At 71.0% G+C, this 112,318-nt stretch carries 116 protein-coding genes and 12 pseudogenes (1 of these 128 running past the window's edge); 49 read left to right on the top strand and 79 right to left on the bottom strand.

Annotation, left to right across the window (positions count from 1 at the left end):
* Window positions 1-85: 85 nt before the first annotated feature.
* Window positions 86-871: a tRNA (guanosine(37)-N1)-methyltransferase TrmD gene (gene trmD / locus AFB00_RS20485; protein WP_068798541.1), complete on the bottom strand. Its 786-nt coding sequence runs from the start codon at window positions 869-871 to the stop codon at window positions 86-88.
* A gap of 51 nt (window positions 872-922) precedes the next feature.
* Here trmD and AFB00_RS20480 point away from each other — a divergent pair, with 51 nt between their 5' ends.
* Entirely contained in the window at window positions 923-1,690 is a 768-nt protein-coding gene (locus AFB00_RS20480; protein WP_068798540.1) for an MgtC/SapB family protein, read from the top strand.
* A 97-nt stretch (window positions 1,691-1,787) separates the two neighbouring features.
* Here AFB00_RS20480 and AFB00_RS20475 read toward each other — a convergent pair whose 3' ends face one another.
* From AFB00_RS20475 to smc, 15 genes and pseudogenes are all read right to left on the bottom strand, one after another.
* Window positions 1,788-2,330 (bottom strand): Clp protease N-terminal domain-containing protein, encoded by a 543-nt coding sequence (locus AFB00_RS20475; RefSeq protein WP_068798539.1) that lies wholly within the window; start codon window positions 2,328-2,330, stop codon window positions 1,788-1,790.
* Window positions 2,331-2,355: 25 nt separating this feature from the next.
* Entirely contained in the window at window positions 2,356-2,571 is a 216-nt protein-coding gene (locus tag AFB00_RS20470) for a helix-turn-helix domain-containing protein (protein WP_068798538.1), read from the bottom strand.
* 106 nt (window positions 2,572-2,677) lie between these two features.
* Complete coding sequence (gene rimM, locus AFB00_RS20465; RefSeq protein WP_068798537.1) at window positions 2,678-3,241, bottom strand: ribosome maturation factor RimM; 564 nt, start codon at window positions 3,239-3,241, stop codon at window positions 2,678-2,680.
* A complete protein-coding gene (locus AFB00_RS20460; RefSeq protein ID WP_068798536.1) occupies window positions 3,238-3,477 on the bottom strand; it encodes an RNA-binding protein in 240 nt (79 codons plus the stop codon). The genes rimM and AFB00_RS20460 overlap by 4 nt, the downstream gene beginning before the upstream one ends.
* Window positions 3,478-3,514: 37 nt before the next feature.
* On the bottom strand, window positions 3,515-4,009 hold the full coding sequence (gene rpsP, locus AFB00_RS20455) for a 30S ribosomal protein S16 (protein ID WP_068798535.1): 495 nt from the start codon (window positions 4,007-4,009) through the stop codon (window positions 3,515-3,517).
* A 148-nt stretch (window positions 4,010-4,157) separates the two neighbouring features.
* Window positions 4,158-4,916, bottom strand: a complete 759-nt coding sequence (locus AFB00_RS20450; RefSeq protein WP_068798534.1) for a CPBP family intramembrane glutamic endopeptidase — start codon at window positions 4,914-4,916, stop codon at window positions 4,158-4,160.
* Window positions 4,913-6,037, bottom strand: coding sequence for an amidohydrolase family protein (locus tag AFB00_RS20445; RefSeq protein WP_197519605.1), 1,125 nt, complete (start codon window positions 6,035-6,037; stop codon window positions 4,913-4,915). The genes AFB00_RS20450 and AFB00_RS20445 overlap by 4 nt, the downstream gene beginning before the upstream one ends.
* Window positions 6,038-6,053: 16 nt before the next feature.
* The gene (ffh, locus tag AFB00_RS20440) at window positions 6,054-7,622 is read right to left on the bottom strand and encodes a signal recognition particle protein (protein ID WP_068798533.1); all 1,569 of its coding nucleotides are present in this window, start codon (window positions 7,620-7,622) and stop codon (window positions 6,054-6,056) included.
* Between the two features lie 10 nt (window positions 7,623-7,632).
* A complete protein-coding gene (locus AFB00_RS20435) occupies window positions 7,633-8,250 on the bottom strand; it encodes an AAA family ATPase (protein WP_083275699.1) in 618 nt (205 codons plus the stop codon).
* 102 nt (window positions 8,251-8,352) lie between these two features.
* A complete protein-coding gene (locus AFB00_RS20430) occupies window positions 8,353-10,842 on the bottom strand; it encodes a [protein-PII] uridylyltransferase (RefSeq protein ID WP_068798532.1) in 2,490 nt (829 codons plus the stop codon).
* Window positions 10,843-10,991: 149 nt separating this feature from the next.
* Window positions 10,992-11,123, bottom strand: a pseudogene (locus AFB00_RS20425) (P-II family nitrogen regulator); the annotation flags it as partial.
* Window positions 11,124-11,126: 3 nt separating this feature from the next.
* Complete coding sequence (locus AFB00_RS20420) at window positions 11,127-12,404, bottom strand: ammonium transporter (RefSeq protein ID WP_068800496.1); 1,278 nt, start codon at window positions 12,402-12,404, stop codon at window positions 11,127-11,129.
* Window positions 12,405-12,705: 301 nt separating this feature from the next.
* A complete protein-coding gene (ftsY, locus tag AFB00_RS20415; protein ID WP_068800495.1) occupies window positions 12,706-14,286 on the bottom strand; it encodes a signal recognition particle-docking protein FtsY in 1,581 nt (526 codons plus the stop codon).
* Between the two features lie 351 nt (window positions 14,287-14,637).
* The gene (locus AFB00_RS20410; protein WP_068798531.1) at window positions 14,638-14,982 is read right to left on the bottom strand and encodes a hypothetical protein; all 345 of its coding nucleotides are present in this window, start codon (window positions 14,980-14,982) and stop codon (window positions 14,638-14,640) included.
* An 897-nt stretch (window positions 14,983-15,879) separates the two neighbouring features.
* The gene (gene smc, locus AFB00_RS20405) at window positions 15,880-19,479 is read right to left on the bottom strand and encodes a chromosome segregation protein SMC (RefSeq protein WP_068798530.1); all 3,600 of its coding nucleotides are present in this window, start codon (window positions 19,477-19,479) and stop codon (window positions 15,880-15,882) included.
* Window positions 19,480-19,677: 198 nt separating this feature from the next.
* Between smc and AFB00_RS20400 the strand changes: the two genes are divergently transcribed.
* On the top strand, window positions 19,678-20,901 hold the full coding sequence (locus tag AFB00_RS20400) for an FAD-dependent monooxygenase (RefSeq protein WP_068798529.1): 1,224 nt from the start codon (window positions 19,678-19,680) through the stop codon (window positions 20,899-20,901).
* Between the two features lie 7 nt (window positions 20,902-20,908).
* Window positions 20,909-21,415 carry a GNAT family N-acetyltransferase gene (locus AFB00_RS20395; protein WP_197519604.1) on the top strand — a complete coding sequence of 169 codons (507 nt, stop codon included), beginning with the start codon at window positions 20,909-20,911 and terminating at the stop codon, window positions 21,413-21,415.
* Window positions 21,416-21,430: 15 nt separating this feature from the next.
* Here the strand turns inward: AFB00_RS20395 and AFB00_RS20390 are convergent, their stop codons facing one another.
* From AFB00_RS20390 to AFB00_RS32205, 3 genes and pseudogenes are all read right to left on the bottom strand, one after another.
* Complete coding sequence (locus tag AFB00_RS20390) at window positions 21,431-22,507, bottom strand: spore photoproduct lyase family protein (protein ID WP_068798528.1); 1,077 nt, start codon at window positions 22,505-22,507, stop codon at window positions 21,431-21,433.
* A 95-nt stretch (window positions 22,508-22,602) separates the two neighbouring features.
* Window positions 22,603-23,169, bottom strand: coding sequence for a TetR/AcrR family transcriptional regulator (locus AFB00_RS20385; RefSeq protein ID WP_068798527.1), 567 nt, complete (start codon window positions 23,167-23,169; stop codon window positions 22,603-22,605).
* 9 nt (window positions 23,170-23,178) lie between these two features.
* A pseudogene (locus AFB00_RS32205) lies at window positions 23,179-24,076 on the bottom strand (IS5 family transposase).
* A 136-nt stretch (window positions 24,077-24,212) separates the two neighbouring features.
* On the opposite strand from AFB00_RS32205, the gene AFB00_RS20370 reads away from it, so the two are divergent.
* Complete coding sequence (locus AFB00_RS20370) at window positions 24,213-25,316, top strand: IS110 family transposase (RefSeq protein ID WP_197520039.1); 1,104 nt, start codon at window positions 24,213-24,215, stop codon at window positions 25,314-25,316.
* A gap of 448 nt (window positions 25,317-25,764) precedes the next feature.
* Window positions 25,765-26,757 (top strand): IS481 family transposase, encoded by a 993-nt coding sequence (locus AFB00_RS20365; RefSeq protein WP_083275697.1) that lies wholly within the window; start codon window positions 25,765-25,767, stop codon window positions 26,755-26,757.
* A gap of 323 nt (window positions 26,758-27,080) precedes the next feature.
* Here the strand turns inward: AFB00_RS20365 and AFB00_RS20360 are convergent, their stop codons facing one another.
* Window positions 27,081-28,136, bottom strand: a complete 1,056-nt coding sequence (locus tag AFB00_RS20360) for an IS110 family transposase (RefSeq protein ID WP_231973946.1) — start codon at window positions 28,134-28,136, stop codon at window positions 27,081-27,083.
* Between the two features lie 184 nt (window positions 28,137-28,320).
* On the opposite strand from AFB00_RS20360, the gene AFB00_RS36390 reads away from it, so the two are divergent.
* Window positions 28,321-28,773: an IS5 family transposase gene (locus AFB00_RS36390; RefSeq protein ID WP_068796811.1), complete on the top strand. Its 453-nt coding sequence runs from the start codon at window positions 28,321-28,323 to the stop codon at window positions 28,771-28,773.
* Window positions 28,697-29,218 (top strand): IS5 family transposase, encoded by a 522-nt coding sequence (locus AFB00_RS36385; protein WP_414706231.1) that lies wholly within the window; start codon window positions 28,697-28,699, stop codon window positions 29,216-29,218. The genes AFB00_RS36390 and AFB00_RS36385 overlap by 77 nt, the downstream gene beginning before the upstream one ends.
* On the opposite strand, the gene AFB00_RS20345 is transcribed toward AFB00_RS36385, so the two are convergent.
* From AFB00_RS20345 to AFB00_RS20325, 5 genes are all read right to left on the bottom strand, one after another.
* On the bottom strand, window positions 29,215-30,642 hold the full coding sequence (locus AFB00_RS20345; RefSeq protein ID WP_068798526.1) for a GntP family permease: 1,428 nt from the start codon (window positions 30,640-30,642) through the stop codon (window positions 29,215-29,217). The genes AFB00_RS36385 and AFB00_RS20345 overlap by 4 nt on opposite strands.
* An 82-nt stretch (window positions 30,643-30,724) precedes the next feature.
* On the bottom strand, window positions 30,725-31,930 hold the full coding sequence (locus AFB00_RS20340; RefSeq protein ID WP_068798525.1) for a CaiB/BaiF CoA transferase family protein: 1,206 nt from the start codon (window positions 31,928-31,930) through the stop codon (window positions 30,725-30,727).
* 92 nt (window positions 31,931-32,022) lie between these two features.
* Window positions 32,023-32,898, bottom strand: coding sequence for an HpcH/HpaI aldolase/citrate lyase family protein (locus AFB00_RS20335; RefSeq protein WP_197519603.1), 876 nt, complete (start codon window positions 32,896-32,898; stop codon window positions 32,023-32,025).
* Window positions 32,895-33,593 carry a GntR family transcriptional regulator gene (locus AFB00_RS20330; protein ID WP_068798524.1) on the bottom strand — a complete coding sequence of 233 codons (699 nt, stop codon included), beginning with the start codon at window positions 33,591-33,593 and terminating at the stop codon, window positions 32,895-32,897. Before AFB00_RS20330 ends, AFB00_RS20335 begins: the two co-directional genes overlap by 4 nt.
* A complete protein-coding gene (locus tag AFB00_RS20325) occupies window positions 33,590-34,276 on the bottom strand; it encodes a 3-keto-5-aminohexanoate cleavage protein (protein ID WP_068798523.1) in 687 nt (228 codons plus the stop codon). The genes AFB00_RS20330 and AFB00_RS20325 overlap by 4 nt, the downstream gene beginning before the upstream one ends.
* A gap of 32 nt (window positions 34,277-34,308) precedes the next feature.
* Here AFB00_RS20325 and AFB00_RS20320 point away from each other — a divergent pair, with 32 nt between their 5' ends.
* Window positions 34,309-34,599: a transposase gene (locus tag AFB00_RS20320; protein WP_060710840.1), complete on the top strand. Its 291-nt coding sequence runs from the start codon at window positions 34,309-34,311 to the stop codon at window positions 34,597-34,599.
* Window positions 34,596-35,504: an IS3 family transposase gene (locus tag AFB00_RS20315; protein ID WP_060710839.1), complete on the top strand. Its 909-nt coding sequence runs from the start codon at window positions 34,596-34,598 to the stop codon at window positions 35,502-35,504. Before AFB00_RS20320 ends, AFB00_RS20315 begins: the two co-directional genes overlap by 4 nt.
* Here AFB00_RS20315 and AFB00_RS20310 read toward each other — a convergent pair.
* On the bottom strand, window positions 35,485-35,757 hold the full coding sequence (locus tag AFB00_RS20310; protein WP_068798522.1) for a 3-keto-5-aminohexanoate cleavage protein: 273 nt from the start codon (window positions 35,755-35,757) through the stop codon (window positions 35,485-35,487). The genes AFB00_RS20315 and AFB00_RS20310 overlap by 20 nt on opposite strands.
* 407 nt (window positions 35,758-36,164) lie before the next feature.
* Here AFB00_RS20310 and AFB00_RS20305 point away from each other — a divergent pair, with 407 nt between their 5' ends.
* Window positions 36,165-36,464 carry a hypothetical protein gene (locus tag AFB00_RS20305; RefSeq protein ID WP_068798521.1) on the top strand — a complete coding sequence of 100 codons (300 nt, stop codon included), beginning with the start codon at window positions 36,165-36,167 and terminating at the stop codon, window positions 36,462-36,464.
* Window positions 36,461-36,862, top strand: a complete 402-nt coding sequence (locus AFB00_RS20300; RefSeq protein ID WP_068798520.1) for a hypothetical protein — start codon at window positions 36,461-36,463, stop codon at window positions 36,860-36,862. Before AFB00_RS20305 ends, AFB00_RS20300 begins: the two co-directional genes overlap by 4 nt.
* A gap of 27 nt (window positions 36,863-36,889) precedes the next feature.
* On the opposite strand, the pseudogene AFB00_RS20295 reads toward AFB00_RS20300, so the two are convergent.
* Window positions 36,890-38,097 (bottom strand): annotated as a pseudogene (locus tag AFB00_RS20295) (IS256 family transposase).
* Window positions 38,098-38,268: 171 nt separating this feature from the next.
* Here AFB00_RS20295 and AFB00_RS33490 point away from each other — a divergent pair.
* Window positions 38,269-38,763 (top strand): hypothetical protein, encoded by a 495-nt coding sequence (locus AFB00_RS33490; RefSeq protein ID WP_156819657.1) that lies wholly within the window; start codon window positions 38,269-38,271, stop codon window positions 38,761-38,763.
* Here AFB00_RS33490 and AFB00_RS20285 read toward each other — a convergent pair whose 3' ends face one another.
* Window positions 38,764-39,594, bottom strand: a complete 831-nt coding sequence (locus AFB00_RS20285; RefSeq protein WP_068796054.1) for an HARBI1 family protein — start codon at window positions 39,592-39,594, stop codon at window positions 38,764-38,766.
* A gap of 187 nt (window positions 39,595-39,781) precedes the next feature.
* On the opposite strand from AFB00_RS20285, the gene AFB00_RS20280 reads away from it, so the two are divergent.
* The 3 genes from AFB00_RS20280 to AFB00_RS20270 are packed head-to-tail and all read left to right on the top strand — an operon-like array spanning window position 39,782 to window position 41,233.
* Entirely contained in the window at window positions 39,782-40,399 is a 618-nt protein-coding gene (locus AFB00_RS20280) for a hypothetical protein (protein WP_068798518.1), read from the top strand.
* A complete protein-coding gene (locus AFB00_RS20275) occupies window positions 40,396-40,794 on the top strand; it encodes a hypothetical protein (protein ID WP_068798517.1) in 399 nt (132 codons plus the stop codon). Before AFB00_RS20280 ends, AFB00_RS20275 begins: the two co-directional genes overlap by 4 nt.
* A 52-nt stretch (window positions 40,795-40,846) precedes the next feature.
* Window positions 40,847-41,233 carry a hypothetical protein gene (locus AFB00_RS20270; protein ID WP_068798516.1) on the top strand — a complete coding sequence of 129 codons (387 nt, stop codon included), beginning with the start codon at window positions 40,847-40,849 and terminating at the stop codon, window positions 41,231-41,233.
* A 69-nt stretch (window positions 41,234-41,302) separates the two neighbouring features.
* Here the strand turns inward: AFB00_RS20270 and AFB00_RS20265 are convergent, their stop codons facing one another.
* Window positions 41,303-41,950, bottom strand: a complete 648-nt coding sequence (locus AFB00_RS20265) for an MBL fold metallo-hydrolase (protein WP_068798515.1) — start codon at window positions 41,948-41,950, stop codon at window positions 41,303-41,305.
* A 123-nt stretch (window positions 41,951-42,073) separates the two neighbouring features.
* On the opposite strand from AFB00_RS20265, the gene AFB00_RS36380 reads away from it, so the two are divergent.
* Window positions 42,074-42,526, top strand: a complete 453-nt coding sequence (locus AFB00_RS36380) for an IS5 family transposase (RefSeq protein ID WP_442965819.1) — start codon at window positions 42,074-42,076, stop codon at window positions 42,524-42,526.
* Window positions 42,450-42,971: an IS5 family transposase gene (locus AFB00_RS36375; RefSeq protein WP_442965875.1), complete on the top strand. Its 522-nt coding sequence runs from the start codon at window positions 42,450-42,452 to the stop codon at window positions 42,969-42,971. The genes AFB00_RS36380 and AFB00_RS36375 overlap by 77 nt, the downstream gene beginning before the upstream one ends.
* On the opposite strand, the gene AFB00_RS20250 is transcribed toward AFB00_RS36375, so the two are convergent.
* Together AFB00_RS20250 and AFB00_RS20245 are read right to left on the bottom strand one after the other, a co-directional pair.
* Window positions 42,968-43,207 carry a hypothetical protein gene (locus tag AFB00_RS20250; protein ID WP_068798514.1) on the bottom strand — a complete coding sequence of 80 codons (240 nt, stop codon included), beginning with the start codon at window positions 43,205-43,207 and terminating at the stop codon, window positions 42,968-42,970. The genes AFB00_RS36375 and AFB00_RS20250 overlap by 4 nt on opposite strands.
* Window position 43,208: 1 nt before the next feature.
* Window positions 43,209-43,457 (bottom strand): hypothetical protein, encoded by a 249-nt coding sequence (locus AFB00_RS20245; protein WP_068798513.1) that lies wholly within the window; start codon window positions 43,455-43,457, stop codon window positions 43,209-43,211.
* 136 nt (window positions 43,458-43,593) lie between these two features.
* Here AFB00_RS20245 and AFB00_RS20240 point away from each other — a divergent pair, with 136 nt between their 5' ends.
* The 3 genes from AFB00_RS20240 to AFB00_RS20230 all read left to right on the top strand — a co-directional run bounded on the left by AFB00_RS20240 (window position 43,594) and on the right by AFB00_RS20230 (window position 45,081).
* A complete protein-coding gene (locus tag AFB00_RS20240) occupies window positions 43,594-44,439 on the top strand; it encodes a helix-turn-helix domain-containing protein (RefSeq protein ID WP_068798512.1) in 846 nt (281 codons plus the stop codon).
* A complete protein-coding gene (locus AFB00_RS20235; protein WP_068798511.1) occupies window positions 44,436-44,642 on the top strand; it encodes a DUF397 domain-containing protein in 207 nt (68 codons plus the stop codon). Before AFB00_RS20240 ends, AFB00_RS20235 begins: the two co-directional genes overlap by 4 nt.
* Before the next feature lie 232 nt (window positions 44,643-44,874).
* Window positions 44,875-45,081, top strand: a complete 207-nt coding sequence (locus AFB00_RS20230) for a DUF397 domain-containing protein (protein ID WP_068798510.1) — start codon at window positions 44,875-44,877, stop codon at window positions 45,079-45,081.
* Window positions 45,082-46,075: 994 nt separating this feature from the next.
* Here AFB00_RS20230 and AFB00_RS20225 read toward each other — a convergent pair.
* The gene (locus AFB00_RS20225; protein ID WP_083275695.1) at window positions 46,076-47,341 is read right to left on the bottom strand and encodes an MFS transporter; all 1,266 of its coding nucleotides are present in this window, start codon (window positions 47,339-47,341) and stop codon (window positions 46,076-46,078) included.
* A gap of 100 nt (window positions 47,342-47,441) precedes the next feature.
* Complete coding sequence (locus tag AFB00_RS20220) at window positions 47,442-47,732, bottom strand: acylphosphatase (protein ID WP_068798509.1); 291 nt, start codon at window positions 47,730-47,732, stop codon at window positions 47,442-47,444.
* 148 nt (window positions 47,733-47,880) lie between these two features.
* Here AFB00_RS20220 and AFB00_RS33485 point away from each other — a divergent pair, with 148 nt between their 5' ends.
* Window positions 47,881-48,558, top strand: coding sequence for a CAP domain-containing protein (locus AFB00_RS33485; RefSeq protein ID WP_231974000.1), 678 nt, complete (start codon window positions 47,881-47,883; stop codon window positions 48,556-48,558).
* Between the two features lie 10 nt (window positions 48,559-48,568).
* Here AFB00_RS33485 and AFB00_RS20210 read toward each other — a convergent pair whose 3' ends face one another.
* The 5 genes from AFB00_RS20210 to kdpA form a co-directional block, all read right to left on the bottom strand.
* The gene (locus tag AFB00_RS20210; protein WP_068798507.1) at window positions 48,569-49,264 is read right to left on the bottom strand and encodes a response regulator; all 696 of its coding nucleotides are present in this window, start codon (window positions 49,262-49,264) and stop codon (window positions 48,569-48,571) included.
* On the bottom strand, window positions 49,261-51,954 hold the full coding sequence (locus AFB00_RS20205; RefSeq protein WP_068798506.1) for a sensor histidine kinase: 2,694 nt from the start codon (window positions 51,952-51,954) through the stop codon (window positions 49,261-49,263). Before AFB00_RS20205 ends, AFB00_RS20210 begins: the two co-directional genes overlap by 4 nt.
* A 62-nt stretch (window positions 51,955-52,016) precedes the next feature.
* Window positions 52,017-52,631: a potassium-transporting ATPase subunit C gene (locus AFB00_RS20200; protein ID WP_068798505.1), complete on the bottom strand. Its 615-nt coding sequence runs from the start codon at window positions 52,629-52,631 to the stop codon at window positions 52,017-52,019.
* A gap of 2 nt (window positions 52,632-52,633) precedes the next feature.
* The gene (gene kdpB, locus AFB00_RS20195) at window positions 52,634-54,733 is read right to left on the bottom strand and encodes a potassium-transporting ATPase subunit KdpB (RefSeq protein ID WP_068798504.1); all 2,100 of its coding nucleotides are present in this window, start codon (window positions 54,731-54,733) and stop codon (window positions 52,634-52,636) included.
* A 128-nt stretch (window positions 54,734-54,861) separates the two neighbouring features.
* Window positions 54,862-56,526 (bottom strand): potassium-transporting ATPase subunit KdpA, encoded by a 1,665-nt coding sequence (gene kdpA, locus AFB00_RS20190; protein ID WP_068798503.1) that lies wholly within the window; start codon window positions 56,524-56,526, stop codon window positions 54,862-54,864.
* A 443-nt stretch (window positions 56,527-56,969) separates the two neighbouring features.
* Here kdpA and AFB00_RS20180 point away from each other — a divergent pair, with 443 nt between their 5' ends.
* Window positions 56,970-58,031, top strand: coding sequence for a magnesium and cobalt transport protein CorA (locus AFB00_RS20180; protein WP_068800491.1), 1,062 nt, complete (start codon window positions 56,970-56,972; stop codon window positions 58,029-58,031).
* 201 nt (window positions 58,032-58,232) lie between these two features.
* On the opposite strand, the gene AFB00_RS20175 is transcribed toward AFB00_RS20180, so the two are convergent.
* From AFB00_RS20175 to AFB00_RS20140, 9 genes are all read right to left on the bottom strand, one after another.
* The gene (locus AFB00_RS20175; RefSeq protein WP_068798501.1) at window positions 58,233-59,429 is read right to left on the bottom strand and encodes an HAAS signaling domain-containing protein; all 1,197 of its coding nucleotides are present in this window, start codon (window positions 59,427-59,429) and stop codon (window positions 58,233-58,235) included.
* The gene (locus AFB00_RS20170) at window positions 59,429-59,746 is read right to left on the bottom strand and encodes a PadR family transcriptional regulator (protein WP_068800490.1); all 318 of its coding nucleotides are present in this window, start codon (window positions 59,744-59,746) and stop codon (window positions 59,429-59,431) included. Before AFB00_RS20170 ends, AFB00_RS20175 begins: the two co-directional genes overlap by 1 nt.
* Before the next feature lie 271 nt (window positions 59,747-60,017).
* Window positions 60,018-60,899, bottom strand: a complete 882-nt coding sequence (gene mutM / locus AFB00_RS20165; protein WP_068798500.1) for a bifunctional DNA-formamidopyrimidine glycosylase/DNA-(apurinic or apyrimidinic site) lyase — start codon at window positions 60,897-60,899, stop codon at window positions 60,018-60,020.
* A gap of 12 nt (window positions 60,900-60,911) precedes the next feature.
* On the bottom strand, window positions 60,912-61,667 hold the full coding sequence (rnc, locus tag AFB00_RS20160) for a ribonuclease III (RefSeq protein ID WP_083275693.1): 756 nt from the start codon (window positions 61,665-61,667) through the stop codon (window positions 60,912-60,914).
* 8 nt (window positions 61,668-61,675) lie between these two features.
* Window positions 61,676-61,858, bottom strand: a complete 183-nt coding sequence (gene rpmF / locus AFB00_RS20155; RefSeq protein WP_010232332.1) for a 50S ribosomal protein L32 — start codon at window positions 61,856-61,858, stop codon at window positions 61,676-61,678.
* Between the two features lie 71 nt (window positions 61,859-61,929).
* Window positions 61,930-62,508 carry a YceD family protein gene (locus tag AFB00_RS20150; protein WP_068798499.1) on the bottom strand — a complete coding sequence of 193 codons (579 nt, stop codon included), beginning with the start codon at window positions 62,506-62,508 and terminating at the stop codon, window positions 61,930-61,932.
* A gap of 38 nt (window positions 62,509-62,546) precedes the next feature.
* Window positions 62,547-63,314: a MinD/ParA family ATP-binding protein gene (locus AFB00_RS20145; protein ID WP_231973999.1), complete on the bottom strand. Its 768-nt coding sequence runs from the start codon at window positions 63,312-63,314 to the stop codon at window positions 62,547-62,549.
* Window positions 63,315-63,648: 334 nt separating this feature from the next.
* Window positions 63,649-63,813, bottom strand: coding sequence for a helix-turn-helix domain-containing protein (locus AFB00_RS34185; RefSeq protein WP_231973998.1), 165 nt, complete (start codon window positions 63,811-63,813; stop codon window positions 63,649-63,651).
* Window positions 63,785-64,417, bottom strand: a complete 633-nt coding sequence (locus AFB00_RS20140) for a DUF6597 domain-containing transcriptional factor (protein ID WP_068798497.1) — start codon at window positions 64,415-64,417, stop codon at window positions 63,785-63,787. The genes AFB00_RS34185 and AFB00_RS20140 overlap by 29 nt, the downstream gene beginning before the upstream one ends.
* A 59-nt stretch (window positions 64,418-64,476) precedes the next feature.
* On the opposite strand from AFB00_RS20140, the gene AFB00_RS20135 reads away from it, so the two are divergent.
* On the top strand, window positions 64,477-64,962 hold the full coding sequence (locus AFB00_RS20135) for a VOC family protein (RefSeq protein ID WP_068798496.1): 486 nt from the start codon (window positions 64,477-64,479) through the stop codon (window positions 64,960-64,962).
* Window positions 64,963-65,014: 52 nt separating this feature from the next.
* Here the strand turns inward: AFB00_RS20135 and AFB00_RS33475 are convergent.
* The 4 genes and pseudogenes from AFB00_RS33475 to AFB00_RS20120 all read right to left on the bottom strand — a co-directional run.
* Window positions 65,015-65,230, bottom strand: a pseudogene (locus tag AFB00_RS33475) (transposase); the annotation flags it as partial.
* A 6-nt stretch (window positions 65,231-65,236) separates the two neighbouring features.
* Window positions 65,237-66,286 (bottom strand): IS110 family transposase, encoded by a 1,050-nt coding sequence (locus tag AFB00_RS20130; protein WP_197519599.1) that lies wholly within the window; start codon window positions 66,284-66,286, stop codon window positions 65,237-65,239.
* Between the two features lie 41 nt (window positions 66,287-66,327).
* Entirely contained in the window at window positions 66,328-67,611 is a 1,284-nt protein-coding gene (locus AFB00_RS20125) for an IS256 family transposase (RefSeq protein ID WP_068796251.1), read from the bottom strand.
* A gap of 386 nt (window positions 67,612-67,997) precedes the next feature.
* A pseudogene (locus tag AFB00_RS20120) lies at window positions 67,998-69,107 on the bottom strand (IS256 family transposase); the annotation flags it as partial.
* A gap of 545 nt (window positions 69,108-69,652) precedes the next feature.
* On the opposite strand from AFB00_RS20120, the gene AFB00_RS33470 reads away from it, so the two are divergent.
* Window positions 69,653-69,856 (top strand): hypothetical protein, encoded by a 204-nt coding sequence (locus AFB00_RS33470; protein WP_156819656.1) that lies wholly within the window; start codon window positions 69,653-69,655, stop codon window positions 69,854-69,856.
* Window positions 69,857-70,036: 180 nt separating this feature from the next.
* Here AFB00_RS33470 and AFB00_RS20110 read toward each other — a convergent pair whose 3' ends face one another.
* The 4 genes from AFB00_RS20110 to AFB00_RS20095 all read right to left on the bottom strand — a co-directional run bounded on the left by AFB00_RS20110 (window position 70,037) and on the right by AFB00_RS20095 (window position 73,788).
* On the bottom strand, window positions 70,037-70,912 hold the full coding sequence (locus tag AFB00_RS20110; protein ID WP_068798494.1) for an alpha/beta hydrolase: 876 nt from the start codon (window positions 70,910-70,912) through the stop codon (window positions 70,037-70,039).
* A gap of 435 nt (window positions 70,913-71,347) precedes the next feature.
* The gene (locus tag AFB00_RS20105) at window positions 71,348-71,725 is read right to left on the bottom strand and encodes an ATP-binding protein (protein WP_083275692.1); all 378 of its coding nucleotides are present in this window, start codon (window positions 71,723-71,725) and stop codon (window positions 71,348-71,350) included.
* Window positions 71,726-71,922: 197 nt separating this feature from the next.
* Complete coding sequence (locus AFB00_RS20100) at window positions 71,923-72,390, bottom strand: hypothetical protein (RefSeq protein WP_068798493.1); 468 nt, start codon at window positions 72,388-72,390, stop codon at window positions 71,923-71,925.
* Between the two features lie 114 nt (window positions 72,391-72,504).
* Window positions 72,505-73,788, bottom strand: a complete 1,284-nt coding sequence (locus AFB00_RS20095; protein ID WP_068796251.1) for an IS256 family transposase — start codon at window positions 73,786-73,788, stop codon at window positions 72,505-72,507.
* Window positions 73,789-73,861: 73 nt separating this feature from the next.
* Here AFB00_RS20095 and AFB00_RS20090 point away from each other — a divergent pair, with 73 nt between their 5' ends.
* The gene (locus AFB00_RS20090) at window positions 73,862-74,869 is read left to right on the top strand and encodes a PP2C family protein-serine/threonine phosphatase (protein ID WP_068798492.1); all 1,008 of its coding nucleotides are present in this window, start codon (window positions 73,862-73,864) and stop codon (window positions 74,867-74,869) included.
* 411 nt (window positions 74,870-75,280) lie between these two features.
* Here the strand turns inward: AFB00_RS20090 and AFB00_RS35025 are convergent, their stop codons facing one another.
* The 3 genes and pseudogenes from AFB00_RS35025 to AFB00_RS32180 all read right to left on the bottom strand — a co-directional run bounded on the left by AFB00_RS35025 (window position 75,281) and on the right by AFB00_RS32180 (window position 78,392).
* A complete protein-coding gene (locus AFB00_RS35025) occupies window positions 75,281-75,409 on the bottom strand; it encodes a rhodanese-like domain-containing protein (protein ID WP_335726539.1) in 129 nt (42 codons plus the stop codon).
* A 353-nt stretch (window positions 75,410-75,762) separates the two neighbouring features.
* Window positions 75,763-77,172 carry an IS1380 family transposase gene (locus AFB00_RS20080; RefSeq protein WP_068798138.1) on the bottom strand — a complete coding sequence of 470 codons (1,410 nt, stop codon included), beginning with the start codon at window positions 77,170-77,172 and terminating at the stop codon, window positions 75,763-75,765.
* Between the two features lie 322 nt (window positions 77,173-77,494).
* A pseudogene (locus AFB00_RS32180) lies at window positions 77,495-78,392 on the bottom strand (IS5 family transposase).
* Window positions 78,393-78,592: 200 nt separating this feature from the next.
* Here AFB00_RS32180 and AFB00_RS20065 point away from each other — a divergent pair.
* From AFB00_RS20065 to AFB00_RS20055, 3 genes are read left to right on the top strand one after another with little or no spacing between them, the layout of a single operon-like run.
* On the top strand, window positions 78,593-80,320 hold the full coding sequence (locus AFB00_RS20065) for a CocE/NonD family hydrolase (protein WP_156819654.1): 1,728 nt from the start codon (window positions 78,593-78,595) through the stop codon (window positions 80,318-80,320).
* Complete coding sequence (locus AFB00_RS20060; protein ID WP_060710840.1) at window positions 80,280-80,570, top strand: transposase; 291 nt, start codon at window positions 80,280-80,282, stop codon at window positions 80,568-80,570. The genes AFB00_RS20065 and AFB00_RS20060 overlap by 41 nt, the downstream gene beginning before the upstream one ends.
* The gene (locus tag AFB00_RS20055) at window positions 80,567-81,436 is read left to right on the top strand and encodes an IS3 family transposase (RefSeq protein WP_068798489.1); all 870 of its coding nucleotides are present in this window, start codon (window positions 80,567-80,569) and stop codon (window positions 81,434-81,436) included. Before AFB00_RS20060 ends, AFB00_RS20055 begins: the two co-directional genes overlap by 4 nt.
* Here AFB00_RS20055 and AFB00_RS20050 read toward each other — a convergent pair whose 3' ends face one another.
* Window positions 81,437-82,267, bottom strand: a complete 831-nt coding sequence (locus tag AFB00_RS20050; RefSeq protein WP_068796054.1) for an HARBI1 family protein — start codon at window positions 82,265-82,267, stop codon at window positions 81,437-81,439.
* 417 nt (window positions 82,268-82,684) lie between these two features.
* On the opposite strand from AFB00_RS20050, the gene AFB00_RS20045 reads away from it, so the two are divergent.
* The 3 genes and pseudogenes from AFB00_RS20045 to AFB00_RS36365 all read left to right on the top strand — a co-directional run bounded on the left by AFB00_RS20045 (window position 82,685) and on the right by AFB00_RS36365 (window position 85,087).
* Window positions 82,685-83,350, top strand: coding sequence for a DJ-1/PfpI family protein (locus AFB00_RS20045; RefSeq protein ID WP_068798488.1), 666 nt, complete (start codon window positions 82,685-82,687; stop codon window positions 83,348-83,350).
* Window positions 83,351-84,176: 826 nt separating this feature from the next.
* Window positions 84,177-84,368 (top strand): annotated as a pseudogene (locus AFB00_RS36370) (transposase); the annotation flags it as partial.
* 86 nt (window positions 84,369-84,454) lie between these two features.
* A complete protein-coding gene (locus tag AFB00_RS36365; protein ID WP_442965818.1) occupies window positions 84,455-85,087 on the top strand; it encodes a transposase in 633 nt (210 codons plus the stop codon).
* Here AFB00_RS36365 and AFB00_RS20035 read toward each other — a convergent pair.
* Both AFB00_RS20035 and AFB00_RS20030 read right to left on the bottom strand, forming a co-directional pair.
* The gene (locus AFB00_RS20035; protein WP_197519600.1) at window positions 85,021-85,638 is read right to left on the bottom strand and encodes a S8 family serine peptidase; all 618 of its coding nucleotides are present in this window, start codon (window positions 85,636-85,638) and stop codon (window positions 85,021-85,023) included. The two genes, AFB00_RS36365 and AFB00_RS20035, sit on opposite strands and share 67 nt — an antisense overlap.
* A 100-nt stretch (window positions 85,639-85,738) precedes the next feature.
* Window positions 85,739-86,608 (bottom strand): IS5 family transposase, encoded by an 870-nt coding sequence (locus AFB00_RS20030; protein WP_068795877.1) that lies wholly within the window; start codon window positions 86,606-86,608, stop codon window positions 85,739-85,741.
* A gap of 891 nt (window positions 86,609-87,499) precedes the next feature.
* On the opposite strand from AFB00_RS20030, the gene AFB00_RS34180 reads away from it, so the two are divergent.
* The 5 genes from AFB00_RS34180 to AFB00_RS20015 all read left to right on the top strand — a co-directional run bounded on the left by AFB00_RS34180 (window position 87,500) and on the right by AFB00_RS20015 (window position 91,455).
* Window positions 87,500-87,952 (top strand): IS5 family transposase, encoded by a 453-nt coding sequence (locus AFB00_RS34180; RefSeq protein WP_060710991.1) that lies wholly within the window; start codon window positions 87,500-87,502, stop codon window positions 87,950-87,952.
* On the top strand, window positions 87,876-88,223 hold the full coding sequence (locus tag AFB00_RS35020; RefSeq protein WP_231974465.1) for a transposase: 348 nt from the start codon (window positions 87,876-87,878) through the stop codon (window positions 88,221-88,223). Before AFB00_RS34180 ends, AFB00_RS35020 begins: the two co-directional genes overlap by 77 nt.
* Window positions 88,224-88,331: 108 nt before the next feature.
* Window positions 88,332-89,765: an IS1380 family transposase gene (locus AFB00_RS20020; protein ID WP_068796312.1), complete on the top strand. Its 1,434-nt coding sequence runs from the start codon at window positions 88,332-88,334 to the stop codon at window positions 89,763-89,765.
* A 213-nt stretch (window positions 89,766-89,978) separates the two neighbouring features.
* The gene (locus AFB00_RS32170; protein WP_083276091.1) at window positions 89,979-90,212 is read left to right on the top strand and encodes a transposase; all 234 of its coding nucleotides are present in this window, start codon (window positions 89,979-89,981) and stop codon (window positions 90,210-90,212) included.
* A 139-nt stretch (window positions 90,213-90,351) separates the two neighbouring features.
* Window positions 90,352-91,455 (top strand): IS110 family transposase, encoded by a 1,104-nt coding sequence (locus AFB00_RS20015; protein WP_197520039.1) that lies wholly within the window; start codon window positions 90,352-90,354, stop codon window positions 91,453-91,455.
* 365 nt (window positions 91,456-91,820) lie between these two features.
* On the opposite strand, the gene AFB00_RS20010 is transcribed toward AFB00_RS20015, so the two are convergent.
* From AFB00_RS20010 to AFB00_RS33460, 3 genes are all read right to left on the bottom strand, one after another.
* Window positions 91,821-92,660 carry a CPBP family intramembrane glutamic endopeptidase gene (locus AFB00_RS20010; RefSeq protein ID WP_068798486.1) on the bottom strand — a complete coding sequence of 280 codons (840 nt, stop codon included), beginning with the start codon at window positions 92,658-92,660 and terminating at the stop codon, window positions 91,821-91,823.
* Between the two features lie 223 nt (window positions 92,661-92,883).
* Window positions 92,884-93,546, bottom strand: coding sequence for a hypothetical protein (locus tag AFB00_RS20005; protein ID WP_068798485.1), 663 nt, complete (start codon window positions 93,544-93,546; stop codon window positions 92,884-92,886).
* A 150-nt stretch (window positions 93,547-93,696) separates the two neighbouring features.
* The gene (locus AFB00_RS33460) at window positions 93,697-93,867 is read right to left on the bottom strand and encodes a hypothetical protein (protein ID WP_156819652.1); all 171 of its coding nucleotides are present in this window, start codon (window positions 93,865-93,867) and stop codon (window positions 93,697-93,699) included.
* 115 nt (window positions 93,868-93,982) lie between these two features.
* Here AFB00_RS33460 and AFB00_RS20000 point away from each other — a divergent pair, with 115 nt between their 5' ends.
* Entirely contained in the window at window positions 93,983-94,573 is a 591-nt protein-coding gene (locus AFB00_RS20000; protein ID WP_231973997.1) for a TetR/AcrR family transcriptional regulator, read from the top strand.
* A 30-nt stretch (window positions 94,574-94,603) separates the two neighbouring features.
* On the opposite strand, the gene AFB00_RS19995 is transcribed toward AFB00_RS20000, so the two are convergent.
* From AFB00_RS19995 to AFB00_RS32165, 6 genes and pseudogenes are all read right to left on the bottom strand, one after another.
* Window positions 94,604-95,098: an IS5 family transposase gene (locus tag AFB00_RS19995; protein WP_231974463.1), complete on the bottom strand. Its 495-nt coding sequence runs from the start codon at window positions 95,096-95,098 to the stop codon at window positions 94,604-94,606.
* Window positions 95,049-95,189, bottom strand: a complete 141-nt coding sequence (locus tag AFB00_RS35015) for a hypothetical protein (RefSeq protein ID WP_231973996.1) — start codon at window positions 95,187-95,189, stop codon at window positions 95,049-95,051. The genes AFB00_RS19995 and AFB00_RS35015 overlap by 50 nt, the downstream gene beginning before the upstream one ends.
* A 41-nt stretch (window positions 95,190-95,230) precedes the next feature.
* A pseudogene (locus AFB00_RS33455) lies at window positions 95,231-95,437 on the bottom strand (transposase); the annotation flags it as partial.
* A 6-nt stretch (window positions 95,438-95,443) separates the two neighbouring features.
* Window positions 95,444-96,493: an IS110 family transposase gene (locus AFB00_RS19990; RefSeq protein WP_197519599.1), complete on the bottom strand. Its 1,050-nt coding sequence runs from the start codon at window positions 96,491-96,493 to the stop codon at window positions 95,444-95,446.
* A gap of 41 nt (window positions 96,494-96,534) precedes the next feature.
* Window positions 96,535-97,818 carry an IS256 family transposase gene (locus AFB00_RS19985; protein WP_068796251.1) on the bottom strand — a complete coding sequence of 428 codons (1,284 nt, stop codon included), beginning with the start codon at window positions 97,816-97,818 and terminating at the stop codon, window positions 96,535-96,537.
* Window positions 97,787-98,233, bottom strand: a complete 447-nt coding sequence (locus AFB00_RS32165; RefSeq protein ID WP_083275687.1) for an IS5 family transposase — start codon at window positions 98,231-98,233, stop codon at window positions 97,787-97,789. Before AFB00_RS32165 ends, AFB00_RS19985 begins: the two co-directional genes overlap by 32 nt.
* Window positions 98,234-98,329: 96 nt before the next feature.
* On the opposite strand from AFB00_RS32165, the pseudogene AFB00_RS36360 reads away from it, so the two are divergent.
* Window positions 98,330-98,515 (top strand): annotated as a pseudogene (locus tag AFB00_RS36360) (transposase); the annotation flags it as partial.
* 233 nt (window positions 98,516-98,748) lie between these two features.
* Window positions 98,749-98,961, top strand: a pseudogene (locus AFB00_RS35010) (transposase); the annotation flags it as partial.
* A 29-nt stretch (window positions 98,962-98,990) separates the two neighbouring features.
* On the opposite strand, the gene AFB00_RS19980 reads toward AFB00_RS35010, so the two are convergent.
* A complete protein-coding gene (locus AFB00_RS19980) occupies window positions 98,991-99,899 on the bottom strand; it encodes an IS3 family transposase (RefSeq protein WP_060710839.1) in 909 nt (302 codons plus the stop codon).
* Window positions 99,896-100,186 (bottom strand): transposase, encoded by a 291-nt coding sequence (locus AFB00_RS19975; protein ID WP_060710840.1) that lies wholly within the window; start codon window positions 100,184-100,186, stop codon window positions 99,896-99,898. The genes AFB00_RS19980 and AFB00_RS19975 overlap by 4 nt, the downstream gene beginning before the upstream one ends.
* An 18-nt stretch (window positions 100,187-100,204) precedes the next feature.
* Here AFB00_RS19975 and AFB00_RS36355 point away from each other — a divergent pair, with 18 nt between their 5' ends.
* From AFB00_RS36355 to AFB00_RS33445, 4 genes and pseudogenes are all read left to right on the top strand, one after another.
* A complete protein-coding gene (locus AFB00_RS36355; protein WP_083275686.1) occupies window positions 100,205-100,534 on the top strand; it encodes a transposase in 330 nt (109 codons plus the stop codon).
* The gene (locus AFB00_RS19970) at window positions 100,534-101,751 is read left to right on the top strand and encodes an IS256 family transposase (protein ID WP_335726538.1); all 1,218 of its coding nucleotides are present in this window, start codon (window positions 100,534-100,536) and stop codon (window positions 101,749-101,751) included. The genes AFB00_RS36355 and AFB00_RS19970 overlap by 1 nt, the downstream gene beginning before the upstream one ends.
* A gap of 107 nt (window positions 101,752-101,858) precedes the next feature.
* Window positions 101,859-102,974, top strand: coding sequence for an IS110 family transposase (locus AFB00_RS19965; protein ID WP_083275685.1), 1,116 nt, complete (start codon window positions 101,859-101,861; stop codon window positions 102,972-102,974).
* Window positions 102,975-102,980: 6 nt separating this feature from the next.
* Window positions 102,981-103,196, top strand: a pseudogene (locus tag AFB00_RS33445) (transposase); the annotation flags it as partial.
* A 27-nt stretch (window positions 103,197-103,223) separates the two neighbouring features.
* Here the strand turns inward: AFB00_RS33445 and AFB00_RS36350 are convergent.
* Window positions 103,224-104,128 (bottom strand): annotated as a pseudogene (locus tag AFB00_RS36350) (IS5 family transposase).
* A 121-nt stretch (window positions 104,129-104,249) separates the two neighbouring features.
* Window positions 104,250-104,510, bottom strand: coding sequence for a hypothetical protein (locus tag AFB00_RS19955; RefSeq protein ID WP_068798481.1), 261 nt, complete (start codon window positions 104,508-104,510; stop codon window positions 104,250-104,252).
* A gap of 1,117 nt (window positions 104,511-105,627) precedes the next feature.
* On the opposite strand from AFB00_RS19955, the gene AFB00_RS19950 reads away from it, so the two are divergent.
* Window positions 105,628-105,957, top strand: coding sequence for a CHY zinc finger protein (locus AFB00_RS19950; protein ID WP_068800486.1), 330 nt, complete (start codon window positions 105,628-105,630; stop codon window positions 105,955-105,957).
* Window positions 105,958-106,009: 52 nt separating this feature from the next.
* Here the strand turns inward: AFB00_RS19950 and cynS are convergent, their stop codons facing one another.
* The 4 genes from cynS to AFB00_RS19930 form a co-directional block, all read right to left on the bottom strand.
* Entirely contained in the window at window positions 106,010-106,453 is a 444-nt protein-coding gene (cynS, locus tag AFB00_RS19945) for a cyanase (RefSeq protein WP_068798480.1), read from the bottom strand.
* A 3-nt stretch (window positions 106,454-106,456) separates the two neighbouring features.
* Window positions 106,457-107,617: an NAD-dependent formate dehydrogenase gene (locus AFB00_RS19940; RefSeq protein ID WP_068798479.1), complete on the bottom strand. Its 1,161-nt coding sequence runs from the start codon at window positions 107,615-107,617 to the stop codon at window positions 106,457-106,459.
* A 222-nt stretch (window positions 107,618-107,839) separates the two neighbouring features.
* Window positions 107,840-108,097, bottom strand: coding sequence for a hypothetical protein (locus AFB00_RS19935; RefSeq protein ID WP_068798478.1), 258 nt, complete (start codon window positions 108,095-108,097; stop codon window positions 107,840-107,842).
* Window positions 108,066-108,896 carry an alpha/beta fold hydrolase gene (locus AFB00_RS19930; protein WP_068798477.1) on the bottom strand — a complete coding sequence of 277 codons (831 nt, stop codon included), beginning with the start codon at window positions 108,894-108,896 and terminating at the stop codon, window positions 108,066-108,068. Before AFB00_RS19930 ends, AFB00_RS19935 begins: the two co-directional genes overlap by 32 nt.
* A 225-nt stretch (window positions 108,897-109,121) precedes the next feature.
* On the opposite strand from AFB00_RS19930, the gene AFB00_RS32145 reads away from it, so the two are divergent.
* Entirely contained in the window at window positions 109,122-109,502 is a 381-nt protein-coding gene (locus AFB00_RS32145; RefSeq protein WP_083275683.1) for a carboxylesterase family protein, read from the top strand.
* Between the two features lie 3 nt (window positions 109,503-109,505).
* Window positions 109,506-110,399 carry a carboxylesterase family protein gene (locus tag AFB00_RS19925; protein WP_068798476.1) on the top strand — a complete coding sequence of 298 codons (894 nt, stop codon included), beginning with the start codon at window positions 109,506-109,508 and terminating at the stop codon, window positions 110,397-110,399.
* A gap of 39 nt (window positions 110,400-110,438) precedes the next feature.
* Here the strand turns inward: AFB00_RS19925 and AFB00_RS32140 are convergent, their stop codons facing one another.
* Window positions 110,439-110,804 (bottom strand): integrase core domain-containing protein, encoded by a 366-nt coding sequence (locus tag AFB00_RS32140; RefSeq protein ID WP_083275682.1) that lies wholly within the window; start codon window positions 110,802-110,804, stop codon window positions 110,439-110,441.
* Between the two features lie 29 nt (window positions 110,805-110,833).
* On the opposite strand from AFB00_RS32140, the gene AFB00_RS19920 reads away from it, so the two are divergent.
* The 3 genes in view from AFB00_RS19920 to AFB00_RS36340 are tightly spaced (at most 57 nt apart) and all read left to right on the top strand, a layout consistent with a single transcriptional unit that may run on beyond the window.
* The gene (locus AFB00_RS19920; protein ID WP_231973995.1) at window positions 110,834-111,745 is read left to right on the top strand and encodes an IS630 family transposase; all 912 of its coding nucleotides are present in this window, start codon (window positions 110,834-110,836) and stop codon (window positions 111,743-111,745) included.
* Between the two features lie 57 nt (window positions 111,746-111,802).
* A complete protein-coding gene (locus AFB00_RS36345) occupies window positions 111,803-112,255 on the top strand; it encodes an IS5 family transposase (RefSeq protein ID WP_442965817.1) in 453 nt (150 codons plus the stop codon).
* Window positions 112,179-112,318: the beginning of an IS5 family transposase gene (locus AFB00_RS36340; RefSeq protein WP_414706231.1), read on the top strand. Its footprint extends 382 nt past the window's final position; 140 of the gene's 522 nt are visible here — the first part of the coding sequence; its start codon is at window positions 112,179-112,181; the stop codon falls past the right edge of the window. The genes AFB00_RS36345 and AFB00_RS36340 overlap by 77 nt, the downstream gene beginning before the upstream one ends.

The raw sequence follows: 112,318 nt of genomic DNA, 5'->3' as shown, positions 1-112,318 counted from the left end.
CGCTGGCAACCCGTCCATAGTGCCAGACGCCCCGATCGTCCCGGACACCCGGTGTTCCTCCCAGGTTCCCCCGGGCCCGGACCGCTCAGCCGGCGGGCCGGTCACCCGGTCCGGCGCCACCGTCGGCCAGCACGGCCCGGTCGGCCCGGCTCAGCGCGTCCTCCGGCAGCGCGTCGAGCAGGTCCGGCCGCCGGTCCCGGGTGCGTTCGAGCGACCGGTCCCGGCGCCACCGGTCGATCGCCGCGTGGTTGCCGCTGCGCAGGACGTCCGGCACCGCGAGCCCGCGCCACGTCTCCGGCCGGGTGTAGGACGGCCCCTCCAGCAGGCCGTCGGAGAACGAGTCCTCCGCGGCCGAACGCGGGTTGCCGAGCACCCCCGGCAGCAGCCGCGCGACGGCCTCGACCATCACCAGCACCGCGACCTCGCCCCCGACCAGCACGTAGTCACCGATCGAGACCTCGTCGACCGCGATGCCGCGGGACCGGGCGTCGAGCAGTACGCGCTCGTCGATGCCCTCGTACCGGCCGCAGGCGAAGACCAGGCGCTCCTCGGACGCCCACGCCCGCGCGGTCGCCTGGGTGAAGGGCCGCCCGGCCGGGGTGGGGACGACGAGCCGGGCCGGCGCGCCGTCCGCCCCGGGCGGTTCGCCGAGCACGTCGTCGAGCGCGTCGCCCCAGACCTGGGGGCGCATGACCATGCCGGGTCCGCCGCCGTAGGGCGCGTCGTCGACGGCCTGGTGCACGTCGTGCGTCCAGTCCCGCAGGTCGTGCACCGCGACGTCGAGCAGCCCGCGCTCGATCGCCCGCCCCAGCAGTGCCTCGCGCAACGGTCCGAGGTAGGACGGGAAGATGGTGACGACGTCGATCCGCACGCGGCGGATCGTCGCAGGAGCGCCGCCGCCGACGACGAGGGAGGTCGGCTGATGCCCGACGGCTGGTCCGACCCGCTGTGGTCGACGACGGCCCAGTGGGACCTGCTGCCCCCGGTCCTGCTGGCCCTGCTGCTGACGACGGCGATCGGCCTGGAGCGGGAGGCCGGGGCCAAGAGCGCCGGCCTGCGCACGCACGTGCTGGTCGGCGTCGGCGCCGCGGTGTTCATGGTGATCTCGAAGTACGGTTTCGCCGACCTGCTCGGCGTCGAGCACGTCACGCTCGACCCGTCCCGGATCGCCGCGCAGATCGTCTCCGGGATCGGATTCGTCGGCGCCGGGCTGATCTTCGTCCGGCAGGACGTCGTCCGCGGGCTGACCACGGCGGCGACGATCTGGCTGGCCGCCGCCGTCGGCACCGCCTGCGGGGCGGGCCTGCCGCTGCTCGCCGTGCTGGCCACCGCCGCGCACTTCCTGGTGACCCGCGGTCTGCAGCCGCTGGCCCGGGCGGTCCGGCGCCGCCGGCGCAGCCCCCCGGTGCTGCACATCCGCTACGACGACGGCCTGGGTGTGCTGCGCGGCGTCCTGGCCCGCTGTACCGACGCCGGGTTCTCGGTCGCGGGGGTGGCCGTGCACCGGGAGTCCGTCGCCACCGACGGCGCCCGGGTGGCCGCGCTGACCCTGCGCCTGGACGGTCGCGGCGACCTCGCCGGGCTGGCCGCCGCACTCGCCGAGACGACCGGCGTCCGGTCCGCCGAGACCCGTGCCGACCCGACCGAGGACCCGGACGACACGGACCCGGCCGACCCGCGCCGAGCCTGAGCACACCTACGCCCACCGGCCCGGCCACGAGCGGTATCACGGCATCGAAACGCGCCCGGGTACCGCTCGTGGGCCGGTTCCGGGTGCGGGTCCGGCCTCATCCCGCCCGGCGGCCCGGGCGGTCGGCGACCGTGGAGCGCATCGCGGTCAGGGTGATGCCGAGCCGTCCCAGGGCCTGCGCGGCCGCGTGCTCCGGGTGCAGCAGCCCGAGCACCAGGTGCTCGGTGCCGACGTGCCGGTCACCGATCCGGACGGCCTCGCGCAGCGCCAGCTCCAGCGCCTTCTTCGTGCCGCGGTCGAACGGGATGTGCCCGGCGAACCAGCGCCCCCGGCGACCCCCGGTCCGCTCCAGCGCCCCGGCGCCGAACGACTCCTCGGCCGCCCGGCGCACCTCGCCGAGGTCGATGCCGAGGGTCGCGAGCGCCGCGGCGTCGCCGGGCTCCGCGCGGGCGAGCTCCCGCTCGACGGCGGCGGCGCCGGCACCGGCGGCGCGCAGCAGCTCCTCCCCCGGCGAGCCGGGACAGCGCAGGACGCCGAGCAGCAGGTGCTCCGGCAGGATCCGGTCGGAGCCTTGGTCGCGGGCCTGCTCCTGGGCGAGCACCACGGCCCGGCGGGCCGCGTCGGCGAACTTCTCGAACACGTGCGTCTCCCCTCGTCGTGGCGCTCTACAGACCGAGTCGCCGGTACTTCTTGTGCACCGCCTGCCGGCTGATCCGCAGCACGTCGGCGATCTGCTGCCAGGACCAGCCCTGGTCCCGGGCGTTGGTCACCTGGAGCTCCTCCAGGGACTCCTGCAGGCCGCGCAGGGCCGCCACCGCCGCCAGACCGACCGACGGGTCCTTGCTGGACGCCGCCGCGGCCACCGCCGTCGCATCACTCATGACAGTCAACATAGGTTGACAGGATCCGCTTGTCAACCATGGTTGACTTCCCGTCCACGACGAAGGGCCCGGCGTCGTCCGACGCCGGGCCCTTCGTCCGTGGCCGTCAGTCCTCGGGGTCGAGCAGCCCGTCCGGCGGGTCGAGCACGATCCGCCCACCGGCGACGTCGACCTCCGGCACGATCGCGGCCACGAACGGGACCATCGCCTCGTGCCCGGCCGGCCGGGCCACGACCAGCAGGGACCCGCCGGGCCCGTGGACCACGTCGCGCACGGTGCCGGCCGGCGTCCCGTCGGTCAGCTCCACCCGCAGCCCGGTGAGCTGGTGGACGTGGAACTCCTCGGCGTCGTCGGGCTCGGCCAGCTCCGCCGTCGGCAGGACGAGCTGGACCCCGCGCAGGGCCTCGGCGGCGTCCCGGTCGGAGACGCCCTCGAACAGCACCAGCCAGCGCCCGGAGTGCGCCCGGGCCGCGGCCACGACCAGCGGCCCGGGGCCCGGGGCCCGGCGGTGCCTGCCGTGCAGCACCGAGCCGGTGGCGAACCGCTCGCGCGGCTCGTCCGTACGCGGCTCGACGACGACCTCGCCACGCAGACCGTGTACACGCACGACGACGCCGACCAGGACTTCGTCCCGGCCGGCGTCGGTGGTGCGTGAGGTACTGCTGGTCACCGGTCGGTGTCGACGACGTCGACCCGCACCCCGCGACCGCCCACGCCGCCGATGACGTTGCGCAGCGCGGTGGCGGTGCGGCCGTTGCGGCCGATCACCTTGCCGAGGTCGTCCGGGTGCACCCGGACCTCCAGGATCCGGCCGCGCCGCCCGGTCACCAGGTCCACCCGGACCTCGTCCGGGTGGTCGACGATGCCGCGCACGAGGTGCTCGAGCGCATCCGCCAGCACGGTCATGACGCGGTCCTCGCCGGACCGGGCGCGACGGCGGCCGTCACGACTCGGTGGCAGGCTCGGCGGCGTCCTTCGTGGCGGCGGCGACGTCGTCGCTCGCGGTGGCGGCACCGGCCGGAGCGGCGTCGGCGGTCTTGCCGGCCCGGTCGCCACCCTTCTTCCTCGGCGTGGTGGCCGCGGTGCTCGGCTCGTCGTTCGCCTCGGCCAGCGCCTGCTGGAAGCGGGCGAGCTTGTCGACCTTCTCCGGCTGCGGCTTCAGGGTGCCCTCGGTGCCCGGCAGGCCCTTGAACTTCTGCCAGTCACCGGTGACCTCGAGCAGGTTCTGCACCGTCTCGGTCGGCTGCGCACCGACACCCAGCCAGTACTGCGCCCGCTCCGAGTCGATCTCGATGAGGCTCGGCTCGTTCTTCGGGTGGTACTTGCCGATGGTCTCGATGGCCCGGCCGTTGCGGCGCGTACGGGAGTCCGCGACGACGACGCGGTAGTACGGCTGACGGATCTTGCCCAGACGCATCAGCTTGATCTTGACGGCCACGCTGTGGTGCTCCTCGCGAATGTCGATTCGTGCTGCGATGAGTCAGCTGGTGCTCGCGTGGGGTACGGGCTCGCTCACTCGAAGGTCATCGGCCGTGGCTGGTAGAGGGCCGGCCACGGGCCCGACCGGTCATTCTGCCAGACGACCCTCACACCACGGGGACGGCCCCGACCAGCATGAGGGCCAGCGCCAGGCCGGGCAGGAAGTTGTTCACCGCGTGCGCCACGATGCCGGCGGTCAACCGGCCGGTGAGCAGCCGGGCCACGGCCAGTGGCAGGGCCACCACGAACAGCAGCGGCGCCCGCAGCAGTTCCAGGTGGGCCAGCGAGAACGCGGCCGTCACGATCAGCCCGACCAGCCAGGGCCGGGTGACCCACTTCGCGACGGCGTTCCAGAGCAGCCCGCGGTAGACGATCTCCTCGCAGACCGGCGCGATCACCACGACGCCGACCATCACGGCCAGCGCGACCGGCCAGCTCGACCGGATCCCCTCGAACGCGACGCTCACCGACGTCGTGAGGTCCGGGCCGACCAGGTACAGGTACCCGAACGCGGCCGGGACGGTGACGAACAGCCCGGCCAGCCCGATCAGCAGGCCGGCGCCGACGTCCTCCCAGCGGAACCGCAGACCGAGATCGGGTGCCGGGCCGTCACCGCGCCACAGCGTCCAGCCGACGCAGGTGAGCGCGGCCAGCATCGTCGGCACGGCGATCGCCAGCAGCACCGCACCCGCCGAGTCGATGTCGACGATCCGCCCCAGCACCGCCGACGCACCGAGGAACACGATCTCGACGGCCAGGAACGCCCACAGCCCCCAGCGGACCCGGGGTGTCGGGGACGGGGACAGGCCGAACGCCCCGGCCGGAGGCCCGTACGGGCCGGGGGCGGAACCGGGCGCGTAGCTCATGTACCCACTGATACCGGACGCCCGCGGACCAGTACCAGCGACGGGCTGCACAGCGCCGCCAGGTCGTCGCGCGGATCACGGTCGTAGACGACCAGGTCCGCCGGCGCCCCGGCGACCGGTCCGGCGGGCCGGCCCAGCCAGTCGCGGGCGGCCCAGCTCGCGGCGCCGATCGGGTCCGGGTGCCCGGCCCTGGCCAGCTCGGCGACCTCGTCGGCGATCCGGCCGTGCCGGATGCCACCGCCCGCGTCGGTCCCGGCGTAGACCGGCACCCCGGCCTCGATCGCCCGTCCGACGATCTCCCAGGCGTGCGCGTGCAGGTCCCGCATGTGACCGGCGTAGCGGGGGTAGCGCGTCGCCTTCTCCGCGATCGACGGGAAGGTCTCGACGTTGATCAGCGTCGGCACCAGCGCGGTGCCCCGGGCGGCCATCTCGGCGATCAGGTCGTCGGTGAGACCGGGCCCGTGCTCGATGCAGTCGATCCCGGCCCGGATCAGGCCGGGCAGCGCGTCGGTGCCGAACACGTGCGCGGTCACCCGGGCGCCGGCCTCGTGCGCGGCGGCGATCGCGTCGGCGAGCACCTCGTCCGGCCACAGCGGCGCGAGGTCGGCGCCGTCGCCGAGACCGCGGTCGATCCAGTCCCCGACGAGCTTCACCCAGCCGTCACCGCGGGCGGCCTGGGCGCGGACCTCGTCGACGAGCAGCCCCGGGTCGTCCAGCTCGGTGGCGAGCCCGGGGATGTAGCGCTTCGGGCGCGCCACGTGCCGCCCGGCCCGGATGATCTCGGGGAGGTCCGCACGGCCCTGCAGCGGCGAGGTGTCGACCGGGGACCCGCAGTCGCGCAGGAGCAGGGCCCCGGCGTCGCGGTCGGTGCGGGCCTGGGCCGCGCACTCCTCCAGGTCGGTGACCGGCCCCTGGGGCCCGAGCCCGACGTGGCAGTGCGCGTCGACCAGCCCCGGGACGATCCAGCCGGAGGTGACCAGGTCCTCGGCGCCGGTGAGCGGTTCGGGGCTGATCCGCCCCGAACCGTCGACGTACAGCTCGGCTCCCGCGGCACCGGTGGCGCCGAGCAGGGTCCCGCGGAGCCGCCATCCGGTCGCCGGGACCGCGCGGAGATCGCCCATACCGGGCGACCCTACGTCACTTCTTCTTGCCGAAGTCCAGCTTCGACGGGTCGAACCCGGGCGGCAGCTGGTCGAGCCCGGCGAGCCCCGGCGGGAGCTGCTGCAGGCTCGGCGGCAGGTTCGACAGGTCGGGGCCGCCGGACTGGCCGGCCCGGTTCGCCGGGTTGCCGCTGCGCCGGCCCTTCTTCGCCTGCTTGGCCTTGCGCGCGTTCTTCGGGACCTTCTTGGTGGCCTTGCGCCCGCCGCCGAAGCCGAACTGACCGGCCATCTGCTTCATCATCTTGCGGGCTTCGTAGAACCGGTTGACCAGGTCGTTCACGTCGGAGACGGTGACGCCGGAGCCGTTCGCGATGCGCAGCCGCCGGGACGCGTTGATCATCTTCGGGTCGTCGCGCTCGGCCGGGGTCATGCCGCGGATGATGGCCTGGAGCCGGTCGATCTGCCGATCGTCGACCTGGTCCAGCGCCGCCTTCATCTGCCCCTGGTTCGCGCCGGGGAGCATGTTGAGGATGTTCCCGATCGGGCCCATCTTGCGCAGCTGCAGCATCTGCTGGAGGAAGTCCTCCAGGGTCAGCTCGCCGGAGCCGATCTTCTGCGCGGCCGCGGCCGACTGCTCGGCGTCGAAGACCTGCTCGGCCTGCTCGATCAGGGTCAGCAGGTCGCCCATCCCGAGGATGCGCGAGGACATCCGGTCCGGGTGGAAGACGTCGAAGTCCTCCAGCTTCTCCCCGTTCGAGGCGAACAGGATCGGCTGGCCGGTGACCTCACGGACCGAGAGCGCGGCACCGCCGCGGGCGTCGCCGTCGAGCTTGGTGAGGACGACACCGGTGAAGCCCACACCGTCGCGGAACGCCTCGGCGGTGGTGACCGCGTCCTGACCGATCATCGCGTCGACGACGAACAGCACCTCGTCCGGCTGCACCGCCGTGCGGATGTCGGACGCCTGGCGCATCAGCTCCTCGTCGACACCGAGCCGGCCCGCGGTGTCGACGACGACGACGTCGTACTGCTTGTCCCTCGCGTGCGCGATCCCGTCGCGGGCCACGCCCACCGGGTCGCCGGGGCCCTCGGGCAGCTCGCCGGAGCCGGTGGCGCCCGGGTGCGGGGCGTAGGTCGGCACCCCGGCCCGCTCGCCGACGATCTGCAGCTGGTTGACCGCGTTCGGCCGCTGCAGGTCACAGGCCACGAGCAGCGGGGTGTGCCCCTGCCCCTTCAGCCAGCGGGCCAGCTTGCCGGCCAGGGTCGTCTTACCCGCACCCTGCAGACCGGCCAGCATGATGACCGTCGGTGGTTCCTTGGCCAGGTTCAGCCGGCGGGTCTCGCCGCCGAGGATCGCCACGAGTTCCTCGTTGACGATCTTCACGACCTGCTGGGCCGGGTTCAGGGCCTGCGAGACCTCCGAGCCCTTGGCCCGGTCCTTGATCTTCGTGATGAAGGCGCGGACCACCGGCAGGGCGACGTCCGCCTCCAGCAGCGCGATCCGGATCTCGCGCGCGGTGGCGTCGATGTCGGCGTCGGAGAGCCGGCCCTTGCCGCGGAGACCCTGCAGCGTGGATCCGAGCCGCTCGGAGAGGGAGTCGAACACCCTTGCCAGCCTACTGGGCCAGTGCCAGACCCCGGCGGGCGCCGGAGCGATCGGTGCTGCGGATCGAGGTCCAGCCCGGTTCGAGCCCCGTACGCAGCCGGACGGCGGTCCGCTCGGCCCGGCGGGCGTGCGCGGCGAACGGCCGGGGCCGCACCACGCGGCCGCGGGCCCGCTGCCCGTCGAGCGCCTCATCGGCGGGCACGTCGAGCCACAGCAGGTGCGGGTCGCGGCGGGTCAGCCGGGCGAGCCCGCGGACCACGGCCCGGACCCGCGGCGCGGTCGCCGGCAGGTGCACCACGACGGTCGGCACCGGCCCGGCGCACACTCCCGCCACCGACGCCCGGTGCACCAGGTGGGTCAGCCAGCGGTAGACGGGGTAGGGCGTCCCGGCCGGGAGCCGGCCCGCCAGCGCCGACCGGGCCGATCCCGAGTCGAGGACGCGCACCCCCTCGATCCCGGCAAGGCCCGCGAGCAGCGTCGACTTCCCCGCTCCGGGCAGGCCCGCGACCAGCAGCAGGGACCGGCCCGGCAGGTACAGGACGAGCGGCCCCTCCCGGTTCGGCTCCGCCCCGGCGGCGGGGGGCGGCACGTCGTCGTCGATCGATCCGGCGGCGCGGGCGGTGGTCATGTGCGATGAAACGGTCGGGACGCGCCGTTCGTTCCGATCACCCGGCGTGTCCGTCCTGCCGCGTTCCGCGGCGTGTCGGCGGCGCCCGGACCGGCTGCGGGATCAGCTGCGGGAGACGACGGCCCGCCGCGCCGCGGCCGTCAGCACCTCGCGTTCGAGCCGGTGCCGGGCTGCGGGCTCGGCGACCCCGCCGATCCCGAACGCGTCGACGACCGAGGAGCCGAGCGTCTCCACCCTGGCCCACAGCAGGTCCACCCCGCACCGCTCCAGCGCGGCGGTGACGTGGTGCAGCAGGCCGATCCGGTCGGTCCCGCGCAGTTCGAGCACGACGGCGCCGGTGGCCTCGTCGTCGAACCACAGCACCCGCGGTGGCGCGGTCCGCTCCACCTCCGGGTCCGACGGGGCGTAGTCGCGTTCCTTGCGGGCGAGCGCGTCGGCCAGCCCCAGCGAGCCGCCGAGCACCCGCACCAGGTCCGAGCGCACCAGCGCCGGATCGGGCAGGCCGCCGAACCGCGGGGTGACGGCGAAGGTCAGCACCGCGACGGCGTCGCGCACCAGCGAAACCGGCGGCCCCGGCGGCTCCGGCGGCTCCGTGGCGGCATCGGGCGCCGGGGCGGCGGGGCGCCCGGGCGGGGTGCCGGCGGCGCCCACCGGGTGGACGGTCAGGTCGGCGGTGTGCACCTGCAGCGAGTGCAGGGCGAGCACCCCGGCGACCGCCGAGAGCGCCCCGCGCCGGTCCGGCAGCGCGACGGTGACGGTGGAGACGTCGTCGGTGGTGGCGAACCGGACCTGCGGACGGCCGTCCCCGGCCACCGCGTCGGCCATCTCGCCGTACGCCGGGTCCGGCGGGCCGGGCGGGACGAACGGGCGGCCGTCCAGTGCGGCGCGGCAGCGACCGGCCAGCCCCTGCACCAGGGTCCGCCGCCACGGGCTCCACACGCCGGGACCGGTACCCAGCGAGTCGGCCTCGGCGAGCGCGTCGAGGAGTTCGAGGAGCACCCCGACGGCCCGGTCGCCGTCGACGGCCGAGCGCAGCGTGTCGAGCACCCGGGCCACGGTGGCCGGGTCGTCGGGGTCCCGGCGGGTCGCGGTGTGCGGGAGCAGCAGGTGGTGGCGGACCGCCGCGGCGAGCAGCGCGACGTCGGGCGGGCGCAGGCCCAGGCGTTCGCCCACCTGGCGGACCAGCGACTCCCCCACCACCGAGTGGTCCCCGTCGCGCCCCTTGCCGATGTCGTGCAGCAGCGCCGCGAGCAGCAGCAGGTCCGGCCGGGAGACCCGGGTGGTCAGCCGGGCCGCGGCGGCGGCGACCTCGACGAGGTGCCGGTCGACGGTCCAGACGTGCGTCCGGTCCCGTGGTGGCAGGTCCCGCACCGCGCCCCACTCCGGGAACAGCCGTCCCCACAGCCCGGTCCGGTCCAGCGACTCGATCACCCCGACCATGCCGTGCCCGGTCCCGAGCAGGCCCAGCAGCTCGGCCAGCGCGGCCCGCGGCCACGGGGCACGCAGCTCCGGCGCGGTGTCGGCGAGCCGGGTGAGCGTGCCCGCCGAGACCGGCAGCCCGGTGCGCGCCGCGGTGGCCGCGACCCGCAGGACGAGCGCCGGGTCCTTCGCCGCCGAGGCGTCCCGGGCCAGGCCGACCTCCCCCGCGTGCTCGACGACGCCGGAGTCCAGCGGCCGCCGGACCGGCGCCCGGCGCAGCGCGGCGAGCCCGCGCCGGGGCAGCGCGGCGCGGGCCTGGCGCAGCGCGACCTCGGCCCCGAACGCGACCGCCCGCGCACCACCGGACAGCGCGCGGGCCAGGTCGAACCGGTCACCGAGATCCATCTGGGCGGCGATCTCGTCGGCGTCCTGGGCGCGCAGCACGTCCCGGGCCCGGCCCGAGCGGCGGTGCAGCTCGGTGCGGACGTCGAGCAGCAGCGTGCGGGCCGCGGCGATCTCCGCCGACGGCCGGTCGACGAGCTGCGCGGTCGCCAGCGCGTCGATCAGCGCGACGTCGCGCAGCCCGCCGTGCCCGTTCTTCAGGTCGGGCTCGATCCGGTGCGCGACGTCGCCGCTGCGCCGCCAGCGCTCGGCCGCGGTGTCGGCGATCTCGTCGAACCGGCCGCGGATCCCGGCCCGCCACGCCTGGCGGACCGCATCCCGGACGGTCGTGACGAGCGCGCCGTCCCCGGCGATGTGCCGGGCCTCCAGCAGCCCGAACGCGGCGCGCAGGTCGGTGGCGGCCACCTGCACGGCCTGCCCGGGGGTGCGGACCGAGTGGTCGAGGCCGAGCCCGGCGTCCCACAGCGGGTACCAGAGCTGCTCGGCGAGGCCGTCGACGCCGGAGCGGCCGTCGTGCAGCAGGACGAGATCGAGGTCGGAGTACGGGCAGAGCTCGCGCCGGCCGAGCGCACCGACCGCGACCAAGGCGACCCCGCTGCCGGTGCCGCCGAACCCGAGGGTCGCGCAGCGCGAGGAGAGCCAGAAGTCGTGCAGGTCGACCAGCGCGGCCCGCAACGCCTCCGGTCCGTGGTGCTGACGACCGCCCGCCGCCAGCAGCAACGACTTCGCTCCGACCAGATCAGCTGCCTCGCCCGACCCGAGGACCGACATCCTGCGCCCCACCCGCTTCCTGCACGTCCGAACCGGCCCCGGATGGGCCCGGATTATCCGTTTCGTACCCGGACCGCGGACGGGCCCGCCGCTCCGTGTGGAGTCCGGCGGGCCCGTGCTGCGCGGGATCGGGTGTGGGGTCAGATGGCGTCGGTGTGGCCCTTCTGCCGGCCGTAGCCCTGGACCTCGCTGATGGTCAGGCCCAGAACGCCGAGCTGCTCCAGCGCGCCCTTGACGTCCTCCAGGACGAACGGCTTGACGATAGCGGTCACGAGCTTCATGGGTCAGGCCTCCTGCTTCGTCGGAGCGGTGGGTGCTGCTGCCGGGGCCGACGCGACCGGCTTCGGCGCCGAGCCGAGGCCGCTGCCGCCGCGCAGGCCGGAGAACTCGTACCCGGTCTCGGCGTGCTCCGCCTCGTCGATGCCGGTCTGCTCGGCCTCCTCGCTGATCCGCAGGCCGATGGTGACCTTGACGAGCAGCGCGATGATCGTGGTGACGATCCCGCAGTAGACGATCGTGGCGATCGTGGCGAGCGCGGCGAGCGCCTGGATGCCGAGCTGGCCGGCACCGCCGCCGTAGAACAGGCCGTTGGTCTCGTCGGGGGCGACGTCGGTGGCGAAGAACCCGATCGCCAGGGTGCCCCACAGACCCGCGACGAGGTGGACGCCGACGACGTCGAACGAGTCGTCGAAGCCCAGCTTGTACTTCCAGCCGACCGCGTACGCCGACAGCGCACCGGCGATGACGCCGATGGCCAGCGCACCCAGCGGCGACACCGAGGCACACGCCGGCGTGATGGCGACCAGGCCGGCCACGATGCCCGACGCCGCACCCAGCGAGGTGGCCTTGCCGTAGCGGATCCGCTCGATGACCAGCCAGCCGAGGATGGCGGCAGCGGTGGCGGCGATCGTGTTGACGAAGGCGTAGGCGGCGGCCCAGTCGGCGGCACCGGACGAGCCGGCGTTGAACCCGAACCAGCCGAACCACAGCAGACCGGCGCCGAGCATCACCATCGTCAGGTTGTGCGGGCGCATGGCCTCACGCGGCCAGCCGCGGCGCTTGCCGAGGATGATGCAGAGGACCAGCGCCGCGACACCGGCGTTGATGTGCACCGCGGTGCCGCCGGCGAAGTCCAGCGCGCCCAGCGAGGTGGCGATCCAGCCCTGCTCCAGGTCGAAGACCCAGTGCGCGATCGGGAAGTAGACCAGCGTGGCCCACAGCCCGGAGAACAGCATCCAGGCGCCGAACTTCATCCGGTCCGCGGCCGCACCGGCGACCAGCGCGACGGTGAGGATGGCGAACATCGCCTGGAAGCTGACGAACGCGAGGTCCGGCAGCGCGTTCTCGGCCTGGTCGTTGGCCAGCACCGAGGACAGCCCGAACGCCTCGAACGGGTTGCCGAGCAGCCCACCGCCGATGTCGGTGCCGAAGGCCATCGAGTAGCCGAAGAGGATCCACAGCACGCCGACGAGCCCCAGCGAGCTGAAGCACATCATCATCATGTTGAGGACGGTCTTGGAGCGTGCCTGGCCGCCGTAGAACAGCGCCACACCCGGCGTCATCAGCAGCACGAGCGCGGCGCTCGCGAGGATCCAGGCGGTGTCGCCGCCGTTGAGGGCTTCCTGTGGCACGTCGTTTCCTCCCACGTCATGTCGGTGTCCGACTGGGGAGGAAGAATGGTGAGCGCGTGTTTCGCACCGGGCGCCGGTCCGTTTCGTACCGGTTAACAGCCCCGCGATCCGGATGACGGTTGGGTTACCCAACAGGATCCGGGGGTCCGAACGTCAGCCGGACGGGCCGATCCGTGATCCGCCACACGGCGCAGTGGTGCCGGGGCGCGGTCCGCGCCCCGGCACCCGCGGCTCAGTTCAGCAGGGCGTCGACGAACGCCCCGGCCTCGAACGGCGCGAGATCGTCCGGGCCCTCGCCGAGCCCGACGAGCTTCACCGGCACGCCGAGCTCGCGCTGCACCCGGAAGACGATGCCGCCCTTGGCGGTGCCGTCGAGCTTGGTCAGCACGATCCCGGTGACGTCGACGACCTCGCCGAACACCCGGGCCTGGGTCAGCCCGTTCTGGCCGGTCGTGGCGTCGAGGACGAGCAGTACCTCGTCGACCCTGGCCTGCTTCTCGACGACCCGCTTGACCTTGCCGAGCTCGTCCATCAGGCCGGTCTTGGTGTGCAGCCGGCCCGCGGTGTCGAGCAGGACGGCGTCGGCGCCGCCGGCGGTGCCGCGCTTGACCGCCTCGAACGCGACCGACGCCGGGTCGGACCCCTCCGGACCCCGGACGACACCGGCGCCGGAGCGCTCCCCCCAGGTCACGAGCTGTTCCGCGGCCGCGGCCCGGAACGTGTCGGCCGCACCGAGGGTGACCTGGCGGCCGCCGGCGACGAGCACCCGGGCGAGCTTGCCGGTGGTGGTCGTCTTGCCGGTGCCGTTGACGCCGACGACGAGCACCACCGCCGGGCGCCCCTCCTGCGGCAGCACGTGCACCGAGCGGCCCTGCCCGGTCTCCAGCGCCTCGACGAGCACCTCGCGCAGCGTCTCGCGCACCTGCTCGGCGGTACGGACGCCACGGGCGGCGAGCCGGTGGCGCAGCTTCTCGACGACCTCGGCGGTCGTCTCCGGGCCGAGGTCGGCCTGCAGCAGCGTCGCCTCGACGTCCTCCCAGGAGTCCTCGTCCAGGTCACCGGCGCCGAGCAGGCCGAGCAGGCTCTGCCCGAGGCCGGAGCGGGACCGGGACAGCCGCCCGCGCAGCCGCTCGATCCGTCCCTCGGCGGGGTCGATCGTGTCGGCCGGGACCGGTGCCGGGGCCCGGGGCGCCGGAGCCTCCGGGGCCGGGGGCGCCGACGTCGGGGGCGCGCCGGCCGGCGGCCGGACGAGCTGCTGGGTCGCGGGGTCCTTGCTGGCCTCGGCGGTGTCGATGACACCCCGGTCGGCCGGTGTGGGGACCGCCGGGTCCGCGGGCTCGCGGCTCTCGGTCGGGACGGTCGGGCTGCTCGGCGCGGTCCCCGGGCGCACCGGCGGCGCGGTCGACACGGGGAGCCCGCCGGGCGGGGTCCGGGCCTCGGTCGCCCCGCCGACGACGGGGTTCCCACCCGGCGGGGTGCGGACCTCGTCGGCGGTCGGGCCCTCGACGGGGGCGACCGGCGCCACGTCCGGCCGCTCGACCGGCTCGGTGACGCCCGGGGCCGACCCGTCGGCGGCGGGGCGCTCCGGGGCGGCGGCCGTGCCCGACGCGAAGTCGAACCCGCCACCGGCCTGGTAGCTGCCGCCCTTCTTCGGCGGCGCCGTGGCGGTCCCGTCGGTGCCGAGCTCGCGCTGAGGGTCGTCCTCGCGCAGGCTGATCCGCCTGCGGCGGGCGATCAGCAGCCCCGCGACGACGGCGATCAGCAGCACGGCCACGACGACCGCGACGACGATCCAGATGGTCTGCGTGGTCACCCGTGCAACCCTGCCACGCCCGGTCAGGGGCCCGCCGGTCGCGTCGGGCCCCGGTCGGTGCGGTCGTGGCGGCTCGGGTGCCGCGCAGGTCACGGGACCCGCCGCCCGGCCGGTCGCCGCGTCGGCCGGTATCGGTGGTCGCACCGGTTGCGGCGGCCTGCGTCGGCGACCTCGCCGGGCGGCGCCGGTGACCGCACGGCGGCCGCGGCGGGCCCACGGCGGTGACCGTGCCGGACCGGCGCCGGCGACCGCGGCGGCGCAGCCCGGCAGTCGGCCCCACCGGTGCCCGGTGATCAGATCCTGGGCTGCGTCCGGTGCCACCAGCGGCACCGGACGCAGCCAGGAGTTCGATCAGCCCGAACGCCCGGGGCCGGGGGCTCGCCATCCGACGGGGAGGGCGATCGCGCGGTAGCCGGGCGAGCCGGTCGTGCGGAGTTCCTCGGCCGCTCGTCGCTCGGCGGCCTCGCCGTCGGCGTAGACGGCGATGCCGATGGGGTCGTCCGGCCCGTCGACGATGTCGCTTCCGCCGAGCAGGACCACGTGCACGATCCGGCCGACTTCCAGAGGCCCGACCTCGCGATCGGTCCCCTGCAGCGGGTGCTCCTCCCACGAGACGTGCCGGCCGCGCGCAGAGCTGTCAGCTTCGATGCGCCGAGCCTCGTCCTCGTCAGCACAGACAGCGATGAGCGGCTCCACTCCGGAGTCTTCTCCGGGGGGACTCGTACGCTCGTAGACCAGACGCACAACCGGTTCACGCTCCACAGCTCTGCTCTGTCGGAACCTGGTAAACCCGCGCATAGAATGTCTCACCACCGTAGACAATGGTACCGACCGTCGTGCCTGCCCAGGTCGTCGACGCCGAGCCCTGGCAGGCCCACTGGACGTTACGCTGCTCATACCGGGCCTGACTCTGATTCCCGTGACCCGGGTAGCTCGCGGCCGTCCGCCACCACGGACCCCACTTATACCGCAGATCGGTGCCCTGCCTGATGGAAGTCACCGGAACATCACACACGGTGTACGGCTTCGCCCCCAGTCCTCCCGAGGTGCGCATGTAGATGCGAGTGGGCTCGAGGGTGCACGGGCCGAACGTGACACCGGCAGCGACGACGGCCGCCGATTCCGACGCTCCAGATGACTCAAGGGCGTCCAGGATCGTTCGCCTGCTCCATGGACTCCGCACGCACATAGCCCGAAGGGCGCGTCGTCATCGAGATCGCCTCGACAGCGATCGTGCCGTCTGCCGGGCTCGGGGGTCGGGTCTCAGCCGACGGACCCGCGGAACCGGCGCCGGCTACGAGGACCATGACGGCCAACGCGGTCTTGATGGATGATGCGAAAGCTCTGCTCTCTCGAGTGGTCACCGGTATCGGATTCTTTCCCGTGACGACCGGAAGCAGCTTCGAGCACGATGGCCTGGACAGCCGCCGTCAACCCGGAGCTACTTGAATTCCGGTCTACCGACCATTGCAGTCGACATCGAATGGTGGACGTGCAGAGCGCACCGTATCGAGATCAGCAACCGACCACGGGCTAACCGGGAAAACCGCCCGCGCGTAGAACAAGCGACCAACGGCCGCGATGTGCAGACGTCTACGACGCGGGGCGCAGCCGCTGCGAGATCACCTGGGTGATCCCGTCCCCCCGCATCGAGACGCCGTAGAGCGCGTCCGCGACCTCCATCGTCGGCTTCTGGTGGGTGATGACGATGAGCTGGCTGTTCGCCCGCAGCTCCTCCATCAGCGAGATCAGCCGGCGCAGGTTGACGTCGTCGAGGGCGGCCTCGATCTCGTCGAGCACGTAGAACGGCGACGGCCGGGCCCGGAAGATCGCCACCAGCAACGCCATCGCGGTGAGCGACCGCTCCCCGCCGGACAGCAGCGACAGCCGCTTGACCTTCTTCCCCGGCGGCCGGGCCTCCACCTCGATGCCGGTGGTCAGCATGTCGTCGGGATCGGTGAGGACGAGCCGGCCGTCACCACCGGGGAACAGCGTCGCGAACACGGTCTCGAACTCGGCGGCCACGTCGTGGTAGGCCGTCGTGAAGACCTCGAGGATCTTGTCGTCGACCTCGCGGACCACGACGAGCAGGTCGCGCCGCGTGTTCTTCAGGTCCTCCAGCTGGGTGGACAGGAAGCGGTAGCGCTCCTCCAGCGCGGCGAACTCCTCCAGCGCCAGCGGGTTGACCTTGCCGAGCAGCGACAGGTCCTTCTCGGCCCGTTTCCGGCGCCGCTCCTGGGTCCCCCGGTCGAACGGCACGGCCGGCGGTGCGGACACCTGCTCGCCGCGTTCCTTCGCGGCCTCGTACTCCGCGACGTCGGCCTCCGACGGCGGCACCGGCACGTCCGGCCCGTACTCGGCGACCAGCTCGTCGCCGCCGATCCCGTGGTCGGCGAGGATCTTCTCGGTCAGCTGGTCGAGACGCATCCGGGTCTGCTGGCGGACCATCTCGTCGCGGTGCACGGCGTCGGTGAGCTTCTCCAGCAGCCCGGTCAGCCGGGTCGTGGCCTCCCGGGCCTCGTGGTGCGCGCGCTCGCGCTCGGCCCGCGCGGCGTGCACCTCGTCGCGCTCGATGGTCGCGACGGCCAGCGACAGCTCGATCCGCTCGCACGCCGTGCCACCGGCGTCGACGACCAGCCGCGCGATCTCCGAGGCGCGTTCCCGCTCCGCGGCCGCGGCGGCGGCCCGGGACCGGGCCTGGCGCTCGGCGTGCGCCTGGCGGCGCAGGGTCTCGGCGCGACCGGCGATCGCGCGGGCCCGCTCCTCTGCGGTGCGCAGCGCGAGCCGGCACTCGACCTCCTCGGAGCGGACCTCCTCGACCCGCTCGGCGGCCTCGTCGCGCAGCTCGGTGTCCGGCTCCTCGTCGGTGGGGGCGTCGGAGGCGAGCGAGAGCTGGTGCTCGGCGGCCTCCAGCGCGATCAGCGACTCCGAGCGGCGGGCCTCGACCCCGTCCCGGCGCTCCCGCAGCCGCTGCGCCTCGGCCGTGGCGGACGCGACGACCTGCTCCAGGCGCCCCAGCTGCGCGGCGGCCGCGGCCCGGCGCCGGTCGGCGTCGGCGACCGCGGTCCGGGCGGCGGTCAGATCGGTACCGCGGGCCTCCTCCTCGGCGCGGGCGCCCTCGAGGGTGGGACGCAGCGACTCCAGCTCGGCGTCCACGGCGTCCCGCTCGGTCACGGCGTCGTCGACGGCGGCCTGCAGCTGCAGCGCACCCTCACCGGCCCCGGCGCCGCCACGGGCGACGTGCGCGGTGAGCAGGTCCCCGTCGGTGGTGACGGCGGTGAGGTCCGGCCGCGCCGCGAGCGCGGTCGCCGCGGTGTCCAGATCCGCCACGACGACGACGTCGCGCAGCAGTGCGGCCAGCGCCGCACCCAGCGCGGGCGGGGCGGTCACGAGCGCGGCGGCCCACCGGCCGGCCGGCGGGTCGGTGTCGGGCACGGCGACCGGGACCGGCGCACCGGTGGCCGCGGAGACCCCGGCGACGAGCAGCGCGGCCCGTCCCGCGTCGCCGTCGCGCAGCGAGCGCAGCGCCCCGGCCGCCGCGGAGACCGACGCCACGGCGACGCCCTCGGCGACCTCCCCGAGCGCGGCCGCGACCGCGGCGCGGGCGTCCGGCTGCACCTCGACCAGCTCGGCGACGGCGCCCAGCACGTCGTTCTCCGTCCCGGAGTCGAGCAGCGCACCGGTGCCGTCGCGCCGGACGAGCCCGACCTGCAACGCCTCCACCCGGGCCCGCCAGTGCGCGCGGCGCTGCTCGGCGTCGCGCTCCGCGCGGCCCAGCTCGGCGACCCGGTCGGCTGCCGCCCGGTGCGCGGTCTCGGCCTGCTCGACCCGCCCGGCGGACGCGTCCCCGGCGTCCTCGGACGCCTCGGGCCCGAGGCCGTCGCGGGCGGAGAGCAGCTCGGCATCGGCCTGCTCGGTGCGCGCGGTCGCCTCGGCCAGCGCCTCGGACAGCCGCTCGATCTCCTCCGCGGTCGCCGCCACCCCGGACCGCAGCGCGTCGGCCTTGCCGGCGAGCGTCGCGATCCCGGCCCGGCGGTCGGCGATCGCCCGGACGGCGGCGAGGTGCTCGCGCTCCGCGGCGACCAGCGTCCGTTCCCGCTCGGCCTTCTCGGTGACGACCTCGTCGAGCCGGCGCCGGGCCTCGTCGACGCCCGCGACCAGCTCCTCCTCCTGCTCGGCGATCACCTCGGCCTCGGCCTCGGTCTCGTCCGGGTCCCGGCCGGGGGTGTGCCCCACCGCGCCGGAGGAGGTCAGGTGCCGGACCCGCTCCTCGGCCAGGCGGACGGTGCCGCGCAGCCGCTCGGCCAGCGCGGAGAGCTGGTACCAGGTGTCCTGCGCGGTCTGCAGCCGCGGCGCGTCCGCGGCGAGCGCGGTCTCCAGCTCCTGCTGGCGTTCCCGGGCCGCCTCCAGCTGCTCCTCGACCTCGGCGCGCCGCTGCCGGGCCTGGTCCTGGGACGCCTCCTCCCGGGTGATCTCCTCCTGCAGCGTCACCAGGTCGTCGGCGGCGAGCCGGAGCCGCGCGTCGCGCAGCTCGCTCTGCACGGACTGGGCCTTGCGGGCGATCTCGGCCTGGCGGCCCAGGGGCTTGAGCTGGCGGCGCAGCTCGGCGGTGAGGTCGGTGAGCCGGGTCAGGTTGGCCTGCATCGCGTCCAGCTTCCGCAGCGCCTTCTCCTTGCGCTTGCGGTGCTTGAGGACCCCGGCGGCCTCCTCGATGTAGGAGCGCCGGTCCTCGGGCTTGGACTGCAGCACCCCGTCGAGCTGCCCCTGCCCGACGATCACGTGCATCTCCCGGCCGATGCCCGAGTCCGAGAGCAGCTCCTGCACGTCGAGCAGCCGGGCCCGGGACCCGTTGATCTCGTACTCCCCGGCGCCGTCGCGGAACATCCGGCGGGTCACCGAGACCTCGGAGTAGTCGATCGGCAGGGCCCCGTCGGAGTTGTCGATCGTCAGCGTCACCTCGGCGCGGCCCAGCGCTCCGCGCCCGGAGGTGCCGGCGAAGATGACGTCCTCCATCTTGCCGCCGCGCAGCGCCTTGGCGCCCTGCTCACCGAGCACCCAGCTGATCGCGTCGACGACGTTGGACTTGCCGGAGCCGTTCGGCCCGACGACGCAGGTGATCCCCGGTTCCAGGCGCAGCGTGGTGGCCGAGGCGAAGGACTTGAAGCCCTTCATCGTCAGCGTCTTGAGGTGCACGGGGAGCGCTCTCCGGTCGGTGGGGAACGTGCAGGGTACCGCCGGGTCCGGCGGCGGCCGCACGGACGCGGGCGGGCGGATCGCCCGGTAGGCGCATTCCCGCCGGGAACGGTCATTCCGGCCATTGTGCGGGTTCGATTATCGGGCGAACGGGAACCCGATCGGGGATAGCCTGGAATTCCCTGCGAAAGGACACCCGTGCCCCGTCACGCCCTGATCTCCGGAGCCAGCATCGCCGGCCCCGCCCTCGCCCACCAACTGCACGCGCGGGGCTGGCGCACCACCGTCGTCGAGCGGGCGCCGCGGTTGCGCGACGAGGGCCAGAACATCGACGTCCGGGGTTCCGCACGGGAGGTCCTGCGGCGGATGGGGCTGGAGACCGAGGCGCTCGCCGCCGGGACCGGCGAGGTCGGGCTGCGCTTCGTGGACGGGGCGGGCGCCGTGGTCGCCGAGTTCCCGGCCGGCACCGGTGGTACCGACGGCGCCACCGCGGAGATGGAGATCCTGCGCGGGGAGCTGTCCCGCATCCTCTACGAGCACACCCGCGCGTCCACCGACTATCGCTTCGACCAGCAGATCCGGGAGCTGACCGAGCACGGGGACCACGTCACGGCGACCCTGCACGACGGCGAGCAGATCGAGGCCGACGTCGTGGTGGTCGCCGAGGGCACCCGGTCACGCACCCGCGGTCTGGTCTTCGGCGAGGTCGGGCTGGACGAGCTGGGCATGTTCGTCGCGCACCTGACGATCCCCCGCACCGCCGACGACGACCAGTGGTGGCGCTGGTACGGCGCGAGCGGGTCGCGCTCGGTCGGGCTGCGCCCGGACAACCGGGGCACCACCCGGGCGATGCTCAACCACCTCACCGACGTGCGGGGCCTGGAGACCCTCGATCGCGCCGACCAGGTCACGATCCTGCGCCGCACGTTCGCCGACGCCGGGTGGCAGACCCGGCGGATCCTCGACGCCCTCGACGACGCGCCGATGTACTTCGACGCGATCGCCCAGGCCAGGCTGACCCGCTGGAACCACGGCCGGGTCGTGCTGCTGGGCGACGCCGCGTGGTCCGCCGGGCCGTTCGGCACCGGTACCAGCCTGGCCCTGGTCGGGGCGTACGTGCTGGCCGGGGAGCTGGCCGGTGCCGACGGCGACGCCACCGCGAAGACTGCGGCGGCGCTGGCCCGTTACGAGGAGCGGATGCGACCGTACGTCGACTGGGCTCAGGACGTCCGGCCGTCGGCGATCCGGGCGATGAACCCCCGCAGCGCGGCGGGCCTGGCGGTGCAGCGCACCGCGCTCCGGGCCGCCGCGCCGATCATGAGCAAGCTCGGGCGGATCACCGGGCGGGCGAGCCGGATGCCCTCGATCATGACCGAGCTGCCGCACTACCCGGCGCCGCTGCGCCCGGTCGCGCCGGCCTGACCCGGCCGTGCCGGGCACCCGGGGAGCGGGCGCGGCGCAGCCCGCGGTCGTCCTGCGCGCGATGACACCCGCCGAGTTCGACGTCTACATCGGCCGCCAGCTGCGCGAACGCGTGGCGGCGCTGACCGTGGCGCTGGCCCCGCACGCGGCCCGGGCCAAGGCGCACGCCGATCACGAACGGCTCCTCCCGCACGGCCGGGAGACGGCCGGGCACGAGCACCTCGTCGCCGAGAACGCGCGGGGCCGCACCGTGGGGCAGCTGTGGCTCGGCCGGCACGAGCCGCAGACCGGCTCCGGCGAGATCGCCTGGATATACGACGTCCGCGTCGAGGAACCGTTCCGGCGCAGCGGGTACGCCCGCGCGATCCTGGCCGGGGCGGAGGCGAGGGCGCGCCGGGCCGGGGCCGCCCGGCTGGGGCTCAACGTCCTCGGGCACAACGCCGCGGCGATCGCCCTGTACGAGAGCCGCGGCTACGCGGTCACCGCCCAGCAGATGGCCAAGCCACTGGACTGACCGGCGCCCGGATGCTCAGAACGCGTACCGGACCCGCAGCCACGGAGCGTGCCGGGCGATCAGCCCGGTGAGCGTCTCGACGCCCTCGCGTTTGACGTCGTTGTGGTACCGGACGTTCCACATCCCGTTCTGGCTCCGCTTGGCCTGCTGCATGCCCGGCCGCCACAGGACGTCCTCGGCGCGGGGGTGCCAGCCGAGGTTGACCTCGTGCAGGTCCCGGTTGTGGGTCAGCATGATCACCTCGGCCGCGGCCTGCGCCCGGAACGCGGGCCCGGTGCCGTCGTCGAGCCGGGTCAGCAGCTCCGCCCGGTCGTCCTCCCACCCCGGGCGCAGGACGACCGGGGACAGGTTGAGATGGACCTCGTACCCGGCGGCGACGAAGTCGTCGATCGCGGCGATCCGCTCCGGCACCGGGCTGGTCCGGATGTCGAGCAGCCTCGCGTCGCGCTCGGGCATCAGCGAGAAGCGGATCCGGGTCCGGCCCTGCGGGTCGAGGTCCAGCAGCTCGCGGTTGACGTACTTGGTGGCGAAGCTGGCCTTGGCCGTGGGCAGATCGCGGAACGTCGCCACGAGATCGGCCACGTTGTCGCTGATGAGCGCGTCGACGGCGACGTCGGAGTTCTCCCCGATGTCGTAGACCCAGGCGTGCGGATCGACCTGGTTGGGCTCGGTCTTGGGCCCCTGCCGGGAGACGTGGCCGCGCAGGTACTTCGTGATGCGCTCGATGTTGGTGAACACCGTGATCGGGTTCGCGTAGCCCTTGCGGCGCGGCACATAGCAGTACGCGCAGGCCATCGCGCAGCCGTTGGACGTGGACGGGGCGACGAAGTCGGTGGAGCGGCCGTTCGGGCGGGCCGTCAGCGACTTCTTCACGCCGAGCACGAGGTTCTCGGTCTTCACCCGCACCCAGCGGGCGACGTTGCCGGCGTTGCCGTGCAGTTCCGGGATCTGCCAGTGCGATCCGACCTCGATCACCTCGGCACCCGGGAACCGGTCCAGGACGGCGCGCCCGCGGGGCGACGCGATCGCCTCGGGTTCGGCGTAGACGGTGCGCACCTGAAGGAGACGGTCCAGCGACGGCGGGGAGGACATGCCGGCCCCTTCCCCGGTCCCACGGGTCCCAACCGCCTCCGGGCCCGCCCGCTCGGCACGCGGCGCCGCAGGACCGGCGACCGGCCGGGACCGCCTCACCACGCCTGCGCGGCGCGGCGCAGGTCCGCCACCCCGGCCCGCAGGTGGTGCCCGAGCGTGCGGCGCTGCGGATCGGCCAGCCAGGTCTCGGTGGCGAGCCGGTACGCGGCGACCGCGGCGGTGGCGGTCAGCGCCGCGGACGGGTCCGCGAGCCCCCGTGCGCGCAGCGCCCCCGCGAGCGCCGTGTCGAGCGCAGCCATCTTGGCGTGTTCACGTTCCTGCAGTTCGGCGCGGCTGTCCAGGATCCGCCGACGCCGGCCCGCCGCCTCCCGGCGCTCGTCGAACCAGTCCGCGGTGGACAGGAGGGCGTCGGTGATCGCGTCGAGCGGTCCGCGCTCCGGGGGTGCGGCCGTCACGGCGGCCGCGAGACCGGCAATGAACCCGTCCTGGTCGGGGAAGAGCACCTCGCGCTTGTCGGAGAAGTGGTTGTAGAAGCTGCGCTCGGTCAGGCCGGCGCCACCGGCGATGTCCGCGACGGTGGTGCGCTCGTAGCCGCGCTCGGCGAACAACGCGATCGCGGCGTCCTGCAACCGTTCCTGCGCCCCGGCCGGCCATCGTCCCATCCGGCCAGCCTAGGGTGTGTCTCCCAATGCGCGGAGCCAGGTGACGATCGCCTTCAGGACGGCGCCGCCGCGGAAGGTCAGGGCGAGCTTGTCGTAACGGGTGGCCAGCCCGCGCCACTGCTTGACGTGGCAGAACCCGCACTCGACGACGTTGCGGTTTCGGTAGTCGACCGGATCGAATGCGGGCGGTCGGCCGCCGCGTGAGCCCCGTCGTTTGCGGTGTCCCTGCTGGTCAGAGGGCTCCGGAATGACAGCGATGATCCGGCGCTCGCGCAGGTGCCGGCGGATCGCGCGTGAGGAGTAGGCCTTGTCCGCGCGCACGCGTTCAGGCCGGGTCCGGGGTCGTCCCGGGCCCGGTCGGGCGATGCTCAGGCGCGCCATCAGGTGCGGAAACATTGGCGAGTCGCCGCCCTGGCCGGGGCCGAGGAGGACCACCAGCGGGCGGCCGTGCCCGTCAACGAGCTGGTGGATCTTCGTCGACAGCCCTCCGCGGGACCGTCCCAGCGCGTGATCTGCTGGTTCGGCGAGCAGATTCGTGTAGTTCGATCCGGCCCCCTGTGTCGCGCTTGAGGGTCGCGGCGTGCTGGTGGGCACGGATGATCGTGGAGTCCACGCTGACCGCCCACCCGAGCACCTCGGCGGCGTCGGCCTCGACCAGAAGAGCAGCCAGGATGTGGTCCCAGGTGCCGTCGCCGCTGTAGCGGCGGTGCCGCTTCCACAACGTCTGCCACGGCCCGAACTCGGCTGGGACGTCGCGCCAGGGAAGCCCGCACCGATACCGGTAGATGATCCCCTCGAGCACCCGGCGGTCATCGCGGAACGGGCGCCCGCGACGACCCTCGGAGGAGGGCAACAGCGGCGCCAGACGGGCCCACTGGGCATCAGTCAGGACAGCGGTACGCGGCACCGATCAAGCATCGCGCACCCCGCTCCGCCTATCTGGGAGACACGCCCTAGACCGTATGGAGGCCGGCGCCTCCGCTCGTAAGTTGGCGCGGGTCGCCGTCGTTGGGTGACGGTGCCGCATTTACGGGGAGGCGCCGGTGTCGGGCGAGGGTACGTGGGTCGGGTTGGACGTCCATGCGCGATCAGTGATCGGTTGCGCGATCGAGGAGAGTGCAGCTGAGATCCGGACGCAGCGGATCGGGGCGCGGACTGAGCAGATCGTGGAGTGGGTGCGTGCGCAGCCCGGTCCGGTGATGGCCTGCTACGAGGCCGGCCCGACCGGATTCGGGCTGGCGCGGGCGCTGCGGGCCGCGGGTGTGGCCTGCGAGGTCGTGGCGCCGTCGAAGATCGAGCGACCGTCCGGGGACAAGGTCAAGACCGACCGGCGCGACGCGGAGCGGCTGGCGCGGTTGCTGCGGATCGGTGAGGTCCCCGGGGTGCGGGTCCCGACCGAGGCCGAAGAAGCCGCCCGGGACCTGGTCCGGGCTCGCGAGGACTGCCGCAGCGACCTGATGCGGGCCCGCCACCGTCTCTCCAAGCTGCTGCTGCGCCAGGGCCTGGTCTGGGACAACACCGCCTGGACCGCCGCGCACGAGGTCTGGCTGCGCAGTCACCACTTCGACCGGCGCGGTGTCCAGCTCGCCTTCGACGAGGCCCTGGATGCGGTGTTCACCGTCCATGCCCGCCGGGCTCGGCTCGACGCTGCGATCGTCGAGATGGCCGCCAGCGACCCGGTGTTGGCCGGGCCGGTCGGGCGGCTGTCGTGTCTGCGGGGCGTCTCGACGCTGACCGCGACCGGGCTGTGCGTCGAGGTCGCCGACTGGCACCGGTTCACCGGCGCCACCATCGGCTCCTACCTCGGGCTGGTGCCCTCGGAGTTCTCCTCCGGGTCGCGGCGGGTCCAGGGCGGGATCACCAAGACCGGTAACTCGCATGCCCGGCGGCTGCTGGTCGAAGCGGCCTGGCACCACCGCCGCCCGCTGCGCCCGAGCCGGGAACGGGCCCGACGCGCCGATGGGCAACCCGCCGTGGTCCGCGACCGCGCCGACGCCGGGAACCGGCGCCTGCACCAGCGCTGGACCCGCTTGGACCACCGCAACAAGCGACCGACCGTGGCTGTCGTCGCGGTCGCCCGCGAGCTCGCCGGCTGGTGCTGGAGCCTGGCCACCCTCGAGGAAACGGCCGCAGCGAGAACCGGCTGAGCCTCTGGCTCGGCCGCCACAGACCCCGGCGGGAGTCGGGAGAGGATGCAGGCAGCGCGAGGAGCGACCCGCGATACAGCTATGAGCAGCTCAGCCCCGATCAGCTCGGGACGAGGCGACGCTCGCCCCTAGACTCGCGGAACGCTCCCGACGAACACCCGGTCATGCGGTGACCAACCCGCGTATATCAGTCTGACCGCGCGTCGAGCCGACACGCCTCCACCCACCCGGCCCCGTCGGGCCCACAACCGCCCTGAGCAGCCCCGATACCAGATATCGAGGGGCCGATCACCCCTGCCCACTTGACAGAAGTGACCTCCATATCAGGTGTGATGTCCATGGACGTTGTTCCAGGTTGAGCTGATGACGGCCTGTCGCTGAGACAGGCGAGGACCCCCGGTTGTGAAGTGGAGCTGTCTAGGAACCGCTTCACCAACCGGAGGCCCTTGTGACCCACGCTAACGCTGCGCTGACTCCGCGTGCCCGGCTACGGCTGGCCCGTCTGATCGCCGACCAGGACTGGACCTGCTCCACCGCGGCCAGAATGTTCATGGTCGCCCCTCGCACCGCCCGAAAGTGGGCTGACCGCTACCGCGCCGAGGGCCCGCCCGGGATGGTCGACCGCAGCTCCCGACCACGGTCGATGCCGGCCAAGACCCCGCCGAGGCTGGTGAAGCAGATCGTGCGACTGCGGTGGCACCACCGACTCGGACCAGTACAGATCGGCGGCCGACTCGCTCTCGCCGCCTCGACCGTGCACGCGGTCCTGCGCCGCTGCCGGATCAACCGGCTCTCCCACATCGACCGGGTCACCGGCGAGCCCCTACGCCGCTACGAACACCCACACCCCGGCTCGTTGATCCACGTCGACGTCACCAAGTTCGGCAACATCCCCGACGGAGGCGGACACCGCTTCGTCGGACGCCGACAAGGCGCCCTGAACAAGCGGTCCACTCCCGGGCTGCCCAGGGGAACCGACTACAAGCCGCGCACCGGCAGAGCGTTCGTCCACACCGTCATCGACGACCACTCCCGCGTCGCCTACGCCGAGATCCACAGCGACGAGAAAGCCGACACCGCCACCGGTGTGCTACGCCGGGCCGTGGACTGGTTGAACGCCCGCGGCGTGACCGTCGAACGGGTCCTGTCCGACAACGGCAGCTGCTACCGCTCACACGCCTGGCGTGACACCTGCAGCGAACTGGGCATCACCCACAAGCGAACCCGGCCCTACCGGCCTCAGACCAACGGCAAGATCGAACGTTTCCACCGCACCCTCGCCGACGGGTGGGCATACGCCCGCTTCCACCCCTGCGAAACGGCTCGGCGAGACGCGCTCCCCGGCTGGCTGCACTTCTACAATCACCACCGGCCCCACAGCGCAACCAACGGCCTACCGCCGATCAGTCGCCTGACCAACCTGCCTGGACATCACACCTGATATGGAGGTCACTTCTGTCAAGTGGGCAGGGGTGATCGGCCCCTCGATATCTGGTATCGGGGCTGCTCAGGGCGGTTGTGGGCCCGACGGGGCCGGGTGGGTGGAGGCGTGTCGGCTCGACGCGCGGTCAGACTGATATACGCGGGTTGGTCACCGCATGACCGGGTGTTCGTCGGGAGCGTTCCGCGAGTCTAGGGGCGAGCGTCGCCTCGTCCCGAGCTGATCGGGGCTGAGCTGCTCATAGCTGTATCGCGGGTCGCTCCTCGCGCTGCCTGCATCCTCTCCCGACTCCCGCCGGGGTCTGTGGCGGCCGAGCCAGAGGCTCAGCCGGTTCTCGCTGCGGCCGTTTCCTCGAGGGTGGCCAGGCTCCAGCACCAGCCGGCGAGCTCGCGGGCGACCGCGACGACAGCCACGGTCGGTCGCTTGTTGCGGTGGTCCAAGCGGGTCCAGCGCTGGTGCAGGCGCCGGTTCCCGGCGTCGGCGCGGTCGCGGACCACGGCGGGTTGCCCATCGGCGCGTCGGGCCCGTTCCCGGCTCGGGCGCAGCGGGCGGCGGTGGTGCCAGGCCGCTTCGACCAGCAGCCGCCGGGCATGCGAGTTACCGGTCTTGGTGATCCCGCCCTGGACCCGCCGCGACCCGGAGGAGAACTCCGAGGGCACCAGCCCGAGGTAGGAGCCGATGGTGGCGCCGGTGAACCGGTGCCAGTCGGCGACCTCGACGCACAGCCCGGTCGCGGTCAGCGTCGAGACGCCCCGCAGACACGACAGCCGCCCGACCGGCCCGGCCAACACCGGGTCGCTGGCGGCCATCTCGACGATCGCAGCGTCGAGCCGAGCCCGGCGGGCATGGACGGTGAACACCGCATCCAGGGCCTCGTCGAAGGCGAGCTGGACACCGCGCCGGTCGAAGTGGTGACTGCGCAGCCAGACCTCGTGCGCGGCGGTCCAGGCGGTGTTGTCCCAGACCAGGCCCTGGCGCAGCAGCAGCTTGGAGAGACGGTGGCGGGCCCGCATCAGGTCGCTGCGGCAGTCCTCGCGAGCCCGGACCAGGTCCCGGGCGGCTTCTTCGGCCTCGGTCGGGACCCGCACCCCGGGGACCTCACCGATCCGCAGCAACCGCGCCAGCCGCTCCGCGTCGCGCCGGTCGGTCTTGACCTTGTCCCCGGACGGTCGCTCGATCTTCGACGGCGCCACGACCTCGCAGGCCACACCCGCGGCCCGCAGCGCCCGCGCCAGCCCGAATCCGGTCGGGCCGGCCTCGTAGCAGGCCATCACCGGACCGGGCTGCGCACGCACCCACTCCACGATCTGCTCAGTCCGCGCCCCGATCCGCTGCGTCCGGATCTCAGCTGCACTCTCCTCGATCGCGCAACCGATCACTGATCGCGCATGGACGTCCAACCCGACCCACGTACCCTCGCCCGACACCGGCGCCTCCCCGTAAATGCGGCACCGTCACCCAACGACGGCGACCCGCGCCAACTTACGAGCGGAGGCGCCGGCCTCCATACGGTCTAGGGCGTGTCTCCCAGATAGGCGGAGCGGGGTGCGCGATGCTTGATCGGTGCCGCGTACCGCTGTCCTGACTGATGCCCAGTGGGCCCGTCTGGCGCCGCTGTTGCCCTCCTCCGAGGGTCGTCGCGGGCGCCCGTTCCGCGATGACCGCCGGGTGCTCGAGGGGATCATCTACCGGTATCGGTGCGGGCTTCCCTGGCGCGACGTCCCAGCCGAGTTCGGGCCGTGGCAGACGTTGTGGAAGCGGCACCGCCGCTACAGCGGCGACGGCACCTGGGACCACATCCTGGCTGCTCTTCTGATCGAGGCCGACGCCGCCGAGGTGCTCGGGTGGGCGGTCAGCGTGGACTCCACGATCATCCGTGCCCACCAGCACGCCGCGACCCTCAAGCGCGACACAGGGGGCCGGATCGAACTACACGAATCTGCTCGCCGAACCAGCAGATCACGCGCTGGGACGGTCCCGCGGAGGGCTGTCGACGAAGATCCACCAGCTCGTTGACGGGCACGGCCGCCCGCTGGTGGTCCTCCTCGGCCCCGGCCAGGGCGGCGACTCGCCAATGTTTCCGCACCTGATGGCGCACCTGAGCATCGCCCGACCGGGCCCGGGACGACCCCGGACCCGGCCCGAACGCGTGCGCGCGGACAAGGCCTACTCCTCACGCGCGATCCGCCGGCACCTGCGCGAGCGCCGGATCATCGCTGTCATTCCGGAGCCCTCTGACCAGCAGGGACACCGCAAACGACGCGGCTCACGCGGTGGCCGACCGCCCGCATTCGATCCGGTCGACTACCGAAACCGCAACGTCGTCGAGCGCGGGTTCTGCCACGTCAAGCAGTGGCGCGGGCTGGCCACCCGTTACGACAAGCTCGCCCTGACCTTCCGCGGCGGCGCCGTCCTGAAGGCAATCGTCACCTGGCTCCGCGCATTGGGAGACACACCCTAGAAGACCAGCGACAGCGGGAGCAGCAGCAGGATCGAGACCACCGAGGCGACGGAGATGCTCACCGTGAACGTCTTCAGCGTGCCCCGCACCGACTGCCCGAGCAGCGCCTGGAACTGCCAGAACGTGTTGCTCGTGACGTGGCAGCCGAAGATCGAACCGCTCCCGGCCGCCAGCGCGATGAGGACCGGGTCGATGCCGAGCGTCGCGGCCACCGGGGCGAGCACCCCGACGGACATGATCGCCGCGATCGTCACCGTGCCGATCAGGACGTGGATGACGGCGGCCATCAGCCACACCACCAGGAGTGGCGCGACGGTGCCCGCCGAGAGGTAGCCCCCGAGCACGTCGCCGAGCCCGGTCGCCGAGATCGCGCCCGCCAGCGCCCCGGCGACCCCGGTCAGCACCAGCACCTTCCCGCAGCCCTCCAGGCCCCGCTCGAACGCGCCCTCGACCACGGTGCGGCCGTGGGTGCGGGCGACGACGGCCGTGGTCCCCAGGGCCGCGACCAGCAACGCGACGATCGGGTTGCCCAGGAAACCCAGCACCGGGTCGTCGAACCCGGCCATCTCGCCGAGGCCACCCACCGCGATGAGCACCAGCCCGAGCGTCAACGGCCCGAACAGCACCAGCAGCGGCGGTCCGGTTCGCTCGTCCGGGACGGTCCTGGCCGGAGCGGTCAGCGCCTGCTCCGCCGGGCCCGGCCCGCCGCCGGTGGCCGGGGCCGGTCCGGTGGCACCGTCGCCGCCGGTCGCCGGCGCCGGTCCGTCGTCGTCGGGTCCGGGCTGCTCGTCCCGGGCCGGGTCCCACCAGCCGCGGTCGAACAGCACGTTCATGATCCAGGTCGAGACCACGATCGTCGGGACGGCCACGGCCAGCCCGACGACCAGCATCGTCCCGAGCGGCACCTCCAGCACGCCCGCGATCGCGACACCGGCCGCGCCCGGCACCACCAGGACGACGCCGGTGACGCTCCCGATCGCCAGCGCGCTCGCCATCTTCGGCAGCCCCACCCGGCCGATCTCCGGCGAGATCCGCCGGACCAGCGGCGCCGTGATGATCACCAGGACGTCGGTGAAGATCGTCTGCAGGACCGTGCCGGTCGTCAGCGCCGTCGCGTACGGGGTGCCCCGGGGGCCACAGGCCCGCAGCAGCAGGGCCACCAGCCGGTCGATGGCCCCCGCGTGGTGCAGCAGCGTCCCGGTGAGCACGCCGAACGCGATCAGCAGGCCGACCTCGGCGAGGATGTCGCCGAACCCGGTCACGACGGCCTCGACCGTCCCGTCGTAGCCGAGACCGGAACTGAGCCCCACGTACAGCGCGGCGACCGCGAGCGCGATCACCGGGCTGACCCGGGCGAAGACGATGAGCACGATCACGCCGACGACGGCGACCGCCGTGTTCGCGAGCACGAGTACGTCGTGCATGTTTCCTCCTGGAAGGTATCGACGTCCTTGTCGCAGTACTGCCGAGGAGAGCCGGGTGGACGCGCGCGCGACCGCGTCCGGGTCAGTCGTCCTGTCCGCAGTGGACGGCTCCGCGGGCGTGCAGCTCCTGCGCACGGTCGGCGCCGATGCCGATCTCGGACAGGACCGCCGCGGTGTCCGAGCCGATGACGCTGGAGCCGGTCCACCGGACCGACCCCGCGCGTCCGTCGACCTTCGGGACGACCCCCTGCATGCCCAGCGGGCCGAGATCGGGGTCGGGCACGGAGAGCACGCTCTCCCGGAACCGGAAGTGCGGATCGGTGACGATGTCGGTCGCGTCGTAGATCGGGGCGACCGCGGCGTCGGCCTCCCGCAGGATCCGGACGACGTCGTCGCGGGTGTGCCGGGCGACCCAGCCGCCGATCATCTCGTCGACCTCGGCCCGGTTCTCGATGCGCGCGGCGTTGGTGGCGAACCGGGGATCGGTGATCGCCTCGGGACGGCCGACGATCCGGAACAGGCGCTCCGCGACCGCCTGCGCCGCGCCGGACAGGGCGATCCAGCGGTCGTCGCTGGTCCGGTAGGCGTTGCGCGGCACCACCTGCGGGACAGAGTTGCCCATCCGCTCCTGGACGATCCCGAGCTGGTCGTGCTCGACGATGTGACTGCCGATGATCCACATCAGTGGTTCGTAGAGCGCCGTGTCGATGTGCACGCCGACCCCGCTGGTGGTGCGGGAGTGCAGGGCCGAGCTGACGGCGAAGGCGGTGCACATGCCGGCGATCCCGTCGGCCAGGCCGAACGGCGGCAGCATCGGCGCCCCGCCTGCCTCCCCGGTCACCGCCGCGAACCCGCTCATGGCCTCGGCGAGCGTGCCGAACCCGGCCAGCGAGCTGTGCGGGCCGCTCTGCCCGAAGCCGGTCACCTCGGCCATCACCAGCCGGGGGTTGATCTCGTGCAGCGCGTCCCAGCCCAGGCCCCAGGCGTCGAGCCGGCCGGGCCGGAAGTTGGAGATCAGGACGTCGGCCTCGGCGACGAGCCGGCGGATCACGTCCTGCCCGTCCGGGTCGTGCAGGTCCACCGCGACGCACCGCTTGTTCCGGCTGACGACCTTCCACCACAGCGGGTGCCCGTCGCGGCGGGGGCCCCAGTCGCGCAGGTCGTCGCCCCGCGGGTGCTCGATCTTGATGACGTCCGCGCCGTGGTCGCCGAGGAGCGTCGCGGCGAACGGACCGGCGAACAACGACGCCATGTCGATGACCTTGCACCCGTCCAGCAGTCCTGGCATGAGTTGTCCTCCGAGTCCGACGAACCGCACATGGGTAGGGGGAACCGCCCCGGCGGGCGGGTGCGCCGCGGGGAGGGTGGATCGGGCCGCGCTCAGCGGGCGGCGGCCACCAGGTCGAGGATCCTGCGGGCGGACTCGATGGTCGCGATGTCCATGAGCTGCCCGTCGAGCCGGACGGCGCCCGCCCCCCGGGCCTCGGCCTCGTCGGTCGCCGCGATGATCCGGTGCGCCCACTCGACGCGGGCGGCGCTCGGCAGGTAGGTCTCGTTGATCGTCGCCACCTGCCGGGGGTGGACGCAGAGCTTGCCGCCGAAGCCCAGGTCCCGGGACCGGTGGGCCTCGGCCCGGAGCGCGTCCTCGTCGTCGATCGCCATCGAGACGGAGTCCAGCGGCGGCCCGATCCCGGCGTCGCGGCAGTGCAGGGCCAGCAGCGACCGGACACCGATGTCGCCCGATCCGGTCGCCTCCCACGGCATGCCGACGTCCGCGGCGAGATCCCCGGAGCCGTAGGCCAGCGTCCTGATCCGGGTGCTCGCCCGGGCGATCTCGCCCATCCGCACGACACCGGCTGCGCACTCGACCAACGGGACGACGGCGGTCCGCCCGACCGGCAGCCCGCCCGCGTGCTCGGCCTGGGTGAGCAGCCAGTCGAGGATCTCGACGTCGGCGGCCCGGCCCGCCATCGGCAGCACGATCCCCTCCAGCCCCGGGCCGACGACGGCGGTGACGTCGGCGAGCGCGTGCGGGGTGTCGAGGGCGTTGATCCGCACGTACAGGTGGCGGGCGGCGTTGCCGGCGTCACCGGTGTGGCGCGCCGCCCCGGCCCGCGCCGCGGCCTTGCTGCGGTCGGCGACCGCGTCCTCCAGGTCCAGGATGACGGCGTCGGCGTCGCCGGTCAGTGCCCGGGCCGCGAAGCGCTCGTTGTCGGCGGGGAGGAACAGCCAGCTCCGCAGCAATCGCGCCGTCACGACGACACCGCCCGACCGGACCCCGAGGCCCGCTGGTCGGCCTCGATCGTGGCGGCCGTCCGCTCCGCGGCGAGCAGGACGTGTTCACGCATGAGGTACTCGGCGCGCTGGCCCTGGCGGCGGATCAGGCATTCGAGGATCTGCTCGTGCTGGGCGTTGTAGGTCTCGAGCAGCTCCCGGTCGTAGGTGGCGACGACCGGGGCGATCAGTGCACTCTCCCGCAGGTTCCGCAGCAGCCGGACGAGGCTGGTCTCGCCCAGCTCGGTGAGCAGCTCGCCGTGGAACTGCTCGTTCAGGTCGCGCCAGCGGTCGCGCACCAGGCCGTCGACCGTCTCGTTGGCGGCGAGCAGCTGGTTGACCCGCTCGATCGCGCCGCGCATCCGGGTCTCGGCCTGCACCGAGAGCCCGTTCTCCGCGACCTTGCGGCAGATCGCCCCCTCCAGCAGGCCGCGTGCCTCGTAGGCGTCGACGAACTCCTCGAGGTCGAAGGCCCGGACGACGTAGCCGCGGTGCGCCGTGTGCTCCAGCAGTCCGGACTGGTGGGCGGCCGCGAGCGCGGCGCGGACCGGCGTCCGGGACGCTCCCAGCCGGGTGGCCAGGGTGCTCTCCACCAGGTGCTCGCCCGGGGCGAACTCGCCGTGGACGATCATGTCCCGGAGCCGGGCGATCGTCGTCGCGGTGATCGACTGCGTCATCCGCCGATCCTCCCCGTGCGCAGCCCGAGCATCTCGCGGGCCTCCTCCGGTGTCGCCACCTCGCGGCCGAGGCTCCGTGCCAGGTCGGCCACCCGCGCCACCAGCTCGGCGTTGGTCGGCAGGCCGAGCTCGGGATACGGGTAGTCGCCGATCCCGATGGCGACGTGGCCGCCGAGCCGGATCGCCTCGGCCGCCGTCGCGAGGATGTTGGCCGGCTTGCCGTTCACCGTCCACTGGATCGGGCGGTCCCGGGGGAGCGTGTCGAGGTAGGCGCGCAGCCCGGCGGCCGTCGCCGGGTGCCCGCCGAGCACCGGCGCCTCGGTGTGCACGAGGAGTACGTAGGCGGGCCCGTCCAGCAGCTGCATCTGGAAGAACGGCTCCAGCATCCGGACGAACGGTATCGACCAGCAGGCCAGCACGGGCCGGACGCCGAGCTCCCGCATCCGGGTGAGGAAGTGGATCAGGGTCCCGGTGCTGTTGACGTAGGACCGGTCGGTCGTGGCGAACCGGCGTTCCTCGGCGATGTACCGGTCGATGTTCGTGCTGCCGACGTCGACCGAGGCGAACTCGGGGCGCAGCGCGGGATCTCCGGCGAGGTGCTCGATGTGCGCCAGCCGGGCCTCGTCGCCGTCCACGGTGATCTGGCCCAGGGTGCAGTGGACGAGGAGGTGCGGTTCCCCCATGATCGGGGAGGCATCAGCTATAAGGGGTAGCGATGCCAGAGGTACGGAAGCGCTACGACCGGGAGTTCCGTGACGGAGCGGTCCGGGTCGTGGAGGAGACGGGCAAGCCGATCGCCCAGGTCGCCCGTGACCTGGGGGTCAACGAGGGCACGCTGGGCAACTGGGTGGCCCGTGCACGAGAGGCCCGCGAGGACACCGAGGGCCTGTCTCGCGGCGGCGTCGAGGAGCTCAAGCGGCTGCGCGCGGAGAACGCCGAGCTGCGGATGGAGCGTGATGTCCTCAAGCGATCCGTGGTCCTGTGGGTCAAGGAGGCGACGAAGTGAGCGTGGCCCGTTTCATCGCCGACCAGAGGACCTTCCACCGGGTGCCGCACACGCTGGCCTGCGCCCTGTTGGGGGTGTCGATCTCCTGGTTGTACAAGTGGCTCGACCGCGCCGCGCGTTCCGACGGTGGTGCCACCGCGACCGAGAAGCGCCGCTGCGCGTTGGACGCCGCCGTGGCCGTGGCGTTCGACGACGCCCAGCGGCTACACGGCTCACCCCGTCTGCACGCCGACCTGTGTGAGGCCGGATGGCGGGTGTCGGAGAAGACCGTGGCGGACTCGATGCGCCGCCAGGGCCTGGTCGCCCGCCGGATCAAGCGGCACAACGGGCTGACCCGCCAGGACCGCACGGCGCCGAAGTTCCCGGACCTGCTTCGTCGGGGTTTCACTGCGGCCGAGCCGAACCGCAGATGGGTCGGGGACATGACCGAGATCCCCACCGCGGCCGGGAAGTTGTATCTGGCCACGGTGATCGACCTGTACTCGCGGCGGCTGCTCGGCGCGGCCACGGGGCTGCACCCGAACGCCGAGCTGGCGTGTGCGGCGATCCGGATGGCGGTGGCGGCCCGCGGCGGGGCGGACCGAATCGCCGGGGTGATCTTCCACACCGACCGCGGGTCGACCTACACCGCGGGCGCGTTCACCGCTCTGTGTCGGCGGCTCGACATCCGTCAGTCGATGGGCCGGGTCGGGTCGTGTTTCGACAATGCCGCGGCGGAGGCGTTCTTCTCCAGCCTGGAGTGGGAAGTGCTGTCCCGCAACGACTTCGACACCATCAGTAGGGCGCGGGCGGCGGTCATCGACTGGTGTTACGGCTTCTACAACCACCGGCGGCGACACAGTGCCGCCGCCGGGCTCTCACCGATCAACTACGAGAACGCCGCCCTCACCCGAGACGCGGCATAAGAACCCTCCACGATCTCGGGGGAACCGCAAGGTCCCCGGCGGCGCGGACGGCCGCGATCGTCTCGGCGTAGCCCCCGACGTCGTGCCGCGGGGCGCCGTCCGATCCGCGGGCGTGGAAGTGCAGGACGGACGCCCCGGCCCGCTCCAGTGCGGCGGCCTCCTTCCCGATCTCCTCGGGTTCCCACGGGACGTGCGGGTTCACGTCGCGCATCGCGTACTCGTTGACGCGAGCCTCGATGATCAACTTCTGCACGGTGCCACCTTCAGGTCGGGCGTCGTCGCCGGGTGAGGTGTCGTATACAATTTTGGACGTTAGCATACGAAGTGCGGTCCGAACAGGGCGGTCACGATGACTCCCGGGGTGTCCCGGTGATGCGTCGACACGTCGGTCGGGACCGGCCTGCGACAAGAGTTAGCTGTTCAGGGGCATTTCGTCGACGGTAGAGCGAACTCGGGGACGATCGGTTCGTCACGACTGGAGGCGGGTGCCTCGTCCCGGTTGTATACCGCGGTCGTGCGTATCCGGTCTCGTCTCCCAGCGGCTCGTCCGGGGTGGGCGTCGGAGCCGGGCAGGTGACGTGAGTGGGCCGCGCGCCCCGGGGCCGACGAGTTGTCCCGAAGGAGCCCGGTCTCCGGCCCGGCTCCGTACCGTTGCGCCCCATGACCGACTTCTCGGTGGGGCCGGAAGGACTGCAGACCCTGCGGACCGCGCTCACCCGGGGCGGCGAGCACCTCACCCGGGCCCGGACCGACCTCGACGCACTCGCCGACGCCGACCTGGGAGCCACCACCCTCACCGACGCCGTCCGGTCCCTGCGACAGCGCCGCACCGACGGCCTCACCGACCTGCAGGACTGCCTCACCTCCCTCGACGGACACCTCGCCGCGACCCAGCAGGACTACGCCGAGACCGAACAAGCACTCCGCCGGCAGTTCACCCCCACAGCCGGTGACCGGTGACCACACCGACCACCTGGCCCGGCCTGGGATTCGACCCCGCACCCGGGAACCCCGCCCAGGTCCGCTCCCTCGCCGAAGGACTCACCGCGCTCCGCGCCCCGCTCGACGAGGCCCGCACCACCATCGAACCGCTGCGCACCCCCGAACGCTTCTGGACCGGCGACGCCGCCCAAGCGTTCGGCACCCGCACCACCGCACTCACCCGCAGCGGCGAGACCCTGCTCGCCTGGCACGGCTTCCTCGAAACCACCCAACGCACCGCCCGCGAACTCGAAGCCACCGCGCTAGAACTACGCAACCAACTCGCCACCGCACAGACCGCCGCCGGTCAAGCCGCCCGCAACCCCGACCTCGACCTGGTCAACCGGGTCTGTCTGCGGTTCCCCCAGGGTCTGTAACAGGAACGGTGGTTCCGGCGTTGTTGGTCAGTAGTGCTCGGCGGACGGCCAGCGGTCACCGAACGTGATCGCGAAGGCGTTGATCACCGGCTTCCATCGGATCGTCCACCGTGCGCGGCCTCGCCCGGTCGGGTCGAGGCTGCGGGTCACAAGGTACAGGCATTTCAACGCGGCCGCCTCGCTGGGGAAATGCCCTCGCGCCCGTACCGCTCGGCGGTAGCGGGCGTTGAGTGATTCGCGTTCGTCGAACACAACACGGCACGGATCTCGGCATCGTAGTCGAGGAACGGAACGAACTCGGTCCAGGCGTTGCGCCACAACCGGATCATCGCCGGATAAGTGCGACCCCATTTCTCGTCGAGGTCATCGAGAGCAGCGAGAGCGGCGTCGGCGGTGGGGGCCGTGTAGATCGCCCGAATCCCTCGCTTGATCGCATCGGTGTCACGCCGCGACGTCAACCGGAACGAGATCCTGATCAAGTGCACGATGCATGTCTGCACGATGGTCTGTGGCCACACGTTCTCCACCACCTCGGGCAGGCCTTTCAACCCGTCGCAGACCAGGAAGAACACGTCCCGCATGCCGCGGTTACGCAGGTCGGTCAGCACCCCCAGCCAGAACTTCGCGCCCTCACCACCGGAGCCGGCCCACAGGCCCAGCACGTCCTTGCGGCCGTCGACGGTGACCCCGATCGCCGCGTAGACGGGCCGGTTGGCGACCTGCCCGTCGCGGACCTTCACCATGATCGCGTCCACGAAGACCGCGACGTACACCGCATCGAGTGGCCGCGACACCCATTCCTGCATCTCGGCGATCACCGAGTCGGTGATCCGTGAGACGGTCTCCTTCGACACCGACGCCCCGTAGATCTCCGAGAAATGCGCCGAGATCTCCCCGGTCGTCAAACCCTTCGCGTACAGCGACAACACGATCTCATCGACATCCCCCAACCGCCGTTGCCGTTTCCGAACGATCTGGGGTTCGAACGTCGAGTCGCGGTCTCTCGGCACCTCGATCTCGACCTCCCCGACAGCATCGGAGATCACCGTCTTCGACCGGTGACCGTTCCGGTTGTTCGTCGATTCCCGGTCCGGGTCGGCCCGGTTCTTTGCATGCCCGAGGTGCTCGGTCATCTCCTCCCCGAGCGCAGTCTCCAGAACGTTCTTGGTGAACAGCTTCAACAGCCCATCCGGGCCGGTCAGCTCCAGGCCGCGTGCTCGCGCGTCGGCCACCATCGCCGCCGCGGCGGCCTGCTCGGGCGAGAGCTGACGCCCTGAACCCGTCTCATCCTTGGCTGAACCCACAAGGTCCGATGTCATCACTCACAGTGCCCATCCCACCGGACCCGAGCCCGGCGTGTCGGGCCGGAACCACCGTTCCTTGCACAGGCCCGCGACGTACTCGGGGTGGCCGGCGCAGTTGCAGGGGCGTTGGCGCTGTTCCCACCCTTCACGTTCATCATGGGTCCGGTCGCTTTTGGACTCGGGCTGGCCACGCTTGCCGCGCATTCCGCGGGCATGCTCCAAAAAGGCGAATTCAATGGATGGACACTTGCGGCCGATATTGCTGGGATTGTCCCAGGGGTGAAGACCATGGGGGACATGTATGGCAGTGTCAAGGCTGCCGTCGACGTGGTCAAGGAGGGATCTGTCCTGCAGCGCGCGCAGGGACTTGGAAGAGGGCTTCGGGACGCGGGCGGCGACGTCCTCGATGCAGTAATAGAGGCGCCAAGCGTTCCCGAGTCCATTTTCGGGATCGTCCCGAATGGTTTGAGTCTCGCGTCCCAGCAGCCCACCATCGAGAAGATGTTTCAGCCGCCGGGGACGGTTCCGGATGCAACGCAGGATGGCGCCAGTGCGGTCGGTGTCGTGGGCAATGAGGTGTTCTCAGTAGCGTGGTGATCATGTTGTGCGGTCGTATTCGGTGTGGAGTAACACGAGCGCGGCGGCGGTGATCGCGCCGGTGCGCCAGGGACAGAGGGTGACTCGCTGTAGCGTTGCGAAGGTGGTCTTGAGCAGGGCGTTTGCTCGTTCGGCGAGTGCTCGGGTGGCTGAGTGCAGGCTGTTGACGGTGCGCTGATCGACTGTTCGGCCGCCGGCGGGGATGGGTTTGATCGGCACGGTGAGTCGGTGGGCCTCACCTTCGTAGCCGAGATCGCCCAGCGCGGCGTGGTCATCATCGATCCAGTGATCGAGGTCTTCGAGCAGACCGGGGTGGGCTCGGGCACAGGTCACGTCGTGTTCGCGCCCGGGTCTTCCCGGGGATGTCCATAGCGGCCATCCATCCGGGGCGGACACGACCTGGACGTTCCCGCCGTGGCGGTGGTGTTTACCCGACCACCACAGGTCGACCCCCGCGGTGGGGCCGAGCGCGCGGCAGCGGTCGGTGGCGATCAGGGTGCCGTCCAGGTGAACGTGGGTGTGTCCGGCGAGGCGGGCGGCGAGCAGGGCACCGTGCAGCCCGGGTGCGGCGCTGGCGAGGACGTCGATGCCTTCGTGCAGGTAGCGATAGGTGGTCGCGGTACTGATCGCGTTGTCGCGGGCCAGGTGCCGGACCCGGGTGGCGTCGCAGAACCAGCGGATCACCAGCACTGCCTGGGCGAACGGGGTCAACGCCCGCCGCCGGGGGCGGGTACCGCGGCGACAGCGTTGAGCGGCCAGAAGCCGAGCCAGGTAGGCCACGGTGTGCTCCCCGATCGGGAGGACAGCGGTGTAGGTGACAGGATCGGACATGCGGGGCCTCGGAGAGTTCGTTGATCTTGGTCGACCAACTGCTCTACCGGGGCCCTGCCCCATGTCCTAGACATCTCCACTCCCTCGGCGTGTCGCAGCGGAACGACCACCACTACTGAGAACACCTCAATGTACTCAGGGGTACGGTGGGTGACCAGGTTGCCGAATCCGTAGGGAAAGTCGCGAAGTGATCACTTTTCAGGTTCCGAAGGAGATCACGCCACTCCCCTCGGACTTCTCCGAGGTGGACGAACGGGCGCTGCGGTCCCGGTTGACGGCCGCCCCGGAGGAGTTCGTCGACGAGGCCGTCGCGGTCGCCGCGTACGCGGCCGCGCTCATGCGGGAGTCGGGTGCGCTCTACGCCGGTGTACTGCTCGCCCACACCGAGGACGGCGCGCCCCGCCCCACGCTGTCCCAGCTGATCGTGGACTCCCATCCGCTGATCTCGACCACTCGGCCGGACCTGCCCTTCACTCTGCGGATGCTGCGCGAACAGCATCCTGACGGACATATCCAGCCGGTCGGCACCCCACTCGGAGACGGCTTCCTCGTGCTCGCCGATATTCCGGCCGAGGACGCCGCCTCCGGCGCTGTGTTACGGGCGGCCGCCGTCCATGTTCCGCTCCCGAACAGTCAGGTCGTGCTCAGTCTGACGATCGCCACACCCATGGTCGACGACCTCCCACTGCACGCCGCGATTCTGGCCGCCGTCGTCGACACCCTCGCCGTCGATGATCCCGAACGATCGGCCCGCCGTTCGCACATCCAGTCCGCACTCGACGGGGCAATCCAGGAGAAGCAGTGATCGACATCGCATGGGACTGGACATTGATTGTTGTCCAGTGTGTCATAGCTGGATTACTGGGGATTATTGGCCTGGTGATGCTTCTGGGGGTTCCCTCGCGTATCTCCATGATTGTTTCCGGTCGTCGGACGGAGTCGGGCCGTCGGCGCCTCGACCTGATCCGCGAGGCGCGTATGGTGACCCGCATCATCGAGAACAGCAGGGAGAAACCGTCGTGGGGGGCGACGCGAGGCAAGGATCTGCATGTCTCGTTCCCCTTTCGCTTCACTCTCACGCCGCTGTCCACTCCGATGGCGCGGGAACTGGCCTCGTGGCACGGAATGGAGCACGTCCGACGATACTGTGACATCAAGATCGGCACGTATCCGATCGTCTTCCACGATCCGAGCAGGTGACGCGATGATCATCGCTATTGGTGCCATAGTCCTGGCGATTTGCGGGTCCGTCATGGCGCTCGTACCGATCTTTATCGGCGGCATCTACACCTACCGGAACTTCGCCTGGCCCTCCCGGCACCGCCGACGTCTCACCCGGATCCTCACCGGCGCGCACACCGCCGCCGTCCTCGACATCGACTGGCAACAGATCGATCGGCTGCTCCTCGACGACATCTGTGCCCGTGCCGCCGATCACCACTGGTACCTCGCCGGGCAGGCCCTCTACCGGGACCGGTGGAACCTCGCGTTCCACCGGACCCCCACGCCGGGTCCGCGCACCCCGGCCGCGCTGCACGACCACTACTACGCCGAGTCGTGCGCCTGCACCGACACCGACTACCGGTTCACCTGGGAGGACGAGGAGAACCCCGTCGACGGCCCGCATCGGAAGTCCTGACCACGACGGTCCGTCGGTTCGCCCGACCCCTGTCGGCGACCCGGCACCGTGTCGGTGGCGGGAGGCCGCCTACCGCCCTTCGCCCGCCCCGACCCGGGCGATCATCGCGTCGATCCGGGCCCGGGTCTCGTCCCGGGTCGTCATGGCGACGCACGCGTCCCGCTCGCTGACGCCCCAGGGCACCAGCACGTCGAAGTCGAGGTCGCGGACCAGGGCCAGGCTCTCCAGGTAGTCCTCGCGCAGGGCCGGATCCAGTACCACCGCCTGCCACTCGCCGTCGGAGATCCAGACGAAGTCGCCGGTGAACAGGAAGCGATGGAGGCCGCTGTCCCACAGGAAGCAGGTGGTGCCCGCGGTGTGGCCGGGGGTGGGGATCACCTCCAGGTCGTCGTCGAGCATCCGGCGGTCCCCGAACGTGCCGGTGACGAGCATGGACCGGGCCGTCGCGGCGCGGTCCCGCTCGTGGACGAACACCGGCACGTCGAGGCCGGGGTCGCCGTACATCGCCTCGTGCTCGTGGTTGACCAGCAGGTGCGAAGCGCCGCCGAGATCGGCGATGGCGTGGGCGTCCGTGGTGAGGCCGGGGGAGTTGTGGACCAGCACGTTGCCGGCGGGGCGTTCGAGCAGGAACGAGCGCAGCAGGACGTCGTCCTGGTACGGCAGTCGTGCGGTCCCGGTGGCGTGCAGCCCGGGGACCGGGGTGGTGAGCGAGGGCATGGCGACGGGTCCGTTCCACGTGATTGCAGGGTCTGCAATCACCGTACTCGCTGATTGCAGACTCTGCAGTCGCCTAGGGCGTGTCTCCCAGATAGGCGGACCGGGGTGCGCGATGCTTGATCGGTGCCGCGTACCGCTGTCCTGACTGATGCCCAGTGGGCCCGTCTGGCGCCGCTGTTGCCCTCCTCCGAGGGTCGTCGCGGGTGCCCGTTCCGCGATGACCGCCGGGTGATCGAGGGGATCATCTACCGGTATCGGTGCGGGCTTCCCTGGCGCGACGTCCCAGCCGAGTTCGGGCCGTGGCAGACGTTGTGGAAGCGGCACCGCCGCTACAGCGGCGACGGCACCTGGGACCACATCCTGGCTGCTCTTCTGGTCGAGGCCGACGCCGCCGAGGTGCTCGGGTGGGCGGTCAGCGTGGACTCCACGATCATCCGTGCCCACCAGCACGCCGCGACCCTCAAGCGCGACACAGGGGGCCGGATCGAACTACACGAATCTGCTCGCCGAACCAGCAGATCACGCGCTGGGACGGTCCCGCGGAGGGCTGTCGACGAAGATCCACCAGCTCGTTGACGGGCACGGCCGCCCGCTGGTGGTCCTCCTCGGCCCCGGCCAGGGCGGCGACTCGCCAATGTTTCCGCACCTGATGGCGCGCCTGAGCATCGCCCGACCGGGCCCGGGACGACCCCGGACCCGGCCTGAACGCGTGCGCGCGGACAAGGCCTACTCCTCACGCGCGATCCGCCGGCACCTGCGCGAGCGCCGGATCATCGCTGTCATTCCGGAGCCCTCTGACCAGCAGGGACACCGCAAACGACGCGGCTCACGCGGTGGCCGACCGCCCGCATTCGATCCGGTCGACTACCGAAACCGCAACGTCGTCGAGCGCGGGTTCTGCCACGTCAAGCAGTGGCGCGGGCTGGCCACCCGTTACGACAAGCTCGCCCTGACCTTCCGCGGCGGCGCCGTCCTGAAGGCAATCGTCACCTGGCTCCGCGCATTGGGAGACACACCCTAGGACCCGGGCCTCCCGGCCGTCCGTGCGGCGCAGCGTGGGCACGGCCGCCCCGGTTCCGCGCCCAGCGAGGTGACCAGCACCGTGTGCCCGCACAGCGCCGGGCTGGTGCCGCGCCCGGCGAGCAGCGCCTCGCCCAGCGCGACCTCGGCGACGCGGTGGGTCAGCCCGTCGGCGCCGCTGGTCATCGCGATCGTCTGCGGGACCGGGGGCGCCGGCACGTCCGCCGGCGCGACCACCTCAGCATCCGGGCCCCGGCTCGGTCGCGGACGGGACGCCTCGTCGCGCCGCGTCGGCCCCGGCGATCTCCTGCGCCGCCACGGCCGCGCGGTGCAGCGAGCACGGCCACGACTGCGCACCGGACACCTGGCTGCGGCAGACCGCGCACCCGCCGTCGCCCGCCCGGACGTGCGTGGCCAGCAGCTTCCGCCACACCTCGGGCGCCGGGGCGAGCGCGACCGCGAGGGCGGAGACGCCCGGCGGGGTCACTCCGTCCCGCCCGATAAGATCAGCAACGACGTTGTGGCATGAGTCATACAGATGAGACTACAACCGGCACGGGCGACTTAGGAACGGGCCTGTCGGATGTCCTGGAACTGTCGGTGCCGCGTGGCAGGATGCCGTCATGGCACAGGGACCGACGATCCGCCGACTCCAGCTCGGGCGGGAGCTGAAGCGGCTCCGGGAGGGCACCGGCCTGCTGCGGGACGCCGCGGCGGAGGACCTGGGCCGGGACGCGTCGACGATCTCCAAGATCGAGAACGGCAAGATGACGATCTCGCTGGGCGACGTGAAGAGCCTGCTCATGCTCTACGGCGTCCCCCTCGACTCGGACGACGCACGGCGGTTGCTCGACGTGGCGAAGGAGGCGCGGAAGCGGTCGACGCACCGGGTGCCGGACTGGGTGCGGGCCTTCGTCGGTTTCGAGGCGGAGGCGAGCGAGATCCGGGACTACGAGACCTCGGTCGTGCCCGGGCTGCTCCAGACCGAGTCCTACATCCGCGCTCTGACTCAGGCCGGTGACCCGACCCGCGACCCCGCGGAGGTCGACCGTCTGGTGGCGATCCGACAGGAGCGCCAAGCCAGGCTGACCTCCGGTACTCCACCTCGGTTGTGGATGGTCATGGGCGAGGCCGTGATCCGACGGCTCGCCGGTTTCGATCCGTCGGTGCAGCGCGAGCAGTTGGAGCACCTGCGCGCCGTGGCCGACCTGCCGAACGTCTCGTTGCGGATCATCCCGTTCAGTGCTCGCCCACATCCCGCTCTCGGCGCTGCGTTCCAGATCCTGACGCTGCCCGAGCCCACCGGACATCAGGTCGTCTACCTGGAGGATCTGTGGAGCGCCGACTACGTGGACCGCGATGCTCAGGTCACGGAGTACACCCAGGTCTTCGATAGAATCTGCGATGCCGCGCTCACGCCTACGGGCACGGCGCAGATGATCGACGACACGATGGGTGAGCTGCGATGAGCGACGAGACGAACCTGGTCTGGCGAAAGTCCAGCTTCAGCAACGAGAACGGCGGCGCCTGCGTCGAGGTCGCCGACCTCCCCGACGGCGGGCGCGCGCTGCGCGACTCCAAGGACCGGGGCACCGGTCCGGTCCTGCGCTTCACCCCCGGCGAGTGGCGCGCCTTCGTCCTCGGTGTCCGGGACGGCGAGTTCGAGATCTGAGCCCGTCACGGACGACGGCCACGGGGCGTCGCGGGCCCGGTCCCGCGGCGCCCTTCGCGGTTCCGGACCAGGCGGTCTCCCCTGCCCGGGCCGCGCCGTCGCCTTTCGCGCGTTGCGGGCCGCGCCGTCGCCCTTCGCGCGTTCCGAGCCGTCCCGTCGCCCTTCGCGCGTTCCGGGGCGCGCCGGCGCTCGGTACGATCCGATGCCACCCGCGGGACCGGAGGAGACAGCGATGACCGACGAGACCGGCCTGGTCTGGCGCAGGTCCAGCCTCAGCAACGGCAACGGTGGCAACTGCGTCGAGGTGGCCGACCTCCCCGACGGCGGGCGCGCCCTGCGCGACTCCAAGGACCAGGGCACCGGCCCCGTCCTGCGCTTCACCCCCGCCGAGTGGCGCGCCTTCGTCCTCGGCGTCCGGGACGGCGAGTTCGAGGTCTGAGACCCGCCCAGCCCGCCCGGGACACGCCGAACCACGCATCGGCCCGGGGTCCCCGCACCGGAATCCCGCTCCCGCACGGGGCCCGGCCTCGTGCGGGGTGCGGCATCCCGTGCGGAAACCGGCCGGACGTGCGGGCGCGCCACACCACGGCAGGGCATCGCGGCACAGCGGGGCGCCGCAGCACAGCAGCGCGTCTCGGCACAACGGGGCGCCGCAGCACAGCACGACCCGGCGCCACCGGCCACGATCCGGCACGCATCCGGGACCCGGCGCGGGTGACAGGCACGGAGCCGCCCCGATAGCCGCGTTCCGCGGAACGCGATCGACCGCCGGATCCACCGCGCCGTCGCACCCCGGGACCGGGTTGTCGCACCACGTCCGGGTCCCCGCACGGGGTCCGGCTCCGTGCGAGGGCCGGGATCGCCTGCGGGAACCGGTCGACGGTGCGGACGCTGCCGAGCGGAGCGCTGTTCGTCCGGGACGTCGCCTGTGCGTCGGCGGCCCGGTGCCCTCTCGGCGTCCGTCCCGGGCTGTCGCACCCTGCTGCGGCGGCCGCGCTCCCCTCCGGCGTGGCGCACCCGTAGCGCGGGGCGCGGCACGCCGGGCCGGGGTGCCGCTCCCGGGAGCGGGTGCGGCGACCGCCGATCCGAGGTGGCCGGCCGGCTCCCGCACCCCCGCTCGGCAGCGGCGTCCAGCCCCGGAGTGGCGTACCCGGCACACAGAGCGCGGCGAGCCACAGCACAGCGGCACACCACAGCGGGACACCGCGCGGTGCGGCCGCCAGGACGCTCGGCAACGCCGATCACACCCCGGCGCGGATCCGAGACCCGCGCACCCTGGGCGACAGCACCGCCGCACCGGTAACCGCGTTCCGCGGAACGCGGTCGACGGCCGCCGCCCCGCGCCGCACCGGGTGGATCACCACCGCCTCCCGCTCCGAGCATCGGATCGGGCGGGCCTTCCGCACGGGAGGCACGCCGGGACCGGGACCGGCTCAGCCGTCCACGGCCTCCGGGCCGGTGTGCCGGCGCAGCGCACGGGGCAGCGTCACCGCCACGACCATCGTGCACACCACACCCGCCCCGCCCGCGACGATCAGCGTGGTCGGCGCGTCGGTGGCGTCGAGCAGCAGGCCACCCCCGACGTAGGACGCCGCAGCCGCGACACCGACCGCACCGTAGAAGTTCCCGAACACCCGGCCGAGCATGTCGGGCGGCACCATCCGCTGCAGCAGCGTCGAGGACGCCACGTCCATCGCCGCGAGCCCCAGCCCCCGCACCGCCTGCACGGTGAACGCCGCCGCCACCGACCACGCGAGACCGGTCAGGACGTTCCCGGCGCTGCTGACCAGGAATCCGCCCACCAGCAGCACCGGCATCGTCAGCAGGTGGGCGTGGCGGGTCAGCACCGCGTACCCGAGCAACAGCCCGACACCGACCGCGCCGAGCAGCAGCCCGACCGAGGAGTCCCCGGACCGGAAGGTGTCGGTCGCGAGCAGGACCAGCGCCACGTCGTCCACGCCGTTGAACAGCACCACCGCGCAGAAGCCCGTCGCGACGATCCGCACCGCGCAGGTGCGCAGGATGTAGCCGAGGCCGACCCGCGCCTCGGTGAGCAGCGATGCGGGACCGGCGTCCGGGTCCCGCACCGGCGGCATCGGGCCGACGGCCAGCAGCACGACCGCCGACGCCAGGAACGACGCGGCGTCCACCAGCAGCACGCCCTGGATCCCCAGCACCGGAAGCAGCGCCGCGGCCAGCAGGGGCCCGAACGCCTCGGCCCCGTTCGCGCCGAACCCGATGGTCGAGTTGGCCGTCTCCAGGTCCCGCCCGCCCACCAGCGCCGGGACGGCCGAGCGCGACGCCGGCTGGAACACCTGCGACGCGAGCGACCGCAGGGCGACCAGCACCAGCAGCAGCGGCATCGTCAGCGACGACAGCGACAGCGCGATCGCCAGGACGAGCACACCCTGCGCGCACTCGCACACGATCATGACCCGGCGCCGGTCGAACCGGTCGCTGACGGCCCCGGTCAGCGGACCGAACAACGACGGCACGAAGTCGCCCACCAGCAACAGCAGCGCGACGGCCAGACCCTGCCCGGTCGTCCCCGCGACGTGCAGCATCAGCGCGACGAGACTCATCGAGTCCCCCGCGTAGGAGACGACGCGTGCGGTGAACAGCGCCCGCAACGGCCGGTTCCCGCGCAGCAGCCGGAACGCGCCCGGCGCGCGACCGGCATCGGCACCGGTGGGCGGCATCGTCGTCTCTCCTCCGGTCCGGCGGCCGCCGGGGGCGGTGGCGCGCCGGAGCAGGATCGGTCAGGACGGCCACCGCGTCGACCGGGTTATCGCCGGTGGCTCACGCCTCGACGAACCCGGCGAACGCCCCGGTCGCCTCGGCCCACTGCTCCGACACCGCACTCACCCGGCCCGGCGTCCCACCGCCCCGCAACAGCTCCAGCAACTGCTCGCACGCCGCGCGATCACCCTCCGCGGTCACCGCGACCCGGCCGTCGTCGAGGTTCCTGGCCTGCCCGAGGAGACCCAGCTCCAGCGCCCGGGATCGGGTCCACCAGCGGAAACCGACACCCTGTACGTCCCCTTGGACCCATGCGATGAGCCGAACGGCTGATTCCGTGTTGCTACTCACAGTGCTGCTACGTTACGGCACCGTGATCCGACGACACACACCGCGCGCCCCCGTCGCGGTGCTCGGCGGACTGGGCGCGGGCACGGTGCTGGCGATGACCGCCCCGCTGTTGCCGGTACCGACCGGGTCCGTCGATACGACCGGCCCCGTGAGCAGCACCGCCGGTGCCGCGTCGACCGCGCTCCCCACGGCCGACGCCACCGGGCCCGGCCCGGACGCACCACCGGCCCTCGACGGGGCGGCCGTCGCCCGCGCCGCGCTCGCGCAGGCCCCCGGCGATCCGGCCGCCCCCGCACGGTCCGCCCGGGACGCGGTGGACGCGCAGCGCGACGCCGCGGACGCGCTCGCCGCGCAGGCCCGCGCCGCCGCCGGCCGGGCCGCCGGCGACGCCCGCGAGACCGCCGGGGCGGCACGCGACACCGCCCGTGCTGCGCCGTCCCCCGCGGCCGCCACCACCGGCATGTCCGCAGCCGCCGCCCAGGTCGTCGAGCTGACCAACGCCGAACGGCGGCAGGCGGGCTGCCCCGCCCTGCGCGCCGACGCCCGGATCACCGCGGCGGCCCAGGGCCACAGCGAGGACATGGCGGAGGGCCGCTACTTCGACCACAGCAGCCAGGACGGCCGCGACTTCGCCGACCGCATGACCGCCAGCGGTTACGACTCCCCGGGCGCGGAGAACATCGCCCAGGGCCAGCCGGACGCGGCGAGCGTCGTGGCCGCGTGGATGGACTCGCCGGGGCACCGGCGCAACATCCTCGACTGCTCGCTGAGCACGATCGGCGTCGGGTTGTCCGACGGCTACTGGACCCAGAACTTCGGGCGCTGAGCAGGGCGGATCAGCCCTCGAACCGGTAGCCCATCCCGGCCTCGGTGATCAGGTAGCGCGGCCGCGACGGCACCGGCTCCAGCTTGCGCCGCAGCTGCGCGAGATAGACGCGCAGGTAGTGCGACTCCGTGCGGTACTGCGGGCCCCACACCTCGCGCAGCACCCGCTTCTGCTCGACGAGCCGGCCCCGGTGCCGTACCAGCAGCTCCAGGATCCCCCACTCGGTCGGGGTCAGGTGCACCTGCTCGCCGTCGGTCCGGGCCACCGTCTTCGCGGCGAGATCGACCGTGAAGTCCGGGGTCGTGACGACCGCCTCCCCGTCGACGGCGGTCGACGCCGCCCTGCGCACCGCCGCCCGCAGCCGGGCCAGCAGCTCCGCCATCCCGAACGGCTTGGTCACGTAGTCGTCGGCACCCGCGTCGAGCGCCCGGACCTTGTCGGCCGAGTCGGTGCGCGCGGACAGCACGATCACCGGCACACCCGACCAGCCACGCAGACCCTCGATGACCTCGGCCCCGTCGAGGTCGGGCAGACCCAGATCGAGGACGACGACGTCCGGCGGATGGTCCGCGGCCGCCCGCAGCGCCGCGGAGCCGTCGGCGGCGACCACCACGGTGTAGCCGTGCGCGGTCAGGTTGATCCGCAACGCCCGCAGGATCTGCGGGTCGTCGTCGACGACGAGCACCCGGGTGCCCTGCGCGCTCACCGATCGCCCGCCGCGGGCAGCGACACGACGACGGTCAGCCCGCCGCCCGGTGTGTCCTCGGCGCTCAGCTCGCCGCCCATCACCGCGGTCAGCCCGGTCGCCACGGACAGCCCGAGCCCGAGGCCGCTGGTCGCGTCCCGGTCCCCGAGCCGCTGGAACGGGCGGAACAGCCCCGGCCACTGCGCCCGCGGCACGCCGGGGCCGTGGTCGACGACCCGCAGCTCCACCCGGTCCGCGTAGGCGCTCGCCCGCACCGCGACCGGGGCCGCCCGGGTACCGCCCGCTCCCGCTGCCGGGCGATCGGCGGCCGAGCGATGGGCACCAGAGTGGACCGCGGCCGGGTGGTCCGCGGCCGTGTCGTTCCCCGCACCACCCGGTGTACCGTGCCGCACCGCGTTGTCGATCACGTTCGCGACCACCCGTTCCAGCAGGCCGGCGTCGGCCAGGACGTCCGGGACGTCCTCGGCGATCTCCACCCGGACCCGGCCGGAGCCCTCGATCCCGGCCAGTGCGACGGCCACCACCTCGTCGTACCCGGTCGGGGCGAGCAGCGGGACCACCGCGCCCGCGGCGAGCCGGGAGGAGTCCAGCAGGTTGTCCACCAGCCCGGTCAGCCGGTCGGCGGACTCCTCGACGGTCGCGAGCAGCTCGGCGCGGTCCTCGTCCGACAGCGCGATCAGCGGGTCGCGCAGGCTCCCGGCCGCTGCCTTGATCGAGGTCAGCGGGCTGCGCAGGTCGTGTCCGACCGCGGAGAGCAGCGCGCCGCGGGTCTCGTTGACCGCCGCCCGCCGCTCCGCGGCCGCCGCACCGGCCTCCGCCCGCTGCCCGCGCAGCGCCAGCAACGCCTGTCCGCCCACGACCTCCAGCATCCGCCGGTCCGCCGCGGGCAGCGTGCGCCCGGTGCCCACCAGGCGCAGCCCGTCCTCGACGACGACCTCGACGTCCGGCTCGGCACCGGTACCGGCTCCGACGTCGACGCCCGCACCGGTCCCGGTCCCGGCGCCCGCACGAGGGTCGGCCCGTCCCCCGGACGTCGCGCCGTCGGCCGTACCCGAGGAGGCGACGCAGGCCCATCCCCGGTCGTCGCGGCGTTCGAGCAGCGCGACCGACCCCAGCGCCCACGTCTCGCGGACCTTCTCCAGCAGCCGCGGCAGCGGATCGGTCCGGGTCAGGACGGTCCGGGCGAACGAGGCCAGCAGCGCCGCCTCCGCGCGGGCCCGCGCCGCCTGCTCCGCGCGCCGCGCCGCACGGTCGACGACCAGCGCCACCAGCACGCCGACCAGCAGCAACGCGGCCACCGTGACGACGTTGCCGAGGCTGGCCAGCTCCAGGGAGTACAGCGGCGGGGACAGGAAGTAGGTCAGCAGCAGCCCGCCGAGCACCGCCGCGAGCAGGGCCGGGCCGAGGCCGCCGACCAGCGCCGCGACGACGGTGGCCAGGAAGTACAGCACCACGTCGGTGGACAGGTCGACGAACCCGGCGAGCCCGATCCCGGTGGCCGTCGCCAGCGCCGGGCCGAGCACCGCGACCGCCCAGCCCGCCGTCTGCCGGTCCGCCGACAGCCCCCCGCGCAGCGACGGCAGGCGCAGCACCCGCCCCGCCTCGTCGTGGGTGACCATGTGGATGTCGATCGGCCCGGACTCCTGCAGCACCCGGGCCCCGATGCCGGGGTCGAACAGCCGGGCCACCCGGGAACGTCGGGACGTGCCGAGCACGAGCTGGGTGGCGTTCGCCCCGCGGGCGAAGTCCAGCAGGGCCCGGGTGACGGCGCCGCCGTCACCGTCGCCGACGACGGTGTGGAAGCTCGCGCCGACGCCCTCGGCCAGGGTGCGCATCCGGTCCACCGACCCGAGCGGGCCACCGACGAGACCGTCGCCGCGCAGCACATGCACGGCGATCAGGTCCGCGGTCCCGGCCCGCTTCGCGATCCGGGCGGCCCGGCGCAGCACCGTCTCCGACTCCGGCCCGCCGGTCAGCGCGACGACGACCCGCTCCCGGGTCTCCCACACGTCGGTGACCTGCTCGTCGGCGCGGTAGCGCTGCAGCGCGACGTCGACCTCGTCGGCGATCCACAGCAGCGCCAGCTCGCGCAACGCGATGAGGTTCGGCACCCGGAAGTAGTGCGCCAGCGCCGCGTCGACCTTCTCCGCCGGGTACACGTTGCCGTGCGCGAGCCGCCGGCGCAGCGCCTCCGGGGTGATGTCGACGATCTCGATCTGCCCGGCCCGCCGGACGACCTCGTCCGGCACCGTCTCCCGCTGGGCGACCCCGGTGATCCGGGCGACGACGTCGCCGAGGGACTCCAGGTGCTGCACGTTCACCGTCGAGATGACGTCGATCCCGGCGTCGAGCAGCACCTCGACGTCCTGCCAGCGCTTGGCGTTCCGGCCGCCGGGGGCGTTGGTGTGGGCCAGCTCGTCGACCAGGACAACCTCGGGCGCCCGCGCGAGCACGGCGTCGAGGTCCAGCTCGTCGAGCACCACCCCGCCGTGCTCGACCCGGCGCCGCGGCACGACCTCCAGCCCGGCCAGCAGGGCCGCCGTCCGCTCCCGGTCGTGGGTCTCGACCACCCCGGCCACGACGTCGGTCCCCCGGCCGAGCCTGCGGTGCGCCTCGCCGAGCATGGCGAACGTCTTCCCGACCCCGGGTGCGGCTCCGAGGTGGATGCGCAGCTCACCGCGGCTCCCCACCGCTCCATTGTGCCCGGCGGGCCCGCCGGGACCGGGGGACCCGCCGGACCCGTCCGGGCCGCTCACCCGCCCGCGGTCCGCACGGCCAGGTTCAGCTCGCCGACGTTCACCCGCGGCTCACCGAGGATCCCCAGCGTGCGGCCCGCGGTGTGCTCGGCGACGAACCGCCCGATCTCGGCCTCCGGCAGCCCGGTCACCCGCGCGACGCGGGCGACCTGCAGCCGTGCGTAGGCCGGGCTGATGTCCGGGTCGAGCCCGGACGCCGACGCGGTGACGGCGTCGGCGGGGACCTCGGCGGGCGGCACGCCCTCGCGCGCCGCGATCAGGTCCCGGCGCTGCTGCACGGCCGCGACCAGCTCGTCGTCGAACCCGCCCTTGTTCGACCCGCCGGAGGTGGAGGTGTCGGCCGGGCCGAGCACCGCGTCGTCCTCGGCGGTGTTCGCGGCGGGCCGGGTGTGGAAGTACGGGTCGGCGGCGGGGTCGGCGGCGACCGGGTCGATCCCGATCACCGCCGATCCGGCACCACCGGGCAGCACCGAGCCCTCGGCCCCGGTGGACAGCCCCGGGATCCGGGACACCCCCCAGATCGCGAGCGGATAGGTGATGCCGCACAGCACGGTCAGGACGAGCAGCAGGCGCAGGCCGACCGCGGTCTGGCGGCGCAACGTGGTGAGCATTCTCAGATCCCCGGGATCAGACGGACGAGCAGGTCGATGAGCGCGATCCCGGCGAACGGGGTGACGACCCCGCCGAGGCCGTAGATCAGCAGGTTGCGGCGCAGCAGCGCGGCCGCGGAGGTGGGCCGGTAGCGGACCCCGCGCAGCGCCAGCGGGATCAGCGCCACGATCACCAGCGCGTTGAAGACGACCGCGGACAGGATCGCCGACTGCGGCGTCGCCAGTCCCATGACGTTCAGCGCGCCCAGCGACGGGTAGAGCACCAGGAACATCGCGGGCACGATCGCGAAGTACTTCGCGAGGTCGTTGGCCACCGAGAACGTGGTCAGCGCACCCCGGGTGATCAGCAGCTGCTTGCCGATCGCGACGATCTCGATGAGCTTGGTCGGGTCGGAGTCCAGATCGACCATGTTCCCGGCCTCCTTCGCGGCGGAGGTGCCGGTGTTCATCGCGACGCCCACGTCGGCCTGGGCCAGCGCCGGGGCGTCGTTCGTGCCGTCGCCGGTCATCGCGACCAGCCGCCCGGACTCCTGCTCCCGGCGGATCAGCGCCAGCTTGTCCTCCGGGGTCGCCTCGGCGAGGTGGTCGTCGACCCCGGCCTGCGCGGCGATCGCGGCCGCGGTGAGCGGGTTGTCGCCGGTGACCATGACGGTGCGGATGCCCATCGCGCGCAGCTCGGCGAACCGCTCGGTCATGCCGGGCTTGACGACGTCGGACAGCGCGACCACGCCCAGCACCCGGCCGTGGTCCCCGTGCGGGGAGACGGCCTCGGCGACGACCAGCGGCGTGCCGCCGTCGTCGGAGATCGCCTCCACGACCCGGTCCACCTCGGCCCGGTCCCCGGTGCGCACCCAGTCGAGCACCGCCGCGGCGGCGCCCTTGCGCACCACCCGGTCCGGCAGGTCGATGCCCGACATCCGGGTCTGCGCGGTGAACGGCACGAACTCCGCGACCGCCTCGCCGGCATCGGCCTCGGCCGGAAGTCCGTACTCCGCGGCACACAGCTCGACGATGCTGCGCCCCTCCGGCGTCTGGTCGGCCAGGCTGGACAACCGGGTCGCGCGGGCCAGCTCGTCGCGGCCGGTGCCGCCCACCGGGTGCAGCGCCGTCGCCCGGCGGTTGCCGAAGGTGATGGTGCCGGTCTTGTCCAGCAGCAGGGTGTCCACGTCGCCCGCCGCCTCGACCGCGCGGCCCGAGGTCGCCAGGACGTTGCGCTGCACGAGCCGGTCCATCCCGGCGATCCCGATCGCGGACAGCAACGCGCCGATCGTGGTCGGGATGAGGCAGACCAGCAGCGCGGTCAGCACCACCAGCGACGTCTGCTCGCCCGCGTAGGCGCTCATCGGGGCGATCGCGACGACCGCGAGCAGGAAGATGATCGTCAGTGCGGCGAGCAGGATGGTCAGGGCGATCTCGTTCGGTGTCTTCTTCCGGGCCGCGCCCTCGACCAGCCCGATCATCCGGTCGACGAACGACTCCCCCGGCTTCGTCGTGATCCGGACGACGATCCGGTCCGACAGCACCGTCGTGCCGCCGGTGACCGCGCACCGGTCGCCGCCGGCCTCCCGGATCACCGGCGCGGACTCGCCGGTGATCGCCGACTCGTCGACCGAGGCGATGCCGTCGACGACGTCGCCGTCACCGGGGATCGTCTCACCGGCCTCGACCACGACCAGGTCCCCGAGCCGCAGCGCCGAGCTCGGCACCCGCTCCTCGGGGGCGTTGCGGTGGGCGATCTCCGCGGTCAGACGACGGCGGGCGGTCGTGTCCCGCTGCAGCGCCCGCAGCGACGCGGCCTGGGCCTTGCCGCGCCCTTCGGCGACGGCCTCGGCCAGCGCGGCGAAGAACACGGTGAACCACAGCCACACCGCGACCAGCACCGCGAACACGCTCGGGTCGGCGATCGCGAGCACGGTGACCAGCACCGACCCGACCCAGACGACGAACAGCACCGGGTTGCGGGCCTGCACCCGCGGGTCGAGCTTGCGCACCGCGTCGGGCAACGCGGCCACGAGCTGCCTCGGTGCGAACGCACCCGCCGCGACCGGGGCCGGAGCGCCGTGCTCCGCCTCCTGCTGCTCCGGGGCCGTCGTGACGGACACGGGTTCCTCCTGGATCCGAGTAGGTTCGCGGCCCCTCGTGGGACCGGTGTCGGCTGCCGCGGACGGCGGGCTCGTCGTTCTCGCACCCGGTGCCGGGGTCCTCCCGGAGTCCGGCACCGGCCGGCCGGTCACGACAGGGCCTCGGCGATCGGGCCCAGCGCGAGTGCGGGGAAGAACGTCAGCGCCGAGACGAGCAGGACCGTGCCGCCGACCAGCCCGGCGAACAGCGGGCCGTCGGTCGGCAGCGCCCCGGCCCCGGACGGCGTCCGGCGCTGGGTGGCCAGCGACCCGGCGAGCGCCAGGACGGCGAGGATCGGCACGAACCGGCCGAACAGCATCGCGATCCCGAGCCCGGCCTGGAAGAAGTCGCTGGTCACGGTGATCCCGGCGAACGCTGAGCCGTTGTTGTTCGCCGCCGACGCCCAGGCGTAGAGCACCTCGGAGAAGCCGTGTGCGCCGTCGTTGTTCAGCGCGTCGGCGGTGCCCGGCAGCGCGATCGCGAGCCCGGCGCCGAGCAGCACGAACGCCGGCATCACCAGGATCGACAGTGCGGCGAACGTGATCTCGCGGCGGCCGAGCTTGCGTCCCAGGAACTCCGGGGTGCGGCCCACCATCAGACCGGCGAGGAACACCGCGACGATCGACAGCACGAGCAGCCCGTACAGCCCGGAGCCGACGCCACCCGGCGCGACCTCCCCGAGCAGCATGTTCAGCATCGCCAGCCCACCGGCACCCCCGGTGAGACTGTCGTGCATCGCGTTCACCGCACCGGTCGACGTGCCGGTCGTGGAGATCGCGAACAGGACCGAGCCGGGGATGCCGAAGCGGACCTCCTTGCCCTCCATCGCGGCCCCGGCGGCGAGCGCGGCCGGCCCGTTCGGGTGCGACTCGGCGAGCCACGCCAGGCCGAGGAAGACCGCCCAGATCCCGCCCATCACCGACAGCAGCACCACGCCCTGGCGGACCCGCCCGACCATGACGCCGAACGTCCGGGTCAGCGCCACCGGGATCAGCAGCAGGAGGACGATCTCGACCAGGTTGGTGAACGGGCTCGGGTTCTCGAACGGGTGCGCGGAGTTGGCGTTGAGGACGCCGCCACCGTTGGTACCGAGCTGCTTGACCGCCTCCTGCGACGCGGCCGGCGCCAGCGGCAGCGTGTGCGCCGACCCGTCGGCGGCGACGACGTCCACCCCGGCCCGCAGCGACTGGACGACCCCACCGGCGACCAGTACGACGGCGGCGACCGCGGCGAGCGGCACCATGATGCGCACGGTGCCGCGGGTCAGATCCACCCAGAAGTTCCCGAGCCGGTCGTCGGTGCGCACACCGAACGCCCGGACCAGCGCGACCGCGACCGCGATCCCCACCGCGGCGGAGACCACGTTCTGCGTGGTCAGCCCCACCATCTGCACGGTGTGGCCGAGCACCTGTTCCGGCACGTAGGACTGCCAGTTCGTGTTCGTCACGAACGACACCGCGGTGTTGAACGCCATCGCCGGGCTCACGGTGCCGGCTCCGTCGGTGCCGCGACCGAACCCGAGCGGCAGGAACGGCTGCAGGCGCTGCAGCAGGTAGAGCAGCGCGACCGAGACGAAGGAGAACCCGAGTACCCCGCTCGCATACGTCGTCCAGCGTTGCCCGGAGTCGGCGTCGATCCGGCAGAGCCGGTAGATCCACCGCTCGACCCGCCAGTGCCGGGTGTCGGTGTAGACCCGGGCCATCCAGTCGCCCAACGGCTTCCAGGCCGCCGCGAGCAGGAGCACCACCAGGCCCACCTGGGCGAGCCCGGCCATCAGAACTTCTCCGGGCGCAGCAGGGCGATCACCAGGTACACCAGCAGGGCCAGGGCGATCACACCCCCGGCGACGTTCGCGATCACAGCTTCTCCAGTCCGCGCAGGATCAGCGCGAGGACGGCGAAGCCCGCCAGCAGCAACGCGATGTAGGCCAGGTCGGCCACGACTCACTCCCTCGACCTACACCCGCCGGAGGGATCCGGCGGCCGAACGTGATCGTGCGCCGCACCGCCGCACCGCAGGACTTCCGTGACGGCCCGTTGACGCCGTACCGCGGCCGCATTGACGCGTTCTTGACGCCCGGTGACGGCCACCACCGGCGTCCCGGAGGTCGTCGCCCACCGGCCGGCCGGCAGACACCGGGCACCGCGCGCCTCCGGTGCGGCCTGGTTACCCTGCGAGCGGTCCGGATCGTCGTCCACGGACCGGGAGGTCACGAGGATGTCGTTGATCGACAACGCGGTGTACGTGGACGGCCACCGCGCGGCGGCGCCGGAGTCGGTCGACGGCGCGCTCGACGAGCTGCGGCGGTGCCGCTCCGACGGTGCCGACCGGGCCGCCGAACCGAGCCCGGGCAGCTTCTGCTGGATCGGCCTGCTCCGGCCGGACGAGCCCGAGATCGAGCAGCTCGCGGGGGAGTTCGACCTGCACTCGCTGGCCGTCGAGGACACCGTCAACGCCCACCAGCGGCCGAAGATGGAGCGCTACGGCGACACCGAGTTCATCGTCCTGCGCCCGGCGCGCTACGTCGACGCCGACGAGGCCGTGCAGATCGGCGAGGTCCACCTGTTCCTCGGCCCGGACTTCGTGATCACCGTGCGGCACGCCGTCGAGCCCGACCTGGGCGAGGTCCGGGAACGGCTGGAGAACGATCCCGAGCTGCTGGCCCACGGTCCGATGGCCGTGCTCTACGCCGTCCTGGACCGGGTCGTGGACGACTACATCCCGGTCCTCGACGGCCTGCAGGACGACATCGACGAGATCGAGGTGCAGGTCTTCCGCGGCGACCCGAACGTCTCCCGCCGCATCTACCAGCTGACCCGCGAGGTCATCGCCTTCCAGCGCGCGGTCGAGCCGCTGCAGGAGATCTTCCTGGAGCTGCGCGGCCGGTTCGGCAAGTCCGGGCCGAGCCCGGACGTCGAGCTGCGCCGCGCGATGCGTGACGTCGTCGACCACGCCACCCGGGTCCGCGAGCGCGTCGAGGGCTTCCGGGACCTGCTCGGCAACATCCTGACCGTGAACGCGACCCTCGTCGCGCAACGGCAGAACGACGAGATGACCCGGATGACCGAGGCCGGGTTCGCCCAGAACGAGCAGATGAAGAAGGTCTCCTCGTGGGCGGCGATCCTGTTCGCGCCCAGCCTCGTCGCCGGGATCTACGGGATGAACTTCGACACCATGCCGGAGCTGCACTGGGCCTACGGCTACCCGATGGCCTACGGCCTGATGATCCTGCTGGCCGTCGGGCTCTACACCATGTTCAAGATCAACGACTGGTTGTGACGCCGATGGGCCGGACGCGCTCTCCCCAGCGCACGCCCGGCCCGGGCAGCCGGCTCCCCCCGTCCGGCAGGTCCTGTCCGTCCTGGTCCGTCACACCTCGTCGTGCTGCACTCATGGAGCTTCAGCCCGCGGTTCGTCGCACTCATGGAGCTTCAGCCTCGTGTGGCCGGGCCGAAGCTCCATGAGTGGGCCGTGGCGGGCTCAGTTGCCGGGCGGGGGCGGGGGCGAGGGTGGCGCGGGGCTCGGTGCCACCGTGGCCGTGGGAGGTGGCCCCTCCCCCGCGGCCGGGGCGGGCGTCGTCCCCGGCACGGTGACGACCAGTGGCGCCGGTGGCGTGGTCACGCACCGCCCGGTGTCCGGGTCGACCTCGGTCGTCCCCCGCGGGTACGGACGGGTGTCGGTACCGTCCGCGACCGGGCCCCGATCGGTGCTGCAGACGTAGTCGTGGACCGACAGCGGCGTCCCGTCCTGGTCGAACAGGTACACCCCGGACAGCGGGCGGCCCTGCGCGTCGAACGGGCGCACGTCGCTGACGATCTCGCCGTCCTGGACCAGCCCGTTCTGGTAGACGGGCTGGGTGTTCTGCGCCTCGTCGTCGGTGAGCGCCCCGGCCGCGGCGACGACCAGACCGGCCGCGAACGCGTTCAGCGGGACGACCAGCCACAGCAGCCGGCGGTCCGCGCGGGTGCGGGCGCCCAGCACGAACGACAGCGGGATCGCCGCCAGCGCCACCAGCACCGTGATCAGCAGGGCGAAGGTGCCGTCCCGGGTCGCCAGAGCGGCGACCGCCCCGGCCGCGAGCACCGCCCGCAGCACCCACCACCCCGGCTGCAGGGCGGCGAGCACCGTCGCGGGGTCCCGCCAGTTCGGGTTCCCGGCCGGAGCCGGGCCCGGGGTACGGAGCACGGCGAGGGCGCGGACCGGACGGAGCACACCGACCGATCGCAGCAGCGGCCCGTCCGACAGGACGGGCAGGATCCCGACCGCCGCGGCCACCAGCCCGACCGTGAGCGCGAGGTAGCCCATCGGAATGCCGATCATGCCGCCGACCGCGGCGAACAACGTGGCCACCACCAGGGCGAACACGGCGAACCGGGCCGACCACCGCGGCCGGGGCTCCGCCGGTGGCGGCGCCGGGAACCCGGCGGCGGCGCGCAGTTCCGCGGCGTACGCGGCGGGTGTTCCGAGGCGGGCGTGCACCGCGGCCCGGTCGTAGTCCTGCCCCAGCTCGGACGCCAGGTCCGCGAGATGACCCCGCGCGTCCTCGACGATCTCGGCGAGCTCGGCGGACGGCAGGTCCGCCAGCGCCGACCGCAGCCCGTCCAGGTACTCGGTCGTCACCGGGTCGACGATCCGGGTCGTCTCGCCGGTGTCGCTCTCGGTGTCGCTCTCGGCCATCACGTGCCCACCAGGCCTTCCATCGTGGTGGCGAACTCCCGCCACCGCGCCGTCGTCTCCTGCAGCCGGGCCCGGCCCGGCTCGTTGATCGCGTAGTACTTCCGGTGCGGCCCCTCCTCGCTCGGCACCACGTACGAGGTCAGGAACCCCGCGCCGTAGAGCCGGCGCAGGGTGCCGTACACCGACGCGTCGCCGACCTCGGACAGCCCCGCGGTGCGCAGTGCCCGGACGACCTCGTAGCCGTAACCGTCCGCGGTGTCCAGGACGGCCAGGACCGCGAGGTCCAGCACCCCCTTGAGCAACTGGCTGGTGTCCATCGCCCCCTCCTTCTGCACGAGAGAGTACTACGCGATGCGCAGTAGTGTCGATGGCGTTGCATCCTGTGGGGCAGCGGCGCACCCCGCCCCGATCCACTCATGGAGCTTCAGCCCGGTCTCACGAGGCCGAAGCTCCATGAGTGCATGTCCGGCACCCCCGGCCCGGCGCACTCATGGAGCTTTGGCCCGGTCCTACGAGGCTGAAGCTCCATGAGTGGGAAAAGGAGAGGGAGGAAACGGGAGGGAGGAGAAGGGAAGGCGGGGCCGGGGGTCAGGTGCGGGGCGGCCGGGGGCGGGGCTGGCAGCGCGGGCAGGTGAACGAGGAGCGGTTCATGAACGCGTCGCGCCGGATCGGGGTACCGCAGCGCGGGCAGGCCCGGTCGGTCTGGCCGTAGACCGCCAGCGACCGGTCGAAGTAGCCGGACGCGCCGTTGACGTTGACGTACAGCGCGTCGAACGACGTCCCGCCCTGGGCGAGCGCCTCGGTCATCACCGTGGTCGCCGCGTCGAGCACCGCGTGACCCTGCGCCCTGGTCAGTTTCCCGGTCGGCCGCAGGCCGTGCAGGCGGGAGCGCCACAGCGCCTCGTCGGCGTAGATGTTGCCGATCCCGGAGACGACGGTCTGGTCCAGCAGGGCCCGCTTCAGCTCGGTGCGCCGCCTGCGCAGTGCCGTGACCGCCTCGTCGGCCGAGAACGCCGGGTCCATCGGGTCCCGGGCGATGTGCGCGACCGGCTCGGGCACCAGCCCCCCTCCGGCCGCGTCGACGAGCGGGTGCACCGACAGCCCGCCGAACGTCCGCTGGTCGACGAAGCGCAGTTCGGGGCCGTCGTCGGTGAACCGGATCCGGACCCGCAGGTGGGTCTCGTCCGGCCGGCCGGGGTCGGCGACGAGCATCTGGCCGGACATCCCGAGGTGCGCGAGCAACGCGTCGTCCCCCGGGCCCGCGTCGTCGAACTCCAGCCACAGGTACTTGCCGCGGCGGGAGGCGGCGGCCAGGGTGCGGCCGGTCGCCCGGGCGGCGAAGTCCCCGGCACCGCCGGTGTGCCGGCGCACCGCCCGCGGGTGCAGCACCTCGACGGCGGCGACCCGGCGCGCGAGGACGTGGTCGGCGAGCCCGCGGCGGACGACCTCGACCTCGGGAAGCTCAGGCATCTACAACGGCTTCTACGACGGAGTGCTCTGCCCGCTGTGCTCGGCCGACAGCGCACGCCACGCGATCTCCGCGGCCCGCTGCTCGGCCTCCTTCTTGGTGCGCCCGGCGCCGGTGCCCAGGTCCCGCCCGCCGACGACGGCGGTCGCGGTGAACACCTTGAGGTGGTCCGGGCCCTCCTCGTCGATCCGGTACTCGGGCACACCGTGCCCACCGGCCGCGGTGAGTTCCTGCAGGCTGGTCTTCCAGTCGAGCCCGGCACCGAGCAGCGGCGCGCTGCGCATCAGGTCGGCGAACAGCCGCATGATCAGCTCGCGCGACGGTTCGAGGCCGTGCTGCAGGTACACCGCGCCGAGGAGCGCCTCGGTGGCGTCGGCCAGGATGCTGGCCTTCGACCGGCCACCGGTCAGTTCCTCGCCGCGCCCCAGGTAGAGGTAGGCGCCGAGACCGTCGGTCGCCCCGTCGGGCGTCGGCAGGTCGGCTGCGACCCCGGCCAGCGCGTGCATGTTGACGACGCTGGCCCGCAGCTTCGCGAGCTGCCCCTCCGGCAGGTCCGGGTGGTCGCGGTAGAGCCGCTCGGTGACCACGATCGAGAGCACCGAGTCACCGAGGAACTCCAGGCGCTCGTTGGTCGGCAGGCCCCCGTGCTCGTAGGCGTACGAGCGGTGCGTGAGCGCGAGCTCGAGCAGTTCGTGGTCCAGCTCCACACCGAGTGCAGAAAGCAGAGGAGACCGGTCCGTCGCCGGACCGGTCACGCTCTTGTCGCCCACGGCTGCGATCAGGCCGGGCTGGTGACCTGCCGGCCGTCGTACTGACCACAGGTCGGGCAGGCGATGTGCTGCAGCTTGGGCTCGCGGCACGCGCGGTTCGAGCAGGCGACGAGGTTCGGCGCAGTGGCCTTCCACTGCGACCGGCGCGCACGCGTGTTGGACCGCGACATCCGGCGCTTGGGAACGGCCATGATGACACTCCTCGGTACTTCGGACGATCAGGTCTGCCCACCGCGAGCGGACTCCGTGGCGGAGCCCCGGCTCAGTCGGTGGAGGGCAGGCGCTCCTGGAGCGCCGCCCAACGAGGATCCAGTCTCTCATGCCCGTGATCGGTCGGGAGATCGACCCACCTCTCGCCGCAGTCGGCGCACAGGCCGGGGCAGTCCTCCCTGCACAGCGGAGCCATCGGGAGATCGGTGACGACGGCGTCGCGCACCGTCTGGGTGATGTCGATCCGCTCGTCGACCAGGCGCGGGATCTCGTCGGCGTCGGTGGTCTCCTCGGTCGCCGAGTCCGGGTAGGCGAACAGCTCGCCGATCCGGATCTCGACGTCGTCGACGATCGGGTCGAGGCAGCGCGAGCACTCGCCCTCGAGCCGGGCCGTCGCCGTCCCCGACACGTAGACGCCCTCGGTGACCGACTCCAGAGACAGGTCGAGCTCGACGTCGGACCCGCCGGGCACGGCGATGACCTCGGCGAGACCGATGATCTCGTCGCCCGACGGGGCGGGCACCGTCCGCCGGACGGTGCGCTGGTTACCGGGCCGGCGGGCCAGTTCCCGGGTGCTGAGGACCCACGGGTTGTCGTGGGCGCGGTCTCCGTGCGTGTGCTGCGTGTTCATGACCGGGACCACGGTACGCGTGCCGCGCCGGCCGCCGCTCAGGTGCCGAACCCGTCGGCGACGAGGGCGCCCAGTTCGAGGAACGCGTCCGACGTGGCCGGACGCAGCCGGGCCGGGTCGATCCGGCCGCCGGTCGCCAGGTGCGGGTCGTGCGGGACCCGCACCACGCCCCGGACCCGGGAGCGGAAGTGCTCCAGGATCCGGTCCGCGTCCACCTCGGCGCTCTGCCGGTCGTAGGACAGGACGACGACGGCGTCGCGCGCCAGGTCGCCCAGCCCGTGCGCGACCAGCCAGTCGAGCGTCTTGCTGGCCCGGCCCGCGCCGTCCACGGTCGGCGCCCCGACCACGACGATCGAGTCCGCCTGGGCGAGCGTGCCCTGCATCGCCGAGTGCACCAACCCGGTACCGGAGTCGGTGACGATGACGTTGAAGAACCGCCCGAGCAGCTCGCAGACCAGCTCGTACTCGTCGTGGCGGAACGCGTCGCCGGACGCCGGGTCCTGTTCGGACGCCAGCACCTGCAGGCGCCCGGCCAGGCTGGTGTAGTGCGACACGTCGGTCCAGCTGCGGATCTGGTCGAGGTCGTTGAGCAGCTCGCGGACGGTCACCCGGGAGTCACCGGTGAGCCGGTCGGCCAGCGTCCCGGCGTCGGGGTTGGCGTCGAGGACGACGGTGCGGTCACCGCGGTTCTCCGACAGGGTGAGCCCCAGGCAGGCGGAGACCGTCGTCTTCCCGACCCCGCCCTTCACCGACATCACCGCGACCCGGTGCGCGCCGGGCAGCTGGGCCCGGATGCGGTGCAGCATCGCGTCGCGGCGCTCGTCGGCGTCGCTCGGGCCGGGGTTGACCCGGCCGCCGGTGACGTCGTGCAGTACCCGCCGCCAGCCCGACCGCGGGCGGTCCGCACGCCGGTACAGGACGTCGTCCTCGCGCAGGTCGTGCTGCTCCGGTGCGGGCGGCTGCTGCCGCGGCTGCGGCTGCGGGGGCTGCGGGTACTGCGGGGCGCCCGGTCAGCTCGTCACAGGGGGTCCTTCCAGCCGGTGCCCGTAGCGCTCCCACCAGGTCGTCGGATCAGAGTCGGCCCGGCGTGCCATGAGCGGAGGGTAGTACGCCGGTGGACCGTACGGGGCATGATCGCAGTCAGCCCGCGAGCCGGGCCGCCCGGCGGGTCGCCCCCGGCGTCTCCCCCACGACGGCCCGGTAGCGACGGGTGAAGTGGGCCTGGTCGGCGTAGCCGAGGTCGGCGGCGAGCGCGGCGAGGTCGGCGTCCGGGTCCTCACGCAGCGCGGTCGCCGCGGCCTGCAACCGCCGGCAGTCGATCAGCCACAACGGCGTGAGCCCGAACCAGCCGTTCCAGGGTGCGGGGCGCGACCTGGACCTCGGCGGCCAGCTGGTCGACCCGGACGATGTCGGGACGGTCCTCGGCCAGCGCGCACGCCCGGTTGACCAGCCGCCCGGCCTCGGTGACCCGCCCGGCGACCGGCTCCAGCCAGTAGCGCACCACGGCGGCGACCGCACGGTCCGGGCCGCCGGGGGCGTGCACCGCCGCGGTCAGCTCGGCGATCGGGGCGCCGGGCATCGGTTCCGCGGTACCGGCCAGCGCGGCGGGCGGGGTGCCGGTCAGCGCCGGCGTCGCACCCGGGCGGAGCAGCAGGCCCACCACCCAGGACCGGCCCGCGAGCTCCCGCACGTCGACGACCGTCCGCGGCCCGTGCAGGTCGGCCCCCTGCGGCCCGGCCACGAGGTTGAACGACGGGTACTGCAGCACCCGTTGCGCGACGGTGCGGCCGGGCGCCAGCTCCCAGCGGACCACCCACGCCCACCGCACGAGCGGGTCGAGCCCCACCGGGAACCGCGACAGCGCCACCCCCGGCGACCCGGGATTGAGGTGCCCGCGCGAGACGACCACGCCGACCTCCTGTCGGGAATCTTCAAGAACGGCGGGGCGCCGCTGGGGAGGCTGAGCACATGACGAAGACCGCAGAACACACCGTCGACGGCCGTCCGGTCACCAGCACCTCACTGACCCCGCACCTGGTGGTCGGGTCCGCGAGCGCGGCGATCGAACTCTACTCCGCGGCGTTCGGGGCCCGGGTCGCCTCGGTCACCGAGATGGGCGGCGTCGTCGCGCACGCCGAGCTGGAGCTGCCGTCCGGGCGGCTCACCGTCGGCGACGCGATGCCGGGCTACGGCCTCGTCGCCGCACCGGCCGGTGACCACCCGGTCAGCATGTCGCTGGCGATCTACGTGCCGGACGCCGACGCTGCGGTCGCCGTGCTGGCCGCGGCCGGGTCGACCGTCCGGGAGCCGCTCGCGACGTTCGTCTCCGGGGACCGGTTCGCCTCGGTCGTGGACCCCTACGGCGTGCGCTGGTCGGTGATGACCCGGGTCGAGGATCTCTCCCCGCAGGAGAGCGAGCGCCGGGTCGCCGCGTGGGCGGCCGAGCAGGGCTAGGGCATGTCTCCCAATGGGTCTGTAACAGGAACGGTGGTTCCGGCGTTGTTGGTCAGTAGTGCTCGGCGGACGGCCAGCGGTCACCGAACGTGATCGCGAAGGCGTTGATCACCGGCTTCCAGCGGATCGTCCACCGTGCGCGGCCTCGCCCGGTCGGGTCGAGGCTGCGGGTCACAAGATACAGGCATTTCAACGCGGCCGCCTCGCTGGGGAAATGCCCTCGCGCCCGTACCGCTCGGCGGTAGCGGGCGTTGAGTGATTCGAAGCTCTCTTGTCAAGCAGCAGCTGCGGAGCTGGTCGGTGTGGTCGCCGTGGAGCGTCTTGCGTCGGTCCACATGTGTCTGATGATGATGTTCGCGAGCTGCCGCTTGTGGCTTCGCCGAGCCTCACGTTTTGTCTTGTTGTCGGTGACCCGTTTCGCCATGTACTCTTTCGCCGGCGGGTGGCATCGGACTTGCGTGACGTGCACGATGTGCAGAACAGAGTTGACAGCTCGATTGCCGCCGAGGTCGAGTCGGTGCCGACGGGCCGGCCCGTGACCTTCACCCGACGAGAGGGCGACGGGCGCGATTCCGCACCAGCGTGCAAACTGGGCCTCGGTCGTGAACCGGCACGGATCGCCGATCTCGACCAGAAGATCCATGGCTGTGACCACGCCGACACCGCGGACCTCTGTGAGGGTGCAGCCAAGGTCGCTGAGGAGGGCGGGAATCTGTCGGTCGAGTTCCTTGATCCGCGCCGTCAGGGTGATGATGTCGTTCAGGCTGGCCGCGAGCCGGTCGAGCTTGAGCCGCTCGGCTGGGCTGAGCAGATCGGGGTTCGCGACGCCGTCGACCAGGGACTGGAGCTGCGGGAGAACGCGGCTGGTCGAGGGCAACGTGGCGCGGATGGCGACGGGGAGCGTGACGAGTACTGCTTCGGACTCGGTGAGCAGCCGAACACGCTGCAGGACAAGAGATTCACGCCAGTCGCGGATCACCGTGAGCGTCTGCCATGTCGGGCTGGGCGCGGTGTGCTTCCCGGCCGGAGGCAGCTCGGGGTCGCTGAGGGCCTCTCGGGCGATGGCCTCCGCGTCCTCGGCGTCGGTCTTGGCCCGACGACGACGCTTACGCCGCTCCGCGGTGCGGTTGGCTTGGACTTCGCGCACGTCGTAACCCGCGGCCGCGAGCGCGAGGACCAGCGGCTGGCCGAGAAATCCCGATCCTTCGATGCCGATCCGGTCGATCGTCAGCTCGACACCGAGCAGGAACGTCAGCAGCTCATCGATACCGCCCTTGGTGATGGAGAAGGACTTGTTGTCGACCACGCCGCCTGAGCCTGTCACGGTTCCCGTGTAAGCCACGGGTGACTGATGTGGTTAAGCTATCACAGAGGAAGTCGTCCAGGGAAGAGGACGACCAGGGTGTTCAGGGCTGTTTTCCAGCCATGTGTTCCGGTTCCGGACTCACCTCCTCTCTTGCTCGGAATGTTCCGCAGGCCGAGGTAGAGTAGCTTCATCGCCGCCTCGTCCGACGGGAAGTGCCCGCGAGTCTTTGTGATTTTCCGGAGTTGGAAGTTGATGGATTCGATGGTGTTGGTGGTGTAGACGATCCGCCGTAGTTCGGGCGGGTAGTCGAGGAACGGAATGAACTCGTTCCACGCACGACGCCAGACGTCGAGCACTCCCGGGTACTGTCGTCCCCACTCGGTGTCAAGATCCTTCAGGGCGAGCTCGGCGGCCTCGACGGTGGGCGCGGTGTAGATCGTCTTCATGGACTTCACGATCTTCTTCCGGTCCTGGTAGGACACGAACCGCATCGCGTTGCGGATCACGTGCACCACGCATGTCTGGACGACGGCGTCGGGGAAGACGCTGGTGATGGCTTCAGGAAGACCACTCAGGCCATCGCAGCAGGCGATCAGGATGTCGCGCAGCCCGCGGTTGCGCAGCTGGGTGAGCACCGCGTGCCAGAACTTCGCGCCCTCGGTCTCGGCGATCCAGCAGCCCAGCGCGTGCTTGCGGCCCTCGACGTCCACGCCGATGACCAGGTGCGCGCTCTTGATCGTGACCGCGGCCTTGTCCCGGATCTTGATTCGGATACCGTCGATATAGACGATCGGGTAGACCTCGTCGACCGGCCGATTCCGCCAGATCTCGATCTCGTCGGTCACCACATCGGTGATGTTCGAGATCAGTTCCCGTGACGCCTCCACCCCGTACACTTCGAGCAGGTGCGCTTCGATGTCGCGGGTCGACATTCCGCGGGCGTAACAGGAGAGCACCAGCTCGTCGATCTGGCCGACCCGACGGGCGCGTTTCGGCACGATCTGCGGCTCGAACTCGCCATTCCGGTCCCGCGGCACGCTGATCGTCACCGGCCCGTTCGTGGTCGACACCTTCTTGGTAGCGCTGCCATTACGCGAATTGCCGGTACCGTGTCCGGCGGGGTCGTCGCGGTCATAGCCGAGGTGGTGGGTCATCTCGGTCTGCAGCGACCGTTCGAGCACGGCCTTGGTCATCTGGTTGAGCAGTCCGTCGACGCCGTCGATCGGGGTACCGGCGGCCTTCGCATCGGCCAACAGCGCGTCGATCGCCGACGGGTCGAGCGCCTCGGCAAGCCGGCGGGCAGCCGCGGTCTCACCGTCGGGATCGGGTTGGTTCTCGCTCACGTGGGTGTCCCTCCCGACCGCCGTGTTGATCACTGCGGTCGATCTTGGTCCACCCGCGGCTTACACGGCTCGCGTGACACGCCTCGCCGCGCCTCGATGATCGAGGACTGCGATGGTAGCCGTATTCTTGTGAGGATCGATCCCCGCGACACCGTGTTCGTGCGTCAACACTTGTTCCCGTCTGCGTGGCCTATCGTGGACAGCGCAGGCCCGCGGTGTCGGCAGATCTGGGTTGAGTCAGGCAGGCTCTCTTCAAGCCAGGCACCGCGGGCCTGCGCTCACGCGGCCAGCCCGACACTTCGAATCGAAGACAGCCTCACGGCGTCAATAGCGTTCAGAGTCAGGGCTGGCCGCCTCGAGCATCGGCCGGGGAAGCAACGCCCTGACCGACTCCTTGATCTAAACACCCAGATCGCGTTCGTCGAACACAACACGGCACGGATCTCGGCATCGTAGTCGAGGAACGGAACGAACTCGGTCCAGGCGTTGCGCCACAACCGGATCATCGCCGGATAAGTGCGACCCCATTTCTCGTCGAGGTCATCGAGAGCAGCGAGAGCGGCGTCGGCGGTGGGGGCCGTGTAGATCGCCCGAATCCCTCGCTTGATCGCATCGGTGTCACGCCGCGACGTCAACCGGAACGAGATCCTGATCAAGTGCACGATGCATGTCTGCACGATGGTCTGTGGCCACACGTTCTCCACCACCTCGGGCAGGCCTTTCAACCCGTCGCAGACCAGGAAGAACACGTCCCGCATGCCGCGGTTACGCAGGTCGGTCAGCACCCCCAGCCAGAACTTCGCGCCCTCACCACCGGAGCCGGCCCACAGGCCCAGCACGTCCTTGCGGCCGTCGACGGTGACCCCGATCGCCGCGTAGACGGGCCGGTTGGCGACCTGCCCGTCGCGGACCTTCACCATGATCGCGTCCACGAAGACCGCGACGTACACCGCATCGAGTGGCCGCGACACCCATTCCTGCATCTCGGCGATCACCGAGTCGGTGATCCGTGAGACGGTCTCCTTCGACACCGACGCCCCGTAGATCTCCGAGAAATGCGCCGAGATCTCCCCGGTCGTCAAACCCTTCGCGTACAGCGACAACACGATCTCATCGACATCCCCCAACCGCCGTTGCCGTTTCCGAACGATCTGGGGTTCGAACGTCGAGTCGCGGTCTCTCGGCACCTCGATCTCGACCTCCCCGACAGCATCGGAGATCACCGTCTTCGACCGGTGACCGTTCCGGTTGTTCGTCGATTCCCGGTCCGGGTCGGCCCGGTTCTTTGCATGCCCGAGGTGCTCGGTCATCTCCTCCCCGAGCGCAGTCTCCAGAACGTTCTTGGTGAACAGCTTCAACAGCCCATCCGGGCCGGTCAGCTCCAGGCCGCGTGCTCGCGCGTCGGCCACCATCGCCGCCGCGGCGGCCTGCTCGGGCGAGAGCTGACGCCCTGAACCCGTCTCATCCTTGGCTGAACCCACAAGGTCCGATGTCATCACTCACAGTGCCCATCCCACCGGACCCGAGCCCGGCGTGTCGGGCCGGAACCACCGTTCCTTGCACAGGCCCCCCGGCTGGGCAAGCTGCGGGCCGGTGCGCGCGTAGTCTCGGTCGCGTCGGCACTCCCGGCTACGGGCAGGATCGTCGAGGGGCTTGTCGGCCAGGCGCTGCTCGTGGTGCTGGGCGAAGGGTGGAGGGACCCGGTGCTGTACACGACGTCCACAGTCTTTCCCGGCGTCACGTCCTTTCCCGGCGTCACACCGTGATCGGCCTCAACGAGTGGGACCGGGCCGCCGTCGAGCTGTACACGCGTTTCCGGGCCGGGGAGGTCACCCCCGACCAGATGATGGCCGAGTTCCCGCCGCTCTGGCGGTGCCGCTCACGAGTTGACCCTCTGGACAGTGCCGCGGCGTGGCGGAGCATGGTGGATCACGCGGGATACTTCGTGTGGGCCTCCGGGGACCCCAGTGCCCGGCGAGCTCGGCGTCCACTCGGAGCCCGCCGGCTGTTCCGGGGCGCTACGGCCGAGCGACGGTTCGGGATGTCCTGGACAACGAAACCGGCGATCGCCCGGGACTTCGCGCTCAACCGGCAGCCGGACGGAGTTCACCACGGCCAGGTGTGGGTGGGGATGTTCGCCTCGGCGCAGTTGCTCGCCTACCTCGGCGACGAACGCGAGTACCTGGTGGCGGCCGCCGGCGCCGACGTCGTGTCCTGGTCCCCGGGCAACGGCAGGTGGCGGTAACACGGAGGTCGACCTGACCCGCGAGCAGTCCATCAACGCCGAGCAGCTCATCGGCAAGGACGTCATCGCCCGGCCGCCGAACGACACGATGGTGTGGCTACGCGAGGCCGCACGCGCTGCTCAGTGATCGAGTCCGCAGCAAGCTCGGGCTGTGGACCACGCGGGCGGGCCCGCGGGCGTCTACGCCGGGCGCGAGTGGCAGACCTTGAGGTAGTCCAGGAACGAGGCCTGCAGCCCGGTCGAGTGGGTCTCCCGCAACAGCGCCCGGGTGACGTCCGGCGCCCGGTCCGTGCGCAGTAGCCGGTCGACGACGTCGAGCACGTTCTGCGCCAGCCTGCGGGGGAACGCGATGTCCCCGAGTGCCTCGAGCTCGTTCACAGTGATGTGCAGCCGCGGGGCGAGCGGATCCGCGGGACGTGCCGGGAGGGCGTCGATCATGGCGAAGATCCGGCTGTCGGGGGTGAGGACCCCCGGGCTGCCCGCGCCGACGGCGGAGAACGGGGCCGCGTCGCGCAGCCACGCGTAGAGGGCGAAGAGACCGCCGTAGGAGTAGCCGAAGAGCCCGTGCCCGGAGTCGGCGACGCGGAACCGGGACTGCAGGTGCGGGTGGAGATCGTCGGTCAGGAAGTCGAGGAACAGATCAGCCCGGGTGTCGGTGAGCTCGGCGAGGAAGGCGTCCATCTCCTGCTGGGACATCGCGCCCGAGTCCCGGGCCGCCTCGAGGGCGGGCACCATGTCATCGGAGACGGGCTCCCCCGGGGGTACGAAGTCGCGGTTGCGCAGCTGCACCCAGTGCTCGGCGGCCTCGCCCGCGTAGCCGATGCTGACCTGGATGTAGGGAGCCAACGTCAGGTAGGGGTCGGTCTGGACCGTCACCAAGGGAGCGGTGAATCCCACGGCCCCGTTGCCGTCCAGCACGTAGATCAGCGGCAAGGGCTCCGTGGACTCCGCGTAGCCGGGCGGGGTGGTCACCCAGATGCCGTAGCTGCGCCCGGACTGCGCGGTGAGCTCGAAGTAGTCGGTGTCGGCGAGACAACCGTGCAGCATGCTGCTCATCCAGTGTCCTTTCGTGACGATGCTGTGCCACGTCGTGATGCGGCAGCCAGCCACGTCACACGACGGGTGTCCAAGCCAGTGTCTGTCGTGATCGACCCGCGGGCAGCGGCAGACGGTCGCCCGTGGAGCCCGTATCACGCGACATCGGTCGCAGTCGTGCCCGTCGCGGCTCGGCTCGCTGCCGACGACGCCGCCCGCCGACTCCCCTGCATTACCGGTGCACGGCGCACCACTTCCCGACACCCGCGGCAGCGACTCCACCGACCCGCGCCGGACGGCCCGGCGAACTATTCAGTGTTCAACCCGCCGGGCCTGGGGTGACGCGATGCCCAGGCATCGGGTCGACACTGTCCATCGCCTGCCCGCATGAGATGGACCTATGCGCCGTGATCCGCGGTTTCTCGTGCGTGCGGACGGGGGCGAGGTTGGCTGACGTCAGCTGAGGTCGGCCCAGATGGTCTTGCCGGTGGTGGTGCGTTCGACACCCCAGGAGCTGACGGCGTCGACGATGGCCAGACCGTTCCCACGGGGGTGTCCGAGTCGGGACCGTCCGACGGTGAGCATCGCCGCGAGATTGGTGTCGGCGACCTCGATACGGATGCGGTCGGGCTCGGTGACGGTGATCCGCACGATGGCCGAGCCGCCGCCGTGTTCGGCGGCGTTGGTGATCAGTTCGGTCGCGACCAGCTCGGCGTCCAGCGCCCGATCGGGATCGGTAATGTGGCGCCGTAGCCAGGCCCGTACCTGGGCGAGTTCACCCGGCCCGCACGGGTCGAGGCGCAGCGACGGCTCCGGGTCGGTCGCTGATGTCACCAGGCCTCCTCCGGCCGGTGCGTGACCGGCATCAACACCGCCGCCGTGGATCGCCGCCATGCGGCGCGGTATACCCCTCCGGTGGGGTGTCCACTCCCCACCCCGGGACGAGAGAATCGGGCACACGGTCGGGAAGATGTCCCGGTCGGGGAGGACGGTGCGCGTGACTGGGGGGGTCTGACCTCGACGAGGACGCGTCACAGCTGCGCGAGCACGACACCGCGGGTGAACACGTTCGCCGTGAGCAGATCGAGGAAGGCCAGCGGCGCGCGTTCGAGCGCAGCCAGATGCTGCTCGCCGCGTCGCAGGCGTTCACCGCCACGGAGACCGTGGCTGATGTGCGCAGCCAGATCACCGAGCTGCTCACCGCCGAGCTGGGCCCGATACACGTCGAGATCGCGACCCTCGACGGTCGTGGCCGGCTCACCACCGACCCCGCGGAGACCGGCGAGGCCGGGGAGGCCGGGGAGGCCGGGGAGGCCGGGGAGGCCGGGGAGGCCGGGGAGGCCGGGGAGGCCGGGGAGGCCGGGGAGGCCGGGGAGGCCGGGGAGGCCGGGGAGGCCGGGGAGGCCGGGGAGGCCGGGGAGGCCGGGGAGGCCGGGGAGGCCGGGGAGGCCGGGGAGGCCGGGGAGGCCGGGGGGGGAGGCCGGGGACGGTCTCGACACCGGCGCCGGTGGGGTGTCGGTGCCGGGCTCGCCGATCGCGCTGGTCCTCGAGCGCCGCGGGAGAGCCTGTCACGGTTCCCGTGTAAGCCACGGGTGACTGATGTGGTTAAGCTATCACAGAGGAAGTCGTCCAGGGAAGAGGACGACCAGGGTGTTCAGGGCTGTTTTCCAGCCATGTGTTCCGGTTCCGGACTCACCTCCTCTCTTGCTCGGAATGTTCCGCAGGCCGAGGTAGAGTAGCTTCATCGCCGCCTCGTCCGACGGGAAGTGCCCGCGAGTCTTTGTGATTTTCCGGAGTTGGAAGTTGATGGATTCGATGGTGTTGGTGGTGTAGACGATCCGCCGTAGTTCGGGCGGGTAGTCGAGGAACGGAATGAACTCGTTCCACGCACGACGCCAGACGTCGAGCACTCCCGGGTACTGTCGTCCCCACTCGGTGTCAAGATCCTTCAGGGCGAGCTCGGCGGCCTCGACGGTGGGCGCGGTGTAGATCGTCTTCATGGACTTCACGATCTTCTTCCGGTCCTGGTAGGACACGAACCGCATCGCGTTGCGGATCACGTGCACCACGCATGTCTGGACGACGGCGTCGGGGAAGACGCTGGTGATGGCTTCAGGAAGACCACTCAGGCCATCGCAGCAGGCGATCAGGATGTCGCGCAGCCCGCGGTTGCGCAGCTGGGTGAGCACCGCGTGCCAGAACTTCGCGCCCTCGGTCTCGGCGATCCAGCAGCCCAGCGCGTGCTTGCGGCCCTCGACGTCCACGCCGATGACCAGGTGCGCGCTCTTGATCGTGACCGCGGCCTTGTCCCGGATCTTGATTCGGATACCGTCGATATAGACGATCGGGTAGACCTCGTCGACCGGCCGATTCCGCCAGATCTCGATCTCGTCGGTCACCACATCGGTGATGTTCGAGATCAGTTCCCGTGACGCCTCCACCCCGTACACTTCGAGCAGGTGCGCTTCGATGTCGCGGGTCGACATTCCGCGGGCGTAACAGGAGAGCACCAGCTCGTCGATCTGGCCGACCCGACGGGCGCGTTTCGGCACGATCTGCGGCTCGAACTCGCCATTCCGGTCCCGCGGCACGCTGATCGTCACCGGCCCGTTCGTGGTCGACACCTTCTTGGTAGCGCTGCCATTACGCGAATTGCCGGTACCGTGTCCGGCGGGGTCGTCGCGGTCATAGCCGAGGTGGTGGGTCATCTCGGTCTGCAGCGACCGTTCGAGCACGGCCTTGGTCATCTGGTTGAGCAGTCCGTCGACGCCGTCGATCGGGGTACCGGCGGCCTTCGCATCGGCCAACAGCGCGTCGATCGCCGACGGGTCGAGCGCCTCGGCAAGCCGGCGGGCAGCCGCGGTCTCACCGTCGGGATCGGGTTGGTTCTCGCTCACGTGGGTGTCCCTCCCGACCGCCGTGTTGATCACTGCGGTCGATCTTGGTCCACCCGCGGCTTACACGGCTCGCGTGACACGCCTCCGCGGGATCCTGCACTACCCGGACCAGGCCGCGTTCGACCGATCCCACCCGGGGCCAGGCGGGGACGACGTGCGCGCACGAGAGCTGGGCAGCGTCGTCGTCGCTGCGTTGCCGGCACCCGGGCGGATCATCGGCGCGATCCTGCTGGGCTGGTCACGTCCCCACGCGGTGGAACCGACCGATCTGCTGTACATCGCCACGATCGCCGGGTACGCCGGGCAGGCGATGGGGCGGGCCCGGCGGTTGACCCACCGCACCACCGTGGCGCACGAGATGCAGAACGCCATGCTCACCGAGCTACCCCGCACCGGTGAGCTGGCCATGGCCGCCCGCTACCTGCCGGCCGACTCCCGGGAGAACGTCGGCGGGGACTGGTACGACGCCGCCGCGCTCACCGACCCCGACCGTCCCCACGACCACACGATGATGCTGTCGATCGGCGACATCATCGGACACTCCCTGACCGCGGTCACCCTCATGGGACAGGTGCGCTCGATGCTGCGCCAAGCAGCAGTCGATCATCCCGGCGGGCCACCCTCGCGGATTGTCGAAGCCTTCGAGACCGCCAACGAACAGTTCGACCTCGGCGCCGCCGGGACCGCCGTCGTCGCCCACCTACGACGCTCGCCATCCTCTGACTGGTCGATGACCTGGACCAACGCCGGGCACCCACCACCGATACTGCTGCACCCCGGCCGGTCCCCTCGGCTGCTCGACGCCCACGACCTCCTGTTCGGGTTCAAACTCAGCAGACGGGGACAGCGCACCGACCACCACCTCACGCTGCAGGGCGGATCGACGGTGTTCTTCTACACCGACGGGCTCGTCGAACGACGCGACAGCGACCTCGACGCCGGCACACAACGACTCATCGACACCCTCGCCCCACTCAGCGACCAAACGCCGCAACAGATCGTCGACACCGTCATCGCCCAGCTCGTCACCACCGCCCCCGACGACGACGTCGTGGCCTTCGCCGTCCGGATCCCGGACTAGCCACAGGCCTCCGCCCCGACGACACGTTCGTCGTGTTTGTCGTGTGCTCGTGCAAGGTCGTCACCAGCATTGTGCCGGGCTCGGGTACGGCATCATCAGGCACGTGGGAAACCCAGTTCAGAGCCGGTGGCACACCGCAGCGCGACACGACGACGAACATCGCCTGACCGGACGTGAGCATGAGGTGCGCGTCCCGGCCGAAGATGGGGATCGAGACGGTGAACTGGTGCGCGGCCTGAGCACGCAGTGAGCCTTTTTCAACCTGCCGTTCCGGCAGCTCAGGGGCCTGGTTGTGTGGGTGCAGACGCCGAGCTGGCGAGCCGGTGACCTGTGCAGCTGTGGTCAGAGCAGTTGCGCTGCAACCTTCGCGATCTCCTGACGCAGAAGCTCGCTGGTCAGGTTGAAAAAGGCTCAGTGTGGCCTACGGCAGTAGGCCACGACGACCGTGGTCGCCTCGGCAAGGCGACGTTCCAGCTCGTCGGCCGGGATGGACACCGCGCCGGGGATGTGTCCCGCGGCGTACTCCTGTGGCGGCCGCACGTCGAAGACCGTCGCGCAGCCGTCATGCACTCGGGTTCGGCGGACGTCGGCCACGCGGCCCACCACGGAACGTGGTCACCTGTAACAGCACGGTGCGCGCCAAACGGAACCTCCGAAGACATCTCTCACCGGTTCGTTTACAAATTGCTAGTATCCGGAGGACTACTCTCCCCCATCGCGCTAGCCCGGATCTTTCGTCGGGCAGTCCCGGCTTGATCGACACCGGTGCTCGTCGGTGTGGTGGCGCTGATTCTGCCTGGCGGGTGTGACAGTTCAGCCGAGGTCGCTCGGGTGGGCGCCGGTTTCCACTGGTCCGGTCGGGGTCCTGGGTCGTCGTGACGGCGGGGTCGGGCTCAGCCGGGGACGGCGAGTGCGCGCAGCCGGGCGAGGCCTTCGCAGAGCAGCCTGGCCCAGGGTGCGTGGGCGGGCAGGTGCAGGACGGTTCGGCGGGCGTGCCGGGCTCGCTGTGCGGGCTGGGAGAACAGCCGCAGCCGGAGTCGTTTCGGTTCCCAGCGCCGCGCCGGGTGGTCGGTGTAGGCGAGCATCTGCGCCCAGGCGGTGACCTCGCAGGCGAGCGCGACAACGGCCTGCCAGATCCGGTTCTGGTCGAGCTCGTGCAAGGGCAGGTTGGTCAGCCCGGTGTCCTTCGCCGCCCGGATGCGGTCCTCGGCGCGGGCCCGGCGGCGGTGTCGTAGCTCGAGGTCGGCGAGTTGGCGGCCCGCTCCACCGGGGTGTGTGTTGGTGGCGAATGCGGTGTAGCGCAACCCGTCCGGGTCGGTGATCCGTAGCTGCGCGCCGGGGTGCGGGCGCTCGCGGCGGACGATCACCCGCATCCCTTTCGGCCAGGAGGTCAAGTTCATCAGGCCGGTCGCCTCGATGACCCAGGCTCCGGGACGGGGCTCGCGGTCGGCATCGAGCGCGGTCTGCCAGTCCGTGGCCGGGAGCGCGGCGAGCTGGTCGACCAGAGCCTGGGACAGCCCGAAGCCGACTGAATAGGACAGACGCTGCCCGGCCAGCCAGTCGAGGAGCTCATGCGAGGCACCTGCGCCGTCGACCCGGATCAGAACTTTGCGGCCGGGACGGTTGCCCGGGCGGTGGTCGGGGAGCTGGCGCAGCGCCGCCCGGATGACGGTGACGTGGTCGGTGGCGGTGTTCGACCCGGCGTTCCCGGGGCGTAGCAGCGCCGCGAGAGGCTCACCGGTCCCGGCCGCGCCGTGGTCGCAGAACGCCCACAACGGATGGTGCCCGAAGCCCTTCTTGAACGTCGGTGCGGCGCCCTGCTTGTCCGAGTGGGCGGTGATCAGGGTGGCATCCACGTCGATGACCAGCGGGTTCGCCGCGTCCGTCTGGTGGTCGGGAGCGGCGGAACCGGCCAGCGCCCACACCTTCGCCCGAGCCGTGGCGCGGGCGGCATCGATCGCCGCCAACACCGCGGTCGAGTCGGCGGCGAGGCGATCTACCGTGCGGGAGACCGTCGGGTCTGAGGCCACCGGACCGAACAGAGCGGGCTCCGCACGCAACAGCGCGATGTCGGACAGGCAGTCCCCGCCGGCGGCCAGCGTCAACGCGAGATCGAGCAGGACCTTCGCCGGGTCGTGCACCGCCAACCGCGGCCGCCACGGTTCCAACGCCTGCGACAGAGCGTGGTCGAGCCCGACCTTGCCGATGGTCTCGGTCAGCAGCCTCGTCCCGGCATGCGACACCACCGCTGTCGCGGCCGTGTCGATGTCCGGGCACGAGTAGAACCCGATAGCCTTCTTCACCTGGAGGGTGCTCCTGATTCGCGCGGATACGGGACCTCAGCAATCCCCATCCTTGCTGGTCAGTGGCACCCTCCAGCCTTCTGACACGCCCCGCTCGGCGAACCGCGATGAAAGCCCCGGGCTAGCCACATCGATGGCCTCTACGCTCGCTAGCATGCCCGGAAAGAAAGTACGCACTGCATTCGCCGGTGTGTCCAACGTCCTGATCAGCGACGGGACGTCAGCCATACTTGTCGATGGCTTCTTCTCACGGCCGTCGCTGCTGAAGATGGCCACCCGCGTCTCACCGTCTCGGCGTCGGATCGACGAGTGCCTGCGCCGCCTAGGGTGTGTCTCCCAATGCGCGGAGCCAGGTGACGATCGCCTTCAGGACGGCGCCGCCGCGGAAGGTCAGGGCGAGCTTGTCGTAACGGGTGGCCAGCCCGCGCCACTGCTTGACGTGGCAGAACCCGCACTCGACGACGTTGCGGTTTCGGTAGTCGACCGGATCGAATGCGGGCGGTCGGCCGCCGCGTGAGCCGCGTCGTTTGCGGTGTCCCTGCTGGTCAGAGGGCTCCGGAATGACAGCGATGATCCGGCGCTCGCGCAGGTGCCGGCGGATCGCGCGTGAGGAGTAGGCCTTGTCCGCGCGCACGCGTTCAGGCCGGGTCCGGGGTCGTCCCGGGCCCGGTCGGGCGATGCTCAGGCGCGCCATCAGGTGCGGAAACATTGGCGAGTCGCCGCCCTGGCCGGGGCCGAGGAGGACCACCAGCGGGCGGCCGTGCCCGTCAACGAGCTGGTGGATCTTCGTCGACAGCCCTCCGCGGGACCGTCCCAGCGCGTGATCTGCTGGTTCGGCGAGCAGATTCGTGTAGTTCGATCCGGCCCCCTGTGTCGCGCTTGAGGGTCGCGGCGTGCTGGTGGGCACGGATGATCGTGGAGTCCACGCTGACCGCCCACCCGAGCACCTCGGCGGCGTCGGCCTCGACCAGAAGAGCAGCCAGGATGTGGTCCCAGGTGCCGTCGCCGCTGTAGCGGCGGTGCCGCTTCCACAACGTCTGCCACGGCCCGAACTCGGCTGGGACGTCGCGCCAGGGAAGCCCGCACCGATACCGGTAGATGATCCCCTCGAGCACCCGGCGGTCATCGCGGAACGGGCACCCGCGACGACCCTCGGAAGAGGGCAACAGCGGCGCCAGACGGGCCCACTGGACATCAGTCAGGACAGCGGTACGCGGCACCGATCAAGCATCGCGCACCCCGCTCCGCCTATCTGGGAGACACGCCCTAGCCGCGATGTTGCAGCTGCGGGTGCTGCACGATCACGTCGGGTGAGTTGGTGCGTGGGCACCGATGTCGCTGACGGTTTTCGTTCGTCTCGACGACACAACGGTGCTGCCGTCCCGACACACTGGTCGCACCGAGTGGGAGGAGACCGGCCGTGAGTATCCCGGAGCCGAACGTGATCACCGTCCGGACCGCGATGCGTGACGGTGCGGTCCTGGTCAGCGACGTCCTGCTGCCCGAGGGCCACGGACCGCACCCGTTGTTGCTGACCCGCACCCCCTACGGCCGGAACCACGCCGGTGTGCTCGCCCACACCCGGCACTTCGTCGCCCACGGCTACGCCGTCGCGATCCAGGACGCGCGGGGACGGGGTGCCTCCGAGGGCATCTACACGTTCTTCACCGACGAAGGTCAGGACGGATACGACACGGTTGAGGCGCTGGCGGTCGAGCCCTGGTGCGACGGTCGGGTCGGCATGTTCGGCGGGTCCTACATGGCGACGTCGGCCTGGCTGACCGCGCGTGAACGGCCGCCACACCTCGTCTGCCTCGCGTGCGCGTCGGCCGCGGGACGTATCCCGGACGAGCTGCCCGCACAAGGCGGCGCTCTGCTGCTGGAGTGGTCCGTCATGTGGGAACGCGTGATGTCCGGGCGGCTTGCGACCGACCCTCCGGAGGTCGAACGCCGCCGTCTGCTGGACCTGCGGCCGTTGTCGTCGTTGGCCGCGCACCTTGGTGGCCCGACTCCGGCGTTCGACGCGTTCGTGGCCCACCCGACTCTCGACGACCACTGGCGCCACATCCGGTTCACCGACGAAGACTTCGCCCGGATCGACCTTCCGGCGTTGCACATCCTCGGGTCCTTCGACGAGGACCAGCCCGGTGCGATGGTCTACTGGCGCGGCATGCGCCGGCACTCGCCCGCCCGCGACCGGCAGTCTCTGCTGTGGGGGCCCTGGACTCACGCCGCGTACGCGTTCGGCTCGGTGATGTCGTTGGGCGAGTTCACGTTCACCGACGACGTCCTGATCGACTTCGCCGACGCGCAGCTGTGGTTCTTCGAGCGACACCTCGCCCGGACGCTCCCGAATGAGCCGACTGCCCGCGTCTACTACACGGGCTGCAACATCTGGCGGGACGAGCCGGACTTCCCCCGCCCCGACACCGACGAGCGCCTGCTCTACTTGCACAGCGGGGGACTGCTGGACGAACGGCCGCCGACGGACGAGCCCGACGACATCTACCACTACGACCCCGACGATCCCGTGGTGCCGCAGGGACTCGAAGGGCAGCTCTCCGAGCAGCGCGGGACCGACCAGCGGTACCTGGAGGAACGCCCGGACGTCCTCGTCTACACCTCCGCTGTGCTGCACGCGCCGGTGACCGTACTGGGGAACGCGCTGGTCGAGCTGTACGCCGCCACCGACGGCCGTGACACCGACTTCACCGCCCGCCTGCTCGACGTGCACCCGGACGGCCGGGCACTGCAGTTCGGCCCCTGGTCACTCGGCGGCGTCGTCCGGGCGCGCTACCGCAACGGCTTCGAGCACGAGGAGCTGCTGGAGCCCGGGGCGGTGCAGCGCTACCGCATCGACCTGCGCGACCTCGCCCACACATTCCTGCCCGGACACCGCATCCGCCTCCACGTCTCCAGCAGCTACGCCCCCGTCATCCACCCCAACCCCAACACCGGCGGCCCGATCGCGGACGAGACCGACCACCGCGTAGCCCGCCAGCACGTGATCCACCGGACGGGGGCGGCCTCCCACCTCGTGCTGCCCGTCGTGCCGACACTTTGCGGTTCCCCCATGATCGGGGAGGCATCAGCTATAAGGGGTAGCGATGCCAGAGGTACGGAAGCGCTACGACCGGGAGTTCCGTGACGGAGCGGTCCGGGTCGTGGAGGAGACGGGCAAGCCGATCGCCCAGGTCGCCCGTGACCTGGGGGTCAACGAGGGCACGCTGGGCAACTGGGTGGCCCGTGCACGAGAGGCCCGCGAGGACACCGAGGGCCTGTCTCGCGGCGGCGTCGAGGAGCTCAAGCGGCTGCGCGCGGAGAACGCCGAGCTGCGGATGGAGCGTGATGTCCTCAAGCGATCCGTGGTCCTGTGGGTCAAGGAGGCGACGAAGTGAGCGTGGCCCGTTTCATCGCCGACCAGAGGACCTTCCACCGGGTGCCGCACACGCTGGCCTGCGCCCTGTTGGGGGTGTCGATCTCCTGGTTGTACAAGTGGCTCGACCGCGCCGCGCGTTCCGACGGTGGTGCCACCGCGACCGAGAAGCGCCGCTGCGCGTTGGACGCCGCCGTGGCCGTGGCGTTCGACGACGCCCAGCGGCTACACGGCTCACCCCGTCTGCACGCCGACCTGTGTGAGGCCGGATGGCGGGTGTCGGAGAAGACCGTGGCGGACTCGATGCGCCGCCAGGGCCTGGTCGCCCGCCGGATCAAGCGGCACAACGGGCTGACCCGCCAGGACCGCACGGCGCCGAAGTTCCCGGACCTGCTTCGTCGGGGTTTCACTGCGGCCGAGCCGAACCGCAGATGGGTCGGGGACATGACCGAGATCCCCACCGCGGCCGGGAAGTTGTATCTGGCCACGGTGATCGACCTGTACTCGCGGCGGCTGCTCGGCGCGGCCACGGGGCTGCACCCGAACGCCGAGCTGGCGTGTGCGGCGATCCGGATGGCGGTGGCGGCCCGCGGCGGGGCGGACCGAATCGCCGGGGTGATCTTCCACACCGACCGCGGGTCGACCTACACCGCGGGCGCGTTCACCGCTCTGTGTCGGCGGCTCGACATCCGTCAGTCGATGGGCCGGGTCGGGTCGTGTTTCGACAATGCCGCGGCGGAGGCGTTCTTCTCCAGCCTGGAGTGGGAAGTGCTGTCCCGCAACGACTTCGACACCATCAGTAGGGCGCGGGCGGCGGTCATCGACTGGTGTTACGGCTTCTACAACCACCGGCGGCGACACAGTGAGGTGTTCTCAGTAGCGTGGTGATCATGTTGTGCGGTCGTATTCGGTGTGGAGTAACACGAGCGCGGCTGCGGTGATCGCGCCGGTGCGCCAGGGACAGAGGGTGACTCGCTGTAGCGTTGCGAAGGTGGTCTTGAGCAGGGCGTTTGCTCGTTCGGCGAGTGCTCGGGTGGCTGAGTGCAGGCTGTTGACGGTGCGCTGATCGACTGTTCGGCCGCCGGCGGGGATGGGTTTGATCGGCACGGTGAGTCGGTGGGCCTCACCTTCGTAGCCGAGATCGCCCAGCGCGGCGTGGTCATCATCGATCCAGTGATCGAGGTCTTCGAGCAGACCGGGGTGGGCTCGGGCACAGGTCACGTCGTGTTCGCGCCCGGGTCTTCCCGGGGATGTCCATAGCGGCCATCCATCCGGGGCGGACACGACCTGGACGTTCCCGCCGTGGCGGTGGTGTTTACCCGACCACCACAGGTCGACCCCCGCGGTGGGGCCGAGCGCGCGGCAGCGGTCGGTGGCGATCAGGGTGCCGTCCAGGTGAACGTGGGTGTGTCCGGCGAGGCGGGCGGCGAGCAGGGCACCGTGCAGCCCGGGTGCGGCGCTGGCGAGGACGTCGATGCCTTCGTGCAGGTAGCGATAGGTGGTCGCGGTACTGATCGCGTTGTCGCGGGCCAGGTGCCGGACCCGGGTGGCGTCGCAGAACCAGCGGATCACCAGCACTGCCTGGGCGAACGGGGTCAACGCCCGCCGCCGGGGGCGGGTACCGCGGCGACAGCGTTGAGCGGCCAGAAGCCGAGCCAGGTAGGCCACGGTGTGCTCCCCGATCGGGAGGACAGCGGTGTAGGTGACAGGATCGGACATGCGGGGCCTCGGAGAGTTCGTTGATCTTGGTCGACCAACTGCTCTACCGGGGCCCTGCCCCATGTCCTAGACATCTCCACTCCCTCGGCGTGTCGCAGCGGAACGACCACCACTACTGAGAACACCTCAGTGAGCCTTTTTCAACCTGACCAGCGAGCTTCTGCGTCAGGAGATCGCGAAGGTTGCAGCGCAACTGCTCTGACCACAGCTGCACAGGTCACCGGCTCGCCAGCTCGGCGTCTGCACCCACACAACCAGGCCCCTGAGCTGCCGGAACGGCAGGTTGAAAAAGGCTCAGTGCCGCCGCCGGGCTCTCACCGATCAACTACGAGAACGCCGCCCTCACCCGAGACGCGGCATAAGAACCCTCCACGATCTCGGGGGAACCGCAACCGGCCCCCAGAAAGGACCCCTCCCATGACCGACCCCCTACGGGTGACCGTGCTCCTATTCGACGGCGCCGAGGAGCTCGACGCGTTCGGCCCCTGGGAAGCGCTGAAGTTCTGGGCGACGCTGGGCACACGTCCGGTCGAGGTCCGCTCCGCCGGCATCGCGGCGGGACCGCTGCGATGCAGTCTCGGGCTGACCGTGACCCCCGACGGCACGATCGACGACGACCCGCCGCCGGACATCCTGATTCACCCCGGCGGCGGGGGCGTGACCCCCCTCATGACCGACGAGGCCCACCACGCGCGGCTGCGCGCGCTGTCCGAGCAGGGGGCCGTGCTGGCGTCCGTCTGCAACGGAGCCCTCGTCTTGGCCGCCGCGGGGCTGCTGGACGGGCGGCAGGCAACCACCCACTGGGTCGCCGCCGACGAGCTCCGCGCGCAGTTCCCGACCGTCGACGTCCAGGAGGGCCGCCGGTGGATCGACGCAGGCCCGGTCGTGACCGCGGCCGGTGTCACCTCGGGCATCGACCTCGCGCTGCACCTTGTCCACCGCTTCGACAGTGTCGAGACCGCTCGCGCCATCAGCGGGATGCTCGACCACCCCTGGAGCCCGGACGCCGACGCCCGCGCGACCCCGGCCGAGAACTTGGAGCATGCCCGCACGGCGGTGGCCCCGCTGCTGGGCGAGTCGTAGCGGGCAACCGCTGCCACCCGACAACCGGTCCGCCCCCGGACGACGTCCGTGCCGGAGCGAGACCGCGATCCGCGACGCCACCCGGATCGCCTCCTGCTCGGGACGCGACGATCGTTGTCGTGCTCGGGGGCACCACTTACCGGCTTACCCACGCCCGGCCCCCGGGTGTCGTCCGTGGATGGGGGCCGGCGCTGGTGAAGCCGGCGACGGCTTCACCAGCGCCGGCGGGGCCCGAACCTCCGCTGTGCCCCCGGGGGGATTCGGACAGGTTCTGAGACGGCTGACAAGCAGGTTCTGATGTTGACGGCTGCTGTCACGGTGCAGCGTCGTCGTCGGCGTGATGCCGGACGTCACGGCCGTGATGGGTGAGCGCTGAGGCCCTCGGGGGCCCAACTCGCCGCCGAGCCCCCGAGGTTGGGGTTATGGGTCATGTCGCCGGGGCGACATGACCCATAACCCCAACCTTGTTCACAGCTCCGACCTGCGGATACTCGATCTCGCCGATAAGTGATCATCAGCTATCGGCCGTTCGCGCACCGACGAGCGGCGTTGCCGGGCCGCCGCGTGGACTTCTCGACCGTTTCCGTCTGTGGGCCCAACTCATGGGAACGAGAATGTTGATCGCCAACGAGATCACAGCGTTGTGGTGGGGTGTCAGAAGATCGCCAGGGCCGTCGGCGTGCTGGCGGTGTCGTGTGGTGACGGTGCGACGGTGAGTAGGAAGGCGTGGCGCTCCAGGTCGTCGCAGATTCTACTGAGAGCGTGTTTGAGAAGGGTTGGCGTGTCTGCGTGACCACAGGCCCGTGGTGATCCACTGTGGGTGGTGATGACTCGACGTCGTAGGCGGTACCCGTCGGACACCAGTGACGAGCAGTGGGCGGTGGTCGAGCTTTTGTTGCCCGCGCCGGAGACCGGAGGGCGCCCGGAGAAGCATCCGCGTCGTGACGTGGTGGATGCGATCCTCTACGTGGTCCGGGCCGGATGCGCGTGGCGGGCGCTACCGGCGGACTTCCCGCCCTGGCAGAGGGTGTACTGGTACTTCAACCGGTGGGAGCGGCAGCGGGTCACCGAGAAGATCCTGCCCATCGTGCGCGGGCAGGTCGGGTGGCCGAAGGGCGTGATCCCGAGCCGAGCGCGGGGATCATCGACTCCCAGAGCGTCAAAGGGTCCGACACCGTCGGCACCCAGTCGCGCGGCTACGATGCCGGGAAGAAGGTCAACGGCCGGAAGCGGTTCATCGTCACCGACACACTCGGGTTGCTGCTGACGGTGATGGTCTGCTCGGCCGGGCGCCAGGACCGTGACGGCGCGAAGACCGCGCTGCTCGGCGCCTACCTGGCCACCGCGGTGCGGTTCATCTTCGCCGACGCCGGCTTCGCCGGACGCCTGGTCGACTGGGCACAGACCTTCCTGCGCACAACGATCGAGATCGTGCGTAAACCCGCAGGCCAGCGAGGTTTCGTGGTCATCCCGCGCCGGTGGGCGGTCGAACGCAGCCTGGCGTGGCTGACCGCCCACCGCCGGCTGGCCCGCGACTACGAACGCCACCCGGCCACCTCCGAAGCCATGATCCGCTGGGCCGCGATCAACACCATGACCCGCCGCCTCGCCCGCGGCGGACCCGCCACGCGGCAGCAACGACGCAGGTTCACGCCTACAACCCGATCTTCTCAAACACGCTCTAAGCAGCGGGAAACCTTCACGGCCCGGATGTTCGCCTTGGGTGCCACGCCGTAGTCCTTCGCCCCGACGACGCCGGCGACCTTGGTGCCGTGGCCGCTGCAGTCGTCCCGTGAATCGTCGATGGTGTTGGTCTCGAGCGTCGCCCGGCCCTCGAACTGCTCGTGTTCAAGGTCTATACCGGAGTCGAGGATAAACACGTCCACCCCTTCCCCGTCGGCGGTGTGTTCGTACTTGCCGTCGAGAGGGAGGTCGGGTTGGTCGATCCGGTCGAGTCCCCAACTCTGGACGGCCGGCTCACCGAGGCGGTCCCACGGCACGACCGGCGGGACGAAAGGAGTGATCGGGGGCGCGGCAGCCCCCGGACCCTCTGTGTCGATCACCTTATCCGGTTCGACCCCGACGACACCGGGAACACCCTGTAGCCGAGTGACCTGATCCAGGCTCAACGTGGCGACGAACCCGTACACGGCCGAGTCGAAGACGACTCTCGGCTGCACGCCGACGGCGGCTGCTGCCTCGCGTGTCTTGTCGACGGACTCCGTTTCCACGAGGTACTCACCCGGCGCTGTCTGGGCGGGAGCCGTTCCCGGTGCGACCGGGGACACCGCTTCTCCCGCGAAAGCAGATGGCGCCGCTGCGAGTACCGACATTCCGAGAGTCGCGATGAGGACTGCTGCCATAGGTCTCAGAGAGTGTTTGAGAAGATCATGTTGAGGGTGTGACTACGTACTTCTGCTGGCGTCGGGCGGGTTCGCCACGGGCGATGCGGCGGGTGATGGTGTTGATCGCCGCCCAGCGGATCATGGCCTCGGACACTGCGGGGTGGCGTTCGTAGTCGCGGGCCAGGCGGCGGTGTGCGGTGACCCAGGCCAGGGTCCGCTCGACCACCCACCGCCGCGGGAGGACGGCGAATCCGCGCTGCTCAGGCGGTTTGCGCACGATCTCGACGCTGGTGTGCAGGATCGTGGTCGCCCAGTCCAGCAGGCGCCCGGCGAACCCGGCGTCGGCGTAGACGAACCGCACCCTCGTGCGCAGGTAGAGGTCGAGCAGGATCGACTTGGCGCCATCGCGGTCCTGCACCGACGCCGAGCACACCATCGTGGTCAGCAGCAGGCCGAGGGTGTCGGTCACGATGAACCGCTTCCGACCGTTGACCTTCTTCCCGGCGTCGTAGCCGCGGGTGTCCCGCCCGACCGTGTCAGCGCCCCTCACCGACTGCGAGTCGATGATCCCCGCGCTGGGTTCGGGGTCGCGGCCCTCATCAGCGCGTAGCTGACGGCGCACGATCGGGAGGATCTGCTCGGTGACCCTCTGCTGCTCCCACCGGTTGAAGTACCAGTACACCGTCTGCCACGGCGGGAAATCCACTGGTAGAGCCCGCCACGCGCACCCGGCGCGCACGACGTAGAGGATCGCATCCACCACATCACGGCGCGCGTGCTTCTCCGGCCGGCCTCCCGCCCCCGCCGCTGGCAGCAGCGGCTCGATCAACGCCCACTGCTCATCGCTGGTGTCCGAGGGGTACCGCCGCCTACGCCGAGCCACTCCTCCACGATGGACCACACCCGGACGCATCCAGCGCAGACACGCCGACCCTTCTCAAACACGCTCTCAGAGGAACCTTACCACCTAACATGGTTGCCATGTCAAGCACGTTAGACGACGGAAGGGCTTCGCGCTAGCGTGTCGTCCACTCCGACAGGCTCGGGGATCCGAGTTTTACATCGAACGAACCAATGGATATCGGCATTTAACGTCATTGAGCCTTTTTCAACCTGACCAGCGAGCTTCTGCGTCAGGAGATCGCGAAGGTTGCAGCGCAACTGCTCTGACCACAGCTGCACAGGTCACCGGCTCGCCAGCTCGGCGTCTGCACCCACACAACCAGGCCCCTGAGCTGCCGGAACGGCAGGTTGAAAAAGGCTCATTGTGTTGCCATATGTATCATGTCGTGGGCCACCGACTGCCTCGCTGTGCCGGGTAGTGCAGGCGGGCCGGAGTCTCTCGATCGAGTCGCCGGAGTGGACCAGTGAAGAATGCCGCCGAACGGACCGCGTGCCCGGCGCCAGATAGGGCTGTCCGCGTCTCGTGGCGCGCTCGGGTGGGGGCGGCGGAGGCCCCTCACTTTCCCGCCGTCCCGAGGGGGGACGAAGCCAGCCGCATAACCGGCCCGAGACCGGTCAGGGGCAGCTGTGCGACGTCGTCGTAGACGGGGAGTCGAACGGCTGGGACGGCGTGGTCTGGATGAGGCTGCCGGGCGGGGAGTAGGTCGGCGTGGACTGGTTAGCCGAGTATGAAGGTCGGCCGGTGTCCGGGCATCGTGTCGCCTCAGGCCCGGCGAGTTGAGTATCGGACAGCTCGCCGGGCCGTTCCCTCCCGTGCTTGAGTCACTCGGTCTTCCACAGCTCCGGGAGGGCTAGGGCGTGTCTCCCAGATAGGCGGACCGGGGTGCGCGATGCTTGATCGGTGCCGCGTACCGCTGTCCTGACTGATGCCCAGTGGGCCCGTCTGGCGCCGCTGTTGCCCTCCTCCGAGGGTCGTCGCGGGCGCCCGTTCCGCGATGACCGCCGGGTGCTCGAGGGGATCATCTACCGGTATCGGTGCGGGCTTCCCTGGCGCGACGTCCCAGCCGAGTTCGGGCCGTGGCAGACGTTGTGGAAGCGGCACCGCCGCTACAGCGGCGACGGCACCTGGGACCACATCCTGGCTGCTCTTCTGGTCGAGGCCGACGCCGCCGAGGTGCTCGGGTGGGCGGTCAGCGTGGACTCCACGATCATCCGTGCCCACCAGCACGCCGCGACCCTCAAGCGCGACACAGGGGGCCGGATCGAACTACACGAATCTGCTCGCCGAACCAGCAGATCACGCGCTGGGACGGTCCCGCGGAGGGCTGTCGACGAAGATCCACCAGCTCGTTGACGGGCACGGCCGCCCGCTGGTGGTCCTCCTCGGCCCCGGCCAGGGCGGCGACTCGCCAATGTTTCCGCACCTGATGGCGCGCCTGAGCATCGCCCGACCGGGCCCGGGACGACCCCGGACCCGGCCTGAACGCGTGCGCGCGGACAAGGCCTACTCCTCACGCGCGATCCGCCGGCACCTGCGCGAGCGCCGGATCATCGCTGTCATTCCGGAGCCCTCTGACCCGAATCCGCGAGTTGCGCTGGTGGCCGGACTGGGGAGATGGCGATAGGTGCCCGCTGACCTGCGATGATCGTGTTTGCGACGACACGACATTGCGGGTTGAGAGGACACCTATCAGGTGCGAACAGTACGCAAGCGACGCCCGCGGTGTGCGCGGGTGCGTCTCGGCGCGCCGGACGCGGCGCTGACCAGGTTCTCCGGGCTGGCCGCGGTGACCGAGCTGATCGACCGGCTCGGGATCATCGACAAGCTCGACGCCGCGGTCGGGCCCATCAAGGACCGCGACCGCGGGTGCAGCGCCGGGCAGATGCTGGTCGGCATGTCGGCGGCGCAGCTGTGCGGGGAGGACTTCCTGGTCGGGCTGGACCGGCACCGCGCCGACACCGCCGGGCAGGCACTCACGCCGGTGCCGGGGTTGGCGTCCACGACCGCCGCCGGGCTCGCGCGCAAGTTCATCGAGGGGCAGTGGGCGGCGGTGGAGACCGGGCTCGGTGACGTGCACACCACCGCGCTGGACCTGCTCGCCCAGGTCGACCCGGACCGGGCCGAGCAGCTGACGGCGGACGTGACGATCGATCTGGACACCACCGATGTCGAGGTTTACGGCCGGCTCAAGCAGGGCGTGGCGTTCAACCACCAAGGCCAGCGGGTCGCCCGCCCGCACGTCGCGACCTGGGCCGACACCGCGGTGGTGCTGGCCGCTGACCTCGGTTCGGGCCGGGATGACCCCCGCGCCACCAGCGCCGAGCTGTTCCACCGGGCGCTGGCCGCGCTCCCCGCGCAGGCGCGGGCGGGGCGAGTCCGCGTGCGTGCGGACGCGGGCTACTTCGCCGGGCAGCTCGCCCGCGCAGCCCTGTTCGTCGGCGTGGAGTTCGCCATCGGCGCCCGACGCATCGCGCCGCTGTGGCGCATCCTCGACGGCGTCGCGGCCGACGGGTGGACCGACGCGATCGACATGACCGGCGCGCAGGTCGCGGTGGCCGACTATTGCCCGAACTGGTGGCCCGCAGCGACCCAGCTGCTGATCCGTCGGGTCCGGCTCGACCTGGACCACGGCCAGGTCTCCGGTGACCCGCGAGCGCGGCGCCGACGCACCCTGCACCCCGCCCAGCGGGCGCTCCCGCTCGACGACCTCGCTACGGTGGCCAAGGTCGACGGGGTGTTCGCCTACTCGTTCATCGTGACCAACCTCGACGTCTCCACACCTGCCGCAGCCGCGCAGGCCGAGTACTGGTACCGCCACCGCACGAAGGTGGAGAACCTGTTCCGCGACACCAAGCACGGCGCCGCGCTGCGCCACCTCCCCTCCGGACACCTCGCGGTGAACCGAGCCTGGATGTGGGGCGCACTCCTGGCCGCCACCACCAGCGGGTGGCTGCACCACCTCACCGCCCGCACCCGCGACGGGCGCCTGGTCGGGCACGGCGTCCGCGGCGGCCAGGCCATGATCGCCACCCTGCGCCGGCGGCTGATCACCATCCCCGCCCGCCTCGTGCGCCACGCCCGCGGCCTCACCCTGCGCCTACCACCCGGCGAGCACCTACTCGCCGAGGTCCTCGCCCGCGTCCGCGCCCTGCCCGCTCCGTCCTGACCCGGCCGCACCGGCCCCGACCAGCACAGGAACCCGCCACCCGAGGCGACACTCGGGCCGCCCGCTTGCCCACCACCCAACTCCCGACCCAAGCAACATCAACTTTGGCCGACCAAGATCAGCTCATAACCTACTCGCGGATTCGGGTCAGAAGGCTGGAGGGTGCCACTGACCAGCAAGGATGGGGATTGCTGAGGTCCCGTATCCGCGCGAATCAGGTCTGACCAGCAGGGACACCGCAAACGACGGGGCTCACGCGGCGGCCGACCGCCCGCATTCGATCCGGTCGACTACCGAAACCGCAACGTCGTCGAGTGCGGGTTCTGCCACGTCAAGCAGTGGCGCGGGCTGGCCACCCGTTACGACAAGCTCGCCCTGACCTTCCGCGGCGGCGCCGTCCTGAAGGCAATCGTCACCTGGCTCCGCGCATTGGGAGACACACCCTAGCCCACGATCCGCGGCGCGCATCATCTACCCGAGGTTGCGGGACGCCGCACTAGACCGTATGGAGGCCGGCGCCTCCGCTCGTAAGTTGGCGCGGGTCGCCGTCGTTGGGTGACGGTGCCGCATTTACGGGGAGGCGCCGGTGTCGGGCGAGGGTACGTGGGTCGGGTTGGACGTCCATGCGCGATCAGTGATCGGTTGCGCGATCGAGGAGAGTGCAGCTGAGATCCGGACGCAGCGGATCGGGGCGCGGACTGAGCAGATCGTGGAGTGGGTGCGTGCGCAGCCCGGTCCGGTGATGGCCTGCTACGAGGCCGGCCCGACCGGATTCGGGCTGGCGCGGGCGCTGCGGGCCGCGGGTGTGGCCTGCGAGGTCGTGGCGCCGTCGAAGATCGAGCGACCGTCCGGGGACAAGGTCAAGACCGACCGGCGCGACGCGGAGCGGCTGGCGCGGTTGCTGCGGATCGGTGAGGTCCCCGGGGTGCGGGTCCCGACCGAGGCCGAAGAAGCCGCCCGGGACCTGGTCCGGGCTCGCGAGGACTGCCGCAGCGACCTGATGCGGGCCCGCCACCGTCTCTCCAAGCTGCTGCTGCGCCAGGGCCTGGTCTGGGACAACACCGCCTGGACCGCCGCGCACGAGGTCTGGCTGCGCAGTCACCACTTCGACCGGCGCGGTGTCCAGCTCGCCTTCGACGAGGCCCTGGATGCGGTGTTCACCGTCCATGCCCGCCGGGCTCGGCTCGACGCTGCGATCGTCGAGATGGCCGCCAGCGACCCGGTGTTGGCCGGGCCGGTCGGGCGGCTGTCGTGTCTGCGGGGCGTCTCGACGCTGACCGCGACCGGGCTGTGCGTCGAGGTCGCCGACTGGCACCGGTTCACCGGCGCCACCATCGGCTCCTACCTCGGGCTGGTGCCCTCGGAGTTCTCCTCCGGGTCGCGGCGGGTCCAGGGCGGGATCACCAAGACCGGTAACTCGCATGCCCGGCGGCTGCTGGTCGAAGCGGCCTGGCACCACCGCCGCCCGCTGCGCCCGAGCCGGGAACGGGCCCGACGCGCCGATGGGCAACCCGCCGTGGTCCGCGACCGCGCCGACGCCGGGAACCGGCGCCTGCACCAGCGCTGGACCCGCTTGGACCACCGCAACAAGCGACCGACCGTGGCTGTCGTCGCGGTCGCCCGCGAGCTCGCCGGCTGGTGCTGGAGCCTGGCCACCCTCGAGGAAACGGCCGCAGCGAGAACCGGCTGAGCCTCTGGCTCGGCCGCCACAGACCCCGGCGGGAGTCGGGAGAGGATGCAGGCAGCGCGAGGAGCGACCCGCGATACAGCTATGAGCAGCTCAGCCCCGATCAGCTCGGGACGAGGCGACGCTCGCCCCTAGACTCGCGGAACGCTCCCGACGAACACCCGGTCATGCGGTGACCAACCCGCGTATATCAGTCTGACCGCGCGTCGAGCCGACACGCCTCCACCCACCCGGCCCCGTCGGGCCCACAACCGCCCTGAGCAGCCCCGATACCAGATATCGAGGGGCCGATCACCCCTGCCCACTTGACAGAAGTGACCTCCATATCAGCTGTCGGGAGGTCAGCCACAGAGAGGACAGCCTGAGTGTCAGTGCCCCCGAGTGGCGCTGCGCACGGCGGACCGGCGCCGTTCGTACCACCAGACCGTGCCCACCGCAGCCAGCATGAACGGCACGGGGATCAGCAGGTGTGGTCCGCCGGGCACAGTCGCCCGGTCGAGGACCAGGGCCCCGCCACCGGCGAAGACCACGTTGAGGATGAAGGTGAGTCCGTTGTTGGCGATGTGCAGCGCGATCGAAGCCTCCAGGCCGCGGCTGATGACGGCCATAGTGGCGAAGCAGAGTCCGATGAAGATGTAGTAGGCCAGCTGCCAGGGATCAAAGGCGAAATGGACGAGCGCGAACACGGGGCTCGATACCACGACCCCGATGACCAGTGCGGGCAGAACGGGCCGGACCCACGATGCGATCGCCGGCATGATCGCGCCCCGGAACATGAGCTCCTCGCCCAGCGACTGCAGCGGGATGGTCAGTACCACGACCGCGAGCAGGGTGATCGTGGTGCCGGTGATGCCGAACGTGGTCCAGGTGGTCGACTCCGGTGCCAGGACCGCGACGGTGGCGTTACCTCCCGCGATGAGTAGGAGGGTGACGCCGAGGTATCGGAGCAGTCGCCGTCGGTCGAAGCGTCGTGGGTAGCTCAGGATGGTGCGCCAAGGCGCCTTCGCCAGCCAGGCGATGAACGGGACTGCCAGCAGGCCGGTGATCGTCACGCTCAGGTTCACTGCCAGCATGCGTAGCGGGGTCAGGGTGTTCGGCGGGGCCTGGTCGCCCTCGATCATCGCCGCGACCTGGAACAGGACGATCTGGAGCAGGATCATCGACACCGGGAGCACGATCAGCGCGACGAGCGGTTTCCACCAGCTCATCTGCAGGTGCGCGCCGAAAGGTCGAGCCGTGTCCCTGGGGCCCTCGGGGTGGCGCAGCGGGCGAGTTTGGGCTTCCCAGCCGGGGTGTGGTGCGCGCCCGGACTGCGATGGATGGCGTGGGTGCATGGCGGTGCCTTTCGCTCGGCGCTGCTGGTGTCGCGTGTGCTGCGACATCGAGCGCAGGTCGGTGGCGCACCGATCGGTGCGAGATCGGTGGGGGTGGTCAGTTGCCGGCGCTGTCGAGCCAGCTGTAGCGAAGTCGCAGGGCGCGTTCGGTACTGGCCACAGCGGCGCCCACGCCGAGGGTGATGTTGAGCCAGATCGGCAACTGGACCGGGGAGTGGAATACCCCCACTGAGCCCTTTTCAACCTGCCGTTCCGGCAGCTCAGGGGCCTGGTTGTGTGGGTGCAGACGCCGAGCTGGCGAGCCGGTGACCTGTGCAGCTGTGGTCAGAGCAGTTGCGCTGCAACCTTCGCGATCTCCTGACGCAGAAGCTCGCTGGTCAGGTTGAAAAAGGCTCACTGCCTCGGTGACGGGCGGGATGCGCGAGAGCGGCTCGGCGACCTGCAGCAGCAGCAACGCCAGCCCGATGATCAGCAGGACGATCGAAGCGAGTCCGACGACACGGCTCAGGGTCGGATGCTCTCTGTCCAGTCGTGCCCGTTTTCCCTCGGCCGACCGCGGATCCGGAACCAACTGAAACTCGCCACGGCTGGTCACGTAGTGACAGCGTTTGATACCGAACCCGCTCATGGCGACCTCGCTCTCACCTCCCGCCACCGGGAACAAGGCCGGGATCTTCGACTCCGCGTAGTGGCGACCATCGCGGTAGAGGTGCGCCCTGACCTCCCCGCCGCTCTGGTTGCCCCAGTGAGCCTTTTTCAACCTGACCAGCGAGCTTCTGCGTCAGGAGATCGCGAAGGTTGCAGCGCAACTGCTCTGACCACAGCTGCACAGGTCACCGGCTCGCCAGCTCGGCGTCTGCACCCACACAACCAGGCCCCTGAGCTGCCGGAACGGCAGGTTGAAAAAGGCTCAGTGCCGGACATCGACGGCATAGACCGTGTCCGGGTACGGGCCGCCGGAGAGCCGCAGATAGAACAGTGCCCGGCCGAGCAGCTGCCACCAGCGGAAGGACCGCAGCGGGCGGCCATCGCCGGGTTTCACGCGACGGGTGCGCCACTGACGCCGCCAGTCGTGCAACATGACCTCTCCTCAGTGTCCGCAGCGAACGATCGTCGCTGGCGCGGACGGTGTATGATACGCTGCACTAGCTTTCTGGCACACCGTATCAGAGAGGATGGCGATGGGTAGAGATTCGGTGCGCAGCACGCGCAGCAAGATCGTCGAGGCGGCGGTGGAGATGGTCGCCCGCGATGTCACGACGAGCCTGAGCGTGCGCAAGGTGGCCGAACAAGCCCAGGTCAGCGTCGGCTCGCTGCGCTACCACTTCCCGACGCAGCAGTCACTCCACGACGAGGTCATGAAGCGGGTCTACTCGACCATCCTGTCCGATGACCCCATCCGGGATCGCTCGGTCCCGGCGCGGGACCGGTTGGTGTCCTGCCTGCGGCAGGTACTCGCCCCCATCGGGGTCGGGACGCAGGCACGGGCGCAGTGGCGCAAGGTTTTCGACGCCTTCATGCCGTCTGAAAGCTCGGAGCAGGTCGATGCCGCGCACGCAGCCGTCGTGAGTGAAGGTCGCCGACGCGTCGAGTACTGGCTCGCCGTCCTCACCGAGGAGGGCGAACTCCCCGACGGCGACAACCCGCACCACACCCGATTCCTCTGCACAATCCTCAACGGACTGGCCGTGGAGCGAGCCCTCCCCGCGGAGGACTCCCTGCTCGAAGCCGAGACCGCCGCCCTCTACACAGCAGTCGACTGCGTGCTCGGTACCCGTGCCCCGTAGATTCCCTGAGGGTAGATCTCTCTGGGGGATCTAGGGTGTGTCTCCCAATGCGCGGAGCCAGGTGACGATTACCTTCAGGACGGCGCCGCCGCGGAAGGTCAGGGCGAGCTTGTCGTAACGGGTGGCCAGCCCGCGCCACTGCTTGACGTGGCAGAACCCGCGCTCGACGACGTTGCGGTTTCGGTAGTCGACCGGATCGAATGCGGGCGGTCGGCCACCGCGTGAGCCCCGTCGTTTGCGGTGTCCCTGCTGGTCAGAGGGCTCCGGAATGACAGCGATGATCCGGCGCTCGCGCAGGTGCCGGCGGATCGCGCGTGAGGAGTAGGCCTTGTCCGCGCGCACGCGTTCGGGCCGGGTCCGGGGTCGTCCCGGGCCCGGTCGGGCGATGCTCAGGTGCGCCATCAGGTGCGGAAACATTGGCGAGTCGCCGCCCTGGCCGGGGCCGAGGAGGACCACCAGCGGGCGGCCGTGCCCGTCAACGAGCTGGTGGATCTTCGTCGACAGCCCTCCGCGGGACCGTCCCAGCGCGTGATCTGCTGGTTCGGCGAGCAGATTCGTGTAGTTCGATCCGGCCCCCTGTGTCGCGCTTGAGGGTCGCGGCGTGCGAGCCTGTCACGGTTCCCGTGTAAGCCACGGGTGACTGATGTGGTTAAGCTATCACAGAGGAAGTCGTCCAGGGAAGAGGACGACCAGGGTGTTCAGGGCTGTTTTCCAGCCATGTGTTCCGGTTCCGGACTCACCTCCTCTCTTGCTCGGAATGTTCCGCAGGCCGAGGTAGAGTAGCTTCATCGCCGCCTCGTCCGACGGGAAGTGCCCGCGAGTCTTTGTGATTTTCCGGAGTTGGAAGTTGATGGATTCGAAGCTCTCTTGTCAAGCAGCAGCTGCGGAGCTGGTCGGTGTGGTCGCCGTGGAGCGTCTTGCGTCGGTCCACATGTGTCTGATGATGATGTTCGCGAGCTGCCGCTTGTGGCTTCGCCGAGCCTCACGTTTTGTCTTGTTGTCGGTGACCCGTTTCGCCATGTACTCTTTCGCCGGCGGGTGGCATCGGACTTGCGTGACGTGCACGATGTGCAGAACAGAGTTGACAGCTCGATTGCCGCCGAGGTCGAGTCGGTGCCGACGGGCCGGCCCGTGACCTTCACCCGACGAGAGGGCGACGGGCGCGATTCCGCACCAGCGTGCAAACTGGGCCTCGGTCGTGAACCGGCACGGATCGCCGATCTCGACCAGAAGATCCATGGCTGTGACCACGCCGACACCGCGGACCTCTGTGAGGGTGCAGCCAAGGTCGCTGAGGAGGGCGGGAATCTGTCGGTCGAGTTCCTTGATCCGCGCCGTCAGGGTGATGATGTCGTTCAGGCTGGCCGCGAGCCGGTCGAGCTTGAGCCGCTCGGCTGGGCTGAGCAGATCGGGGTTCGCGACGCCGTCGACCAGGGACTGGAGCTGCGGGAGAACGCGGCTGGTCGAGGGCAACGTGGCGCGGATGGCGACGGGGAGCGTGACGAGTACTGCTTCGGACTCGGTGAGCAGCCGAACACGCTGCAGGACAAGAGATTCACGCCAGTCGCGGATCACCGTGAGCGTCTGCCATGTCGGGCTGGGCGCGGTGTGCTTCCCGGCCGGAGGCAGCTCGGGGTCGCTGAGGGCCTCTCGGGCGATGGCCTCCGCGTCCTCGGCGTCGGTCTTGGCCCGACGACGACGCTTACGCCGCTCCGCGGTGCGGTTGGCTTGGACTTCGCGCACGTCGTAACCCGCGGCCGCGAGCGCGAGGACCAGCGGCTGGCCGAGAAATCCCGATCCTTCGATGCCGATCCGGTCGATCGTCAGCTCGACACCGAGCAGGAACGTCAGCAGCTCATCGATACCGCCCTTGGTGATGGAGAAGGACTTGTTGTCGACCACGCCGCCTGAGCCTGTCACGGTTCCCGTGTAAGCCACGGGTGACTGATGTGGTTAAGCTATCACAGAGGAAGTCGTCCAGGGAAGAGGACGACCAGGGTGTTCAGGGCTGTTTTCCAGCCATGTGTTCCGGTTCCGGACTCACCTCCTCTCTTGCTCGGAATGTTCCGCAGGCCGAGGTAGAGTAGCTTCATCGCCGCCTCGTCCGACGGGAAGTGCCCGCGAGTCTTTGTGATTTTCCGGAGTTGGAAGTTGATGGATTCGATGGTGTTGGTGGTGTAGACGATCCGCCGTAGTTCGGGCGGGTAGTCGAGGAACGGAATGAACTCGTTCCACGCACGACGCCAGACGTCGAGCACTCCCGGGTACTGTCGTCCCCACTCGGTGTCAAGATCCTTCAGGGCGAGCTCGGCGGCCTCGACGGTGGGCGCGGTGTAGATCGTCTTCATGGACTTCACGATCTTCTTCCGGTCCTGGTAGGACACGAACCGCATCGCGTTGCGGATCACGTGCACCACGCATGTCTGGACGACGGCGTCGGGGAAGACGCTGGTGATGGCTTCAGGAAGACCACTCAGGCCATCGCAGCAGGCGATCAGGATGTCGCGCAGCCCGCGGTTGCGCAGCTGGGTGAGCACCGCGTGCCAGAACTTCGCGCCCTCGGTCTCGGCGATCCAGCAGCCCAGCGCGTGCTTGCGGCCCTCGACGTCCACGCCGATGACCAGGTGCGCGCTCTTGATCGTGACCGCGGCCTTGTCCCGGATCTTGATTCGGATACCGTCGATATAGACGATCGGGTAGACCTCGTCGACCGGCCGATTCCGCCAGATCTCGATCTCGTCGGTCACCACATCGGTGATGTTCGAGATCAGTTCCCGTGACGCCTCCACCCCGTACACTTCGAGCAGGTGCGCTTCGATGTCGCGGGTCGACATTCCGCGGGCGTAACAGGAGAGCACCAGCTCGTCGATCTGGCCGACCCGACGGGCGCGTTTCGGCACGATCTGCGGCTCGAACTCGCCATTCCGGTCCCGCGGCACGCTGATCGTCACCGGCCCGTTCGTGGTCGACACCTTCTTGGTAGCGCTGCCATTACGCGAATTGCCGGTACCGTGTCCGGCGGGGTCGTCGCGGTCATAGCCGAGGTGGTGGGTCATCTCGGTCTGCAGCGACCGTTCGAGCACGGCCTTGGTCATCTGGTTGAGCAGTCCGTCGACGCCGTCGATCGGGGTACCGGCGGCCTTCGCATCGGCCAACAGCGCGTCGATCGCCGACGGGTCGAGCGCCTCGGCAAGCCGGCGGGCAGCCGCGGTCTCACCGTCGGGATCGGGTTGGTTCTCGCTCACGTGGGTGTCCCTCCCGACCGCCGTGTTGATCACTGCGGTCGATCTTGGTCCACCCGCGGCTTACACGGCTCGCGTGACACGCCTCGGCGTGCTGGTGGGCACGGATGATCGTGGAGTCCACGCTGACCGCCCACCCGAGCACCTCGGCGGCGTCGGCCTCGACCAGAAGAGCAGCCAGGATGTGGTCCCAGGTGCCGTCGCCGCTGTAGCGGCGGTGCCGCTTCCACAACGTCTGCCACGGCCCGAACTCGGCTGGGACGTCGCGCCAGGGAAGCCCGCACCGATACCGGTAGATGATCCCCTCGAGCACCCGGCGGTCATCGCGGAACGGGCACCCGCGACGACCCTCGGAAGAGGGCAACAGCGGCGCCAGACGGGCCCACTGGACATCAGTCAGGACAGCGGTACGCGGCACCGATCAAGCATCGCGCACCCCGCTCCGCCTATCTGGGAGACACGCCCTAGGGCGTGTCTCCCATATGGGTGTCCGGACTGCCGGCAGGATGAGCCGGTGAGTTCGTCGAGGTTCGCGCTGCTCTCGGATGCTCAGTGGCAGTTGATCGGGCCGCTGCTGCCCTCCAACGCCGGGCGGCGTGGGCACCCGTTCGGCGAGGATCGCCGCGTGGTGGAGGGGATCATCTTCCGATACCGAACCGGGATCCCCTGGCGAGATCTGCCGCGGGAGCAGTTCGGGCCCTGGCAAACGGTGTGGAAGCGACACCGCCGCTACGCCGCTGACGGCACCTGGGACACCGTGCTGGCCGCACTGTTGGCCCAGGCCGACGCCAAGGGCGAGATCGACTGGACGGTGTTGACAGGTGTCGGTGGACGCCACGATCAACCGGGCGCACCAGCACGCCACGAACACCACCCGCCCCGAGCAGGACACAGGGGGCACGGTCGAACTACACGAAATCCCCTGACGGGTTCATGCCCAGCCCGCTCGGCGGACCGCGAGAACCCGCAGGTCACGGCATCGGCCGTTCCCGTGGCGGGCTGACGACGAAGATCCATGCCGCGGTCGACCGGCGGGGCCGGCCGCTGGCGGTGGTGGTGACCGGCGGGCAGCGCAACGACGGCGCCATGCTCGAGCAGGTCCTGGCCGACATCCGCGTCCCCCGCCTCGGCGCGGGACGGTCCCGCTGCGGTTCCCCCGAGATCGTGGAGGGTTCTTATGCCGCGTCTCGGGTGAGGGCGGCGTTCTCGTAGTTGATCGGTGAGAGCCCGGCGGCGGCACTGTGTCGCCGCCGGTGGTTGTAGAAGCCGTAACACCAGTCGATGACCGCCGCCCGCGCCCTACTGATGGTGTCGAAGTCGTTGCGGGACAGCACTTCCCACTCCAGGCTGGAGAAGAACGCCTCCGCCGCGGCATTGTCGAAACACGACCCGACCCGGCCCATCGACTGACGGATGTCGAGCCGCCGACACAGAGCGGTGAACGCGCCCGCGGTGTAGGTCGACCCGCGGTCGGTGTGGAAGATCACCCCGGCGATTCGGTCCGCCCCGCCGCGGGCCGCCACCGCCATCCGGATCGCCGCACACGCCAGCTCGGCGTTCGGGTGCAGCCCCGTGGCCGCGCCGAGCAGCCGCCGCGAGTACAGGTCGATCACCGTGGCCAGATACAACTTCCCGGCCGCGGTGGGGATCTCGGTCATGTCCCCGACCCATCTGCGGTTCGGCTCGGCCGCAGTGAAACCCCGACGAAGCAGGTCCGGGAACTTCGGCGCCGTGCGGTCCTGGCGGGTCAGCCCGTTGTGCCGCTTGATCCGGCGGGCGACCAGGCCCTGGCGGCGCATCGAGTCCGCCACGGTCTTCTCCGACACCCGCCATCCGGCCTCACACAGGTCGGCGTGCAGACGGGGTGAGCCGTGTAGCCGCTGGGCGTCGTCGAACGCCACGGCCACGGCGGCGTCCAACGCGCAGCGGCGCTTCTCGGTCGCGGTGGCACCACCGTCGGAACGCGCGGCGCGGTCGAGCCACTTGTACAACCAGGAGATCGACACCCCCAACAGGGCGCAGGCCAGCGTGTGCGGCACCCGGTGGAAGGTCCTCTGGTCGGCGATGAAACGGGCCACGCTCACTTCGTCGCCTCCTTGACCCACAGGACCACGGATCGCTTGAGGACATCACGCTCCATCCGCAGCTCGGCGTTCTCCGCGCGCAGCCGCTTGAGCTCCTCGACGCCGCCGCGAGACAGGCCCTCGGTGTCCTCGCGGGCCTCTCGTGCACGGGCCACCCAGTTGCCCAGCGTGCCCTCGTTGACCCCCAGGTCACGGGCGACCTGGGCGATCGGCTTGCCCGTCTCCTCCACGACCCGGACCGCTCCGTCACGGAACTCCCGGTCGTAGCGCTTCCGTACCTCTGGCATCGCTACCCCTTATAGCTGATGCCTCCCCGATCATGGGGGAACCGCATCCCGCAGAAACGCGACGAGATCGCCGCCCGCAAACGCCGCGGCTCCCTCGGCGGCAGACCACCCGGACTCGACGTTGAGACCTACAAGGGCCGCAACGTCGTGGAACGCCACTTCGCCCTGACCAAGCAGTGGCGCGGGCTGGCCACCCGCTACGACAAACTCGCCATCACCTATCGCGCCGCCACCGTCCTCAGCGCCTGCATCACCTGGTCACGCCTATTGGGAGGGGCCTGTGCAAGGAACGGTGGTTCCGGCCCGACACGCCGGGCTCGGGTCCGGTGGGATGGGCACTGTGAGTGATGACATCGGACCTTGTGGGTTCAGCCAAGGATGAGACGGGTTCAGGGCGTCAGCTCTCGCCCGAGCAGGCCGCCGCGGCGGCGATGGTGGCCGACGCGCGAGCACGCGGCCTGGAGCTGACCGGCCCGGATGGGCTGTTGAAGCTGTTCACCAAGAACGTTCTGGAGACTGCGCTCGGGGAGGAGATGACCGAGCACCTCGGGCATGCAAAGAACCGGGCCGACCCGGACCGGGAATCGACGAACAACCGGAACGGTCACCGGTCGAAGACGGTGATCTCCGATGCTGTCGGGGAGGTCGAGATCGAGGTGCCGAGAGACCGCGACTCGACGTTCGAACCCCAGATCGTTCGGAAACGGCAACGGCGGTTGGGGGATGTCGATGAGATCGTGTTGTCGCTGTACGCGAAGGGTTTGACGACCGGGGAGATCTCGGCGCATTTCTCGGAGATCTACGGGGCGTCGGTGTCGAAGGAGACCGTCTCACGGATCACCGACTCGGTGATCGCCGAGATGCAGGAATGGGTGTCGCGGCCACTCGATGCGGTGTACGTCGCGGTCTTCGTGGACGCGATCATGGTGAAGGTCCGCGACGGGCAGGTCGCCAACCGGCCCGTCTACGCGGCGATCGGGGTCACCGTCGACGGCCGCAAGGACGTGCTGGGCCTGTGGGCCGGCTCCGGTGGTGAGGGCGCGAAGTTCTGGCTGGGGGTGCTGACCGACCTGCGTAACCGCGGCATGCGGGACGTGTTCTTCCTGGTCTGCGACGGGTTGAAAGGCCTGCCCGAGGTGGTGGAGAACGTGTGGCCACAGACCATCGTGCAGACATGCATCGTGCACTTGATCAGGAACTCGTTCCGGTTGACGTCGCGGCGTGACACCGATGCGATCAAGCGAGGGATTCGGGCGATCTACACGGCCCCCACCGCCGACGCCGCTCTCGCTGCTCTCGATGACCTCGACGAAAAATGGGGTCGCACTTATCCGGCGATGATCCGGTTGTGGCGCAACGCCTGGACCGAGTTCGTTCCGTTCCTCGACTACGATGCCGAGATCCGTGCCGTGTTGTGTTCGACGAACGCGATCTGGGTGTTTAGATCAAGGAGTCGGTCAGGGCGTTGCTTCCCCGGCCGATGCTCGAGGCGGCCAGCCCTGACTCTGAACGCTATTGACGCCGTGAGGCTGTCTTCGATTCGAAGTGTCGGGCTGGCCGCGTGAGCGCAGGCCCGCGGTGCCTGGCTTGAAGAGAGCCTGCCTGACTCAACCCAGATCTGCCGACACCGCGGGCCTGCGCTGTCCACGATAGGCCACGCAGACGGGAACAAGTGTTGACGCACGAACACGGTGTCGCGGGGATCGATCCTCACAAGAATACGGCTACCATCGCAGTCCTCGATCATCGAGGCGGCGTGGTCGACAACAAGTCCTTCTCCATCACCAAGGGCGGTATCGATGAGCTGCTGACGTTCCTGCTCGGTGTCGAGCTGACGATCGACCGGATCGGCATCGAAGGATCGGGATTTCTCGGCCAGCCGCTGGTCCTCGCGCTCGCGGCCGCGGGTTACGACGTGCGCGAAGTCCAAGCCAACCGCACCGCGGAGCGGCGTAAGCGTCGTCGTCGGGCCAAGACCGACGCCGAGGACGCGGAGGCCATCGCCCGAGAGGCCCTCAGCGACCCCGAGCTGCCTCCGGCCGGGAAGCACACCGCGCCCAGCCCGACATGGCAGACGCTCACGGTGATCCGCGACTGGCGTGAATCTCTTGTCCTGCAGCGTGTTCGGCTGCTCACCGAGTCCGAAGCAGTACTCGTCACGCTCCCCGTCGCCATCCGCGCCACGTTGCCCTCGACCAGCCGCGTTCTCCCGCAGCTCCAGTCCCTGGTCGACGGCGTCGCGAACCCCGATCTGCTCAGCCCAGCCGAGCGGCTCAAGCTCGACCGGCTCGCGGCCAGCCTGAACGACATCATCACCCTGACGGCGCGGATCAAGGAACTCGACCGACAGATTCCCGCCCTCCTCAGCGACCTTGGCTGCACCCTCACAGAGGTCCGCGGTGTCGGCGTGGTCACAGCCATGGATCTTCTGGTCGAGATCGGCGATCCGTGCCGGTTCACGACCGAGGCCCAGTTTGCACGCTGGTGCGGAATCGCGCCCGTCGCCCTCTCGTCGGGTGAAGGTCACGGGCCGGCCCGTCGGCACCGACTCGACCTCGGCGGCAATCGAGCTGTCAACTCTATTCTGCACATCGTGCACGTCACGCAAGTCCGATGCCACCCGCCGGCGAAAGAGTACATGGCGAAACGGGTCACCGACAACAAGACAAAACGTGAGGCTCGGCGAAGCCACAAGCGGCAGCTCGCGAACATCATCATCAGACACATGTGGACCGACGCAAGACGCTCCACGGCGACCACACCGACCAGCTCCGCAGCTGCTGCTTGACAAGAGAGCTTCGAATCACTCAACGCCCGCTACCGCCGAGCGGTACGGGCGCGAGGGCATTTCCCCAGCGAGGCGGCCGCGTTGAAATGCCTGTACCTTGTGACCCGCAGCCTCAACCCGACCGGGCGAGGCCGCGCACGGTGGACGATCCGATGGAAGCCGGTGATCAACGCCTTCGCGATCACTTTCAGTGACCGCTGGCCGTCCGCCGAGCACTACTGACCAACAACGCCGGAACCACCGTTCCTGTTACAGACCCCTGAGGACGGTGGCGGCGCGATAGGTGATGGCGAGTTTGTCGTAGCGGGTGGCCAGCCCGCGCCACTGCTTGGTCAGGGCGAAGTGGCGTTCCACGACGTTGCGGCCCTTGTAGGTCTCAACGTCGAGTCCGGGTGGTCTGCCGCCGAGGGAGCCGCGGCGTTTGCGGGCGGCGATCTCGTCGCGTTTCTGCGGGATGACGGTGGTGATCGAGCGGCGGGCCAGTGCGCGCCGGTTGACCCCGGATGAGTAGGCCCGGTCGGCCACCACGGCGTCGGGTCGGGTGCGGGACCGTCCCGCGCCGAGGCGGGGGACGCGGATGTCGGCCAGGACCTGCTCGAGCATGGCGCCGTCGTTGCGCTGCCCGCCGGTCACCACCACCGCCAGCGGCCGGCCCCGCCGGTCGACCGCGGCATGGATCTTCGTCGTCAGCCCGCCACGGGAACGGCCGATGCCGTGACCTGCGGGTTCTCGCGGTCCGCCGAGCGGGCTGGGCATGAACCCGTCAGGGGATTTCGTGTAGTTCGACCGTGCCCCCTGTGTCCTGCTCGGGGCGGGTGGTGTTCGTGGCGTGCTGGTGCGCCCGGTTGATCGTGGCGTCCACCGACACCTGTCAACACCGTCCAGTCGATCTCGCCCTTGGCGTCGGCCTGGGCCAACAGTGCGGCCAGCACGGTGTCCCAGGTGCCGTCAGCGGCGTAGCGGCGGTGTCGCTTCCACACCGTTTGCCAGGGCCCGAACTGCTCCCGCGGCAGATCTCGCCAGGGGATCCCGGTTCGGTATCGGAAGATGATCCCCTCCACCACGCGGCGATCCTCGCCGAACGGGTGCCCACGCCGCCCGGCGTTGGAGGGCAGCAGCGGCCCGATCAACTGCCACTGAGCATCCGAGAGCAGCGCGAACCTCGACGAACTCACCGGCTCATCCTGCCGGCAGTCCGGACACCCATATGGGAGACACGCCCTAGCTGGTGGTCGGCGCGGTCCGCGCGATTGGCCATCGTTGTGCCGCTCGTCGCTACTCGCCCGCGAGCTGCACGAGTTCGACCTCGACGACACTCAGGTCGAGTAGCACCTGCTTCAGATCCGGCGACTCCGACCGGAGTCCGGGCATGCGCCCTCGGCGCACCGTGTGGCCTCGGTCCTGTCCAGCCCCGGCAAGGATCCGGTCGACGACCGCGGACATGTCCGGGACGATCCGGTTACGCATCATGGCGATGGCGACACCCGAGTCGATGTCGGTGTAGGCGGCGCGGCCGGTCGAGCTGGGGCCAGGCAAACCCGGTCGTCAACGGGACCGGCTCGGGCAAGGGCACCAACCTGCGAGCGTCTTACCTGCACACAGGGACTGTCCGATCTTCGGTGTAACTGGTCCGACACGCCGAGCGCAGCTCGGCGGGAGGAGCAGTCATGACAGAGACGATCGGACCTGTGCCGATCGGATTGACCAGCAGCAACTTGCCCAGCAACTCATCGCTGCAGCCCGTGAGGAAGGAGGCGAGCTCGTCGGCCCGGGAGGGATGCTGATCAGCGACACGATCACGCCGAACTCGGTCAGATGCTCGGCGAGACCGAGGTGGGTGGACGGGTCGGAGTCGGGCAGGGAAGGGTCGGGCAGGTAGAACAGCACGCCCGCGCCGAGTAACACGATCAGCAACGACAACGGGCGCCCGGCCAGCAACCGGGCAAGAGCCCGCCCCGCAGCGCAGCCGCACCGGAGCCGAGCAAGACCAGATCGAGCAGCTGCACACCGCCTCGTTTGCGCTGGCAGGTGGCCCGGCCGACGAGAACTCGATCGCCTTCTCCCGCACCCCCGGCCAGGTGCTCAACATCGCCTACCTCAACCCGGCCTCGGTCACCTCGGGCGGATTCTTCCCCGCCGGCGTCAACGGCGAGGTCGCCACCAGCGACGCCAATGACTGAGCCTTTTTCAACCTGACCAGCGAGCTTCTGCGTCAGGAGATCGCGAAGGTTGCAGCGCAACTGCTCTGACCACAGCTGCACAGGTCACCGGCTCGCCAGCTCGGCGTCTGCACCCACACAACCAGGCCCCTGAGCTGCCGGAACGGCAGGTTGAAAAGGGCTCACTGACCAGCCCTCCCCACACAACACGGTGCCGCCGCCCCCACACGTGGGAGCGGCGGCACTGTCGTGTCCGGGCACACGACAACCACGTCGGGCCAGTCCGCTCGGGGGTGCGGACCGGCCCGACGATCGGCTGTGTAGCGGGTATCAGCCCTCCAGGTTGGAGACCTGGTCGAGCATGCGCAGGCGCCGCAGCGACCTCTCTTGCGCCGGATTGTCGAGTCCGGGACGCACCCGGGGCTCGTCGCTGCGGGCGGGCACGACGCTCGACTGTGGGCGGCCTGGCAGGGGTCGCGGTCGGGGGTGAGCCGGTGACCGCGCCCCGGGTGTTCGGCGACGTCGTCGATGGGCTGACGCGCTGTGCGCACTACTACACACCGCTCGACGTGATCGCGATTCGGTTCCGCTGCTGCGATCGCTACTACCCGTGCTTCCGCTGCCACGCCGCGCACGCCGGCCACCCGCCGACGACCTGGGCCGCGCACGCACGCGCCGAGCGGGCCGTGCTCTGCGGGGTCTGCCGCACCGAGCTGAGCATCGCCGACTACGTCGACGCCGACAGTTGCCCGGACTGCGGCGCGCCGTTCAACCCGGGCTGCCGCCTGCACCACGACCTCTACTTCGAACCCGTGGCCCGGTAGTCCTGCCGACCGCCGGGGTGGGGCCCGGCGCCCGGCCGGGCCCCACCCGCGTTCACCAGGTGCGGTACGGCAGGAACTTGCCGTTCAGGGTGATCACTGCGCGGTCGCCCTTCGGGTCGGCGACCCTCTTGAGGTCCAGCTCGAAGTCGATCGCCGACACGATGCCGTCGCCGAACTCCTCCCGGACGAGCTCGGAGATCGTGGCCCCGTACACCTGGACCACTTCCGCGAGGCGGTAGACGAGTGGGTCGGTCGTGTCGACTGCCGCGGAGCCCCGCACCGGGGGCAGCTGCAGCGCGAGGACCGTCTCGGGCTTCAGCTCCAGCAGCTCACCGGCCGCGACGGCCTGCTTCTCGGTCAGCGTCTGCTGTCCGAGCAGGGCGGAGGTGGACCACTCGACCGACCGGCCGAGCGTCCCGGCGACGGTGGCCCACGACAGGCCGAGCCGCTTCTTCGCGGCGAGGACCTCGTGACGGGCGTCGAGTCGTGTCGTCACCGATCAGGCCTTCGCGCTGTAGGAGTGCGCGCCCGTGCCGGCCAGTCGTCCGCCGTCGACGATGAGGTACTCGTCGCGCAGCGGGGTCCCGGCGAAGAACGACTCCAGAATCTCGCGGGTCCCCGCGGCGTAGCGGGCCTGCGCGGACAGGGTCGACCCGGAGATATGCGGAGTCATGCCGTGGTGGGGCATGAGCCGCCACGGGTGGTCCTTCGGCGCGGGCTGGGGGTACCAAACGTCGCCGGCGTACCCGGCCAACCGGCCGCTCTCCAGGGCGCGCACGACCGCGTCCCGGTCGACGATCAGCCCGCGAGCGGTGTTGATCAGGTAGGCGCCACGCCGCATCGTGGACAGCAGCTCGTCGTCGAACAGGTTGCGGGTCTCGTGATGCAGCGGCGCGTTGATCGTCACGACATCGCAGTGCGGGACCATCGACTGGGCGTCGGGGTGGTAGGTGAGGTTCAGCTCCTCCTCCACCTCGCGCGGGAGCCGGTGCCGGTCGGTGTAGTGCAGGCGGACGTCGAACGGGGCGAGCCGCCGCAGCACGGCGAGCCCGATCCGGCCGGCGGCCACGGTGCCGACATCCATCCCCTCCACGTCGTAGGCGCGCTCGACGCAGTCGGCAATGTTCCAGCCGCCGTCGAGGACCCACTGGTGGGACGGCAGGTAGTTGCGCACCAGCGACAGCACCATCATCACCACGTGCTCGGCGACGCTGATCGAGTTGCAGTAGGTGACCTCGGCGACCGTCACGCCGTGGATGATGGCGGCGTCGAGGTCGACGTGGTCCGATCCGATCCCCGCGGTCAGGGCCAGCTTGAGGTTCGGGGCCTTCGCGATCCGCTCCGCGGTCAGGTAGGCGGGCCAGAACGGCTGGGAGATGACGACGTCGGCCTCGGGGAGACGGCGTTCGAACTCCGAGTCCGGGCCGTCCTTGTCCGAGGTCACGATCAGCGTGTGACCGAGGCTCTCCAGATAGCCCCGCAGCCCGAGCTCACCGGAGACGCTGCCGAGCAGCGCGCCCGGGGTGAAATCGACCGCGGACGGGGTCGGAAGGGTCTGGCCGTCGGGGTAGCGCTCCAGGTGGGGCAGCCCGTCGCGGGCGTAGCCCGTCGGGTAACCGCCGACCGGATCGTCGTAGAGCACACACAGAACAGTCGCCATCGCTTCTCCTGAAATCGATCTTGAGTCCGTCTCCGCAGATACGGTTACCTAGCCACATATTCTCCGCAAGAGCGGAGACGCGAGGCTTTTAGATCAAGTGATCGGCGCGGACGATCACCGCCGCCACCGAACTGCCCACCGCGCCCGCGTCGTTGCCTCTGGCGGAACCCCGCGCGGCGGAGCCCCGCAGCGAGTCATCCCCGAAGACCCGACCAATCACCGTCACAAGGTCTTCACCGGCACCCCGACCAGACCACCCGCCCGTACCGAGAGCTCCCTCCGGTACCACTGCGGGACGGGCATCGAGCTGTGTCGGCGCAGCTGGTCGAGTACGGCGCGGACGCCGACCGCGATTCGGTTCCGTGACTCAGCGGGCTCCACGGCGCGCAGGGCTCGCCGGAAGAACGACCCGACGAGCAGATAGAAGCCGGTCAGCCCTGCTGCGCGGTCATCGAGCGTGTCGATGTCGTCGTTGTCCACGCAGGAAATCCAGCACGGTCGCGGTGAACGCCTCGGGCTGCTCGAGGTTCGGGTAGTGCGCGGCACCGGGGATCTCGATGACGTCGCCACCGGCGGCCTCGGCGATCTCTCGCGGCATCCGGATGTGGTCGTCGCTGTCGAGCGTCCCGATGACGGCGCGGACCGGAACTCGAAGCGTCGTCGCGCGCTCCAGCGGCCGGTCCCCGGGAGTGGGGAGCACCGGCGACCCATCCGGCACGTGCCGGGTCAGCGTGTCCGTGGCTATGGCGCGTATCGCGTTGGTGACCGTCGGGTCGACGTCGGCGACCTCGCGGTAGGGGCCGATGCCGATGCGCAGGAAGATCTCCAGCCACCGTGCGGCGTCGCGGTTCCGCTCGGCCGCGGCCCAGTCTGCGAGCAGCTCGGTGGTCCACGGATCGCGGAAGTCCGGGACGCTGCTACCGGCGCCGCTGAGCACCAGACTGTCAACGACGTCGGGGTGGTCCAACGCCGTGTCGGTCGCCGTCCCCGCACCCAGAGAGATCCCGACGAGCGTGGCCGGGCCGAGGTCGAGCGCACGCAGCAGCGCCGCGACGTCGTCGCCGTGCCGGAACGGCACCACCGGCGTCGACGCCCGCCCGTGACCACGCAGGTCGGGAGCGATCACCCGGTACTCCTGAGCCAACGGCGTGATCTGTGGTTCCCACATGCGGTGGTCGAGTACGCCACCGTGCAGCAGCACGACCGGGTGCCCCGCGCCGGTGTCGACGACAGCGAGGTGGCCGTCCGGGATCGGGACCGTCAGCGTCCGCGTGGTCATGACCCGATAGTCCCGAACACACACCAGTTTGACAACTTAGGTGTCATTTCTCCATCATCGTGGTCGGCACAGGGCGAGCGCGACACCACCGCCGGTGACGGTTGCATCCGTCTCGGCGGGCGTGGCTGGGGAACAGGTCATCTGTCTGTGCTATGTCGATATCAGCGGTGGAGGAGTGTGGACGTGTTCGCTCGTCGTGGACCTGGCCTCGCCATCGCGGCGTGCATGCTGGCGGGTGTGGGTGTGCTCGCGAGCTGCACGGTCGTACCGGACGCGGGCGGCGCCGTCGGTCCAGCTGTGGGTGAGAGCGGACCTCGTCCGGAAGTGAGTACCGACGCGGGACGACTGCGCGGAGTTGTCGACGGCAACGTGGTCCGGTACCGCGGTGTGCCCTACGCCCAACCACCGGTCGGTGACCTGCGCTGGGCGGCACCGCGCCGCGTCATCCCCGCCGCCGAGACACGCGACGCCGCGGCCTCCGGGCCGGCGTGCGTCCAGAATGCTGAGCAGCTTCCCGAGCCCTCACTGAGCCCTTTTCAACCTGCCGTTCCGGCAGCTCAGGGGCCTGGTTGTGTGGGTGCAGACGCCGAGCTGGCGAGCCGGTGACCTGTGCAGCTGTGGTCAGAGCAGTTGCGCTGCAACCTTCGCGATCTCCTGACGCAGAAGCTCGCTGGTCAGGTTGAAAAAGGCTCACTGACCGAGGACTGTCTCTATCTCGACGTCACCATCCCAGCGGCCCCACCCCCGCCGGAGCGAGCCCGGCCGGTGATGGTGTGGGTGCACGGCGGATCTCTGCAGTCGGGCACCGGAGCCCAGTACGACGCACGCGACCTATCCGTCCGAGGCGACGTGATCGTGGTGACGGTGAACTACCGGCTCACCGCGATGGGCTTCCTGGCGCTGCCCGGAATGGACTCCACCGCTGGCGCACAGGGCCTGGCCGACCAGCAGGAAGCACTACGCTTCGTGGCGCGCAACGCCACCGCGTTCGGCGGCGACCCAGCAAACGTCACCCTGTTCGGCGAGTCCGGCGGGGGCGTATCGACATGTGCCCATCTCGTCGCACCCGGATCCCAGGGACTGTTCGCGCGGGCCGTTGTGCAGAGCGCGGTCGGCGCCTGCGGCTACCCGATCGAGCCCAGCGCGGTCGGTCGCGACATCCCCCTGAGCTCCAACTTTCAACCCCGCGCCGTGGTCGAAACACTCAGTAAGGCTGCGGCCGCACGGCTCGGCTGCACCGATCCCGCCACCGCGCTCGCCTGCGCGCGCCGCCTCCCGGCGGAACGGATCCTCGCCGAGAGCGCCGGGCTCAATCTCCCCGCCGTCGGTGGCACCGACCCGATCCTTCCGACCGGACCGGCCGCGGCGATCGCGGCCGGACAAGTCTCCAGGGTGCCGGTGCTGCAGGGCTACACCGGCACCGAAGCGGGCTACTTCCTGGCCGCTGACGCGCTCATCGGACGACCGTTGCCCACGCCACAGGAGTACCAGGACCTGGTTTAGCCTGCCCCGAGGTTTCCGGACTGCGTCGTTTGCGGACTCTTATGCTGCTGATGCTTGATTCAGGTACTCGGTGCGGATCTCTTGCGGAGTCTTGTAGCCGAGCGCTGAATGAATTCGTTTCCTATTGTAGAACAACTCGACATAGTTGGCAACGTCTCGGTAGGCTTTCTTCCGTGTCGGATAGACGGTGCGATACACGCGCTCCACTTTCAGCATCGAATTGAACGACTCGGCGAGAGCGTTGTCGAAACAGATTCCGGTCCGCCCCAGCGAAGCACGCATTCCCAGCTGCTCGATCTTAACTGCGTATTCAGTGGACGTGTATTGCGTTCCACGGTCTGAGTGAAATATACATCCCTCGGCCAACGGGTGATTTCGGGCGGCCATATCGAGCGCGTCCGTCACCAGCGCGGGGTCCGCAGTACGCGCGGGAGGTGATCCACGCGTTCAACCAGCAGGGCTTCGCCGCTTTGGACCCAAAATGGAGCGGGGGCCGACCCCGTAGGTTCGGTCCCCACGTCCGTGAGCTGATCTGCCGGGTCGCTCGCACCCCGCCCCAGCAGGTCGGGTTGCCGTTCACCACCTGGAGCCTGGCCAAGCTGGTCGAACACCTCGCCGCCGCACACCGGGTCGTGATCAGCGTCGAGACCGTCCGCCAGGTCCTGCGTGACGCCGGGGTCCGCTGGCAGGCCACGAAGACCTGGAAGGCCAGCCGGGACCCGCGGTTCGTGGAGAAGATGAACCGGATCCTCGACCTCTACGACCGCGCCGCCGACGGTCGCCTCGAACCGGGTGCGCGGGTGATCTGTGTCGATGAGTTCGGGCCGCTGAACCTGCTGCCCCGCCCCGGTCGGGGCTGGTTCCCGATCCGGCGCCCGGCCCGGCTACGGGCCACCTATAGCCGTCACAGCGGGGTCCGGCACATGTTCGCCGGTCTGGACCTGGCCTCCGGGCAGCTGTTCTACCGGCTCCGTGACCGCAAACGCGGCCGCGAGTTCCTCGACTTCCTCCGCCAGCTGCGCCGCCGTTTCCCCACCGGCGGTCTGCACGTGGTCTGCGACAACTTCTCCCCGCACCTGCGCACCGATGTCGCGCACTGGTGCCACGACCACGACGTCGAGCTGGTGCTCACCCCCACGAACGCGTCCTGGCTGAACTGGATCGAGTCGGAGTTCACCGCGCTGCGCTACTTCACCCTCGACGGCAGCGACTACCCCTCCCACACCGCCCAGGAAGCCGCGATCGCCGGCTACATCCGCTGGGCCAACCGCCACGCCCGACCCAAGAAACACTTCGCGCCCGAGTCCAAGATCCGCAGGCCGGATTACCTACCCAACATTGCCTGACGAGGCACTAGGGCGTGTCTCCCAGATAGGCGGAGCGGGGTGCGCGATGCTTGATCGGTGCCGCGTACCGCTGTCCTGACTGATGTCCAGTGGGCCCGTCTGGCGCCGCTGTTGCCCTCCTCCGAGGGTCGTCGCGGGCGCCCGTTCCGCGATGACCGCCGGGTGCTCGAGGGGATCATCTACCGGTATCGGTGCGGGCTTCCCTGGCGCGACGTCCCAGCCGAGTTCGGGCCGTGGCAGACGTTGTGGAAGCGGCACCGCCGCTACAGCGGCGACGGCACCTGGGACCACATCCTGGCTGCTCTTCTGATCGAGGCCGACGCCGCCGAGGTGCTCGGGTGGGCGGTCAGCGTGGACTCCACGATCATCCGTGCCCACCAGCACGCCGCGACCCTCAAGCGCGACACAGGGGGCCGGATCGAACTACACGAATCTGCTCGCCGAACCAGCAGATCACGCGCTGGGACGGTCCCGCGGAGGGCTGTCGACGAAGATCCACCAGCTCGTTGACGGGCACGGCCGCCCGCTGGTGGTCCTCCTCGGCCCCGGCCAGGGCGGCGACTCGCCAATGTT

It is taken from the genome of Pseudonocardia sp. HH130630-07 (genome assembly GCF_001698125.1).
Taxonomy (GTDB): domain Bacteria; phylum Actinomycetota; class Actinomycetes; order Mycobacteriales; family Pseudonocardiaceae; genus Pseudonocardia.
The sequence above is the reverse complement of the archived record's forward strand: the minus strand, read 5'-3'. Positions and strand labels throughout refer to the sequence as shown.

Bases quoted from the DNA above. Each gene is read 5' to 3' on its own strand.
- AFB00_RS20480 (WP_068798540.1), top strand. From the start codon at position 923: ATGCCCGACGGCTGGTCCGACCCGCTGTGGTCGACGACGGCCCAGTGG.
- AFB00_RS20470 (WP_068798538.1), bottom strand. From the start codon at position 2,571: ATGAGTGATGCGACGGCGGTGGCCGCGGCGGCGTCCAGCAAGGACCCG.
- AFB00_RS20460 (WP_068798536.1), bottom strand. From the start codon at position 3,477: ATGACCGTGCTGGCGGATGCGCTCGAGCACCTCGTGCGCGGCATCGTC.
- AFB00_RS20450 (WP_068798534.1), bottom strand. From the start codon at position 4,916: ATGAGCTACGCGCCCGGTTCCGCCCCCGGCCCGTACGGGCCTCCGGCC.
- AFB00_RS20445 (WP_197519605.1), bottom strand. From the start codon at position 6,037: ATGGGCGATCTCCGCGCGGTCCCGGCGACCGGATGGCGGCTCCGCGGG.
- AFB00_RS20435 (WP_083275699.1), bottom strand. From the start codon at position 8,250: ATGACCACCGCCCGCGCCGCCGGATCGATCGACGACGACGTGCCGCCC.
- AFB00_RS20430 (WP_068798532.1), bottom strand. From the start codon at position 10,842: ATGTCGGTCCTCGGGTCGGGCGAGGCAGCTGATCTGGTCGGAGCGAAG.
- AFB00_RS20420 (WP_068800496.1), bottom strand. From the start codon at position 12,404: ATGACGCCGGGTGTGGCGCTGTTCTACGGCGGCCAGGCACGCTCCAAG.
- AFB00_RS20390 (WP_068798528.1), bottom strand. From the start codon at position 22,507: ATGTCCTCCCCGCCGTCGCTGGACCGTCTCCTTCAGGTGCGCACCGTC.
- AFB00_RS20385 (WP_068798527.1), bottom strand. From the start codon at position 23,169: ATGGGACGATGGCCGGCCGGGGCGCAGGAACGGTTGCAGGACGCCGCG.
- AFB00_RS20345 (WP_068798526.1), bottom strand. From the start codon at position 30,642: ATGCACGACGTACTCGTGCTCGCGAACACGGCGGTCGCCGTCGTCGGC.
- AFB00_RS20340 (WP_068798525.1), bottom strand. From the start codon at position 31,930: ATGCCAGGACTGCTGGACGGGTGCAAGGTCATCGACATGGCGTCGTTG.
- AFB00_RS20330 (WP_068798524.1), bottom strand. From the start codon at position 33,593: ATGACGCAGTCGATCACCGCGACGACGATCGCCCGGCTCCGGGACATG.
- AFB00_RS20325 (WP_068798523.1), bottom strand. From the start codon at position 34,276: ATGGGGGAACCGCACCTCCTCGTCCACTGCACCCTGGGCCAGATCACC.
- AFB00_RS20320 (WP_060710840.1), top strand. From the start codon at position 34,309: ATGCCAGAGGTACGGAAGCGCTACGACCGGGAGTTCCGTGACGGAGCG.
- AFB00_RS20305 (WP_068798521.1), top strand. From the start codon at position 36,165: ATGACCGACTTCTCGGTGGGGCCGGAAGGACTGCAGACCCTGCGGACC.
- AFB00_RS20285 (WP_068796054.1), bottom strand. From the start codon at position 39,594: ATGTCCGATCCTGTCACCTACACCGCTGTCCTCCCGATCGGGGAGCAC.
- AFB00_RS20270 (WP_068798516.1), top strand. From the start codon at position 40,847: ATGGCGCTCGTACCGATCTTTATCGGCGGCATCTACACCTACCGGAAC.
- AFB00_RS20265 (WP_068798515.1), bottom strand. From the start codon at position 41,950: ATGCCCTCGCTCACCACCCCGGTCCCCGGGCTGCACGCCACCGGGACC.
- AFB00_RS20240 (WP_068798512.1), top strand. From the start codon at position 43,594: ATGGCACAGGGACCGACGATCCGCCGACTCCAGCTCGGGCGGGAGCTG.
- AFB00_RS20235 (WP_068798511.1), top strand. From the start codon at position 44,436: ATGAGCGACGAGACGAACCTGGTCTGGCGAAAGTCCAGCTTCAGCAAC.
- AFB00_RS20230 (WP_068798510.1), top strand. From the start codon at position 44,875: ATGACCGACGAGACCGGCCTGGTCTGGCGCAGGTCCAGCCTCAGCAAC.
- AFB00_RS20225 (WP_083275695.1), bottom strand. From the start codon at position 47,341: ATGCCGCCCACCGGTGCCGATGCCGGTCGCGCGCCGGGCGCGTTCCGG.
- AFB00_RS20200 (WP_068798505.1), bottom strand. From the start codon at position 52,631: ATGCTCACCACGTTGCGCCGCCAGACCGCGGTCGGCCTGCGCCTGCTG.
- kdpA (WP_068798503.1), bottom strand. From the start codon at position 56,526: ATGGCCGGGCTCGCCCAGGTGGGCCTGGTGGTGCTCCTGCTCGCGGCG.
- AFB00_RS20180 (WP_068800491.1), top strand. From the start codon at position 56,970: ATGTCGTTGATCGACAACGCGGTGTACGTGGACGGCCACCGCGCGGCG.
- AFB00_RS20175 (WP_068798501.1), bottom strand. From the start codon at position 59,429: ATGGCCGAGAGCGACACCGAGAGCGACACCGGCGAGACGACCCGGATC.
- AFB00_RS20170 (WP_068800490.1), bottom strand. From the start codon at position 59,746: ATGGACACCAGCCAGTTGCTCAAGGGGGTGCTGGACCTCGCGGTCCTG.
- mutM (WP_068798500.1), bottom strand. From the start codon at position 60,899: ATGCCTGAGCTTCCCGAGGTCGAGGTCGTCCGCCGCGGGCTCGCCGAC.
- rpmF (WP_010232332.1), bottom strand. From the start codon at position 61,858: ATGGCCGTTCCCAAGCGCCGGATGTCGCGGTCCAACACGCGTGCGCGC.
- AFB00_RS20150 (WP_068798499.1), bottom strand. From the start codon at position 62,508: ATGAACACGCAGCACACGCACGGAGACCGCGCCCACGACAACCCGTGG.
- AFB00_RS20145 (WP_231973999.1), bottom strand. From the start codon at position 63,314: ATGCTGCACCGCATCCGGGCCCAGCTGCCCGGCGCGCACCGGGTCGCG.
- AFB00_RS20135 (WP_068798496.1), top strand. From the start codon at position 64,477: ATGACGAAGACCGCAGAACACACCGTCGACGGCCGTCCGGTCACCAGC.
- AFB00_RS33470 (WP_156819656.1), top strand. From the start codon at position 69,653: ATGTCCTGGACAACGAAACCGGCGATCGCCCGGGACTTCGCGCTCAAC.
- AFB00_RS20110 (WP_068798494.1), bottom strand. From the start codon at position 70,912: ATGAGCAGCATGCTGCACGGTTGTCTCGCCGACACCGACTACTTCGAG.
- AFB00_RS20060 (WP_060710840.1), top strand. From the start codon at position 80,280: ATGCCAGAGGTACGGAAGCGCTACGACCGGGAGTTCCGTGACGGAGCG.
- AFB00_RS20050 (WP_068796054.1), bottom strand. From the start codon at position 82,267: ATGTCCGATCCTGTCACCTACACCGCTGTCCTCCCGATCGGGGAGCAC.
- AFB00_RS20045 (WP_068798488.1), top strand. From the start codon at position 82,685: ATGACCGACCCCCTACGGGTGACCGTGCTCCTATTCGACGGCGCCGAG.
- AFB00_RS20030 (WP_068795877.1), bottom strand. From the start codon at position 86,608: ATGCGTCCGGGTGTGGTCCATCGTGGAGGAGTGGCTCGGCGTAGGCGG.
- AFB00_RS20010 (WP_068798486.1), bottom strand. From the start codon at position 92,660: ATGAGCTGGTGGAAACCGCTCGTCGCGCTGATCGTGCTCCCGGTGTCG.
- AFB00_RS33460 (WP_156819652.1), bottom strand. From the start codon at position 93,867: ATGTTGCACGACTGGCGGCGTCAGTGGCGCACCCGTCGCGTGAAACCC.
- AFB00_RS19975 (WP_060710840.1), bottom strand. From the start codon at position 100,186: ATGCCAGAGGTACGGAAGCGCTACGACCGGGAGTTCCGTGACGGAGCG.
- AFB00_RS36355 (WP_083275686.1), top strand. From the start codon at position 100,205: ATGCCTCCCCGATCATGGGGGAACCGCATCCCGCAGAAACGCGACGAG.
- AFB00_RS19970 (WP_335726538.1), top strand. From the start codon at position 100,534: ATGACATCGGACCTTGTGGGTTCAGCCAAGGATGAGACGGGTTCAGGG.
- AFB00_RS19940 (WP_068798479.1), bottom strand. From the start codon at position 107,617: ATGGCGACTGTTCTGTGTGTGCTCTACGACGATCCGGTCGGCGGTTAC.
- AFB00_RS19930 (WP_068798477.1), bottom strand. From the start codon at position 108,896: ATGACCACGCGGACGCTGACGGTCCCGATCCCGGACGGCCACCTCGCT.
- AFB00_RS32145 (WP_083275683.1), top strand. From the start codon at position 109,122: ATGCTGGCGGGTGTGGGTGTGCTCGCGAGCTGCACGGTCGTACCGGAC.